Here is a 112,132-nt window from a genome sequence, read left to right as displayed (position 1 = left end):
GAAATCGGGGAAATCTGCACTGGAGAGGCGCTGCTTCTGGCGATGCCGATGCAGGCCCTGGGTGCTGCGCTGGACGCCTGGCCCGAGATAGACGAACGGCAGCCGCTGGTCGCCTGCTGCAAGGGCGTGGATCTGACCACCCTGCGCGGGCCGGTCGCGGTGATCGAGACGCGTCGCCCGGGGGCGCCGGCGGCGATCCTGACCGGACCCAGCTTCGCGGCGGATATCGCGCACGGTCTGCCGACGGCGCTGACGCTGGCCACCACGGGCGAGGGCGAGGCCTTGCAGGAGCTGCTCTCCACCCCCACGCTGCGGCTTTACCGGACCGATGACGTGATCGGCGCAGAGCTTGGCGGCGCGCTGAAGAACGTCATCGCCATCGCCGCCGGCACGGTGATCGGCGCGGGACTTGGCGACAGCGCCCGGGCGGCACTGATGACGCGCGGCTATGCCGAGATGGTGCGGCTGGCGGAAGCTCTGGGCGCAAGGGCCGAAACCTTGTCGGGCCTCTCCGGCTTTGGCGATCTCGTGCTCACCTGCACCTCCACCCAGTCGCGCAACTTCCGCTTTGGCTGCGCCCTGGGCAAGGGCGAGGCTTTCGACCCCAGGGTCACGGTCGAGGGCGTGGCCACCGCCCGAGCCGTCGTCAGGCTGGCCGAGGGAAAGGGAATCGACATGCCGGTGACGGCGATGGTCAATGCGCTTGCCCTTGGCCGGATCGCGTTGAATGATGCCATCGGGCTGCTGATGAGCCGGCCCCTGAAACAGGAATGACCATGCGTTACGCCTTGATCTGCCTCGACAAACCCAACGCCCTGCAAACACGGGTAGAAAACCGGGCCGCGCATCTCGCGTATATACAGGAGACCGGCGTGGTGGAGCAGGCGGGTCCCTTCATCGATGCGGCGGGCCAGATGTGCGGCAGCCTTCTGGTGTTGGGCGTCGGCTCGAAGACGGAGGCTGAGGCCTGGGCGGCGGATGACCCCTACGCGAAGGCCGGGCTGTTCCAGTCGGTGATGATCCAGGAATGGAAGCGGGTGATCGGATGAACCATTGGCTTTTCAAGTCGGAGCCCGATGTCTGGGGCTGGGACCACCAGGTCGCCAAGGGCGATGAGGGCGAGGAATGGCACGGCGTGCGCAACTATCAGGCGCGCAACAACATGCGGGCGATGAAGATCGGGGACCGGGGGTTCTTCTACCATTCGAACATCGGCAAGGAAGTGGTCGGGATCGTCGAGGTCTGCCGGGAAAGCAGCCCCGACAGCACCACCGACGACCCGCGCTGGGACTGCGTCTGGATCAAGGCGGTGAAGCCCCTGAAGCGGGTGATCGGCCTGGAGGAGTGCAAGGTCACGCCGGGGCTCGAGAAGATGGTGCTGGTCAACAACTCTCGCCTGTCGGTGCAGCCGGTCAGCGCCGAGGAATGGGAGATCATCTGTCGGCTGGGTGGCGTTGACCCCTAGGCGGGCGAAGCCCGTATATACAGGGGGAAGCATGTCCGATATAGAGGAAGCAGGTGAACGCAAGCGCGGCACTGGCGCGCGCTTCGTCTATGACACCTTGCGGGACGAGATCCTGAACCTGGTGCTGCAACCCGGTGAACCGATTGACGAAATCGGCCTGGCGGACCGGCTGAGCATGTCGCGCACCCCGATCCGCGAGGCACTGGTGCGGCTGGCGGGCGATGGGCTGGTGACGCTCTTGCCGAACCGCTCCACCGTGGTCTCGCAGATCGACTTTCCCAATCTGCATCATTTCTTCGACGCCCTGACGCTGATGTATCGCGTGACCACAAGGCTGGCGGCGCAGTTCCACGATGCGGCGGACCTTGCCGAAATTCGCGCCCGGCAGGAGGCTTTCGCCAAGGTGGTCCTCGCTGGGGATACGGCGGGGATGATCCAGTTGAACCGCGACTTCCATGTCGCCATCGCCGAAGCCGGGCGGAACCCCTATTACCTGCAACTCTTCTCGCGCCTCCTGGACGAAGGGCGGCGCATCATGCGGCTGTATTACTACCCCACCTTCGAGGCGCGCCTGCCGCATCCGTATATACAGGAGCACGAGGCGATCATCGCGGCCGTGGCGGCGCGGGATGTAGATACATGCGACCGGCTGGCGAAGGATCACGCCGACAAGATCGTCCGGCAGATCCAGGACATGATGGCCCGCGACCTGCGGCAGGATATCGAGCTCTGAACCAACTTCTGGTCTTGCGCATTGAAACCATGGGCAAAAATCTTGTCGACAAATAAAATGCAATCTATATCCTGTGCCGAGGATGCGGATTCGGCCGCCATAGGAGGATTGCAATCATGACGTCGGACATCTTCTCGGGAACGATCCCGGCCCTGATGACCCCTTGCAAGGCAGACCGCAGCCCGGACTTCGACACGCTGGTCGCCAAGGCGAAGCAGCTCGTCGGCCTCGGCATGTCCGCCGTGGTTTACTGCGGGTCGATGGGCGACTGGCCGCTTTTGACCACCGAACAGCGCATGGAAGGCGTGGAGCGGCTGGTGAAAGCCGGGATCAAGGTGGTCGTCGGCACCGGCGCGGTGAACACCGCCACTGCCGCCGCCATCGCCGCGCATGCCCAGAAGGTGGGCGCGCATGGGCTGATGGTGATCCCCCGCCTTCTGTCGCGCGGCACGGTGGTCGCGGCGCAGCGGGCGCATTTCAAGGCGGTGCTGTCCGCCGCGCCGAAGCTGCCTGCGGTGATCTACAACAGTCCCTATTACGGCTATTCCACCAAGGCCGACCTGTTCTTCCAGATCAGGGCCGAGCACCCGAATCTGGTCGGCTTCAAGGAATTCGGCGGCTATGCCGACCTGTCCTATGCCGCCGAGGCGATCACCGGGGCCGGCGCGGACCTGAAGCTGATGATCGGCGTCGATACGGCGGTCTACCACGGCTATGTCAACTGCAACGCCGATGGCGCGATCACCGGGATCGGCAACATCCTCCCGCGTGAGGTGCTGCATCTGGTCTCGCTCTGCCGCGCCGCGCAGAAGGGTGACGCCGAGGCGCGGCGGCTGGCTTATGAGCTGGACCAGGCGATGCAGGTTCTGTCGGAAGTCGACGCCGGGCCGGATCTGGTCTTGTTCTTCAAGCATATGATGGTCGTGCGGGGCGAGACAGCCTACACCCATCACTTCAACGAAGGCGATGCGCTGTCGGCCAGCCAGAAGGGCTTCATCGAGGCGCAGCTTCGCATGTTCGACGCCTGGTATGCGGATTGGGCGAAGCAGCCGGAGGCACGGAAATACGCCGCCTGATATGACGCGGGTCACCGTCATCGGCGCCGGGGTCATCGGGCTGTCTGCCGCCCTGATGGCGCAGGCGCGGGGGCTTTCCGTCACGGTGGTGGACCGCGAAGGTCCCGCGGCAGGGGCCTCGGCGGGGAATGCCGGGGCTTTCGCCTTCACCGACATCCTGCCACTGGCCTCGCCCGGTATCCTGCGCAAGGCGCCGAAATGGCTGCTGGACCCGCTGGGCCCGCTGACCATTCCGCCCGCCTATGCGCTGCAGATCGCGCCCTGGCTCTACCGCTTCTGGCGCGCTTGTTCGCCCCGCGCCGTCGCGGCCTCTACCACGGCCCAGACGGCGCTGATGGACCTGTCCCGGGCCGAGTTAGAGCCGTTTCTCGCCGTGACCGGCACGCTTCCGATGCTGCGCAAGGACGGCAACCTTCAGGTCTATGAGGGCGAGGCCGAGTTACAGGCGTCGCTTCCGGGCTGGCAGGCCCGGGAGGCACATGGGATCGAATTCCGCCATATGACGGCGGCCGAGATGGCAGGGGTGCAACCGGGTCTCTCGCCCCGCTTCACCCATGGCACCTTCACCCCCGGCTGGTATTCCATCGCCGATCCAAAGAACTATGTGCTGGCACTGGCGGAGCGATTCCAGGCCCAGGGCGGGACGATCCGGCGCGCCGAGGTGACGGGGCTGGAGCCGCGGGAGAGTGGCGTGTATATACGCACCAAAGGTGAGCCCTTGGCCGCCGACAAGGTCGTACTGGCCGCCGGGGCGTTCTCGCACCGGATCGCGGCGACGTTGGGCGAACGCATCCCGCTGGAAACCGAGCGCGGCTACAATACCACCCTGCCGCCCGACGCGCTGGACCTGCGCTGTCAGGTGACGTTCGGCGGCCACGGCTTCGTGGTCTCGCGCCTGTCGACCGGTATCCGGGTGGGCGGTGCGGTGGAGCTTGGGGGCCTGTCGCTGCCGCCGAACTACAAGAGGTCCGAAGCCATGCTCCGGAAAGCGAAGGCTTTTCTGCCAGGCCTGAAGACCGAAGGCGGCACGCAATGGATGGGCTTCCGTCCCTCGCTGCCCGACAGCCTGCCCGCGATTGGCCGGTCGAAAGCCACGCCGAATGTGATCCATGCCTTCGGCCACGGCCACCTCGGCCTGACCCAAAGCGCGGGGACGGCGCGGCTGGTGGCCGACCTTCTGACCGGGGCGCCGCCCGCGCTGGACCTGACCCCTTTCTCGCCGCAAAGGTTTTGACATGGCCGTATATACATTCTCCTGCCTCGACGGACACACCTGCGGCAACCCGGTGCGGCTGGTCTCGGGCGGCGGACCGCGCCTGCAGGGGGCGACCATGCTGGAGCGGCGGGCGCATTTCCTGAAGGATTACGACTGGATACGGACCGGCCTCATGTTCGAGCCGAGGGGGCATGACATGATGTCCGGCTCCATCCTCTACCCGCCGACCCGCGAGGATTGCGACGTTGGCGTGCTGTTCATCGAGACCTCCGGCTGCCTGCCGATGTGTGGCCACGGCCTGATCGGGACGGTGACCATGGGGATCGAAAATGGCCTCATCACCCCGCGCGAGCCGGGGCGGCTGGCGGTGGATGCTCCTGCCGGGCGGGTCGAGGTTTCGTATATACAGGAGGACCGGTTCGTCGAGGAGGTTCGGCTGACCAACGTGCCGGGATTCCTTTATGCAGAAGGGCTTACGGCAGAAGTCGAGGGTCTGGGCGAGGTGGTGGTGGACGTGGCCTATGGCGGCAACTTCTATGCCATCGTCGAGCCGCAGAAGGCCTTCCGCGATATGGCGGACCATACGGCGGGTGAGCTGGTGGGCTGGTCGCCGAAGCTGCGGGCGGCGCTGAATGCGAAGTATGAATTCGTGCATCCCGAGCATCCGGCGATCAAAGGGTTGAGCCATATCCTTTGGACCGGCAAGCCGACGGTTCCGGGCGCCCATGCCCGCAACGCCGTGTTTTATGGGGAAAAAGCCATCGACCGGAGCCCCTGCGGGACCGGAACCTCGGCCCGGATGGCGCAGCTGGCGGCGAAGGGGAAGCTGGCGGTGGGGGACGAGTTCCACCACGAAAGCATCATCGGCTCGATCTTCAAGGGGCGGGTCGAGGCGTCCGCGACGGTGGCGGGGCGAGAGGCGATCGTGCCCTCCATCGCCGGCTGGGCGCGGCAGACGGGGATCAACACGATCTTCATCGACGACCGGGACCCGTTCGCGCATGGGTTCGTGGTGAAATAGCCGCTGGCCGGGCGTTCTGTGTGTTAGGTCAACGGGTTGGCGGGGCGCGATGCGTCTGGAAACCGTATGGATCGCGTCTGGATTCCGTCCATACGCGCGTCTGGCGGTTTTGGTGTTAACCACTCCGGGCGAATCGGGGGCTGTCCCCCCTTCTCCGCTCTCCCCGCGCGGATGGTCGGTTGGCCCCCACCCTGCGAAAACCTACCCTTTCGCCGAGAAGTAATCCGCGATGGTCTTGGCCATGGCCTCGGAAATCCCGTCCACCGCCTGCAAATCTGCCACCCCGGCCCGGGCGACCGCCTTGGCGCTGCCGAAATGTTGCAGGAGCGCGCGTTTGCGGGTGGCGCCGATGCCGGGAATGTCGTCCAGCGGCGTCAGGCTGACCGCCTTCGCGCGTTTGGCGCGGTGGGCGCCGATGGCCCAGCGGTGCGCCTCATCCCGCAGGCGCTGGATGAAGTAGAGTACGGGGTCGTTCCGTTGCAAGGCGAAGGGGCGTTCGCCGGGGCGGTGGAATTCCTCTTTCCCGGCGTCGCGGTCAATGCCTTTCGCCACGCCGACCATGGCGATGTCGTCCACCCCAAGCTCGGCCATGATCCCGGCCACGGCGGAGACCTGCCCGGCGCCGCCGTCGATCAGCAGGAGGTCGGGCCACATCTCGGTCTTCCGCTCGGGGTCTTCCTTGAGGAGACGCTCGAAGCGGCGGGTCAGGACTTCCCTCATCATGCCAAAGTCGTCGGAGTTCGCCCCGGCCTCGGATTTGATGTTGAACTTGCGGTATTGCGACTTCAGGAAGCCATCCGGCCCGGCGACGATCATTCCCCCGACGGCATGGGCGCCCTGGATATGGGAGTTGTCGTAGACCTCGATCCGCTGCGGCGGGGCGTCGAGGTCGAAGGCTTCGGCCAGGCCCGCCAGCAGCTTGTTCTGGGTGGTCGACTCGGCCATCCGGCGGGCGAGGCTTTCGCGGGCGTTCCGCACCGCGTTTTCCACAAGCTCGGCCTTCTCGCCGCGCTGGGGCACGGCAAGCTCCACCTTGCGGCCCGCCCGCACCGCAAGCGCTTCGGCCACCAGGTCGGGGTTGTCGACGGGGTGGGACAGCAGGATCAGGCGGGGCGGCTCCTTGTCGTCGTAGAACTGGGTGAGGAAGGCCTCCATGATCTCGGGCGCTTCGGCCCCGGCCCCGGTCTTGGGGTAGAAGTCGCGGTTGCCCCAGCTTTGGTTGGCGCGGATGAAGAAGACCTGCACGCAGGCCTGCCCCTGTTCGAGGTGAAGCGCGACCACATCGGCCTCGGTCACACCTTGCGGGTTGATGCCCTGGCTCTGCTGGATCTGGGTCAGCGCCTTGATCCGGTCGCGCAGTGCGGCGGCGCGTTCGAACTCCATCGCTTCCGAGGCCTGCGCCATGTCGCGGGCGAGGTTGGCCTGGACCGAGGTGGTCTTGCCTTCGAGGAACCGCTCGGCGTCGGCGACGAGGTCGGCATAGCCTTCTTCGCTGATCTTGCCGACGCAGGGGGCGGAGCAGCGCTTGATCTGGTATTGCAGGCAGGGGCGGGTGCGGGACTCAAACATGCTGTCCGAGCAGTTCCGCAAGAGGAAGACCTTCTGCAACTGGTTCAGCGTGCGGTTCACCGCGCCCGCGCTGGCGAAGGGGCCGAAATAGGCGCCCTTCTCGGACTTCTTGCCGCGGTGCTTCTTGATCTGCGGATAGGGATGCTCGGCCGAGATCAGGATGTTCGGGAAGCTCTTGTCGTCGCGCAGGAGCACATTGTAGCGCGGCTTCAGCTGCTTGATGAGGTTCTGTTCCAGCAGCAGCGCCTCAAGTTCCGTCCGCGTGGTCAGGAACATCATCGAGGCGGTTTCGTGGATCATCCGGGCGATCCGACCGGAGTGGCCGGACGGGCGGGCATAATTGGTGACGCGCGCCTTCAGGTTGCGCGCCTTGCCGACATACAGCACCTCGGAGGCCGCGTTCAGCATCCGGTAAACCCCCGGCGAACCGTCGAGAGTGCGGAGGTAATCCTGGATCACCTCATGTCCGGTGCGGGGTTTTGGATCCGTGAGTTCGGGCATGGTCTGCGGTCTGTCGATTCTTGGGTGGGCTGCCACCGAAGGGGGGCGGTGGCAAGAGCAAAGCTGTCCACGGAATCTGGGGATAACTCTGCGGAGAAGATTTCAGGAGTGCGGATTTTCCCTTGTTTTCGGCCCGGTTCGTGAAGTTGCCTATTTTTTAGGCAATTTAGGAAGTCATTGATTTTACTGGAAAGATTTTCTTGGCCGACGCAAATCCCTGAAATCTCAAGTGAATCATGACGATCTTGTGACGGCGGCGTGAGAAGTGGACAAGTTGACGCGGGGTTGCTTTGGAAAGCCTATTCCACGCCCAGAACGTCGGGGGTTTTCCAGCCCAGATGCTGGCCGCCATCCACCGCGACGAACTGGCCTGTGACGCCCGGGCTGTCGAGGAAGAACCCCAGCGCGGCGGTGATGTCCTGCGGGTTCGCGCCCCGGCCCAGAACGGTTGCGGCGCGCTGGCGGGCGAAGTGGGTTTCGCTCTGGCGGGAACCCCTCAGGGTTGGGCCCGGGCCGATGGCGTTGACGCGGATGTTCGGTGCAAGGCCCTGGGCGGCGGTCTGCGTCAGGGCCCAGAGGCCCATCTTGGCGATGGTATAGGTGGAGAATTCGGGCGTCAGCTTCAGGATGCGCTGGTCGATCATGTTGACGATCAGGCCCTGGGCGAGGGGTTCGCCGTTTTCGTCCGTGGTGGCCGCGGGGCACTGGCGCGCGAAGGCTTGGGTCAGGACGTAAGGAGCGCGCAGGTTCGATTCGATGTGCCGGTCCCAGCCCTGGCGGGTAGAGGTGTCGATCCGGTCATACTCAAAGATCGAGGCGCTGTTGACCAGCACGGCAAGCGGGCCGAGCGCGGCGGTCGCGGCGGGGATCAGCGCCTGGACTTGCGCTTCCTGCAACAGGTCGGCGTGGAAGGCCTGCGCCTTGCGGCCCAGGGCGCGGATCTCGGCGACCGTGGCCTCGGCCTCTTCTGCCGAGGAGGCATAGTGGATCGCCACGTCATGGCCCCGACCCGCCAGATACAGCGCCATCGCCCGGCCCAGCCGCCTGGCCCCGCCCGTCACCAGCGCCGTCATTTCGCGCGTCCCCCGCAGCTGCAGGTCTTTTCCCCGATCAGGTAGCGCCCGCATCTGCCGCAGCGCGGCGCCCCCGGACGTTTCCGCAGCACGCGGGGGAGGGCGGAGGGAAAGAGCGCGCGGCCGATGAAGGCGATCAGCGCCATGAATCCGAGGAAGACGATGATGACCTTGACCAGCATCTAGAGACCGTATCGCGCCCAGAGCGCCCGATCCTCGACCGCGCCGAGGGTTTCGTCGAGGAAAGAGAGGCCAAGGCGCTGGAACAGGCTGCGCTTGCGGCCGAGGGGGAGGAGCTTCACCTTTTCACCGTAGAGGTCCTTCAGCTTCGGCACCATATGGGCGACACCGTCGGTCAGGCCAAGGTCGACCGATTGCTGCCCGACCCAGATGTCGGCGTTGAAGAGGTCGGCGGTATCGTTCAGCCGGATGCCCCGACTGCGCCGGACATGGTCGATGAAGGCTTGGTGGATCGGGGTCTGCAAGGCCTTGAGGCGTTCGATGTCTTCGGCTTTCTGCGGCAGGAACGGGTCGGCAAAGCTTTTCGACCGGCCCGCCGTGACCACGCGACGCTCGACCCCTTGCCGGGCCATCAGTTCGGGGAAGCCGAAGCTGGCGAAGATCACGCCGATGGAGCCGACGATGCTGCTGGGGTCGACCCAGATCTCATCCGCCGCGCAGGCCAGCCAGTAGCCGCCCGAGGCCGCGACATCCTCGACGAAGGCATGGACGGGGATGTTCTTTTCGTCTGCCAGACGCCGGATGCGGGCGGCGATCAGGGACGATTGCACCGCCGAGCCTCCGGGCGAGTTGATGGCGAGCGCCACAGCCACCGGCTTCGACTTGAACGCCTTGTCGATAAGCGGGGCCAGCGCCTCGTCGTTCAGCGACCGGGTGCCGGTGCCGATGGTGCCCGAAAGGCGGATCACCGGGACGAGGGCGGGTTTCGGCAGGAAGGGGATGAAGCGGCGCATGGGCCAGAGGTAAGGCCTATGGGGCTTGCGGGCAAGGGCGCGGCGCGGCAGGGTTCGGGGATGATCGACAAGCTGGAAATGTTCATCGCGCTGGCGAAGGAGCGGCATTTCGGCCGCGCGGCCGAGGCCTGCGGGGTGACGCAGCCCTCGCTGTCGTCGGCGATCCGGCAGCTGGAGGACCAGCTGGGCGTGCAGCTGGTGTTCCGTGGCAGCCGCTTCCAGGGCCTGACGCCCGAAGGCCAGCGGGTGCTGGACCGGGCGCTGGGCATCGTCGGCGACGTCCGTGCGCTGAAGGACGAAATGCGGGTGGTGCGCACGGGCCTCTCGGGCAATCTGCGGATCGGGGTGATCCCCACCGCCCTGCCGATGGTGGCAGACCTGACCGGCCCCTTCACCCAGAAGCATCCGAACGTGCGGGTGTCGATCCTGTCGCGGACCAGCGTGGAGATCCTGACCGGGATCGAGGCCTTGGATCTGGAGGCGGGGATCACCTATCTGGACAACGAGCCGCTGGGCCGGGTGTCGCAGGTGCCGCTTTATACCGAGTTCTATCGCCTGCTGATCGCGCCGGGGTCGGAGTTGGCGGGACGGCGCCAGGTCAGCTGGAACGACCTTTCGGTGATACCGCTGTGTCTTCTGACCTCGGACATGCAGAACCGGCGGATCGTCAACCAGCATCTGGGCGAGGCGGGGGTGGATGCGGTGCCGATGATCGAGTCGAACTCGACCATGGCGCTGATGGCGCATGTGCTGACCGGGCGCTGGGCTTCCGTGGTGCCGAAGAAGCTGGCCGACATGTTCGTGGCCGACGGGCGGTTGCATTCGATTCCCATCGTCGAGCCCGAGGCAGAGCATTCGGTGGGCCTGATCGCCGCGCGGCGCGATCCGCAGACCCCGGTCCTGCAGGCGTTGGTCGATGAAGCGGTCCGGTTGTTTCGATAGTTTATGCCTATCGTTTGACGACACATCTGTATTGAAAATGCTATCAATCTGCCTATGACTGTATAGACGCCAGCCACAGGTCCGCCCGCAATGCTTGATTCTGCCGATCAATCCGACCGGATTGCTGAAATCCTCGAAGCCCATCTCGGGCTTGAAGGTCCCCTGCTGCCCATCCTGCACGCGATTCAGGAGGCGTTCGGCTATGTCCCTGACAGTGCCGTGCCGCAGATCGCGGCGGCCTTGACGCTGTCGAAGGCGGAAGTGCATGGGGTGATCAGCTTCTACCACGATTTCCGGGCGAAACCGGCAGGGCGCCATGTGCTGAAACTGTGCCGGGCCGAGTCCTGCCAGACCATGGGCGCGGATGCGGTGGCGGACCGGATCAAGCGGGCGCTGGGGATCGACTGGCACGAGACGACGGCCGATGGCCGCGTGACGCTGGAGCCGGTGTTCTGCCTGGGCCTGTGCGCCTGCGGACCGGCGGCGATGGTGGACGGGCGGCTGGTCGGTCGCTGTGACGAGGGGATCGTCGCGGAGGTGGCGCAATGAAGATCTACGTTCCTCTCGATTCCGCCGCGGTGGCGCTTGGCGCCGACAAGCTGGTTTCCGCGATCCAGGCCGAGGGCGCACGGCGCGGCGTGACGGTGGACGTTGTCCGCAACGGCAGCCGCGGGATGATCTGGCTGGAGCCGCTGGTCGAGGTGGTGGGATCCGAGGGCCGTCTGGGCTTCGGGCCGATGACGGTGGCGGACGTGCCGGGCCTCTTCGGCGATCTCTTCGCGCATCCCAAGGCGCTGGGGCTGGTCGAGGAACTGCCCTGGATGAAGGGCCAGACCCGTCTGACCTTCGCCCGCGTCGGCGTGATCGACCCGCTGTCGCTGGAAGAGTACCGCGCGCATGGCGGCCTTGCCGGGCTGGAGCGCGCGAAGGGCATGACCAAGGCCGAGATCGTCGCCGAGGTGACGGAGTCGGGCCTGCGCGGCCGCGGCGGCGCGGGCTTCCCGACGGGGATCAAGTGGAAGACAGTTTCCGAAGCGCCGGGCGAGCAGAAATACATCGTCTGCAACGCGGATGAGGGCGACAGTGCCACCTTCGCCGACCGGATGCTGATGGAGGGCGACCCCTTCACCCTGATCGAGGGCATGGCGATCGCCGGGCTGGCCTGCGGGGCGACCAAGGGCTATGTCTATATCCGCAGCGAATACCCAGTGGCGATCCGGGTGATGGAAGCCGCCGTCCGCATCGGGCGCGAGGCTGGCGTCCTTGGCCCGGTCTTCGACATGGAAATCCGCACCGGCGCCGGGGCCTATGTCTGCGGCGAGGAGACGTCGCTTCTGAACTCGCTGGAAGGCAAGCGCGGCGTGGTCCGTGCCAAGCCGCCGCTGCCTGCCCTGCAGGGCTTCCTGGGCCGTCCGACCGTGGTGAACAACGTCATCTCGCTGGCCTCGGTGCCGGTGATCATGGCCAGGGGCGCGGCCTACTACAAGGACTTCGGCCTTGGCCGGTCGCGCGGCACGATCCCGCTGCAGATTGCCGGGAACGTGAAGCATGGCGGGCTCTACGAGGTCGCCTTCGGCCTGACCCTGGGCCAGATCGTCAACGAGATCGGCGGCGGCACGGCGACGGGCCGCCCGGTCAAGGCGGTGCAGGTCGGCGGGCCGCTGGGCGCCTGGTTCCCGGTGTCGCTGTTCGACACGCCCTTCGGCTACGAGGAATTCGCGGGCAAGGACGGCCTCATCGGCCACGCCGGCCTGACCATCGCCGACGATACGGTGGACATGCTGGCCATGGCCCGTTTCGCGATGGAGTTCTGCGCCATCGAAAGCTGCGGCAAATGCACCCCCTGCCGGATCGGATCGACCCGCGGGGTCGAGACGCTGGACCGGCTGGCGCGCGGCGATACCAGCGCGATTCCGCTGATCACCGATCTTTGCAACACGATGAAGGCCGGGTCGCTTTGCGCGCTCGGTGGCTTCACCCCATATCCGGTGCTGAGCGCACTCACCCATTTCCCCGATGACTTCGTCCATGCGAAGGAGGCCGCCGAATGAAAGACTTCATCATCCCCGACCGCGATTTCGGCACCCCTGCCGCGAAGTCCAAGGCGATGGTCACGCTGGAGATCGACGGCTTCGAAGTGACGGTGCCCGAAGGCACCAGTATCATGCGGGCCGCGAACGAGATCGGGATTTCGGTGCCGAAGCTCTGCGCGACCGATTCGGTCGATGCCTTCGGCTCGTGCCGGCTGTGCCTGGTCGAGATCGAGGGGCGGAACGGCACCCCTGCCTCCTGCACCACGCCGGTCGCGCCGGGGATCAAGGTCCATACCCAGACCGGCAAGCTGAAGCAGCTGCGCCGCGGGGTGATGGAGCTTTATATCTCCGACCACCCGCTGGACTGCCTGACCTGCGCCGCGAACGGCGATTGCGAGCTGCAGGACATGGCGGGGGCCGTGGGCCTGCGCGATGTACGCTATGATGCGGTGGACACCCATTTCCGCGCCCGGGACACCAGCGGCGAGGCCAACCTGCAATGGCTGCCGAAGGACGATTCGAACCCCTATTTCACGTATGACCCGGCGAAATGCATCGTCTGCTCGCGCTGCGTCCGGGCTTGCGAGGAAGTGCAGGGCACCTTCGCGCTGACCATCGAGGGCCGGGGCTTCGACAGCCGCGTGTCCTTTGGGGCGAAGACCGACAATGCGCTGGCCTCGGACTGCGTCAGCTGCGGCGCCTGCGTGCAGGCCTGCCCGACGGCGACGCTGAGCGAGAAGTCGGTGATCGAGATCGGGACGCCCGACCGTTCCATCATCACCACCTGCGCCTATTGCGGCGTGGGCTGCAGCTTCAAGGCCGAGATGCGCGGCGACGAGCTGGTGCGGATGACGCCCTACAAGCACGGCAAGGCCAACCGCGGCCACAGCTGCGTGAAGGGCCGCTTCGCCTATGGCTATGCCACGCACAAGGAGCGCATCCTGAAGCCGATGATCCGCGACAGCATCGACGATCCCTGGCAGGAGGTCAGCTGGGCCGAGGCGATGGAATTCGCCGCCAACCGGATGAAGGGCATCCAGGCGAAATACGGGCGGAATTCGGTGGGGGTGATCACCTCCAGCCGCTGCACGAACGAGGAGACCTACCTCGTCCAGAAGCTGACCCGCGCCGTGTTCATGAACAACAACACCGATACTTGCGCCCGGGTCTGCCATTCGCCCACCGGCTATGGTCTGGGCCAGACCTTCGGCACCTCGGCGGGGACGCAGGACTTCGATTCGGTCGAGGATGCGGACGTGATCATGGTGATCGGCGCCAACCCGTCCGCCGCCCACCCGGTCTTCGCCAGCCGGATGAAGAAGCGGCTGCGCAAGGGTGCGAAGCTGATCGTCGTCGACCCGCGCCGGACGGAAACGGTGGAGGGGCCGCATTACAAGGCGGCGCATCACCTGGCGCTGACGCCCGGCACCAACGTGGCGGTGGTTTCGGCGCTGGCGCATGTCATCGTGACCGAGAAGCTCTACGACGAAGACTTCATCCGCACCCGCTGCGACTGGGATGAATTCCAGGATTACGCCGAGTTCATCAGCCAACCCAACCACTCGCCCGAAGCGGTGCAGATGGTGACGGGTGTCCCGCCCGAAGAGCTGCGCAAGGCGGCGCGGCTTTACGCGACCGGCGGCAATGCGGCGATCTACTACGGGCTGGGCGTGACGGAACACAGCCAGGGGTCGACCACCGTGATCGGCATTGCCAACCTCGCCATGCTGACCGGCAACATCGGCCGGCGCGGCGTGGGGGTGAACCCGCTGCGCGGCCAGAACAACGTGCAGGGCTCCTGCGACATGGGGTCCTTCCCGCATGAGCTGCCGGGCTACCGTCATGTGAAGAACCCGGAAGTCCGCGCGATCTATGAGGCGGCCTGGGGTGTGACCATCGACCCGGAACCCGGCCTGCGCATCCCGAACATGCTGGACGCGGCGGTCGAGGGCAGCTTCAAGGGCCTCTACTGCCAGGGCGAGGACATCCTGCAATCCGACCCCGACACCCACCACGTCGCGGCCGGGCTGGCGGCGATGGAATGTGTCATCGTCCACGACCTGTTCCTGAACGAGACGGCAAACTACGCACATGTGTTCTTCCCCGGCTCGTCCTTCCTGGAAAAGGACGGCACCTTCACCAACGCCGAGCGGCGGATCAACATGGTCCGCAAGGTGATGGCGCCGAAACAGGGCTATGCCGACTGGGAAGTGACCCAGATGTTCGCCAATGCGATGGGCGCCAATTGGGGCTACACGCATCCCAGCCAGATCATGGAAGAGATCGCCATGACCACGCCCAGCTTTGCGGGCGTGACCTATGAAAAGATCGAGACCATGGGTTCGGTGCAGTGGCCCTGCAACGACAAGGCGCCGGAAGGCACGCCCCTGATGCACATCGACGGCTTCGTGCGCGGCAAGGGCAAGTTCATCCGCACCGAATATGTGGCGACGGACGAGAAGACCGGGCCGCGCTTCCCGCTGCTGCTGACCACCGGGCGGATCCTGTCGCAGTACAACGTCGGTGCGCAGACGCGGCGGACCGAGAACGTTGTCTGGCATGATCAGGATCTTCTGGAGATCAACCCGCACGACGCCGAGAACCGGGGCGTGCGCGAGGGCGACTGGGTTCGTCTGGCCAGCCGGTCGGGCGAGACGACGCTGCGGGCGACGATCACCGACAAGGTTTCGCCCGGCGTGGTCTACACAACCTTCCACCACCCGGACACGCAGGCCAACGTCATCACCACCGATTTCTCGGACTGGGCGACCAACTGCCCGGAATACAAGGTGACGGCGGTGCAGGTCGCTCCTTCCAACGGTCCGTCCGAGTGGCAGGAGGAATACAACGCCCAGGCCGCCCTTTCGCGCCGGATTCTGGCGGCGGAATGAACGGCGCCCCGACCGGAGCACGCGCCACGCCCCGGCTGGTGTTCGGTCCCTCGGTCGCGCCGGGGGCCCATCCCGGCCAGCGGGTGCTGCCCGAGGAGGTGGCGGTCGCGCTGTCGTTCAACGGGACGACGCAGGCGGTGATGATGGCCACCCCGGCGGATCTGGAGGATTTCGGGCTGGGCTTCGCGCTGACCGAGGGGATCGCCGGGCCGGAGGATATCCTCTCGGTCGACGTCGAGGAGATCCCCCGCGGCCGTGACGTGCAGGTCTGGCTGAAACCCGAGGCCGAGGCGCGTCTGGCGGCGCGGCGGCGGGTGATGGCCGGGCCGGTGGGCTGCGGGTTGTGCGGGATCGACAGCATCGACCAGGCTTTGCGCGAGGTGCCGGTGGTGGCGCCTTCGGCCTTCCGGGTGACCCCGGCGCAGGTGCTGGCGGCGGTGGCGGCCCTGCCGGGCGAGCAGCGGCTGCACGATGCGACCCGGGCGGTGCATGGCGCGGCGTTCTGGAACGGGCGGGTGCTTCTGGCGCGGGAAGACGTGGGGCGGCACAATGCGCTGGACAAGCTGGTCGGCGGGATGGTCCGGCAGGGTATCGGGCCGGAGGGAGCTGTTGTCCTCACCTCTCGCGTGTCCACCGACATGGTCCAGAAGGTCGCCATGCTGGGCGCGCCGGTGATCATCGCGGTCTCGGCGCCCACGGTGGCGGCGGTGGAACTGGCCGAGCGGGCGGGGATCATGCTGGTCGCGCTGGCGAAGGGCGAGAGGTTCGAAGTCTTCTCGCATACGGATCGTTTGATGACGGAGGGGGCCCATGTCGGCTGAAAAGATCACGCGGATGGCGAACCAGATCGCGCAGTTCATGGAATCGAAGCCCCATGCCGAGGGGGTGGCGATGCTCGCCTCGCATATCAACGACTTCTGGGACCCGCGGATGCGGCGGGAGCTGTTCGCGCTTCTGGACGCGGGCGGGGCGGGGTTCCGGCCCCTGGTGCTGGAGGCCGCGGCGGCGATCCGGCGGCCTGCGGCAGAGGCGGCGGCCTGAGCTGCCCGCGCGCGGGCAGGGATTCGGATACAGCGATTTCAACGGGTTGCGCTCGGGCGTTCAGGAAAGCTTAACGCTTTCCCGATGGTGACACGCGGGCGTCGGGCGGCCTTATCGGACCCGGAGCGCCTTTCGGGATTGAAGCCCCGCATCCTTTCCACGACGCTGTGCCGCGAGGACAGACGAAAGGGGGCCACATGCGGCTGGGATTCATCGGGACGGGCACGATGGCGGCGGCGATGGTCGAGGGGCTGGGCGGCGGCGTGGTCCTGTCCCCGCGCGGGGCGGCGGTCGCGGCGGACCTGGCCCGGCGTTTCCCCGGCGTGACGGTGGCGGCAAGCAACCAGGCCGTGGTCGACCAGTGCGACATGGTGGTGCTGACGATCCGCCCGCAGGTTGCCGAGGAGGTCGTCCGCGCCCTGCGCGTCCGGCCCGGGCAGAAGGTGCTGAGCCTGGTGGCTGCGACGCAAGTCGAGACGATCCGCGACTGGGTCGGGCTGGATGTGCCCGTCACCCGCGCGGTTCCCTTGCCCTTCGTGGCGCAACGGCGTTGCGTGACGCCGATCTTTCCGCCAGACCCCGAGGTCGCGGCGCTGTTCGACCGGCTGGGCCAGGCGGTCGAATGCCGGACGATTGCGGAGTTCGACCTGCTGGCGGTGGGCTCTGCCCTGATGGGCAGCTATTTCGGCCTGCTGGAGGTGGCGCAGGGCTGGCTGGAGGAACAGGGCCTGCCCGAAGCGGCGGCCCGCAGCTATCTGGCCGGGCTCTTCGCCAATCTCGGCACCGTGGCCGAAGCCAGCCCGAAGAGCTTTGCCGCCTTGCGGGAGGAGCATTCGACACGCGGCGGGCTGAACGAGCAGATGTTCCGCGTCTTCGATACGGCGGGTGGGGCCGAGGCCTTGCGGATGGCGCTGAGCCAGGTCCTGGCACGGGTGCGGGGGTGACGCAGGGATCGCCACGGGTCTGACCCAGAGCCTCTCCTTTACCCGCGAGGCCCCGGATCACGTCCGGGGCGGGAACAGGGTCAGGTTAGCCAGACCCTTGCATAGGGCGGCAGGACGATCTGGCCTTGGTGCGGATCGACCCGGGCGTCGGACAGCGCGTCGTGCAGGGCCGTCGCCCCCAGTGCACGGACCCAGGCCTCCCCCACCTCCTGCCAGTGTTCGGTGAAGTTGAAGAGCCCCAGCAGCCCCCCGGTCGGCGCGAGCCGCTGGAAGGCGAAGACCGCGTCGTTGCCCGCCGAAACCACCCGCAGCGGCACCGCCCCATGCAAGGCCGGGGTCGCCGCCCTCTGGGCGAGAATCTCTTTCACCCCGCGGAACACCCGGGCCGAGGGGGTATCCGCCGCATGTCGCGCCTCGGCCAGCGCCCAGTCCATCCGGGGCCGGTGAACCCAGCGGCTGTCGTGGGCGTGGTGCGGGTCGTCAAGGTAGCCGTGGTCGTTCGGCAGCGCCAGTTCGTCGCCCATATAGATCAGCGGGATGCCCCCGAAGGCGGCGATCAGCGCGTGGCCCATCAGGATGCGCTGCACCGCCATCTCGGCCCCCGCGGCGTCGCCTTCGGCCAGTGCCCGCTCCAGCCCGGCGAGGCTGGCGCAGGATCCGGAAATCCGCTTGTCGCCGGTCAGCGGGTTGACCTGGAACAGCGCCCCCTTGGCGAAAGTGCCGGGGAAGCTGCCCTCGTAAAACTCCGACAGGAAGCCGCGGTGCCCATGCCCCGATACGCCCACCGCCGCCGCGTCCTGATCCGTCACCGCCCAGCCGATATCGTCGTGGCAGCGGATGTAGGTCGCATAGGTGGCGTTGGTCAGCCGGTCGGGGAAATGGGTGGCCAGCACATGCGTCATCAGCCGCGTGTCGCGGGTGGCCAGCGCCGACCAGAACTGCACCATCAGCGAGTTGTGATAGGCGAGGTTGCCCTCTTTCCCGTCATGCCGCCCGCGGCCGAGGTAGGGCAGCATCTCGGCGGGGGCGACGATGGCCTCTTCCAGATGGATCACCGCCGCGCTGGCGATCCGCGAACAGGCCCGCAGCGCCTGGAGGAGCATGTGAACCTCCGGCTCGGACTGGCAGCGGGTGCCCAGCCGCTTCCACATGAAGGCCACCGCATCCAGCCGCAGCACATCGACGCCCTTGTTGGCGAGGAACAGCATGACTTCGACGATCTCCAGGAAGACCGCCGGATTGGCCCAGTTCAGGTCCCATTGGTGTTCGTTGAAGGTGGTCCAGACCCATTTGCCGATCTCGGGGTAATGGGTGAAGTTGCCGGGGGCGTTGTCGGGGAAGACCTCGACCAGCGTCTGTTCGTAAAGACGCGGCGTGTCCGGCGTGTCGAACATCAGGTAGTAGTCCTGATATTTCGGGTCGCCCTGCGCCGCCTTCCGCGCCCAGGCGTGTTCCTTGGCGGTATGGTTCAGCACCAGATCGACGCAGAGCGACATGCCCCTTTCCCGGAGCGCCTGGGCGACCGTCTCGAAATCTTCCATCGTCCCGAAGGCGGGGTTGATGCGGCGGTAGTCCATCACCGAATAGCCGCCGTCACTGTCTCCGGGGCGGGGCTTCAGGCAGGGCATCAGGTGGACATAGGTGATGCCGAGATCCTGCAGGTAGTCCAGCTTGTCGAGGATGCCGCGAAGCGAGCCGTTGAAGCGGTCGATGTAGAAGACATAGCCCGTCATGCCGGGGCGCTGGAACCAGTCGGGTTCGAGGTCGCGGAGGAGGTCCAGCCGCTTCAGGCCCTGCGGCCGGTCGGCCCAGCCCTTGCGCAGCGCCTTGACCAGCCGGTCACGGAAGGCGGGATAGTCGGGCCGCGCGCCGTAGAGCGCCTCCAGCATCGGGAACAGGTCGGGGGCGGACCGGGCGAGCCGCAGGTCGAAAATCTCGTCATCCGCGGACGGTGGTTTCGCCATGGCAGTTCCCCCCTGTCGCGGCAGATTATGCAATCCAAAGCGATTTGAAAAGAGAGGCCACGCTGGACTTGATCGGGCGCAGGGGAGGTCCCGGGTCAAGTCCGGGAGGGCACGATCAGCCGCGTCCGGGGGGTGATGCGCGGGGCGATCCAGTGCAGGTCGCGGCGGGAAAGCGCCACGCAGCCCTCTGTGGGGGCACCCGGCCTGCGCCACTGGTGGATGAAGATCGCCGAGCCGCGCCCCGGTTCGGCGTCGGGCCAGTTCCAGTCGGTGATCAGGATCAGGTCATACATCGGATCGGCCCGGCGCAGGCATTCGTGGCCGAACCCGTGCGGGGCGCGGACCAGATGGTTGTAGTTCTCGTCGCGGGGGTCGTCCGACCACAGGTCCGGCGGCCCGATGGGCCGCGCCCCTTCGGCGGGCTGCAGCAGCCGGTCGGGCCGATAGAGCATCCCGACGATCCGGTGCGCGCCGGCAGGCGTCGCCCCGTCGCCCTCGCGCTTGGCGGCGCCCGGAACGATGCCCCCGCGCCCGACCGTGCAGGGAAAGCGGCGGCCCCGGAAGCGCAGGCCCATGGGGGTGACGACCAGATCGTGCCGCATCAAAGCAGATGCCCCGACTTCGCCGCCTTGGTCGCCAGATAGGCCCGGTTCTCGGCCGTCTCGCCCACCTTCAGCGGCACGCGTTCGGTCACATGCAGGCCGCAGCCCTCCATCATCGCCAGCTTCTTCGGATTGTTGGTCAGCAGTCGCACCGAGGAAAACCCCAGCTTGCGCAGGATTTCCGCGCCGATGCGGAAGTCGCGCTCGTCATCCTCGAAGCCGAGGCGATGGTTGGCCTCGACCGTGTCGAAGCCCTGATCCTGCAAGGAATAGGCCCGCATCTTGTTGGCCAGCCCGATCCCCCGGCCTTCCTGGTTGAGGTAAAGGAGCACCCCCGCCCCCTCCTCGCCCATCTGCGTCAGCGCGGCGCGCAGTTGCGGGCCGCAGTCGCATTTCAGCGATCCCAGCACATCGCCGGTGAAACAGGCCGAATGCAGCCGGGCCAGCACGGGCTGCGCGCGGTCGGGGCGGCCGATCTCGATGGCATAATGCTCCTCGCCGCCGTCGTCGGGGCGGAAGACATGCACCCGGCCCGCAGAGGAGGCGACCAGCGGCACGCGGGCCGAGACCACCTCATCCAGCGGCGACAGGGCCAGCAGGGCCGGGGCAATCTCGTCCAGTGTCAGCAGGGTCAGCCCGTTCGCCCCTGCCAAGGCCAGCGCGTCCTGCACCGGCACCAGCAGCGCGGCGGGCAGAAGATGCGCCGACTTCGCCAGCGCCAAAGCGGCGCGGGCCAGGCCTGCCGGGCCTTCCCGCAGCGATTGCAGCGGGCCCTTCATCGGCGAGCGCAGGTCATCCGCCGGGTCGGCGACCGAGCGCAGCCAGTCCAGCCCGGTGTCGGACGGCGGCACGATCCGCGCCAGGTCACCGTCATAGGCGCGGGCCTTCAGCGTCTCGGCCCGCCGTGCGGTGATCGCCAGCACTGGCGCGCCGAAGCCGCGCAGGTCGGCCAGCCGGGCGGCGTCCAGCGTCTCGACCGCCGCCACCAGCGCCGCGCCTTCCGCGCCGCACAGCACGACCGGCACCCCCATGCGCAGGTCGGCGCGGGCGCGGGTCAGGCGTTCGGGGATGGAAAGGCGCAATACCATGCCCCCTGCATATCCAACGGATGACGGAATTGAAACATTGCCCACGGAACCGACACGTCCACGTGAGCATTTCGTAGCAATGCTTGCGGGTTTCGTGATCACGGCGCATCTCAGCCGCATCAGCAAGGGAGGCACCCATGGCCGGACTGCGGAAAATCCTGCTCGTCGACGACGACGACGACCTGCGCGAAGCACTCAGCGAGCAACTGGTGATGACCGAGGATTTCGACGTGTTCGAGGCGCGCAACGGCGCCGAGGGCATGGAGAAGGTCAAGGCCGCGCTTTACGATCTGGTGATCCTTGACGTGGGCTTGCCCGATACTGACGGACGCGAGCTGTGCCGCCGGATGCGCAAGCAGGGTGTGAAATGCCCGATCCTGATGCTGACCGGGCACGACACCGACAGCGACACGATCCTGGGGCTGGATGCGGGCGCGAACGACTATGTGACCAAGCCGTTCAAGTTCCCGGTCCTTCTGGCCCGCATCCGCGCGCAGCTTCGGACGCATGAACAGTCGGAAGACGCGGTGTTCCAGCTTGGCCCCTATACCTTCAAGCCCGCCCAGAAGATGCTGGTCGACGAGAAGGACAAGAAAATCCGCCTGACCGAGAAGGAAACCAACATCCTCAAGTATCTCTACCGCTCGACCTCGGGGGTCGTGGCGCGGGACGTGCTTTTGCATGAGGTCTGGGGCTACAACGCGGGCGTGACCACGCACACGCTGGAGACCCATATCTACCGCCTGCGCCAGAAGATCGAGCCCGATCCCTCGAACGCGCGGCTGCTGGTGACGGAAAGCGGCGGATACCGGCTGGTGGCGTAAAGGCACGGGAACCAGAAGCGGTTTCGTGCTGTTTGAGCCACGGTCGATTGCGACCGCCATGCAACAACCACGAAATCTTGCCGCTTAGGGCTTATTGTCGCCGGATTTGCTTGCTACCTTTTTCACATGCATCGGTTGTGCAGAAGGTTCCCCTGGTCGCGTCGGGGTTATGGCGCGGCATCCTCCCTGTTGGACCTGGCCGGGCTTCGTGCCCGGCCTTTTTTTGCCCGGTTGAGGTTGGCCCCGTCCCGCCCTAGGCTCCGCCTCCGAACAGGAGACAGCCATGACCTTCACCCTCGCCACCTGGAACATCAATTCGGTCCGCCTGCGCGAGGCGCTGGTCTCGCGGCTTTTGACCGAGGAGACGCCGGACATCCTGTGCCTGCAGGAATGCAAGTGCCCGGTGGACCTGATCCCGCGTGAGGGGTTCGGCGCGCTGGGCTACACGCATGTCGTGGCGCGGGGGCAGAAGGGCTACAACGGCGTGGCGATCCTGTCGAAACTGCCGATCGAGGATGTGGGCGGGCACGATTTCGCCACCCTCGGTCACGCCCGCCACGTGGCGGCGCGGCTGGAGAATGGCGTCACCATCCACAACTTCTATGTCCCGGCGGGCGGCGACATCCCGGACCGCGCGCAGAACGTGAAGTTCGGCCAGAAGCTCGACTTCCTGACCCACATGCGCGACCATTTCCGCGCCGACCGTCCGCACAAGGCGATCCTGGTGGGCGACCTGAACATCGCCCCGCGCGAGGATGACGTGTGGAACCACAAGGCCCTGCTGAAGATCGTCAGCCACACGCCCATCGAGGTCGAGCATCTGGGCGAGGTGGTGGAGTCGGGCCGCTGGCAGGACATCACCCGGCAGGACATTCCGCAAGGCCGGCTCTACAGTTGGTGGAGCTACCGCAGCCCTGACTGGGACGCCGCCGACAAGGGCCGCAGGCTGGACCATATCTGGGCGACACCGGACATTTCCAGCGCCGCCTCGGGCAGCCGCATCCTGCGCCCGGTGCGGGGGTGGCAGCAGCCCTCGGATCACGTCCCGGTTTTCGCGACATTTGATCTATAGAGTGACTTTCGCCATTTGCCGTGCTATGGTTCGGCAAATGGCGGAGACGACCTATGGCCAACACACAGCGCAAACCGACGACCCCGGCCCCCGGCTGCGCCGAGCAGGCCGCCGTCTTCACATCCTTCAAGGCGCTGGAAAAGGGCATCCCCGCCGCCTGGGCCCGGTCGCTCGAATCGCAGGGCCTGACGCGGGACGATATCCGCCGGATCATCCCCGACCGCACGCTCGACCGCCGCATCGCCAATGGCGAGAACCTGAAGATCGAGGAAGCCGACGGCCTCGCGCGGTTGTTGCGGGTGGTCAAGGCTGCGCGCGACCTGTTCCAGAACGACAAGAACGCAGACACCTTCATGCGCAGCCCGAACCCTGCGCTGGGCGAACGCATCCCGATCGAGATGGCCCAGACCGACATCGGTGCGCGCGAGGTGGAGACGATCATCGGCAGGCTGGCGCATGGGGTCTATAGCTGAGTGCGCATCTGGCGGCTGACCGAGGAACGGCATTCGCCCGGACTGGACGGAGAAGGCGCGCGGCTCTGGGGCGGGCGCTGGAACAGTGTCGGACAGCCGACGGTCTACACGTCCGACTCACTTGCCCTCGCGGCGCTGGAAGTTCTGGTCCATCTGCCCCGGAACGAGCGGCAGAAAGAGACGTTGCCGCGCTATCTTGCCATTGGGTTGGATGTCCCGGATGAACTGATCAGCGATCCCGGCCATCCCCCAGGCATCTCGAGCGAAGAAAGCGTTGCCTTGGGCGATGCCTGGCTCCGCTCGGCCTCCTCCCTCGGCCTCCTCGTCCCCAGCCGTGTGATCCCGCTGGAGCGCAACGTCATGCTGAACCCCCGCCACCCCGCGATGGTGGACGTTCAGGTCGCCCTGACCGAGCCCTTCGTCTTCGACGACCGCCTCAACTACTGACCGGCCACCAGCGCCCCCAGCACCGCCTTGGCGCTGTCGCTGTTCCAGTCCGCGTCGCCGATCAGCCGGGCGACCTCTTGCCCTTCGGGGTTCAGGATCACCGTCACCGGCAGGCCCATCACGCCCATCGAATGGGCCAGTTTCGACTGTGGGTCGCGCAGGATCGGCAGGGTCGTCACGCCCGCATCCTTGAAGAAGCGCCTGATCCCTTCCACCGCGTTGCGTCCCGTCGCCACCGGCACCACCGCGATCCCTGGCATTGCCGCCTGCAGGCCTTGCAGCGAGGGCATCTCGCGGCGGCAGGGTGCGCACCAGGTCGCCCAGAAGTTCAGTACCACCCATTTGCCCTTGTAATCAGCCAGCGCGTGCTCGCCATCCTCGGCATCCAGCAGCACCGCCTCGGGCACCGCGACGGGCTCGCCCAGCAGCACCAGCTTTTTCATGTCGCCCTCGCGCAGGGCCGACACGTCCGCCACCGCCGGATTTGCACCGATCAGGAAGGCCGTGTAGAGCAGCACCACCAGTTTCCGCACCTGTCTCACCCCGAAAGTCCCGCCCCAGAAAGTTCTGCCCATGTCCAACGCCCGCGATCCCAAATCCGCCAACACGATGTGGGGCGGGCGCTTTGCCGAAGGCCCCAGCGCGATCATGACGGCGATCAACGCCTCGATCGGCTTCGACCAGCGGCTCTACGCCCAGGACATCGCGGGCAGCCGGGCCCATGCGGCAATGCTGGCCGCGCAGGGCATCATCTCTTCTAAGGACGCCGAGGCCATTGGGGAAGGCCTGCTCGCGATCTTGTCAGAGATCGAGGCCGGGACGTTTCCCTTCACCACCGATCTAGAAGACATCCACCTGAACATCGAGGCCCGGCTGACCGACCGCATCGGCGAGGCGGGCAAGCGCCTGCACACCGGGCGCAGCCGCAATGACCAGGTGGCGGTGGACTTCCGTCTGTGGGTCCGCGACCAGTGCGATCAGGCCATCGCGGGGCTGACCGGCCTGATGCAGGCCTTCGTGGCGCAGGCCGAGGCCGGGGCCGACTGGGTGATGCCCGGCTTCACCCATCTGCAGACCGCGCAGCCTGTCACCTGGGGCCATCACATGCTGGCCTATGTCGAGATGTTCGCCCGTGACCGTTCCCGGTTTGAGGATGCCCGCAAGCGGATGAACGAATGCCCCCTTGGCGCCGCCGCGTTGGCGGGGACCAGCTTCCCCATCGACCGGCACATGACGGCGCAGGCCCTGGGCTTTGACCGGCCCACCGCGAACAGCCTCGATTCCGTCAGTGATCGCGACTTTGCGCTGGAGTTCCTGGCAGCCGCCTCGATCTCTGCCATGCATCTGTCGCGCTTTGCCGAAGAACTGGTGATCTGGTCCAGCGCACAGTTCCGCTTTGTCCGGCTGTCGGATCGCTGGACCACCGGATCCTCGATCATGCCGCAGAAGAAGAATCCCGACGCGGCCGAGCTTCTGCGCGCCAAGCTGGGGCGCATCCTGGGGGCTACGGTGGCGCTTTTCACGGTGATGAAGGGGCTGGCGTTGACCTATTCCAAGGACATGCAGGAGGACAAGGAACAGGTCTTCGACGCCGCGGATTCGCTTATGCTGGGACTGGCCGCGATGACCGGCATGGTCTCGGACATGACTGCCAACCGCGAGACCCTGAAGGCCGCCGCTGCCTCCGGCTTTTCCACCGCGACCGACCTCGCCGACTGGCTGGTGAAGACGCTGAACCTGCCGTTCCGCGAGGCGCACCATGTGACGGGCGCGCTGGTGGCGATGGCGGAGGGGAAGGGCTGCGACCTGCCGGACCTGTCGCTGACAGAGATGAACAGCGTCCACGAAGGCATCACGCAGGAGATCTACTCCGTGCTGGGCGTCGACAACTCCGTCCGCAGCCGCACCTCCTACGGTGGCACCGCCCCGGATCGGGTGCGCGAACAGGTCGCCCGCTGGACGGCGGCGCTGCAATGATGGTCGCCGCCACAACACAAGGAAATCCCGGATGAAAGCCCTACTTCTTGCCGCGCTTCTGGCCCTTTCCGCCTGCTCGCACAGTTTTGGCACCAAGCTGGGCTTCGGCGGATACGGGGACGACTCGGACTCCCGCTTGTCCGGCCGGATCGGCGGTGCCACGGTCGGTATCGACCCCTGACGAAAGGATGCCCATGCCCCGCCTCTTCCTTCTCGCCTGTCTCGCCCTCGCCGGCTGCGGTGCCGATGGCGAACCGGAAAAACCCGCGGCGACCGGGATCACCCTTTCGGGCGAGGCGCAGGTCGGCGTCGTGGTGAAGTGACGTTCCCGGACTGAGCGTCCGTTCTCCGGCTTTCCATACGGAAATCGGCACTTTGCACCCGGTCCGCGCCCGGATATGACAGCGCGGAAGCACCGGGGGCCGACGCATGGACCATTTCCTCTACCGCAACGGCACGCTCCACTCGGAAGACGTCGCCATCGCCGACATCGCGGCCGAGGTCGGCACCCCGTTCTACGTCTATTCCACCGCCACCCTGACCCGGCACTACCGCCTGTTCACCGAGGCCCTCACCCCCCTCCCGCATCTCGTCTGCTTCGCGATCAAGTCGCTGTCCAACGTCGCGGTCCTGAAGACCCTCGGCAACCTCGGCGCCGGGATGGATGTGGTCTCGGGCGGCGAGTATCTGCGGGCGAAGGCCGCGGGGGTGCCCGGCAACCGCATCGTCTTTTCCGGTGTCGGCAAGACGCGCGAGGAGATGCGGCTGGCGCTGACCGGCGGCATCCGGCAGTTCAACGTGGAAAGCGAGCCCGAGCTGCGGGCGCTGTCCGAAGTGGCCACCTCCCTCGGGCTGACCGCCCCCATCGCCCTGCGGGTCAATCCCGATGTGGACGCGAAGACCCATGAGAAGATCGCGACGGGCCGCAAGGAGGACAAGTTCGGCATTCCCATCGCCCGCGCCCCGGAGGTCTATGCCGAGGCCGCCCGCCTGCCCGGCGTGAAGGTCGTCGGCATCGATGTCCATATCGGCAGCCAGCTGACCGATCTCGCCCCCTTCGAACAGGCCTATCTTAAGGTCGCCGACCTGACCCACCGCCTGCGGGCCGAGGGCCATACGATCACCAGGCTCGACCTCGGCGGTGGGCTTGGCATCCCCTACACCCGGTCGAACGAGGCGCCGCCCCTGCCCACCGACTATGGCGCGCTGATCAAACGCACGGTCGGCGACCTTGGCTGCGAGATCGAGATCGAGCCCGGCCGCCTGATCAGCGGCAACGCCGGCCTGCTCATCGCGCGCATCATCTATGTCAAGAACGGCGAGGGGCGCGACTTCCTGATCCTTGACGCCGCGATGAACGACCTTGTCCGCCCTTCGATGTATGGCGCGCATCACGACATCCTGCCCGTCGCCGAACCCCCCGTCGCGGCGCCGACGCAGGAGTTCGACGTGGTCGGTCCGGTTTGCGAGACCGGCGACACCTTTGCAAAGGGCCGCGATCTGCCGCTCATGGCCGAAGGCGACCTGGTCGCCTTCCGCAGTGCGGGGGCCTATGGCGCGGTGATGGCCTCGGAATACAACAGCCGGCCGCTGATCCCCGAGGTTCTGGTCAACGGGGATCACTTCGCTGTCATCCGGGCGCGACCGAGCTTTGACGAAATCCTCAACCGCGATACCATTCCCCCATGGCTGTGACTTCTGGTCCGGTCCCAGGCAGGTGAGATGACCGGACGAACCCCTGAACCGCCGCTGAAATCGCTCGTCTGGCCGATGCGCCTGACGCTGGCTGGGCTGTGGGCGGAACGTCTGGCCCGCGCCTTCTGGCCGCTCTGGTCGCTTGCGCTCGTGATCCTGGCCGCGCTGGCCTTCGGTTTGCAGGACCTTGGCCCTCTGCATTACGCGCAGGCCGTGGGGGGTGTTGTCGGGCTTCTGGCCCTCGGCCTCCTCGCCCTCGGGCTGAAAAGCTTCCGCAAACCCACCGCGATGGACGCGCTGGACCGGCTGGATGCCGCGATGCCGGGACGCCCGATCGCCGCCCTGCGCGATACCCAGGCCATCGGCACCAATGACCCTGCCTCGCTTGCTGTCTGGCGCGCGCATCAGGACCGCATGGCCGCCCGCGCCGCCGGGGCAAGGCCCGTTCAGCCCGACCTGCGGCTGTCGTCCCGCGACCGCTTTTCGTTGCGCTATGTCGCGCTGACCGCCTTCGTCATGGCCGCGCTCTTCGGCTCGTTCTGGCGGGCCGGAACCGTCGCGGGCCTCACCCCCGGCGCCGCCGTCGCCATGCCCGGCGGACCGAGCTGGGAAGCCTGGGCCGAGCCCCCGGCCTATACCGGCAAGCCCTCGCTCTACCTGAACGACATCACCGACCCCAAGCTGGACCTGCCCACGGGCACCCGCCTGCAGATCCGTCTCTACGGGCCGGAGGGTGATCTTTCCGTCACCCAGACCATCGCAGATGCGCCGCCCGCCCCGGAAACCGAAACCGCTGCCGCCGCCGTTCCGAATGCGATGAAGGGCGTCTTCGACCTGACCGTCACCCGTTCGGGCGACCTGTCCATCACCGGTCCCGGGGGCCGCGACTGGCAGATCACCGCGCTGCCCGACGCCGCCCCGACCGTCGAAGTCTCGGGCGACATGGTCCGCGAAGCCGACGGTCGTTTCAAGCAATCCATCAAGGCCACCGACGATTACGGCGTCACCGGCGGCCGCGTCACCATCACGCTCGACACCGCCAGGATCGACCGCCGCCATGGGCTGAAGGTCGACCCCGAAGCCCTGGAGCCCGTCGTTCTCGACATCCCGCTTCCCCGCAAGGGCAAGCGCACCGAGCTGACAACCACTCTGGTCGACGACCTGTCGAAACATGTCTTCGCCAACCTGCCCGTGACCATGGTCTTCACTGTCGCCGATGCCGCCGGCAACGAAGGCAGTTCCGCCCCCTATGAAGTCACCCTGCACGGCAAGCGCTTCTTCGACCCGCTGGCGGCGGCGCTGATCGAGATGCGGCGCGACCTTCTGTGGAACCGTGTCAACGCCCCCCGCGCGGTGGAGCTTCTGAAAGCGGTCACCAATCGCCCCGAAGGCTTCATCCGCCACGACCGCGCCTTCCTGCATCTGCGCGTGCTGATGCGGTCGCTGGAAGCGCAAGAGGCCGCCTTGACCACCGAGGCGCGCGACAAGGCGGCGGAAGAGCTGTGGAAGATCGCGCTGATGGTCGAGGAGGGCAACCTTCAGGACGCTTTCGAGCGGCTGCAACGCGCGCAGGACCGGCTGGACGAGGCGATCAAGAACGGCGCTTCGCCGGAAGAGATCGACCAGCTGATGAAGGAAATGCAGCAGGCGCTGAACGACTACATGCGCGAACTGGCCGAAGAGGCGCAGCGCAACCCCGACCAGCAGCAGCAAAGCATGATGCAGGGCCAAATGATGTCGGGCGACCAGCTGCAGCAGATGCTGGACAAGCTGCAGGAGCTGATGGAGCAGGGCAAGACCGCCGAGGCTGCCGAGCTGATGGAGCAGCTGCGCCAGCTGATGCAGAACATGCAGGTGGTGCAGGGCCAGCAGGGTCAGGGCGGTCCCGGCCAGAAGGGGATGCAGGGCCTGGGCGAGACGCTGCGCGACCAGCAGGATCTTTCGGACGACGCCTTCCGCGACCTGCAGGGCGTGCCGCGTCCGGGGCAGAAATCCGGCGAGGGCGAAGGCCAGGAAGACGGCCAGAATGGCGACCAGCTTGGCCAGGACCAGCAGGGCCAGGGTCAGGGCGGCAACGACGAAGGCTCGCTCTCCGACCGCCAGCGCGCGCTGCGCGACCGGCTGAGCCAGTTGCAGAACGGTGATCTTCCGGGTGACGGCAGCGAACAGGGCGAGGAAGGCCGCCGCGACCTCGACCGCGCCGGGCGCGCGATGGAGGACGCCGAGGAGGCGTTGCGTGACGGCGACCTCGGCGGCGCGCTCGACCGCCAGGCCGAGGCGATGGAGGCGCTGCGCGACGGAATGCAGAACTTCGGCGAGGCGCTGGCCGAGGAACAGCGGAAGAACCGCGGTGGCCAGGGCGGCGAACGCGACTTCGGCAGCGCCGATCCGAACGGCACCGACCCGCTTGGCCGCCGTCCGGGCGAAACCGCCCGAATCGGCTCGGACCAGAACATGGTGCAGAACGACCCCGACAAGCGGGCGCAGGAACTGCTCGACGAAATCCGCCGCCGCTCGGGCGAACTGACCCGGCCGCTGGAGGAACTGGATTACCTCAAGCGCCTGCTGCAGATGTTCTGAGAGGCGGCACATGTCCACCGGAGTTTTTGAAAACTCCGGTTCGGAGCCTTCGAAGGCTCCGAACCGATTTCTTCAAAGAAATCGCTTAGGGCCGGGCTCTTGCCATCCCTGCCAAGCCGCGAAACTGTGCCGCCCATGACCGAAGCCCCATTGCCCGCCGGACGCCTCACCAGCCTCGACATCGCCCGGACCCTGGCCCTGGTCTGCATGGTCGTCTTCCACTTCACCTTCGACCTCGCGCTCTTCCGGCACATCGACCCCGGCACCATGTCCCAGCCCTTCTGGTACTACTTCGCGCGGAGCATCGCCGGCAGCTTCCTCTTCCTCTCGGGCATCGGCCTCTGGCTGGCGCATGGCCGCGGGATCCGCTGGCCTGCGTTCTGGAAACGCTGGGCGATGATCGCCGCCGCCGCCGCCCTCATCACCACCGCCAGCATCTGGCTGGTCCCCGGCGGGCCGATCTGGTTCGGCATCCTCCATGCCATCGCTGTTACGGCGCTTCTTTGCCTCGTCTTCCTTCGCCTGCCTTGGCCTCTTACCCTCGCCGTCGCCGCCCTGATCTTCGCCGCAGGCTGGGGGCCGCGCTTTGCCGCCTTCGATCCGCTGTGGCTGGTCTGGACCGGCCTGGCCGAAACCCGACCGATGATGGGCGACTATGTCCCCCTCATCCCCTGGGCCGCCCCCGCGCTGGCCGGGCTTGCCATCGCGAAGGCCCTTCGCATGGACCAATGGCGCGGCAGTCCTCCCTCGCCCCTGATCCGCGCCCTTACCTTCCCCGGCCGCCATACGCTGATCATCTACCTTGTCCACCAGCCGCTTTTCTTCGGCCTCTTCAGCGCCTGGGCCTGGGCCACCTCCTGACGCTTCCCCTTCCCGCCGCTTTCCGCTAAGTCCCAAGCCGCAGTTTGGAGGCCCGCCGATGAAGTTCACCCTGTCCTGGCTGAAAGATCACCTCGACACCGAGGCGACCGTCGATGTCCTCGCCGAGGCGCTGACCGACCTCGGGTTGGAAGTCGAAGGCATCGAGGACCCCGCCGCGCAGCTGGGGCCCTTCCGCATCTGCCGGGTGATCGAGGCCGTCCAGCACCCCAACGCCGACCGCCTGCGCGTCTGCCGGGTCGAGACCTGGCCGGACGGGCCGGGCGGGCGGACCGAGGAAGTCCAGGTCGTCTGCGGCGCACCCAATGCGAAGACCGGCCTTGTCGGCGTCTTTGCGCCCCCCGGCACCCATGTCCCCGGCACGGGCGTCGACCTCAAGCCGGGCAACATCCGGGGCGTGGATTCCAACGGGATGCTCTGTTCCGAGCGCGAGCTGATGCTGTCGGACAATCACGACGGCATCATCGAATTGCCCGCCGACGCGCCGATGGGGGTCCGCTACATCGACTGGAAGGGCCTGAACGACCCGGTGATCGAGATCAAGGTCACGCCCAACCGCCCCGATGCGCTGGGTATCCACGGCATCGCCCGCGACCTTGCCGCGCGGGGGCTGGGCAAGCTGAAGCCGGTTGCCGTCACCCCCGTACCCGGCGCCTTCCCCACGCCCATCGGCGTGATCATCGACCCGGCGCTGAAGGCCCAGGGCTGCCCCCATTTCGCCGGTCGCCTGATCCGCGGCGTGAAGAACGGCCCCTCGCCCGACTGGATGCAGGCGCGGCTCAAGGCCATCGGCCTGCGACCGATCTCGGCGCTGGTGGACATCACCAATTACTTCTGCTTCGGCCTGAACCGGCCTTTGCATGTCTTCGACGCGGCGAAAGTGAAGGGCGACCTGCACATCCGCCCCGCCCGCGACGGCGAGACGCTGCTCACGCTCGATGGCAAGACCCATACGCTGAACCCGAGCCAGATGGTCATCGCCGACGACCACGGCCCGGAATCCCTGGCGGGGATCATGGGCGGCGAGGCGTCGAGCTGCACGCCGGAGACGACCGACGTGTTCCTGGAAAGTGCCTGGTGGGACCCGATCACCGTCGCCGCAACGGGCCGTGCGCTGAAGGCCAACTCCGACGCGCGCTACCGCTTCGAGCGGGGCGTGGATCCGGCCTTCACACTGCCGGGGCTGGAGCTTGCGACCCGGATGATCCTCGACCTCTGCGGCGGCGAGGCGGGGACCGTGGTGCAGGACGGGGCCCCTATCGACGCGACCCGCAGCTACCGGCTGGACCCCGCCCGGGTGGTCAGCCTGGTGGGGATGGAGATTCCGGAAGCCACCCAGCGCGCCACGCTGGAGGCGCTGGGCTTCCGGCTGAACGGGAACGACGTGACCCCGCCGACCTGGCGCCCTGATATCCTGGGCGACGCCGATCTGGTCGAGGAGGTCGCCCGCATCGCCAGCCTGACCAAGCTGCAAGGCGCGCCGATGGCCCGGACGCAACCGGGTGTGCCGCGCCCGATCCTGACGCCCCTGCAGGTGCGCGAACGCAGCGCGCGGCGGACCATCGCCACGCTCGGCTACAACGAATGCGTGACCTACAGCTTCATCGACGCCAAATCCGCTGCCCTCTTCGGTGGCGGAACCGAGGCGGTGCGGGTGGAGAACCCGATCTCGTCAGAGATGACGCATCTCCGCCCCGACCTGCTGCCCGGCCTTCTTGCCGCGGCGGCCCGGAATCAGGCGCGCGGCTTCATGGACCTGGCGCTGTTCGAGATCGGCCCGGCCTTCCAGGGCGGCGAGCCGGGCGAGCAGCATCTGCAAGCCGCGGGCCTGCTGGTTGGCGCGGCGGCCCCGCGTGATCCGCATGGATCGCGCCGGATGGTCGATGTCTTCGACGCCAAGGCCGATGCCGAGGCGGTGCTTGCCGCCCTCGGCGCGCCTGCCCGGGTCCAGATCAGCCGCAAGGTGGCAGGCTGGTGGCACCCCGGCCGGTCGGGCGTGATCGGCCTTGGACCGAACGCGATGGCGACCTTCGGCGAGGTTCACCCCCGCGTGTTGCAGGCGATGGACGTGAAGGGCCCTGCCGTGGCCTTCACCGTGCTCGTCGCCAATGTCCCGGCGCCGAAGGTCAAGACGCCGACCCGTCCGGCGCTGGCGATCAGCGATCTGCAGGCGGTGGAACGCGACTTCGCCTTCGTCGTGGACAAGCAGGTCGAGGCCCTGACCGCCGTCAACGCCGCTCAGGGCGCCGACAAGGCGCTGATCGACAGCGTCCGCGTCTTCGACCAGTTCACCGGCGACAAGGCCGAGGCGCAGATGGGTGTGGGCAAGAAGTCCATCGCTCTGACGGTGCGCCTGCAACCCGTGACCGCGACCCTGACCGAAGCCGAGATCGAGGCCGTCAGCGCCAAGATCATCGAGAAGGTCACGAAAGCGACGGGCGGCACGTTGCGAAGCTGATCCGGCGGCTGTCCATCTCTCTGGACAGCCGTCATTCTCCCTGTCTTTGCTGGTGCCGTAAGCAGGGAGGATCACATGACATTCGAACACTGGGCCGCATTCGCCGCCGCTACGATGGTGTTGCTCATCATTCCGGGCCCGACCATCCTTTTGGTCATCTCTTACGGTCTGGGCCAGGGCTGGCGCGCCGCCTTTCCGACAGCGGTGGGCGTCGCCCTGGGAGATTTCACCGCGATGACCCTGTCGATGCTGGGGATCGGAGCGCTGCTCGCCACCTCGGCCAGCCTTTTCACCCTGCTCAAATTGGCCGGGGCGGCCTATCTGATCTGGCTTGGCATCAACCTCTGGCGGGCGGGAGGCACCCTGAACGCCAAGCCCGTGACCGAAAGCAAGGGCGCCGGACGGATGATCGCCCATGCCTGGCTGGTCACCGCCCTGAACCCGAAAAGCATCACCTTCTTCGTGGCATTCCTGCCCCAGTTCCTCGACCGCTCCGGCGACGTGCTGACGCAGATCGCCGTGTTCGAGGCCACGTTCCTGACCCTCGCCTTCGCCAATGCGCTTGGCTATGGCCTGCTCGCCAGCCGCGCCCGGCGACTGGTGCGGTCGGAACGCTTGGTGCGCGGCTTCAACCGGACGGGCGGGGCGTTGCTGATCGGGGCAGGCGTCGTGACCGCAACAACGCGCGCGGCCTGAGGCAAAGCTGCAGTCCCCATCGGGCCGCTGATCGCGTCTTCGGCGCTCTTCGCCATCTCCGCGAGGAGCGCAGGATGGATGACCCTACTTCTTCGCCTTCCAGGTGTTCAGCCAGGCCCCGATCCGCCCGAAGAACCCGCGCGCCTCTTTCCGGGCGGCTTCCACCCGTTCTCCGGCCGCATCGAAGGTCTCGCCCACATCGGCCAGCGCCGGGTCGACCATCCGCTCGCGGAACTGCATCCACATCCTGCGGATCATCAGGACCACGAAGGCCAGGAAGGCCAGGATCACGATGTTGACCCAGGGGATCAGCGTCACATCCGGCCCCGAGACCGGGGTGATCTTCACCGCGTTGGGGAAGATCGAGAAGATCGGCATACGCCAGCCGTAATGCGTCACCGCCACCCATTGCGGGTTGGCCTTGTCGGACTTCAGGTTCGTCGCCTCGGCCTGCAGCGTGCTGGAATCCCACTTGAAATAGGGCGGCCAGAACCAGCCCGTATCCTCGTTGCGGTAGACCATCACGCTTTTCCCGTCGGGGAAGACCGCGTCGATGTAGCGGATGTCGCGGATCGTCGAGGTGGTCTCCACCCCGGTTCCGGTGTCCTCGATGGAGTAGAACATCCAGTTCGCGCCGATGGGGGTGTTCTTGTTGTAGGTGTTGATGATCTGCACCACATCGCGCTGCGGCATGGTGTAATGCAGGAACAGGCCGACGATCAGCAGCAGCAGGATGCGGATGCCCCACTTGATCTTGGTCCACATGGACGCGTCCTTTCAGTGCCAGTTGACGAGATAGATGGTGACCAGAAAGCCGATGGTCGGAATGATATAGATAAGCCACAAGAGGCGCTTTTTCAGCCCCTTGTCGTAATGCACCATCCCGGCCTCGATGAAGGCCGATCTTTCCTGCTGGGACAGGCCCTGGCGCGCGGGGTCGGCGTCCCATTCCTTCTCCAGCTTCTCGCGCCGGACCGAGCGGGAGTAGATGCCGGTGAGGAAGTAGATTACCGTCAGCGCCACATACATCAGGAATGCTAGCCGCAACCAACCCATCTAGCGTCTCCCTCCCCAGGGGCCGACTACAGGCCCGCGCGCCGGCTTCGGCCCCTCGGCCATCTGCGGGCGGTGCAATTCGTCCATCGCCGGCTCCGGCCCGAAAAGCGCCGTCCGCGCGCCTTCCCGGTCCACCTGATACTCCCGCGCGAGGAAATCCGCGACATAAGTCTTCTTGCGGTCGGACCAGGTTTTGTACTGAGCGTAGAACAGCTCTTTGTGGACGATGAACATCTGCCGGATGTCCATCGGCGAAAGCTCGGACAAGAGCATGTTCACCAGATCGCGGTCCGGCCCCGCCTTGCCGCGCAACGTGTAGAAATAGGCCGGATGCTCCGAGGTGATCTTCGGCCAGGCCCCCCCGGCCTCCACCCAGCGCAGCAGGGCCGCCAGCCCCAGGAACTCCTCCGGCAGAGCAGAGCCCAGCTTGTAGGCGACCTTGCGCAACTCGGTCCGCCGCGCGTCGCCGACCTCGATCCCCAGCCGGTCCGCCGCGTCGACCAGGATGAAGTCCATCTTCTGCCGCAGGACCGCCGCCGCATCCATGCCGCGCGCCTGGACGATGGGTTCGGTCAGCCCGTTCCGCTCCAGCCAGTCGGCGATCTGGTTGCGAAGGGTCAGGTCCATCACCTGCGGCACCGGCACCTCGCCCAGCGAGTGCCAGTCGAGGCTGGAGATCGCCGCCGGGTATTTCACCTCGCGGAAGATGTAGACCCCGCCGAAATGGCTGGTCCAGAAGTTGGCCTGGCTGAAGGTCATCGCCGGCAGGCTGATCGGCACCCGCGTCACGTCGCCGGTCTTCTTGGCCAGCGTGATCATCTCGGCCACCAGCAGGTCATCGCGCCAGCCGTCCGGCTCGGCCCGGAAGCGTTCGATCAGCTTGGCAAGCCTGCCCGCATCCGCCACATGCCCGCCGATCGTGTCGGCCTCGACCGTCACCTGCCGGATGTCGAAGAGCCGCGCGGGCGTGTCCACCGCATAGACCGAATTCTGCAGCTCCCCCGCCACCGCATCCCGCGCGGTCAAGGCAAAGAGCTGCGCCTCGTTCTTCTCGATGAACTGGGTCAGGATCCCGCGCGAGGTGGAGAACTTGATGTTCAGAAGCGGCGCATCCTTCTGCGCCGTGGTAAGCAGGATGAACTGCCGGTTGGCCCCGTTGGGGTTGAGGTAGAGGTCGTCCTGAAGCTCGTCCCCGATCTCGGGCGAATAGCCGGAGAGGTCGATGTGGAAATCGTCGAGCTTGGTGGTCTTGCCGGTGAGGTGCTTGAGCGCGCGGTTGTAGCGTTCCACAAGGGCGGGGGAGGAGACCTCGATCAGGTTCCCGAACATCAGGCCGCGTTGGATGAGGCGTTTCATGTTGCTAACCTCGCCTTCGCCTTTGCTTCCATCCTGTCTATAATGCGCTTGCATACAGGGAAGAAGCGCTTCGATTTTTCGCCCGAATCGGCGTTACATTCGTCCGAAAAATCACGCACCTGGATCCGAAGGGCGGCGTCTAGAACACCGGCTTCAGAATCTGCGGGGTCGACGAGAAGAGAAATCTCGATCATCAATGCGACAAGATCGTCGATCATCTTGTTGGCACGATCACGGGGTATCGTTTTGACTTCTTGGCCCAAACGCCCGGAGTTCAAATCAAAACCGAGCAAGAATTCGGTTGTCTCATATCTTTGGGCCGCAGTCCGCAATTGCGCGATCTTTGACATCTCATAATCGAATATCTTTGCCTCTCGCTGGAAGGCACGATCTCGATTCTGGGATTTGAGACTAGCTTTGCTTGTCAAGAAGGCGACAATAGCTGACGCTAAAGCGGTCAAGAGAGGCAGTCCAACCGCAACAACAAGAGCTTGGTGGTCTGTAATCCACTGATTCCAATTTGAGAGGAATTCTTTCACCCCTTCCCCCCCTCATCCATCATCCGCATCCCGATCCGCCGGTTCATCTCCTGCGCCTTCACCAGCCACACGAAGCCCAGCACCGGCCCCCACAGGAGCGCGAACAAAGCCGAGCGGCCCAGGAAGAACCCCATCCGCTCCAGCGGAGCCGCCGCGATCCCCGCCAGCACCCCGTTATTGATCGCCGCATACAGGGTCACCGCCAATCCGGCCCCGACCATCAGTGCCGCGAAAGCCGTCTTCACCACCGCCCAGGCCAGCACCCGCTGCGACAGGCACCCCCGCCCCGCAAACCACCCCGGCAGAAAGGCCACCAGTCCGCACAGCACCGCCAGCGGCAGGATCGCGTTCCAGAGATCGAGGGAGAGGGAGTTGCTCACCCCTTCCCCTCCAGATAGCGCCGCTTCGCCTCTTCCGTCCGGCCGAAGTCGCGCACCATCGCCTCGATGGCGACCTCGTCCGACTTGTCGGCATAGCGGAATTCGCTGTCGGCGTAGCGGTTCACCTCCTGGATCACCATCTCAACCGTGATCGGCGTCATCAGCCCTTTGATCATGCCCAGCTTCTCGTCATAGGGCTTGAACAGGAACAGGTCCGGCTCCTCCATCCATTCATCGGGCAGTTCGAAGTCCATCGCGCGGACCTTCACCGCGTCGGTGATGTTCTTGATCGCCCGTCCGGTGAAGCGTTCGTCCGCCTGCTGGATCGCCTTCAGATAGGTGCCGATCTTGGCCAGTGTATCCAGTGGCCCGGTCTCCGCCGCCACGCGGTCCCAGACCTTCAGCAAGCCTTCCTCATGCGGTCGGGAATAGCCCTCGAACGACGCCGCCACCGCGCGCCTGATCTCCTGCGCCGCGAACAGATCATGCTGGCCCACGGGAATGGAATGGTTCTTCCCCAGAAGCAGCGAGAGGATGTCGATGTAATCCTCGCGGCTCTGCGGCCCGTCGACCAGGAACCGCGCTCCGGCCCGCTGGCGGAGCGCGTCGTCCACGTTCTCCGGATAGTTGCTGAACATGCCGAAGGTGCAGTTCCCCCGCACCACCGTGCCCGCGCCCGCGAAGGCCTGCATGAAGACCGCCGTCACCTCCTGCTGGCCCGCACTGGATTGCCGGTCGCCGCGCTTGCCCGCCACCTGGTCGATGTCGTCGATGGTGCCGAAGCCGATCACCGAAGGGTCCAGCACCGCGTCGATGAAGGCCTTGGCGTTCTGCCCCGACTTGCCCTGATAGCTGTCGATCTGGTCGATGCTGAAGTTCTGGTAGCGGAACGGATAGCCCGCTTGCCTGCAATAGCCGTCCAGAAGGCCCGCCATCATCTGGATCAGCGTGGTCTTGCCCGTGCCGGGCTTCCCGTCGCCCATGAAGGTGAAGATGAACCCGCCCAGTTCCGCGAACGGGTTCAGGCGGCGGTCGAAGTCATAGGCCATCAGCATCTTGGCCAGCCGCATCGACTGGTATTTGGCGATATGGTTCCCCACCACCTCGTGCGGCGCTTTGAAGGCCATCACGATGGACCCGCCCTTCGCCGCCTTGGCCGGCTTGAACCCGGCGATGGTCAGCCCGTCGGCCTCCACCTTCCAGCTTCCGCCGGTGAAGACCGACACCCGCGCCCCGTTCTCCGCCCTGATCTGCACCTTCTTCATCAGCGCCTCGGCAAAGGCCGAGACCACCGCCACCAGCTTCGCATCATCCGTCGCCAGCGCGCCGATGTCCTGGTCCAGCTCCCAGAGCGCGCCCTGCAAGGCCAGCGGAGCGTTGTCGGTCAGCACCTCCTCGACTTCGCCCAGTTCCACCGTCCCCGGCCCGACATGCGGAGCGATCAGATAGGCCAGCGCATTGCCGAAGGTGAAAAGCACCACCAGCGCCTCGCCCTGCAACAACTCGCCGAACTCCGCGCGGCGGGCGTCCGGCACCCGGCCCTCCAGGTTGGCCTTCTTCAGCTCGGCCAGACCCGACTGCGCCGAGAAGGTCTCGCCCATCGCCAGCGCAATCGCGAGGCTGCGCCGCAGCGCGTTCAGCACCGCCGCCTGCACCGGGGACACCAGCCCGTCCGACAGCCCCTCCACCCGCTCGCTGAGCCGCACGCCCCCCGGCCGCGCCGTCGACCGCGTCGCCATTCCCGGCACGGTGGACCGGAAGGTGGGTCGCACGCCGATGCCCGGAGACCGCTCCGCCGCGGGCGCCGAGACCAGGGGCTTCGCCAGCCGCGGCGCATGATCGAAGCCGAAGACCATTCCCAGCGCCGCCTCATACTGCGCCCGGACCGCCTCTTCCTTCAGCTCCATCGTGTCGCGCGTGCTCATCGGCCAAGCCCTTTCATCTTTGCTCAAATATCCCGGGGTCCGGGGCGGCGCCCCGGGTGTTCAGCAATCACAACGTCGGAATCAACCGCCCCCCGGCCCCCACCACGAACTTCCGAAGGCCCTGCAAGCCCCTCGGGTTCTGTTCCACCAGCACCTGATAGGGTTTCTCGGGCAGGATGATCATCCGCTCCTGCCGCGTGGCCCCCAGATCCGCCCCCGCCACGGGGTCGAGCTTGTAGATTTGCCGGACGGAAGAGGAGAACCAGCCTTCCTTCACCGCTTCCTCGCGCTCGGACACCAGATCTTCCACCGTCCAGACCAGCGCCCAATCCTCGCCATCCGGCGCCTTCGTCCCTTCCAGCACCTGGGAAATCGGCCCCGATTGCAGGGTGAAGCTTGCCGAATACATCGGGCCGAGGACGATCCGCCGCAGCCGCTTCGGGTGCAGGTCGGCGAAATCCTTGTCGAAGCCGGTGGCGATGGTCAGAAGCTTCAACCCGCCGATGGCCTGCGCCATCAGCGCGTGCTGCACCTGCGGCCAGCGGTAGGCGTCGTTCGGCAGGGGCTTCCGCCCGGAATCCTCCAGGTCCATCAGATAGACCACCGGCAGGTTGACCTGGGTGTCCCAGACCGCCCAATGCACCAGATACTGCCGCCGCTCGCCCACATTGGCGATCCACTGCGCATCCGGGTCGTTCCGCGCCCAGAAGATGCCCCCCGCCGCCAGCGCCTCGTAGTAATAGCGCTGCGACAGGGCGAATTGCAGTGCGGTGGGGATCGTCAGCTCTCCCACGATCTGCCGCACCATCCGGTCCTTCAGCTCGGTCTCGGATGGCATCCCGGCCAGATGCCGCTCGGCCTGCTGGGCATCGACCGCCATGGTCATCAGTTCCTGCGCGACCGGGAAGCCGCTCTCGTGCCGGTCGATGGTCAGCTTCGGCGCGCCCTCGCCCCGCCCGGTCATCAGGTATTTGTTCGACAGCGCCCGGAAGGTCCCGGCCACCGCCTTGAGATAGACCCCCAGCACCCGCGCCTCGGTCCGGCTCAGCTTGCCCTCTGCTTCCACCTCCGCCGCCACCCGCGCGAGATGCCCGCCGATCCGCTCGAACTTGGCGAAGTAGCGGCGAGCGGTCAGCGTATCGTACAGCTCGGCATGGTCCGAGGTGAGCTGGTCCTTGACCTCGTTGGCCACTTAGCCACCATACGCATTCTTGTCGTGCTTCTCGACAATCGCCGCGAACCGGCGCGCGAAGCGTTCGTCCGCTTTCGCCTTCTGCTCCAGGATCTGCCGGGCAAAGACCATGTGGCCCTCATGCGCTTCCAGCATGTCGGCCATCTTGTCGTTGGTCGCGGCCCCGATCGCGGCCATCGCGGTCTGCGCCTCCTGGTCGGTCTTCACCCCGATCTCGTTGATCCGGTGCGCCACGTCCTGCTGCTGCGCCGTCTTCAAGGACGAGGTCAGCGCGTCATACAGCACCACCCGCTGCTTGGTGTCCGTCTGCAGCTTGTTGATCAGCACCAGCTGCGTCGCCGCCTGGTTCTGAAGCGAGTCGACCCAGGTCTTGCCCTTCTCGATATAGCGCTCCAGCGTCTGCGACTTCGCCAGCTTCACCTGCTCGTCCTGCACCAGCGCGTTGTACTTCGCGTTCAGCGTCGCCAGTTCCGTCTCCAGCTTGGTCCGCGCCGCCGCGTCCTGCTCGACGCTGATCTTGTTCTCCAGCTCGATGATCCTCGGGTCCATCGCCGCCACCTCGGCCCTGACGGCCTCCAGCGCGCCGACGGTCTCTTCCCGCTCGGTCAGGGTGCCGGCGAGGTTGCCCTCGACCTTGGTCTTCTGCGCGTTCAGGATGTCGAGCTGCCCCTGCAACAGCTTCACGATCACGTCCGATTTCGAGATCAGGTCCTGCAGCTTGTCGTCGATCGAGGCGGCCCGCATCCGCTCCTGCCGCATCGATTCCGCCTTGGCCGAGGAGAAGATGCCGATGAAGCTCTCCATCCCGGTCTTGGTCCGCATCTCGTCGAAATCCTTCGAGAAGCCCGCCGTCACATCGTCCAGCCCCATGATCAGTTCGGCGATGTTGGCGTTCATCAGGTCGGTGTGCTTGTGCACCTCCTCCAGCGTGGCGTTCTCCACGTCCAGTTCGGCGCCCTGGTCCAGCTTCGACCGCGCCGCTTCGATCCGGCTGGTGATGGCGGAAATCTTCGCCTGTGCCTCGGCGACCTGCGCCTGGCTTTCCTTGATCTGCGTCTCGAAATCGGCCATCCGACCCTCCGTTGAACCCGTTTCAATAACTTAAGCGATGTAACAGTGAATTACATCATCCCGGCGCCGGATTTTCGGACGCCGCTGAACGGCGCAAGTCTTGCAGCAACTGGCGCCATCCGCCAAGCGCGGAATCCCGCATTTGCTCCTTGAGAAATACTCTCGGGGGGTTTGGGGAGCGAAGCGCCCCCAGCGACCGAGGAGGAGGCGCAGCCCGACGACGAGACAAAGGGTACGCGCGTCAGCGCTCCGCTTGAAAGCCGCCCCTCACACCGGGATGTTGTCGATCAGCCGCACGCCATCGACCCAGGCCGCCGCCAGCATCCGGCGCGGGCGGCGCGGGTCGTCCGAGGGCATCAGCGTCTCGGCATCGCGCAGCTCGATATATTCCACTCGCTCGAACCCCGCTTCGCGCATCGCCTCGGCCGCCTCGCGGATCGCCATCCGGTCGGCATGGCCCGAGCGAATGTCCCCGGCGGCCCGGGTGATCGCGGCGTAAAGGACCGGCGCCTTCGCCCGCCCGCCCGGCGTCAGCCGCACGTTGCGGGAACTCATCGCCAGCCCGTCCGCCTCGCGGATCGTCTCGCAGCCCACCACCTCTACGGGCACGTTCAGGTCGCGCACCAGCCGCAGCACCACCTGCAGCTGCTGCCAGTCCTTCTGGCCGAAATAGCCCCTGTCTGCGAGGCTCATGCCGAAAAGCTTCGTCACCACCGTCGCCACCCCGTCGAAATGGCCGGGCCGCATGTGCCCCTCCAGCGGCTGCGCCACCCCCTGCATCGACACGGTGGTGATGAACCCCTCGGGATAGACCTCTTCCACCGGGGGCACGAAGATCGCATCCACCGGGACCGTCCCCAAGAGCTTCGCGTCCGCCTCTTCGCTGCGGGGATATTTCTTCAGGTCGTCCGGATTGTTGAACTGCTTGGGATTCACGAAGATCGTGGTGACCACCCGGTCGCATTCCTCGCGCGCCCGCCGCGCCAGCGACAGATGTCCGTCATGCAGCGCCCCCATGGTCGGGACCACGCCGATGGTTTCGCCTTTCGCGCGCCAGCCCCGCGCCAGGGCGCGCAGGTCGGCCACCGTCCGCAGGATCGGGATCATTGCTTCACCGGAACCACATCTGGGAAGGAATGCTCCGCTGCCGGGAAGGCGCGGGCGCGCACCTCGGCGGCATAGGCCGCAATCGCCTCGTCCGCCGCTTTCCCAAGTTCGGCATAGCGCTTGACGAACTTGGGCCGGAACTCGGTGAAAAGCCCCAGCATGTCGTCCACCACCAGCACCTGTCCGTCGCAGCGCACCCCGGCCCCGATCCCGATGGTCGGGATCGCCAGCCCTTGCGTGATCCGCGCCGCCAGCCCCTCGGGCACCTTTTCCAGCACCACCGCGAAGGCCCCCGCCTCCTCGACCGCGCGGGCGTCGGCCATCACCTTTTCGGCTTCTTCCGCCCGGCCCACCACCTTGTAGCCGCCCAGAGTGTTCACCGCTTGCGGCGTGAGGCCGACATGCGCCATTACCGGGACCCCCCGCGCGGTCAGGAAGGCGATGGTCTCGGCCATATGCTGCCCGCCTTCCAGCTTGACCGCCGGGGCCCCGGTCTCGGCCATCAGGCGCGTGGCATTGCGGAAGGCCTGCTTCGGCCCCTCCTCGTAGGATCCGAAGGGCATGTCGATCACCGGCATCGCCTTCTCAGCGCCGCGGACCACGGCCTTTCCGTGCAGGATCATCATCTCCATCGTCACGCCCAGCGTCGAGGGCAGGCCGTGGATCACCATCCCGACCGAATCCCCCACCAGCACCACGTCGCAATGCGCATCCACCAGCCGGGCGACCGGGGTGGAATAGGCGGTCAGCACCACCAGCGGCGCACCACCCTTGCGGGCGCGGATGTCGGGGGGAAGAACGGGCCGGACGGGGGAAGTGGCGCTCATCTCTGGGGCTCCGCTTTCGCTTTCTGCCCGTCATATGGGCACAAGCGGACCGCCGCCGCAACAGATTTGCGCCGCAGCGCAGCACCGCCGACCTCCGCGCCAGAGGGTTGACCCCGGCCGCCCCCGCGTCCTGAATGCCGGAAAAAGGAGTCACCCATGCCCCTGATCCAGCGCGTCAGCCGCGACGGAACGGCCCCCGAGATCGGCGGGCCAGCGCCCGACCGGCTTATCTCGGGCAATCCCGTCCACTCGACCTGGAACCTGGAAGAGAGCGACGGGCTTTATGCGGGCCTGTGGCAATCCACCCCCGGCAAGTGGCGGGTCAGCTATTCCGAATGGGAATATTTCCGCATCCTTAGCGGCTATTCGCTGCTGACCGCCGCCGATGGCAGCGTCACCCAGCTGCACCCGGGCGACAGCATGATCATCCGCCCGGGGTTCGAGGGTACATGGGAGGTCGTGCAGACCACCCTGAAGGATTACGTCATCCGGCTTTAGCCAGCGTCCGAGGTGCCCACGGTGACGGTCGCCACGCTTTCCGGCGGGGCGCATTCGGCATCCGGGATGCCGCGGCGCGCGCAGGCGGCCAGACGTTTCTTCTCGGCCTTCTCGAAAGCGGCCCGGTCCTTGGCCTCCTGCCTGGCCAGCGCGGCTTCGTCCTTTTCCTTCTTCGCCAGGTTTTCCGGCGATTCCGGGACCATGTGGCCATAGGCGTTCAGCATCTGCGGGCCTTCCAGCGCCATGCTCTCGGCCTCGGTCCGCACCTTCACCCGGGTTCCGTTCGGCACCTTGTTGTAAAGGTCGATGGCGTCCTGGTTGAACAGGCGAATGCAGCCTGCACTGGTTGCATGGCCGACCGAAGCCGCGTCCGAGGTGCCGTGGATGCGGAACATCGTGTCCCGCGACCCGCGATAAAGATACAGCGCCCGCGCCCCCAGGGGGTTCATCAGCCCGCCCGGCAACCCGCCGGCGTAGGCTGCATAAAGGTCGGGCCGGGTACGGATCATGTTTGCCGTCGGCTGCCACGACGGCCATTCCGCCTTGCGCCCCACCGTGCCCGTTCCCCGGAACGACAGGCCTTCCCGGCCCACCGCGATGGGATAGCGTGTCGCCGTCCCGCCCTCGTTCACCAGATAGAGCTTCCGCGCGAAGGTATCGACCACCACCGTGCCGGGTGCTTCCGGCCCGGTGTAGGTAACCTCGGTCCGGATGTTGCCGTCCTGCAGGTATTTCGCCGGGACGGCTTCGATGAAGAACTCCCCGTCCTGGACGCCCTCGTAGCCGGGGACGACCTCGGGCGCGGTCTGTTTCGCGGTGCCTGCACAGGCGGCAAGCAAGGGAAGGGCAAGGATCGCGAGGATCCGGGCAAGGGAGTGGGTCACGTTGGCAGACTCATCTGAAGGGCAGCTAAGGCCACCTTGCGCCATGCCCGACGGCTTCCGTCAACCCCTGTCGGATCGAATTTTCCTGAATCTTTACAATACTTGCCGTCCCGAGAGCCGATTCCGGCGGGAAAGCGCAAAGCACGGGATTCCACGGCCGGTTGGCGGGATGCAACTTCCAGTCACACCTCGCGCCGTTTTGCGTTACCCTTGGCCTCGGCCCGTTACGGGCGGAAAGGGACCAGAATGGACATCACAGCACTTATCCTTACCCTCGTCATCGGCGGCGTGGCCGGATGGCTCGCCGGTCTGATCGTCGAGGGCTACGGCTACGGCCTTGTCGGCAATATCGTCATCGGCATCGTCGGCGCCCTGATCGCGACCTTCCTGCTGCCCCGGATCGGTATCGTCATCGGCAGCGGCATCCTGGGCGCGATCATCCACGCCACCATCGGCGCGGTGATCCTCTTGCTGCTGATCCGCGTGGTCAAGCGGGCCTGAACGGCCGGGCCGGGGGAAGCCCCGGCCCGACGCCTTACCCCACCACGTTGAACGCGGGCCCGTAGGGATAATGCGTGATGCCCTCGGGCTCGTCCTCGGTGACGACGAAGATGTCGTGCTCGCGGTATCCGCCCGCCCCCGGCATCCCCTCGGGGATCGTCAGCATCGGTTCCATCGAGATCACCATCCCTGGTTCCAGCACCGTGTCGATGTCCTCGCGCAGCTCCAGCGCCGCCTCGCGACCGTAGTAGTGCGACAGGACCCCGAAACTGTGCCCATAGCCGAAGGTCCGGTATTGCAGCATCTGCCGGTCGGCCAGGAACTCGTTGATCTTCATGGTGATCTCGGCACAGCTCGCCCCCGGCTTCAGAAGCGTCATCCCGAACTCATGGCTGTCGAGGTTGGTCTGCCAGACCTTCATGCTGGCATCGTCCACCTCGCCCAGGAACAGCGTCCGCTCCAGCGCGGTGTAGTAGCCGCTGATCATCGGAAAGCAGTTCAGGCTCAGGATATCGCCATGCTGCAGCTTCCGGTTCGTCACCGGGTTGTGCGCCCCGTCTGTGTTGATGCCCGACTGGAACCAGACCCAGGTGTCGCGATATTCCGCATCCGGGAAGCGTCTGGCGATCTCGCGCTCCATCGCGTCCCGCCCGGCGATGGCGATCTCAAGCTCCGTCGCCCCCAGCGCAATCGCCTCGCGGATCGCATAGCCGCCCACGTCCGCCACGTTCGCCCCATGCTTGATCAATGCGATCTCGGCTGGCGACTTCATCAGCCGCTGGTGCATCGTCGCGGGCGCGATATCCATCCCCCGCTTCGGCTTCAGGAAGGTGTTGAACTTCTCGGCCCGTTCCATCGTCAGATGGTCCGCCTCGCATCCCACCGCCTTGCCCGTTCCGGTGACCGAAGCCACCGCCCGCCACATGTTGTCGCGCGCCCAGTCGGTATAGGTGATGTTGTCCCCGACCGACCGCCGCCAGGGCTGGCCTGCGTCGATCCCGGCGCTGATGGTGACGCAGTCGGTCTTCGTCACCACGCAGGCATAGGGCCGCCCGAATGAGCAGTAGAGGAAGCCCGAGTAATAGGCGACATTGTGGATGGAGGTCAGCACCACCGCATCCAGCCCGTGCAGATCCATGATTTCGCGCAGGCCTTCCAGCCGGTCATGGTATTCCTGGTCGGCGAAGGGCAGGGCGTGCTTCTGGCCGCCATTGTGGAAGCGATACATCTCGGGACGGTTCAAGGACATGTCCAGACCTCATGTGCAGGGGTCTGGCACAACGCCCTGAGACCCCGAAAGGTCCCGGCGTACAGGACGGAAGCGCCCCGAAACGCATCGGGTCCGCAAGCGTCGGGGCGACCGTTCTTTCGAAACCAGCCCCTGTGGCGACGCCATCGCCACGGCTCACCCCTTCCTGCACGTTCGCGGCAATCCGCGCAAGCTTTGAAACGACCCTTGCGAGGCCGGTTCGCGACCCCATGTAACGACCTGTCACATGGAAGGAAGAATCACATGCGCTGTCCGGTCGACAATGAAACCCTGGTGATGGCCGACCGTGGCGGGGTCGAGATCGACTACTGCCCGAAATGCCGCGGCGTCTGGCTGGACCGGGGCGAGCTGGACAAGATCATCGACCGCTCCCTCGGCGGTCCCGCCGCAGCACCCTCGCCGTCGCCGCAGCAAGCGGCCCAGCCGGTCTACCAGCCCGAGCCGCGCGCCGCCTACCGCGAGGATGACCGCCGCCGCCGGGACGATGACGACGATTACCGTCACGGTTACAAGAAGAAGCGCAAGGAAAGCTTCCTGAGCGATCTCTTCGACTTCTGACCGACGCTCCTTGAGACGAGAGGACGAAGTCGCACGCGGAGCTTGCTCCGGGCGGCAGAGAGGTGGCCAAGGTCTCGGGCCGGTATGGGTGGACTGCGACGAAAGGGTGGAGGAAGGGCTTGAACCCAAGCAGCGGTCAAAGGCATCGCTTGATCGTGCGGCGGTCCTGCTCGACGATGTCGTCGAGGTATTTGATCCGGGTCATTTCGATCGGGGGGCCAGATCCATTCGATGGAACACTCACGTCGCGGTTCATATCATGAATGACAAGGCTCTGCCGCAGGATGCGCAGTGGCCGGAAAGCGCAATCTTCACCGTCGGGCATTCGACCTTGCCGATCGAGCGCTTCATCGAGCTCTTGAAAGCCTACAGTATCGCGCAACTCGTCGATATCCGCACCGTGCCGGGCTCGCGGCGCAATCCGCAGTTCGGGAGCGAGGCTCTTGCCAGCAGCCTGGAGGCGGCTCACATCGAATATTCGCATATGGCAGCATTGGGCGGTCTGCGGCGCACCCGCAAGGACTCTCCCAATGCTGGTTGGCGCAACGAGAGCTTCCGCGGCTACGCCGACTACATGCAAACCGCGGAGTTTGGTCATGCGGTGGAGGCGCTCATCCGGGGAAGCCGGCAGAAGCGCACAGCCATAATGTGTGCGGAGGCCGTGCCGTGGCGCTGCCATCGCTCGCTCGTTGCCGATGCGCTGGAGGTGCGCGGCGTACCGGTCATCGAGATTCTGTCGGAAACCAGTTGTCGGCCGCACAAGCTGACGCCCTTCGCACATGTTGACGGGGTGTCGATCACCTACCCACCCGAGCAGCCGGACCTGTTTTAGCCGGCCGCCGGAACCAGCGCTGGGGACATAAAGGCAGCGCCCGCCCAAACACCGCGTCCGGAAGCATCAGTCCGCGATCCTTCTCAGGGCCGATCCCTTGTGCATCGCGACATGATCGGTCTTGTCGCTCTTGATCTCGTACTGCGGATCATCCGGGCTCGCGTGATGCGTATAGCCCTTGTAGTCGGTGTCCTGCGTGTGGACCTTGATGATGCGGCCGCTGACATGGCCGGCCTCGGAATTCCAGGCGACGTGATCGCCGACTTCAAAGTGCTCGCTCATCATTGTTCTCCTGCAGTCGCGGAAAAGACAATCTATCAGCCCGTCCCCCGAAGCGCGATTCGTACCGGCACGTCGAGGAAAGGGAGCCGCCACGGCCCGCAGGATGGGCAGAGGCGATGTCGCGGGTCAACCTTGTCGCCAGCCGACCCGGGCATCGAGGCTTCGGGCAAACCTAACGGTTTGAGACGCCATCGGAAGGATGGTATTCCGTCTGCATGACGACATTCCTCACGCTCCTGCATCTGGCCCTCTTCTGCCTCGTCAGCCTGCGCGTCCTTTCGCGAAACCAGTTGGACGCACATACGCGCAGTGCCTGGATTCTCGTGCTTCTGGCGCTGCCCTTCCTCGGCCTGATCCTGTACCTGCTGATTGGCGAGATCCATTTTTCCGGTCCTGACCGGCGACGCATCGATGCCGCCGTCGCCGCGACCCGCCCCGCCGTCCTGGCTAGCGGCAGCGCCCCGGACCTTCCGCGCTGGGGACCGGCCAGCGGCTTCGCCACCTCGATCAATGGCTTCGGCATGACGCAGGGCAACCGCGCCGAACTGTTGGACAGCCCCGACGGCGCACGGGCGCGCATGATCGAGGACATGGATGCCGCAACCGAGTCGATCAGTGTCCTGTATTACATCTGGCTGGAAGACCAGACCGGGCGCAACGTGGCCGAAGCGATGATCCGCGCCGCCGGGCGCGGGGTGCGCTGCCGGGCGATGATCGACGCCATCGGCTCGCATTCGTTCATCGCCTCGGACACCTGGCGGCGGATGAAGGAGGCAGGCGTGGGCACCTCGGTCACCCTGCCGCTGGGCAATCCGCTGCGCACGATCTTCCAGCGCCGCCCCGACCTGCGAAACCACCGGAAGATCACGGTGATCGACGGCCGCATCTGCCATTGCGGCAGCCAGAACTGTGCCGATCCCGCCTTCCTGCCCAAGGCGAAATTCGCCCCCTGGGTGGATGTGATGGCGCGGTACGAGGGGCCCGTGGCGCATCAGATGAACCTGCTTTTCGCGCAGAACTGGCTGGCCGACGATCCCGGCGAACTGGCGGATTTCACCCGTCCGGTTGCTGGTTTCGAGGACGGCTTTCCGGCGCAGGCGGTTGGCACCGGGCCGAACATCGGGCGCAATGTGGCCGCACAACTGTTCGCGCGCGTCATCGGCACGGCCCGGCGCGAGGTGATCATCACCACCCCCTATTTCGTTCCGGGCGAGGAGGTCTGCTCGGCGATCCTCGCAGCTGCCTTCGCGGGGGCGCGGGTTACGCTGATCGTGCCACGCCGCAACGATTCCGGCTTCGTCGCGCCTGCCAGCCGGTCCTTCTATCCGCAACTGACCGAGGCAGGCGTGACCATCGCGGAATATCAGGGCGGGCTGCTGCATTCCAAGATCATCACCGTGGACGGCGAGACCACCTTCATGGGGTCTTCCAACATGGACATCCGCAGCTTCGGCCTGAATTTCGAAAACGATATCCTGTTGCACGACAGGAATTTCACCGCTGCCATTCGTCGGCGCCAGATGGAGTATCTGGCAAGCGCGGTCCTGGTGACCCCCGAGGAAGTGCGTGGCTGGTCCATCGCACGGCGAATCTGGAACAACGCCTTCGCAACGATCGGGCCGCTACTGTAGCGGGATATGCCCCCTGCGGATCAGGCTTTCCACACCGCGTGGCACACCGGCGCGATGTCAGGTGCCCGACATGCCGGAGCGGATCGTCGCGGCGGTCCGCAGATAGTGGTCGCGGAGGAGTTGCTCGGCAAGAGCTGCGTCCCGGGCAAGAACGGCATCGGCGATGGCACCGTGTTCGGCGTCTATGTCGCGCTTCTGTGGACCTGCGGCGGTGAGTGCGGGAATGCGGTAGCGCTCGGTCGCGGCATACAGCCTTTCGAAGAAATCGAGCAGCCAGTCCGATCCGCAGGCCGCCAGCAGCGCGCGGTGGAACGCATGGTGGCGGGCCTTCAACTCGCCGACATCGCCGTCAGGCCGCCGGGTCTGCAGCCCAAGCGCGTAGAGAGCAGCGACGACCGCAGCGGCCCATCCGTCGTCGCCCTTGGCGATCGACAGGCGCAGGGCCTCGGTCTCGATCAGGAGACGGACCTGAAGAGCGTCCTCGAATTCGGCGAGCGACCGCGCCGAGACCCGGAAGCCGCGAAGGGATTCGGCGGTGACAAGACGTTCGGCCTGCAGGCGGTTCAGCGCCTCGCGCAGGGGCGAGAAGCCCATGCCGTAGCGTTCGCTGAGGTCGGCCAGGCGCAGCGGACTTTGAGGCGCGAAACAGCCCTCGACGATGTCTTTCCGCAGGGAAACGTAGGCTTTTTCCGCCAGGGTCATGATCGCGTCCTTAATGTCCGGGAAGTCTATCCAGCCTGATATGTTCGCGCAATTCGATAATTTTCGAAAATAAATATTGTCATCGAAAATTCTTCCAAGCATAGTTGGGCCTCGTTGCACGGGAAGGAGAGAGCATGGCCACCGGACGCGAGAACCATCGGGAAGACGTCATCGGACGCGCCAATGTCGAGGATACGCCGGAACTTCTGGCGTATTACGACGAGCTGGAGGGGTTTCATGCCGGCGCGCTATGGACCGTGGCGAACAAGATTGAGCCCTGGCAGCCGGCAAGCCAGTCGGTGCCAGTGGTCTGGCGCTACCGGGACCTGCGCGACCATGTGATCCGCAGCGTCGATCTGGTGACACCGGAAAAGGCGGGCCGGCGGGTCATCTACCTGAACAACCCCGGGCGGCAGGATGTGGCGGCGGCGGTTGGCTGGATCTATGCGGGCCTGCAGGTGATGAACCCGGGCGAAGTGGCAAGCGCGCACCGCCATTCGGCCAGCGCGATCCGCTTCATCATGGAGGGGCGCGGGGCCTACACCGTCGTCGACGGCCACAAGATGACGCTGGGTGCGAACGACTTCGTGCTAACGCCGAACGGCACCTGGCATGAACATGGGGTGAGCGCAGATGGCTCGCTTTGCCTCTGGCAGGACGGGCTGGACATTCCCTTCGTCAATGCGATGGAGGCGAATTTCTACGAGGTGCATCCCGAGCTGAACCAGGCAGTTGGCCATGCCGTAGATGACATGACGAAAACCTGGGGCAATCCGGGGCTGACGCCCTATGGCGAAAGCTGGCGCAAGGGCTACAGCCCGATGTTCAAGTACGAATGGGCGCCGACCTACGATGCCCTGACGAAATATGCAGGCTGCACCGCGGGAAGCCCGTTCGATGGCGTCATGATGGAATACGTGAACCCGGTGACGAACGGGCCGGTGATGCAGACGCTGGGTGCCAGCATGCAGATGCTGCGGCCGGGCGAGCATACGAAGGCGCACCGCCATACCGGCAGCTACCTGTACCATGTCGCCAAGGGCCGAGGGCATTCGATCATCAATGGCAAGAGGTTCGACTGGGCCGAGCGCGACATCTTCTGTGTGCCCTCCTGGGCCTGGCACGAACATGTCAATGCTTCCGACCGGGAGGATGCCTGTCTCTTCTGCCTGAACGACCTGCCGGTGATGCGGGCGCTCGGGCTGTATCGGGAAGAGGCTTTCGGGGAAAACGGCGGCCAGCAACCGCTTCTGTAGGGACGGATCATGAAACTTGTGACCTATCGCGCCTCGGTCGAGGCAGCGGCGCGGCTTGGTGTGCTGGACGGCGACCTTGTCGTCGATGTCGAACGGCTGGCGGCGTCGCAGGGCGAAAGCCTGCCGGCCACCATGCTGGGTCTGATAGACCTCGGCCGCCCGGGGCTGGAGACATTGCGCGCCTGTCTTGACGCGGCGCAGGGCCGCCACAAGCCGGGCACGGCGACGGCTTTGGCCAATGTGCGCCTCCTGGCCCCGATCCCCCGGCCCCGGAAGAACATTTTCGGGATCGGCCTGAACTATGTCGAGCATGTCGCGGAAAGCGCGGCCTCGCTGGATACGTCGAAGGACCTGCCGAAGCAGCCGGTCGTTTTCTCGAAGCCGCCGACCACCGTGATCGGCCCCGGCGACGCGATCGAGCACGACGTGCGGATCACCAAACAGCTGGACTGGGAGGTCGAGCTTGCCGTGATCATCGGTACCACCGCCCGGCGCATCCGACGCGAGCAGGCGCTGGAGCATGTCTTCGGCTATTCGGTGATGATCGACGTTTCCGCCCGCGACAACAGGCGGGCGGGACAGTGGATCTTCTCGAAGGGCATGGACAGCTATGCGCCCTTCGGTCCGGTGATCGTCACGGCGGACGAGATTCCCGATCCGCAGGTGCTGGACCTGTGGCTGACGGTCAACGGGGTGGAAAAGCAGCGGTCGAACACCCGGCACATGCTGTTCAAGGTGGATGACCTGATCGCCGACATTTCCACGGGCATCACGCTGGAGCCGGGCGACATCATCGCCAGCGGCACGCCCGAAGGCGTCGGCGCCGGCCGCACCCCGCAGGAATGGCTGAAACCCGGCGACGTGGTGGTCGCCACCGTCGAGGGCATCGGTACGATCCGCCACCCGGTCGTCGACGCCACGCCGGAGGATTGACGGGAAGCCCCTCCCGGCATTTTCTGTCCATCAGTATCCCACGGGGGCCCGGGGGTGTGAAACCCCCGGGGCTTCCCCCAAGCGCCGAGGTCTCCCATGTCCGCCTCCTTCACCGCCGCCGTCGTCCAGATCGCCTCGATTCCCGCCGACCCGATGGCCACCGCAGAAAAGGCCGCCGCCCGCCTGCGCGAGGCCGCCGCCAATGGCGCAAAGCTGGTGGTCTTCCCCGAGGCGCTGATCGGGGGCTATCCGAAGGGCGCAAGCTTTGGCGCGCCCATCGGGATGCGCAAACCCGAGGGCCGCGAAGCCTTCGCCCGCTACCACGCCGCCGCCATCGACCTCGACGGCCCCGAGCTCGCCTGCCTGAGCGAGGCCTGCGCCGAGACCGGGGTCTTCGCTGTCATCGGCGTGATCGAACGCGAGGGCGCGACCCTCTATTGCACGGTTCTTTACTTTGACGGCGACAAGGGGCTGGTCGGCAAGCACCGCAAGCTGATGCCGACCGCAGGCGAACGGCTGATCTGGGGCTTTGGCGATGGATCGACCATGCCGGTCTTCCAGACCGATCTCGGCACCATCGGCGCGGTGATCTGCTGGGAGAACTACATGCCCGCCCTGCGGATGCACATGTACCATCAGGGCGTCAGCCTCTATTGCGCGCCAACTGCCGATGACCGCGACACCTGGCTTCCGACAATGCAGCACATCGCGCTGGAGGGACGGACCTTCGTGCTGACCGCCTGCCAGCACATCACCCGGGCGGCCTATGGACCCGACCATGAAAGCGCGTTGGGGGATGAGCCCGACCGCGTGATGATGCGGGGCGGATCGGCCATCGTTTCCCCGCTTGGGCGCGTGCTGGCCGGCCCGGACTTCAGCGGCGAGACGATCCTTTACGCGGAGATCAATCCGGACGAGGTGATGGGCGCCAAGTTCGATTTCGATGTGACCGGTCATTACGCCAGGCCCGATGTGTTCCAGCTGACCGTGGACACCCGCGCGAAACCGGCAGTGCGAAGGGCCTGATGCGCTACGATCTAGACCAGGTTCCCGAACCCATCGCCTACAAGCTTCTGGCTGCGACGGTGATCCCCCGGCCCATCGCCTGGGTCGTGACAAAGGGCAGCGAAGGCATCAACGCCGCGCCCTATTCCTTCTTCAACGTCATGGGTTCGGCTCCGCCGACCATAGCGCTTGGGCTGATGGCCGCACCGGGCCGGGGCTTCAAGGATACCGCGCTGAATATCCTCGAGACTAGCGAGTTCGTGGTGAACCTGGTGCCGGAGCGGCTGGTTCAGGCGATGAACCTGACCGCGGCCGACGCCCCCCGCGGAGTGGATGAATTGCGGTTGGCCGGCCTTGCGACGCTGCCCAGCAACCACGTCGCCCCGCCCCGGATTGCGGATAGTCCGGTCGCCTTCGAATGCCGTGCGCTCTCGTCTGTTGTCACGGGGCCATGCCAGACGGTGGTGATCGGGCGCGTGCTGGCGGTGCATATCGAGGATCGCTACCTGCGTGACCCCGCGCGCGCCCATATCGAAAGCGATGCGCTGGATCTTGTCGCCCGGAGCTTCGGGTCGGAATATATCCGCAGCCACGACCGGTTCGAGCTTGCGCGGCCGACCTGGGCAGGGCTCAAGGCCGAAGGAAAGGCCTGAGAGACTGGCGCGATGCGTCAAGGGCACAACAACAGAAGTGGCTCGCCGCCATTTGCGAGATTTTCTCGCTGAACGGGATCGTGAACAGGCGGCTTCCTGCTAAGGCTGCCACCGTGAGGCAAAAGCGCTGGGCGTTTCCTCACGGCGCAGCCGGTAACAGCCAGAGGTCCGGCCAAAAACGCGGCGTTCGATGCTGGGGCCTAGAAGGCCAGCGATACCCGGAAATCCACGCCCAGCGAACCGATGTCCGAGGCCCCGATCCCGTCATAGCTTGCATCGAAGTTCACTGTCAGGCCGTCGTCGTATTGTCTTAGCCAGCCCAGGCTGACCCGGCCACGGGTGCGGTTGTCGCTTGCGCCGTCCTGGTCGGTCAGCGAATAGATCGCCGACAGACCGCCCGTCAAGCGCGAGGTTCCATCCGACACGACGAGTGAGGTTTCGAAATCCAGCCCGGCACTGGCCTCGGTCAGGGTCAGGCTGCCCGCCGGAACGGGGGCGCCAAGGCCATCGATATAGGCGGGGCGATCCTCGACCACCCGGGCGATATCGAGGCGGGGGAGCAGCAGCGTGTTGCCCATCTGAATCTCGTTCGCCACCGACAAGGTCATCAACTGACGATCGCTGGTCACGTTATCCACATAGGTGCCAAGCGGGCTGATCGACAGGTCGGTACGTCCGGCAAGATACGAAGCCGAGAAGATCAGCTTTCCGCCCTGCGGCCTTGCCACAATATAGGGGCCGACAAGCCAGCCCGTCGCGGAGACCGAGCCGATGCCGTCCGTCATCTTGCTGTGGTCACCCTGCAGCATGGCGCCGAAGATGAACGTGTCGGTCCGGTACAGGTGGGCACCAAGAACGCCGTGCAGATACTGATCCGCCGCAAGATCGCCTGTTCCCCAGCGCCCGGAAAACTGCAGCCACAGCAGTTTGTCCGGGTCGGTTTCAAGATCGAAGCTGGCAGTCGCGCCCTTGGCCGAGAAGGTGAGGCCACCGCGCCCCGCCCCGGTGAGGAAGCGGGTCAGATCGGGCTGCGACTGGATGAGGGCCCGGTTGCGGGCAACCGCCTCTTTTGCCGCAAGTTCAGCCGCCTCGGCGCTGGCGGTGAACGGGGCCGTCGCACCCGCCGCCTCGTTCGGGTTCCCGGCAAGGTCCGCCGCGACACCTGCCGGGACCGTCACGCTGACGTCGCCATTGCCATCCGGGGTGATCGTGGCGGTGTAGGTCGTGCCGGAGCCTGCAAAGCCGCCGAGGCTGGCATTGCTGACGGTAACGTCGACGGCATCGAAACCGGTAACGGTCTCGCTGAAGGTGAACGTGACGGTAAAGGGCTGGCCGATGCGCGCAGCATCAGGAAGCCCGCTGATCACCAGCGTTGGGTTCGTCAGATCGACAATACCGATCGAGACCTGGTCCGTGTCCGTGCCGCCGACGCCATCGCTGACGGTAAGCTCGAAGACGATGGTTTCGGAGGCATTGCCATTCACCAGCGCCGGGGCGGTAAAACTGGGCTGGGCGTCGGTCATCGAGGAGAGCGTTACCGGCGGTCCCGAGACCTGAGCCCAGCTGAACGTCAGCGTTTGCCCCGCGTCTGGATCGCTGGATCCGCTTCCGTCCAGCGTGACGGTGGCGCCTTCGCTGATGCCGGTCTGGTCAGGCCCGGCATCGGCCGTCGGGCCGGTATTGTTTGCGACCGGAATGTCGAGACTTGCCTGGTCGGCAGCCGCATAGACCGCGGTTCCGGCCTGGTTGGCGTTGATGCGGCATGTCCCGGCGGCGAGGAAGGTCACGGTATTGCCGGACAGCGAGCAGTTTGCGCCCGAACCGGCATCGACCGACAGCACGACGGGTTCACCCGAGGCGCCACCAGTGGCCGAGACCGCGTAGGTCGGACCGCCGGGATAGCCCTGCGCGATCGTCAATGGTGCGAAGGTGATCGTCTGCGGCTGCGGATCGACAGCGAAGGACTGGTCTGCCGAGCCGTCGTTATGGTTCGCATCTCCAGCCTGGAAGGCCGTGAGGCTGCAGAGGCCGACGCCGACAAAATCTACCGTGCTGCCAGAAACTGTGCAGACGCCAAGGCTGGTTGAACTGAACGTCACCGGATTGCTGGAACCGCCGCCACTGGCCGAAACGGCGTACTGGCCGCCATAGACAGCGGGGCTCGGCGGGGCCGAGGTGAAGGTGATGGTCTGATCCGCCGGGGTGATGGCGAAGGTGCGAACGACCTGCGGCGCGGCGCTGTAATTCGCATCCCCTGCCTGATCGGCAGCGATGGAGCAGGTTCCTGCGGCAAGGATCGTCGCCGTATTGCCCGAGACCGAGCAGATTGCGGGGCTATCCGAGGCGAAGGTCACGGTCAGGCCCGAGGTTGCCGTTGCGCTGAGCGATACGGTCCCGTTCGGAACGTAGCTGGTATCGGCGGGGCCGGTGAAGGTGATCGTCTGCGACGCCTGGCTGATCACGAAGCTCTGGCTGACCTGGGGTGCGGGGTTGTAGCTGATGTCCCCGGCCTGATCGGCGGCGATTGTGCAGGTGCCGGTGGCCAGCATGATCGCGTCGCTGCCCGAGACCGAGCAGACCGCAGGCGTCGAAGAGCTGAAGCTGACGGCCAGACCCGAAGTGGCCGTCGCGCTGAGCGGGACGGCCCCGTTGGCGACAAAGCTGGTATCCGCGGGATCGGTGAAGCTGATCGTCTGGTCGGCCGGAGAGATATCAAAGCTCTGGCTGACCTGGGGCGCGGCGCTGTAGCTGATGCTTCCCGCCTGATCCGCGTTGATGGAGCAGGTGCCTGCGGTCAGCACCGTGGCGGTGGTGCCCGAGACCGAGCAGACCGCAGGGGTGGCCGAAGAGAAGCTGACCGCAAGACCCGAGGTCGCCGTGGCTGTCAGAGCGACGGCCTGGTTCGGCACGAACGGAGAGATGTCAGCAGGATCGGTGAAGCTGATCGTCTGGCTTGCGGGCGAGATGGTGAAGCTCTGGCTGACCTGGGGCGCGGGGTTGTAGGCCACGTCTCCGGCCTGGTTGGCGTTGATGGTGCAGATGCCCCCGGTCAGGACCGTGGCTGTCGCACCCGTGACCGAGCAGACTGTCGGCGTGGCCGAGGTGAAGCTGACCGTCAGGCCCGAGGTGGCGGTGGCCACCAGCGGCACGGAGTCGTTTGCGATGAAGGTCCGGTCTGCAGGATCGGTAAAGCTGATCGTCTGGGCATCTCGATAGGCAAAGAGCGTGTTGGCGGTGTTCGAGCCGTATGGCGTGGTCACGATCACGCTGACCGGCCCCGAAGCGCCCGCAGGTGTCGTGGCAGTGATGGTGCTGTCGTTTACCACCGTGACGCCGGTGGCGGAGGCGCCGCCGAAGGTCACGCCGGTGGCCCCGCTGAAGTATTGTCCGGTAAGGGTCACGCTGTCTCCGCCCGCGGATGCACCGGTGCTGGGCGACACCGAAGTCAGGTTGGGCGGCGGGGTGAAGGTGGCAGAGACGGGGCTGCCGGACGACAGGTTCTGACTGCCGGCAGCGGTCCCGGCCACATTTGCAGCGACGGAAACGCCGATGGTGGTGGGAGCGGTCATGCCGTTGGCGGTCAGCGTATAGCTCGCGCCGGAGCCTGCAAGCGAATAGCCCGGCGTGCCGGTCGAGGCGGTGCGGATGATGTCACTCAGCGTGAAGCCGGTGACGGGCGCACTGAAGGTGATGGAAAAGTGCAGCGCGCTGCCCGTCTGGCCAAGGGAGGCCACGGTGACGGTGGGACGGGGCTCGACCACCAGGGTTCCCGAGGCAGATCCCGCGGCACATCCGGCGCCGCCTGCATAGGCTGCGCTCAGGGCATAGGTCCCGGCAGCCAGCGTGTTGCTGGTAAAGCTGACGGTGTCGCCAGTGCTGTAGGGAAAATCCGCGACCAGGGGCAACGACCGGCTGTCCGACCCGATCGCCACGATCAGCGATCCGGGGGGCATGAGGCCTGCGTTGCAACCCATCGAGGAAATCGTGGCAGAAACGGTGACCGTCGAGCCGGGGGTTGCCGGGCTGGGCGAGGCGCTGACATCCATCACAACGGGGCCGCCGCCGGATTTCGGAACGGCCAGGGTCGGGCTGGTGATGTTGAAGTTGCCACCCGTTCGCGTGCCGGTGAAGACCGCAAAATCCGCAAACGTGCCGGACATGTCGTCAAGGCTATCGACCGTATAGGTGCTGCTGCAAGTGAACGAAGACATCGTACCGCCGGCGGGCAAGGTGGGGCAGGTGATCGGCACACCCTTGATCTGCGAGGTCCCGCTGATCGACAGCATGTTGTAGGACCCGGGATTGATCGTGTAGGTGAACGTGATCGGCTGGCCGACCGACGAGAAGCTGGAAGGGCTGGCCGAGACGGTCGCGCTTTGGGACAGGGCTTGCGTCGGGATCGAAAACCCGATGGCAACCAGCAGTGCCGCAGTCAGATATACCCTCAGGGCAATGACGCAGGTGCGGATTGCGTTGGAGATTGTGCGAGGCATTTCGGTCCCATCAGCAGGAATGTGTGTCTTGTTGCGGGCACCTGATCCGTTGCCTTGCACACACCCAACCGAATACCGTCTGACCTCGACTGTAGAGACCCGCTGAAAGCGCGATTATCTCTGCTTCATGACCATTCTGTGGCGCTAGAAGGTCATTATCTTGCTCCCACCAACGCGCCGGGCGTGGGCGCGTGTCGGGACGGAAGAGGGGCCGTCACCACCGCGCCCGCGCCTCCGTTGCCATCGGGCCGCCGATGGCAGCGGTCCAGAGACGCAAGCCCTCGGGCGTTTCTTCGGCGTTCAGGGTGAAGTCCGTGGACGCGAAAAGTGGCGCGAGGCTGCGGAAGTCGAACTGGCGCGGCGCCGTGCCATTCAAATCCTGGGCCATCTGGCAGAGCAGCGTCGCCTGCATCGGACCCTGCACGACAAGGCCGGGATAGGCCTCGTCCTCTTGGGCGTAGGGCATGTCGTAATGGATGCGATGGGCGTTGAAGGTCAGTGCCGAGTAGCGAAACAGCAGCACCGCCGAGGGCGAAACCTTGCGCACCACCTGCCCCGCAGGGGCAGGAGGCAAGTCCAGCGCAGGCATTGGGTCGCGATAGACGATGTCCTGACGCTCGGCGACCAGAGGGGCCGAGCCAGAGAGAAGCTGATGCTCGACGGTCACGAAACACAGCGGCCCGCTGCGTCCGGTCTTGGCCGTGACATCGCTGATACGGGACCGGCGCTGGACCGGGCGGTTCACCGGGATCGGGGCCAAAAAGGTCACGCTGCCCGCCGCCCACATGCGCCGCTGCAGGGGCACGGGGGGCAGGAAGCCGCCGCGCGTCGGATGGCCATCGGGGCCCAGCGCGGAAGTCGGGGCGGCCGGCAGGCCAAGGCAGAAGTGGATCAGGACCGGGTCTGGGTCTTGTCGGTCGAAAGTCGCGTTGAACCGGGAGACTAGGGTGGGGGTCAGGATATCCTCGACGACCTCTTCCCGGCCAATCCATTGGCGAAGATGATCAAGGTTCATTCAGCCCTTCCCGAACTCGCGGCGAATCCGCGCCGTCTCGGCCCCGAGAGCGGGGACGGGCCCGGGCCGGAAGCGGGCATCCCTGCCCGCCGGACGTGGCAGCAGGACCGTCGCCGTGCCGGTCTGCACCTCGACCCGGCGCAGGGCGGGGTGGCGGCCCAGATCCCGCACCTCGGTCTGGCGGCCCCAGGCGATGGCGGCGGCTTCCATCCGGGCGATGACCTCTGCCACGGTCAGGGTGGCAAAGAGCGGTTCAAGCTCGGCATCCAGCGCCTCGCGGTTCGCGACCCGCAGCGCATTGGTTGCAAACTCGGCACGCGCGGCGATATCCGGACGGCCCAGCGCAACGCAGAACCTTTGCCATTCCGCGTTGTTCTGCGTGGCGACGATCAGCGTGCCATCCGCGCAGGGGAAGGGGCGATAGGGATAGATCGAGGCGTGCGACAGGCCATGCCGCCCCGTGTCGCGCCCGGAATGCTCATGGTGCAGAAGCGGGACGGCCATCCAGTCGGCCATGGCATCGAACATGGCGATTTCGATCTGCTGGCCGCGTCCGGTTCGCGCGCGGGCGATCAGCGCCTCCAGGATCGCGGCATGGGCGCTTGTCCCCGTGGCGATGTCGGCAGCCGAGACCCCGATCTTGCAGGGCGTCTCTGGTGTGCCTGTCACCGAACAGATGCCGCTCTCGGCCTGCACCAGCATATCATAGGCCCGCATCGGCGCATAATCCGTGTCCTGGCCATAGCCGCTGATCGACACCGCGATCAGCCGGGGGAACCGGGTGGCTATCACCTCTGCCGTCAGGCCCAGACGCGCCAAGGCGCCGGGGGCGAGGTTCTGGACCAGCACATCGGCCTTCTCCAGCATGGAGTACAGCAGGGCGATATCGGCACCCTTCAGGTCAAGGACCGCGCTTTCCTTGCCCCGGTTCAGCCAGACGAAATAGGCGCTGGACCCGTGGACCGTGCTGTCATAACCCCGCGCCGTCTCGCCTCCCTCGCGCTCGATCTTGATGACGCGGGCACCGGCATCGGCCAGTCGCACGGTGCAGAGGGGTGCCGCCACCGCCTGCTCCAGCGCGACGACGAGGAGGCCGGAGAGCGGACCCTCAGACATTGCGCTGCTGTCCCGACCGGGCGAGGACGCCGGGCTTCAGACGCTCGTTCGGGCCGTAATCCCCGGCCGGGTGGAAGAAAAGGCGCGGCGTCTGGTCGATGGTCTGGAGGCGAGTTCTGTAGGCCTGCAACTGGCGGGCGCGGGTGGCATCGTCCTCGCGACCCGGCATGTAGGCCACATGGGGTGGCAGGACATCGAAGCCGGTATAGCGCAAGAGGCCGTTGTGGACGGGCCAGAGCACGGTCAGGATATCGCCGTCGATCCCATCGGGCGCATAGGTGTCGGCCGAGGTGCCGGTCGTCGTCGCCACCATCGCAAGCTTTCCCTTGAACATGCCGGTGTCGTATTTCCGTCCCGGCAGATAGGCGAAGCCCCGGGCGAGGACGCGGTCGGCCCAGCCCTTGAGGATCGCGGGCATGCCGAACCACCATATCGGGAACTGCAGGATCAGCATGTCGGCGCGGATCAGCTTTTCCTGCTCGGCCGCGATATCGGCGGCGATGCGGCCCTGTTCCATCGCAAGGGTCTGCTCGCGCGCAAGGCTGAAGCGCGGGGCATCAGTCCCGGGCGTATCGGCAGGCCCCGCGACCGCGTTCCAGCCCATGGCGTAAAGGTCCGAGACCTCGACCTGGTGGCCGCCTTCGGTCAGCGTGGCGACGGCCAGGTCCTTCATCGCCCCGTTGAACGAGGTGGGCTCTGGATGGGCATAGACGATCAGCACGTTCATCGTGTCGCCTCAGTAGGAACGGGGCAGACCCAGCACATGCTCGGCCAGGTAAGAGAGGATCAGGTTGGTCGAGATCGGCGCGACCTGATACAGGCGGGTCTCGCGGAACTTGCGTTCGATGCCGAACTCCTCGGCAAAGCCAAAGCCGCCATGGGTCTGGATGCAGGCATTCGCCGCCTCGAAACTGGCGTCGGCCGCCAGCATCTTCGCCATGTTCGCCTCGGCTCCCGGATTCTGCCCGGCCTCGTAGAGGCTGAGCGCCTCGCGCACCATCAGCTCGGCGGCGCGCATGTTGGCGTAAGCCCTGGCCAGCGGAAACTGGATGCCCTGGTTCTGGCCGATGGCGCGGCCGAATACATGGCGGTCCCTGGCATAGGCCGTGGCCTTGTCGAGGAACCACTTGGCATCGCCGACGCATTCCGCCGCGATCAGGATGCGCTCGGCGTTCATGCCCGAAAGGATATAGCGGAAGCCCTTGCCCTCTTCGCCGATCAGGTTCTCCACCGGCACGCGGAGGTTGTCGAAGAAGACCTCGGTCGTGGCATGGTTCATCATGGTGCGGATCGGGCGGATGGTCAGGCCGTTGTCCTTGGCGTCCGCCATGTCGACCAGGATCACCGACAGCCCGTCGGTCTTCTTCATCCCCTCGGCCAAGGGCGTGGTGCGGGCCAGAAGCAGCATCAGGTCGGAATGTTCGGCGCGGCTGGTCCAGATTTTCTGGCCATTGACGACGAAGTGGTCGCCTTCGCGCCGGGCCGTGGTCTTGAGGGCGCCGGTGTCGGTGCCCGAGGTCGGCTCGGTCACGCCAAAGGCCTGCAGGCGCAACTCGCCGCTGGCGATCCGGGGCAGATAGGCCGCCTTCTGTGCCGCCGAGCCATGCCGCAGAAGCGTGCCCATCGTGTACATCTGCGCATGGCAGGCTCCGACATTGCAGCCCGCACGCTGCATCTCTTCCAGCACCGCCGCCGCCGCCGACAGGGGCAGGCCCGCGCCGCCGTACTCCTCGGGGATCAGCACCGAGAGCCAGCCCGCCTCGGTCAGCGCATCGACAAAGGCCTGGGGATAGCCCATCTCCCGGTCGAGCTTGCGCCAGTATTCGCCCGGAAAGCGGGCGCATAGCCTGGCCACGGCCTCGCGGATTTCGGGATAGGTTTCCTGCATCGTTGTCCTCTTTGTCTGACCCCTGCATGACAGAGATCAGCCATGCCGACAAAGAGAGATGGGATAGATCAGCTATAGCGCGATTCTATGGGGCTTCTGGCAGACGACCGGGCCAGATGCCGTCTTGCACCATCTTCTGCACGTTCTGCGCGATGACTCCCCCGGCAAAGCGAGCGAGACGCGGGATCGGACGGTCGGTCGGAAAAGAAAGGATCAGCCGCCGCATCGGTACGGGATTGTGCAGTGGTGCGGCGCAGAGATCTCCGAGCGCAAGGTCGCGGTGGATCGGCGCCCGGGGCAGGATGGTCATGCCGTGGCCGCCCCGCACCAGCCCCTTCAGCGTCGAATAGCTGTCGGCCTCGACGGGCACCGAAAGCGCAAAGCCCCTTTCGCCCGCGCATTTGTCGAGGATCGCCCGCAGCCCATGCCCCGCACTTGGCAGGAGAAGCCGCTGCCCCTCCAGCGCCAGGAAGTCGACGGGAACCTCCTGGGACAGGCCCGCGCCCGGCGGGCCGATAAGGAACAGGACCTCCGCCAGCAGCGGCTGGATGCGCAGGGTCCGGGCGGATTTCGGGTCGTAAAGCACCGAGGCATCGATCTCGCCCCGGTGCATCCAGTCCAGAAGATAACCGGAATAGGCGCTGACGATGCGCAGGGTCGCGTCGGGATGGGTCTCGCGAAAGGCCGAGACAAGGGGCTCGGACAGGATGTCTGCCACCGTCGGCGGCATGCCGATCGAGACATGACCGCGCAGCGGCGCATCCTCGTCGGCGACGGTGGCCCGGATCTCTTCCAACTCGGCCATGATGCGCAGCGCATGGCGCAATACGTCCTGGCCCTGGTCCGTCACCACCATCCCGCGCCCGTGCCGGTCAAAGAGCCGGACACCCAGTTCCTCCTCCAGAAGGCGGACCTGCCGCGACAGGGCGGGTTGGGCAATGTGCAGCCGGTCGGCAGCCTTCGACAGGCTGCCCAACTCGGCAACATGGATCAGGGTGCGGAGTTGAGAAAATTCCATGCCATAGAATACCGCTATATCTGTTCACGAAAAAGGGTCGATGTCAGCGCATTTCGGCAAGGCTATGGTCCAGGCAACGAGATGGAGACGCTGATGACGGTCGCTGACCCGATTGCCCGTGACCTGGCCTTGCACTGGCCCGAGGCCGTCTACGACGTGCTGAAAGCCTCGGGAATCCGCCAGATGTGCTATGTCCCCGATGCCGGGCATTCCACCCTGATCCGCCTCTTCGGCGCCGATCCCGAGGTGAAGTGCAACGTCCTGACCACCGAGGAAGAGGGCATCGCCATCGCCACCGGGGCCTGGCTCGGGGGGCAAAGGTCGGTCGTCCTGATGCAATCTTCGGGCGTCGGGAACTGCATCAACATGCTATCGCTGCCGGTGCAAAGCCGCACACCGCTTCTGATGCTGGTCACGATGCGCGGCGAATGGGCCGAGTTCAACCCCTGGCAGGTGCCGATGGGCCGGGCGGTCGAGGCCTCGTTGCGGGCCATCGGGGTCACGGTGCTTCGGGCCGAGACCGGGGCCGATCTGGTCGAGACGGTGGAACAGGCGGCCGGCATGGCCTTTGACGGCGACCAGCAGATTGCGGTGCTGATCGGGCAGCGGCTTTTGGGGAAGAAGAAATGGTGATGGATCGACGGGCCGCCGTGGCGCAGCTCTTGGCGGCGCGAAACGGGGCACTGGTTATCACCGGGCTGGGATCGCCCAGCTATGACGTCCACGCCGCGGGTGACAGCGCCGACAACTACTACCTTTGGGGGGCGATGGGCGGGGCGGCGCTGACCGGCCTCGGCCTGGCGCAGGCGCAGCCCGACAGGCGGGTCATGGTCATCACCGGCGATGGCGAGATGCTGATGGCCTATGGTGCGCTGGCCACGATCTCGGTGGCAAAGCCCAAGAACCTCGACATCATCGTTCTCGACAACCAGCATTTCGGCGAGACGGGGATGCAGGCGAGCCATACCGGACAGGGGATCGCGCTGGACCGCGTGGCCGCCGCCTCGGGCTTTGCCGAGACGGGCGAGTTGCGCGAGCTTGCCGAAGTCGAGGCTCTGGCCACGCGCCTGCACCAGCCCGCCCAGGGCCCGCGCCTGTTCGTCCTGAAGATCGAGGCGGAGAACCTGCCTCGCTCCCTGCCGCCCCGCGACGCGGTGGCGATCAAGAACCGCTTCCGCGCCCATCTTGGGCTTGGCACCTGCTGAGGAGGGATGATGGAGCGCTTCTTCAACACGGTCGGCGGACAGCAGGCCCCTGCCAAGGCGACATTCGAAAGCTTCGACCCCTATACCGGCCAGCCCTGGGCGCTGATCCCGGCCGACGGGAAGGACCAGGTCGATGCGGCGGTGGCCTCGGCCAAGGCAGCCTTCCGCGGTTGGGCCGGGATGACCGCCACGGCGCGGGGCAAGCTTCTGGTCCGGCTGGCCGATCTTGTCGCCGCCGACGCCGAAAGGCTGGCTGCACTGGAAACCCGCGACAATGGCAAACTGATCGCCGAGATGGGGGCGCAGTGCCGCTATATCCCGGAATGGTATCGCTATTTCGGCGGCCTTGCCGACAAGATCGAGGGCGCCGTCCTGCCCATCGACAAGCCGGGCATGTTCGCGTTCACCCGTCACGAACCCCTGGGCGTGGTCGCGGCCATCGTGCCCTGGAACTCTCCCCTGATGCTCCTGACCTGGAAGCTCGCGCCGCTTCTGGCGGCGGGGAACACCGTGGTCATCAAGCCGTCCGAGCACACCTCGGCCTCGACGCTGGAATTCGTGAAGCTCTTTGCCGAGGCCGGCTTCCCACCGGGTGTCGTCAACACCGTGACGGGAATGCCGCACGAGGTGGGCGCCCCCCTCGTCAGCCATCCGGACGTTGCCAAGATCGCCTTCACCGGCGGCGAACCCGGCGGCATCGCCGTCTATCGCGCTGCGGCCGAGGGCCTGAAGACCGTCACGCTGGAGCTGGGCGGCAAGTCCGCCAATATCGTCTTCGACGACGCCAGTATCGAGAATGCGGTAAAGGGTGCGATCTCCGGCATCTTCGCCGCCTCGGGCCAGACCTGCATCGCGGGCTCGCGCCTTCTGGTGCAGCGGTCGGTGCATGATCGGGTGGTCGAGGGCGTGGTCCAACTGGCCGCGACGGCGCGGATGGGAAACCCTGCCGACCTTTCGACCCAGGTCGGACCCATCACCACGCAGGCGCAACGGGCCAAGGTGCTGTCCTATCTCGACATCGCACGGGGCGAGGGGGCCAATGTGGCACTTGGCGGCAAGGTGCCCGAGGGCGATGGCTGGTTCGTCGAGCCGACGATCTTCACCGGCGTCACCAACCAGATGCGCATCGCGCGGGAAGAAGTCTTTGGCCCCGTCCTCTCGATCATCCCCTTCGACACCGAGGACGAGGCCTTCGCCATCGCCAACGACAGCCCCTATGGGTTGGCGGCGGGTCTCTGGACCGGCGACATGGGCCGGGCACTGCGGGGCAGCGCGGCACTGGAAGCCGGCACCGTCTGGGTCAATTCCTACCGCGCCGTCAGCTACATGGCGCCCTTCGGCGGCTACAAGCGCAGCGGGATCGGGCGGGAAAGCGGGCAAGAGGCGATCGGGGAATATCTGCAGACCAAGACCGTCTGGATCGACACCGCGGGCACCGTCGCCAACCCCTTCGTGATCCGATGACGGCAGGGGTCGCCATCATCGGCGGCGCAATCATGGGCAGCTTCTGCGCCTGGTCCCTGCGCCAGGCGGGGTTTGCGGGCCAGATCACCGTGGTCGAGAAGGACCCGACTTATCGCTTCTCCTCCACCGCGCTTTCGGCCGCCGCGATCCGCACCCAGTTCGGCACGCCGGTCAACATCGCGATGAGCCTGCACGCCATCGATCTCTTCCGCCGGATCAAGGCGGTCTTCGGGGCCGGTGCAGACATCGGCTACAGGGAAAAGGGCTACCTGATCCTCGGGGGTCCCGAAACGGTCGACGCCCGTCGCGCCGCCGCCCGGATGCAGCGGTCGCACGGCGCCGACATCCTGGCCCTGACCCCGGACGAAATCGCCGACCGCTTCCCCTTCCTTGATCTGGACGGCGTCGGCATCGGCACCTTCGGCGCCTCTGGTGAAGGCTGGTTCGACGCCTGGTCGCTGTTGTCGCTGGTGCGCGCGGCGGCCAAGGCACAGGGCGTCACCTATGTGACGGGCGAAGCCTCGGGCTTCGACCTTTCCAGCGGACGGATCACCGGGCTGCGCATTGGTGATCAGACTCTGTCATGTAGCATCTGCATCCTTGCCGCCGGGGCCGCCTCGGGCGCACTGATGGCGCGGCTTGACCAGCCGCTGCCCGTCTCGCCGCGCAAGCGCACGGTTTTCAACTTCCGCGCGCCGGTCAGGCACGCCGATTTCCCGATGCTCTTCGACACATCCGGCATCTGGATCCGCCCTGAGGGCGAAGGCTACATCGGCGGCATCCAGCCAAGCCACGATCCCGAAGCCACAGGCGATTTCGAGCCCGATCACCATCTCCTCGAGGGCCCTTACTGGCCCGCCCTCGCCACCCGCATCCCGGCGATGGAGGAGTTGCGGCTGGAGCGGTCCTGGGCCGGGCATTACGAGGTCAATGCGCTGGACCCAACGGCGTGCTGGGCTTCCATGACGAGGTCGAGAACCTTGTCCTCTGCACCGGCTTTTCCGGTCACGGCGTCATGCATGCCCCCGCCGCGGGGCGCGGCGTGGCGGAACTTGTGACCCTCGGGCGATTTGACACCCTCGACCTCTCGCCCCTCGGCTATCATCGCATCCGTTCCGGCACGCCCCTGCCGGAATCCATCGTCTATTGAAGGAGTCCCTTCCATGCGCTTTGCAGGTAAAGTCGTTGTCATTACCGGGGGCGCGCAGGGTATCGGACGCTCGACCGCCGAGCGGTTCCTGAACGAGGGTGCGCGCGTGGTGATCGCGGATGTGAATGCGGAAAGGCTTGCAGCCACCGCCGCCGAGATCGGTTCGACCGAAACGCTTCTCGCCGTCGTGACGGATGTGGCCGAGAAGGACCAGGTCGACGCACTGGTGGCAGCTGCCGTCGCCGCCTTCGGCCGCATCGACGTAATGGTGAACAACGCGGGCATCGCCCCGGTCATGGATTTCCTGTCCGTCTCGCCCGATACCTTCGACCGCGTGATCGGGGTGAACCTGAAGGGCGCCTTCCTCGGAACCCAGGCGGCGGCGCGGGCGATGATCGCGCAAGGCGGGGGCGGGGTCATCATCAACATGTCCTCGATCAACTCTGGGTTGGCCAATCCGAACGTGGCGACCTACGCGATTTCCAAGGGCGGCATGAACCAGGTGACATCGACCGCCGCCGTGGCCTTTGCGCCCCATGGCATCCGGGTCTGTGGCGTCGGCCCCGGCACGATTGCGACCGAGATCATCAAGGGCGCCTTCACCGAGCGCGCGGGCATGCATGCGATCCTTGCCCGCACCCCGATGGGCCGTCTGGGCGAGCCCGAGGAAATCGCAGGTGTCGTAGCCTTCCTCGCGTCGGAGGACGCCTCCTATATTACCGGCGAGACGATCTATCCCGACGGGGGCCGCCGCATCCTGAACTATACCGTGCCCGTGAAGGAGTGACCCGATGAGCCCGATCTTCCAGAAGCTGCACCATGTCTGCATCGTGGTCCATGACATCGACAAGACGCAGGCCTACTACGAATCCATCGGCATCGGCCCCTGGATCGCCTATCCCCCGCTGGCGGAATACGAGGACCTGCAGGTGCCCAGTTCCGAGGGCTTCATGGCGATGCAATATCGCATCTGCAATCTGCCCGATGTCCAGCTCCAGCTTTGCCAGCCCGATCACCACCCCACGCCCCAGCGCCTGCATCTGGATTCCAAAGGGGAAGGTGTCTTTCATCTGGGTTTCGAAGTGCCTGATGCCGATGCGGCCGAAGCCGCGTCGGGGCTGCCGGTCAAGATGAAGGGCCGCCGCGCCAACCGCACCGGGTTCACCTACTACGACACCGCCGAGGGGGCGGGCGTCATCCTGCTGACCCGCGCGACCTACAGGCCGGGGACGTGATGCGGATCGACCTCAACTCGGATCTGGGCGAGGGCTTTGGTCCTTGGGAAATGGGCGATGACGCGGCGATGCTGGACCTCGTCACCTCGGCCAATATCGCCTGCGGCGGCCATGCCGGCGATCCCGAGACGATGTTCAAGACCCTGCGGCTGGCGGTCGACCGGGGCGTCACCATCGGGGCCCATCCCGGCTATGCCGACCCGATGGGCTTTGGTCGCCGGGTGATCCCGATGTCCGGGGCAGAGATCACGCGGATGGTCGCAGCCCAGGTCGGCGCGCTGGAGGGCGTGGGGCGGCTGGCAGGGGCGAGGGTGGGCTACGTCAAGCCGCATGGCGCCCTCGGCAACCTCGCCGCCGATGACCGGGCCGTGGCCGAGTCGATCCTCGCGGCCCTGCCCGACGGGATGGCGGTCCTGGCGATTTCCGGCACCGAGCTGGAGCTTGCGGCACGGGCCGCTGGAATCCGGGTCTTCTCGGAAATCTTCGCCGACCGCGCCTATCTGCCCAACGGCAAGCTGGTGCCGCGCTCGCGCCCCGGCGCCGTGCTGCACGATGCAGAGGCGGCAGCCGTGCGGCTGCTCGCCTTCCTCAAGACCGGGCTCATGCCGGTGATCGAGGGGGCGCCGATTCCGCTCGCCGCCCAATCCATCTGCGTCCACGGCGACAGCCCGGGCGCGCTGCAGATGGCCACAGTGATCCGCGCGCGCCTTCAGGCGGCGGGGGTGACGCTGGAATCCTTCCTCTGATGCAGGGCTTCCCCCGCTTCACTCCCGTCGCCGAACACGGCCTTCTCGTCGAATTCGGCGAGAGGATCGAGGCCGCCATCCACGACCGCGTCCTTGCGCTAGATGCGGGTCTGGCCGCCGATCCCTGCCCCGGCCTGGCCGAGACCGTGCCAGCCTTTGCCAGCCTGATGATCCGCTTCGACCCGCTCGCGACCGATCATGCCGCCGTCGAAACCCATGCCCGGGGGCTTCTGACCCGGCCTCTCGCTGCCCGTCAGACAACCCCGCGGGACGTCCGGGTCTGCTATGACGCCGACCTTGCCCCCGACCTTGCCGAGGTCGCCCGCGCCTCGGGCCTTTCACCCGAAGAGGTCATCGCCGCCCATCTCGCGGGCCGCTACGAGGTTTTCATGTATGGCTTCGCACCCGGCTATGCCTACCTTGCCGGTGTGCCCGACGTCTTGCAGATGCCGCGCAAACCTACCGCCGTGCGCGGCGTCCCGGCGGGAAGCGTCCTGATCGCCGGTCCGCAATGCCTCGTTTCGACCCTGACCATGCCGACGGGCTGGTGGATCATCGGCCGCTCGCCCACCCGCATCCTGACCGAAGATCCGGCCCGGCCCTTCCTCTTCGACGTTGGAGACCCGGTGCGCTTCCGCCGCATCTCGCGCGCCGAGTTCGGCGCGGCATGACCGACGCGATCCTCTCCGTGGCGTTCGCCGGCCCGCATGTGACCGTGCAGGACACCGGGCGCCCGGGATTGATGCGCTTTGGCGTGCCCGCCTCGGGACCCATGGACCGCCTGGCCTTCGCGGCCGCCAATCTCGCCCTGGGCAACCCGGCTGATGCCCCGGCAATCGAGGTCTCTCGTGGTGGCCTTGTCCTCGCCTGCCTCGCCGGAGAGGTCGGCTTCGCCGTGGCGGGGGGCGGGTTCATCCTGGAACACGACGGGGTCAAGCGCGGATCATGGACGGTCGCCAGGCTGCGGCAAGGCGAGACACTGGCGATCCGACCGGGGCCTTGGGGCAGCTGGTGCTATCTGGCCATCGAAGGCCGCTTGGCCTGCCCAACCTGGCTCGGCCATGCCGCAACCCATTCCCTTTCGGGGCTTGGCGGCGGTCGGCTTGCAACCGGCCAGCGTTGGACCGTCACGGGGACACGCTGCGAGGCGGACGAGGGCGCGATCCCCTGCCCGGTCTTCGCGCGTCCAAGGCACGAGATCCGCGTCACCCTCGGCCCGCAGGACCGCTTCTTCGCGCCGGAGACCGTGGAGCGCTTCCTCTCAGCAACCTGGGAGATGACGGATGCATGGGACCGGATGGGCGTCCGGCTGAAAGGTCCGGGGATCGCGCCCGCGGTGGCGCTCGACATGCCCTCCGAACCGGTCCTGCGCGGCTCGGTCCAGGTGGCGGGCGACGGGGTGGCCTCGATCCTGCTGGCCGATCACCAGACGACGGGCGGCTATCCGAAGATCGCGACGGTCCTCGACTGTGACCTTGATGCCATGGCGCAACTTCGACCCCGCGACCCGCTGAGGTTCACCGTCGTTTCGCCTGTCGATGCCATCCAGTTGGCGAGGACCTCGGCACAGCGCTGTCAGCGATATCTCGCAGGCCTGTCACGCGGTTGCAGCTTCGCTTCAGGACATCAGGACAAGCTCCCGCCTCGATCTGCGGAATCGTTGCCACCAGCCTCCTGACACAGCGGCAGGCTCCGGGGTTGTGGCGACCCTAGATCCGCGAGCCGAGCGCCGCGCGGTATTTCGCCACCGTCCGGCGGGCCACGGGCAGCCCTTCGGCCTGCAGCTGCGCCGCAAGGTGGGCATCGCTGGGCCTCGCCTCTCCGGCACGGCGCAGCAACTCGGCCAGACGCTGTTTCACGGTTTCGGCAGCGGGGCCATCGGAGCGGATGGGCCGTGTCGCAAGGGCGCGCAGGGTCAGTGTGCCGCGCGGGGTGCGGATACTGACCCCGCGCAAAAGGCGGTTCACGGTGGCCACATGCAGGCCCGCCATGTCTGCCAGCGCCTGCGTTGTCAGCGGCGCCGGGTCGCCATCTTCCAGCCATCCCGCCTGATGCCGCACAAGAAGCGTGCCGACCATTGCGGCGATCCGCTGGCGCTGGTCGACCGCCCGCCCGATCCCCGCCGCCGCGGTCGCGTCGCCCCGGCCAGCCACGACCTCGACCGAGAACATCGCCGGATTGGCCACCGCTTCCCACCCGCCAGGGGCGCGCTGCGCCAGCAGGTCGGCCGGCAGCGGCGGCGGCATCGGTCCCTCGAAAACCAGCCCCGGCTTGGGGTTCAGCCCGCGGATCAGGCGGGCGGCCTGCGTAAGCTCGGCCTCGGGCCGTCCGGTCTGGCGGGCGATGGCGGCCAGATCGCCATGGGCCAGCAGCGCCAGATGGTCCAGCACCGCACCGACCGCCGGGGTCAGGTCGCCCGCCGCCTCGACTTGCAGGCGCAGACATTCCGCAAGGCTGCGGGCGAACAGCCCGGCGGGCTCGATCCGCTGCAACCGCGCCAGAACCGCCAGCACCTCGGCCTCGGCCACCCCGCAGGCGCGCGTCACTGCTGCGGGCGTGGGGCCGAGCCAGCCGGTCGGTTCCAGCCCCTCGGCCAGCGCCAGCGCGATGGCAAGTGGTCGCGGACCAAGGCGCATCGCCGCGATCTGCGCCAGCACATGCGCGATCAGGCTGCCCGAGGGCGCCGCCACGCCCTCGGGGTCGAACAGCGGCCGCCAGGATCCCTCCGCCGGCGGAACCAGCCGCAGTGCCGGATTCCCCGTCGCCTCGACCGCCAGTCGCGCCGCCAGCTCGCCCGCCGTCAGCGACAGAAGCGAGATCGCCTGCGCAAGGCCTGCCGTCAGCTTCGGCCCCAGTCTGGGTGTGGTCGTCAGCATCCCTTGCCCCCCGACAGAATGCTTGCCCGGAGGCGCGCGGGATGCAAGGCTCCGGTCGCAAGGGGCAGGCCGGTCCGGCCCCCGGGGGAGGAACCATGACCACGCAAGCCAGGGCGGTCGAGCGCGGCCCGGCCGCCGATTTCGGCGAGGTGCTGGCCCAGGCTTCGGTCCTGGTCGTGGACGACGAGCCGGGAATGCGCCATTTCCTGCAACGCACGCTCGCCAGCCGCTGCCGCTCGGTTGAGACCGCGCCGGATACCGCGCAGGCCGCCGAGATGCTGGCCGCCGGCCATCATGACGTGGTGATCCTCGACAATGTGATGGACGGGCGGCGCGGGGTGGAATGGCTGGCGGCGCAGCGGGCCTCGGGCTATTTCCCGCCCTCGATCCTGATCACTGCCTATGCCGATCTGGAGACCGCGATCCAGGCCCTGCAGGCGGGGGCCTCGGACTTTCTCCTGAAGCCGTTCCGGTCGAACCAGATCCTGAATGCCGTCACCCGTTGCCTGGAGCGCGCCCGGCTGGAACGGGAAAACCACGTCCTGCGGCACGAGCTGCGGACCAATTCCGACCACATCCTCCTGCGCAACCAGTTGATCGGGGAATCCCCCGCGATCCGCACGATCCGCGACATGATCGGGCGGGTGGCGCCGCTTCTCTCCTCGGTGCTGCTGACCGGGCAGTCGGGCACCGGCAAGGAAGTGGCGGCCCGGATGATCCATGAGCTGTCGCCCCGCGCCGCGCGGCCCTTCGTACCGGTGAACTGCGCCGCGATCCCGCCCGACATGGTGGAGACCGAGCTTTTCGGCCACATGAAAGGGGCTTTCACCGGCGCGCATCAAAGCCGCGAGGGGCTGTTCCTGCACGCCCGCGGCGGCACTTTGTTCCTCGACGAAATCGGCGAGCTGCCGCTGCCTGCCCAGGCCAAGCTGCTGCGGGTGCTGGAGGACCGGCGGATCCGCCCGCTCGGGTCCGAGCGCGAGGTGCCCGTCGACGTGCGTCTGGTCTTTGCCACCAACAGCGACCTGAATCGGGCGGTGGCCGACGGCCGGTTCCGCGCCGACCTCCTCTACCGCATCAACGTGATGTCGATCCACATGCCCCCGCTCTGCGATAGGGGCGATGATGTGCAGGACCTTGCGACGCTGTTCATGGAAAAGCTGTCGCGGCAGCTGGGGATGCCGGCAGTGCCGATCCCGCCCGCGGTCCGCGCCGGGTTTGCCGCCTATCGCTGGCCGGGCAATGTGCGCGAGCTGCGCAACACCATCGAGCGGGCGCTGATCCTCGGCGGGTTTGCGGCTGAATCCCCGGCCGCACCCTCTGCAACCCAGCCCGAAACGCTGGCGGAGATGGAGCGCCGCGCCATCCTTGCGGCGCTGGCCACCTGCGATGGCGACCGTGAGGCTGCCGCCGCGCGGCTGGGCATCTCGCGCAAGACCATCGACCGGCGGCTTCAGGCCGGGAATGGCTGAGCCCACCCCCCTGCCCCGCGTACGCTCGGTCCGCCACCGGCTTCTGGCCATCGCGCTTTTGCCGACGCTGGTGATCCTGCCCCTGCTGCTGGGGGGCACGATGCTGCGCTGGCAGGGCAAGTTCGATGATCTGCTGGCGACCAAGGTCAACAGCGACCTGACCGTCGCCCGGCAGTATCTGGCGCGCATCCTGGAAACCACCGGCGAGCGCGTCGAGGCCCTGGGCCGGTCGGTCGACTTCGCCGAGACCACCGATCCTGCGCCGCTGCTGGAAGCACAGCGGGAAGGGATGGGTCTCGATTTCCTCTATGTCGCCGACACCTCCGTCCGGCCGGTCGCTGTCAGCCCGCCCGAAGCGCGGCCCGCGCCGAAGGGTCCGTTGATCGCGGCCGCGCTGCAGGGTCAGGCGGGAACGGGGATCGAGATCTTCGGCAACACCGACCTGGCGCGTCTGTCCCCCGATCTCGCGGCACGGGCGCGGGTGCCGCTGGTCCCGACGCCGAACGCCGTTCCCACCGACCGGAGCGAGGAAGACCGGGGCATGGTCGTGCTCTCCGCTGCGCCGGTGAAGCTGCCCGACGGGCGACCTGGCATCCTGGTGGGCGGGCTTCTGCTGAACCAGAACCTCATCTTCATCGACACGATCAACGACCTCGTCTACCGCGCGGGCAGCCTGCCCGAGGGCAGCGAGGGCACGGCGACGCTGTTTCTGGAAGACGTGCGCATCTCGACCAATGTCCGGTTGTTCGAGGGCAAGCGGGCGCTCGGCACAAGGGTCTCGGCCGAGGTGCGCGAGAAGGTGCTGGGTCGGGGCGAGACCTGGCTCGACAGCGCCTTTGTGGTGAACGACCGCTATATCTCGGCCTACGAGCCCATCGTCGACACCGCGGGGCAGCGGGTTGGGATGCTTTACGTCGGCTTTCTGGAGGCCCCCTTCGCCGCGGCCAAGCGCACGACCTTGTGGCTGGTGGGCCTGGGCTTCCTGGCCGTCACGGCCGTCTCCATCCCGGTCTTCCTGCGGTGGGCAAGGGGTGTCTTCCAGCCGCTGGAGAAGATGAGCGCCACCATCGCTCAGGTCGAGGCGGGCGATCTGGGCGCGCGGACCGGCGTGCAGAGCCGGGGCGACGAGGTGGGGCGGGTGGCGGATCACCTCGACCACCTGCTGGACCTGATCCAGGACCGCGACGCCGAGCTGCGCCAGTGGAACGAGGAGTTGAATGCACGGGTCGAGGAGACCACGCGCAAGCTGATCGTCTCGGAAAAGCTCGCCACCATCGGCGAGATCACCGCGGCAGCGGCGCATGAGATCAACAATCCGGTGGCGGTGATCCAGGGCAACTTGGACCTCTTGCGCGAGATCATGGGCGACGGCGCTGCCGGGGCCGCGACCGAGTTCCGCCTGATGGACGAACAGATCCAGCGCATCAGCCAGATCGTGAACCGCCTGCTGCAATTCGCCCGGCCCGAGGAATATGCCGGATGGGCCACCCGCACCGACCCGCGCGACGCGGTGGCCGATTGCCTGCCGCTGGTCCGCCATCTGCTGACGCGCAGCGACGTGACCCTGCGGCAGGACGGGCTGTCCAACCGGCAGGTGCTGATGAACCGCACCGAGTTGCAGCAGGTCATGGTCAACCTGATCGTCAACGCCGTCCATGCCATGCCCGGTGGCGGCGAGATCGTGGTGATGCTGCGCGATGCTGACAATAACGGCGTTCCGGGGGTCGAGATCGCGGTGGCGGACAGCGGCAAGGGGATGGATGCGGAAACCCTGTCGCGCATCTTCGAGCCGTTCTTCACCACCCGCGCGGACGGCGGCGGCACCGGCCTCGGCCTGTCGATCTGCCGGACGCTGGTGGACCGGCAGGGCGGCAGCATCGCCGCCGCCAGCACGAAGGGCGTGGGCACCACCTTCACGCTCTGGCTGCCCGCGGCGGACTGACGGACATTCTGTCCGGCCCCCTGCGACAATCTGTCCGTCCGCCGACCGAATAATCCCGCCAACCCGTTGAAAGCACATGCCCCCGCAGGTTGGCACGAATTGCGCATGTATATCCCTTGAGGGAGCATCTCCGGCGGAAGGAGAAGGGTCGCGCAGGCGCGGCCGATGGAGCCACCGGAAACGCCCTTCGCAATCGCCCCGTCGAGGGAAAGGGAGGGAAGGAATGACAGCAATCACCGAAGGATATTCCGGCGGCCAGACCGGCATCCTGGACAAGGCAAGGATCATCGCGAAGCCGGGGTTCAACCGATGGCTGGTGCCGCCCGCCGCGCTGGCGATCCATCTCTGCATCGGCATGGCCTATGGCTTCTCGGTCTTCTGGCTGCCGCTGACCACCGCCATACCGGGAGAGACGCCCGCGGCCTGCGCCGACATGGGCCTGATGACCGCGCTCTTCACCACCGAATGCAACTGGCGCATGGCCGACCTCGGCTGGATGTTCACGCTGTTCTTCCTGCTCCTCGGCTCTTCCGCCGCGATCTGGGGCGGCTGGCTGGAGCATGTCGGCCCGCGCAAGGCCGGTGTCGTCTCGGCACTCTGCTGGTGCGGCGGCATCGCCATCGCCGCCCTTGGCGTCCTCACCCACCAGCTCTGGCTGATGTGGCTCGGCGCGGGCTTCATCGGCGGCATCGGCCTGGGTCTCGGCTACATCTCCCCCGTCTCGACCCTGATCAAATGGTTCCCCGACCGGCGCGGCATGGCGACCGGCATGGCGATCATGGGTTTCGGCGGCGGCGCGATGGTTGGCTCGCCCTTGGCGCAAAAGTTGATGGAGGCCTTCAAGACCGACACCTCCCCCGGCGTGTGGGAGACCTTCCTGGTCATGGCGGCGGTCTATCTGGTGTTCATGCTGTCGGGCGCCTTCGGCTATCGCATCCCGCCCGCCGGCTGGCGGCCCGAGGGCTGGACGCCCCCGGCGAAGAAGGCCGGCGCGATGATCACGGAACACCATGTCCACCTGCGCGATGCGCACAAGACCCCGCAGTTCTGGCTGATTTGGATCGTGCTCTGCATGAACGTCTCGGCCGGGATCGGCATCCTGGGCGCCGCCTCACCGCTTCTGCAGGAAATCTTCGCCGGTCGCCTGATCGGCCTGCCGGAGCTGAGCTTTGCCGACCTGAACGCCGATCAGAAGCTGCAGATCGCCGGGATCGCGGCGGGCTTCACCTCGCTTCTGTCGCTGTTCAACATTGCGGGGCGGTTCTTCTGGGCCTCGATGTCGGACAAGCTGGGGCGGAAGAACACCTACTATGTGTTCTTCCTGCTGGGCATCCTGCTTTACGCCGCGGCACCGACCTTCGCGCACATGGGCAACCAGCTGATGTTCGTTGCGGCCTTCTGCATCATCCTGTCGATGTATGGCGGTGGCTTCGCGACCGTGCCGGCCTACCTGGCCGATATCTTCGGCACCCAGTTCGTCGGCGCGATCCACGGCAGGCTGCTGACCGCCTGGGCCACCGCGGGCATCCTGGGACCGGTCGTCGTCAACTACATCCGGCAGTATCAGGTGGATCGCGGCCTGACCGGCGCGGACGCCTATGCCGCGACGATCTATGTGTTGTGCGGGATGCTGGTGATCGGCCTGATCGCCAATGCGCTGGTGAAGCCGCTGGACGACAAGTGGTTCATGAAGCCGGAAGAGGTTGCCGCCCTGCAGGCCAAGACCGCCTCGGCCGACGCGATCCTTGAACACGGCTCCTTCGGCATCGACCGCGGCCGCTTCGATCTGACCACGCTGCTGGCCTGGGCCGCAGTGGGCATCCCGGCGCTCTGGGGCGCCTGGTACACGCTGGTCAAGACCGCCGCGCTGTTCTGACCTCGTTCCCCGCCGGCTTGGTGCCGGCGGGAGCCCTCGCCGTCGGCGACCGGCCCAGATGCATGCCTGCTTCATCGAGACGCTGGTCCTGATATGACCGGCCGTCCGCCCGTCCGGGGACAGGCCAATGCGTTATATCTGAATGAATATATCGACGGAATGGCGAATTGGCGGTAGCCTGAGACCAGACCATCGCTCGATCCGAGCAACCTAGATTTATCGAGGCAGTGAAGGGAGGGTCACCCGTGAACATCGACCTTTCGCGCCGCAGCTTCCTGAAGCTGGCAGGCGGGGGGGTGGCGGCGACGTCGCTTGGGGCCATGGGCTTTGGGCAGGCAGAGGCAGCGATCGCGGCGCATGTGCGCGACTTCAAGCTGGCCACCACCACCGAGACACGCAACATCTGCACCTACTGCTCCGTCGCCTGCGGAATCATCATGTATTCCAGGGGTGATCTCGCGGCGGGCGAGAAGGCGGATCTCCTGCACATCGAGGGGGACGCCGACCATCCGACGAACCGCGGGACGCTGTGCCCGAAGGGTGCGGCGCTGAAGGATTACGTCAAGGCCGAAACCCGCCTGACCCATCCGCGCCATCGCGCACCCGGGGCGGACAGGTTCACCGAGATCACCTGGGACGAGGCGCTGGACAAGATCGCCCGCGCGGTCAAGGACGACCGCGACGCCAACCTGATCGAGAAGAATGCCGAGGGTGTGACGGTCAACCGGCTGACCACCACCGGCTTTCTGGCCGCTTCGGCCACCACCAATGAAACCTCATGGGCCACCTGGAAAGTGGTGCGCTCGCTGGGGATTGTAGGATTCGACAACCAGGCGCGCGTCTGACACGGCCCCACGGTGTCCAGTTTGGGCCCGACATTTGGCCGTGGAGCGATGACCAACTCCTGGACCGATATCAAGAATACCGATCTTGTCGTCATCATGGGCGGCAATGCCGCCGAGGCGCATCCCTGCGGCTTCAAATGGGTGACCGAGGCCAAGCATCATCGCGGCGCCAAGCTGATCGTCGTCGATCCGCGGTTCAACCGTTCGGCATCGGTGTCGGACTATTACGCCCCGATCCGCCCCGGCTCGGACATCGCCTTCCTGATGGGGGTGATCCGCTGGTGCATCGAGAACGACAAGGTGCAGTGGGATTATGTCCGCAACTACACCAACGTCTCCTATCTGGTGCGCGAGGATTTCGGCTGGTCCGACGGCATGTTCACCGGCTATGACGCCGAGAAACGCAGCTACGACCAGACCAGCTGGGAATACCAGATCGGCGAGGACGGCTTCGTCCTGACGGACGAGACGTTGCAGCATCCGCGCACCGTCTGGCAGCTTCTGAAGCAGCATGTCGCGGTCTACACGCCGGAATTCGTGGAGAACCTCTGCGGCACGCCGAAGGACCGCTTCCTGAAGATCTGCGAGATGATCGGCGAGACATCGGCCCCCGACAAGGCGATGACCTCGATGTATGCGCTCGGCTGGACCCAGCATTCCAAGGGCGCGCAGAACATCCGCGGCATGGCGATGCTTCAGCTTCTTTTGGGCAATATCGGGATCGCGGGCGGCGGCATGAATGCGCTGCGCGGGCATTCCAACATTCAGGGCCTGACCGACGTGGGCCTGATGTCGAACCTGCTGCCCGGCTATCTGGCGATGCCGCGCGAGACCGAGCCGGACTTCGCCACCTACATGTCGACGCGGGGCAACAAGCCACTGCGCCCGAACCAGATGAGTTACTGGCAGAACTACAACAGGTTCATGGTCAGCTTCCTCAAGGCGTTGTGGGGCGACAAGGCCACCGCCGAAAACGGCTGGGGCTACGACTGGCTGCCCAAGCTGGACATCGTGCAATACGACGCCATGCGCATGTTCGACATGATGAAGAACGGCAAGGTCAACACCTACTTCTTCCAGGGCTTCAACGCGCTGCTCAGCTTCCCGAACCGGGCCAAGATGACCGAGGCCTTCTCGAAGCTGAAGCTGATGGTGGTGATGGACCCGCTGGAGACCGAGACGGCCTCGTTCTGGGAAAACCACGGCATCCACAACGAGGTGGACACAGCCTCCATCCAGACCGAGGTGCTGGAGCTGCCGACGACCTGCTTCGCCGAGGACGAGGGCGCCACGGTGAACTCGGGCCGCTGGCTGCAATGGCACTGGGCCGGGGCGACCCCGCCGGGCGAGGCCAGGACCGACGCCTGGATCATGGCGCAGATCTATCTGCGGGTGAGAAAGCTTTACGAGGAGGAGGGCGGCCCCGCGCCCGAACCGATCCTGAACCTGTCCTGGGAGTACGAAGACCCGGGCGAGCCCACTGCCGCCGAACTGGCGCGTGAGCTGAACGGTCGCGCGCTGAAGACGCTCTACGATCCGGCCGACCCGGCCAAGGTGGTGCTCGAGGCGGGCAAGCAACTGTCCGGCTTCGGCCAGATGCGCGACGACGGCAGCACCATGGGCGCCTGCTGGATCTATGCCGGCTGCTGGACCGAGGACGGCAACATGATGGCGCGGCGCGACAACAGCGACCCGTCCGGGATGGGGGTGTTCCAGAACTGGTCCTTCGCCTGGCCCGCCAACCGCAGGGTGCTTTACAACCGCGCCTCCTGCGACCTTGACGGCAAGCCATGGGATCCGTCCCGCATGCTGATCGAATGGAACGGCGAGAAATGGGCCGGTCCGGATATTCCAGACATCGCCGTCACCGCCAAGCCGCGCGAGGTCGGGCCGTTCATCATGAACCCGGAGGGCACGGGCCGCTTCTTCAGCCGCAAGCTGATGCGGGACGGGCCTTTCCCGACCCATATGGAGCCGTTCGAAAGCCCGGTCGCCAACCCGCTGAACCCGGCGATGCGGGGCAACCCGGTCGCGCGGGTCTTCGCCGACGATCTGGCCAACATGGCGACCAGCGCGGAGTTCCCCTTCGTCGCCACTTCCTACCGCCTGACCGAGCATTTCCACTACTGGACAAAGCACAACCGGGTGAATGCGGTGAACCAGCCCGAGTTCTTCGTCGAGATCAGCGAAGAACTTGCCGCCGAAAAAGGCATCGCCAAGGGGGCCTGGGTGCGGGTCTGGTCCAAGCGCGGCCAGGTCTGGGCCAAGGCGGTGGTGACCAAGCGGATTCGCCCGCTGATCTGCGACGGCAAGCCCGTCCATGTCATCGGCATCCCGATCCACTGGGGCTTCAAGGGCGCGGCGCGGAAGGGTTTCGGCCCGAATTCGCTGGGTCCCTTCGTGGGCGATGCCAATATCGAGACGCCGGAGTTCAAGGCCTATCTCGTCAATATCGAGCCAGCGGAGGGCATGGCATGACCACCGAACGCGCCCCGCAACCGACCACGGCAGCGGCGAACCCCCCGATCTCGCCCCTGGCCTCGAACCTCCTATCCTCGGATGTGGTCAGGGCTTCGGCCACGCCGGACCTGCCCGCGCCGGACCGGCAGCTGGACAAGGTGGCCAAGCTGATCGACGTGTCGAAATGCATCGGCTGCAAGGCCTGCCAGACCGCCTGCATCGAATGGAACGACACCCATCCGGATGTCGAGGAAAACGTCGGGGTCTACGAGAACCCCCATGACCTGACCCCCGACATGTTCACCCTGATGCGGTTCTCCGAATACGAGAACCCGGACAGCGGCGATCTGGAATGGCTGATCCGCAAGGACGGCTGCATGCATTGCGAGGATCCCGGTTGCCTGAAGGCTTGCCCGGCACCCGGCGCCATCGTGCAGTATTCCAACGGCATCGTCGATTTCATCTCCGACAACTGCATCGGCTGCGGCTACTGCGTGACGGGCTGTCCGTTCAACATCCCGCGGATTTCCAAGACCGCCCATGTGTCGAAGAAATGCACGCTCTGCTCCGACCGCGTGGCGGTGGGGCAAGGCCCGGCCTGCGCCAAGGCCTGCCCGACGCAGGCGATCACCTTCGGCACCAAGGAAAGCCGGATCGCACTCGCAAACGAGCGGATCGAGGACCTGAAGTCGCGCGGCTACGAAAACGCCGGGCTTTACGATCCGCAGGGCGTGGGCGGCACCCATGTGATGTATGTGCTGCATCATGCGGACCAGCCCTCGCTTTATGCGGGCCTGCCGGACGAACCCCGGATCTCTCCGGTGGTCGAGGGCTGGAAGGGGCCGGCCAAGACGGTCGGGCTGGCGGCAATCGGGCTGGCGGCGGTGGGGTCGGTCCTGCACGGGCTGTTCGCCCGGCCGAACACCGTGTCCGAGCATGAGGAGCACGAGGCCGAGGAACTGGTCGACGAAACCGATCCGCAGAAGGAGGCGTGAGATGAGGCGCATCTACTCTGCCCCCGGCGACGGGATCGAGACCCGCCACCCGGTGACGGTCAGCCGCTACCGGGGCTTCACCCGGGCGAACCACTGGCTGACCGCGCTTTGCATGATCCTGCTTCTCTTGTCGGGCTTCGCCTTCTTTTCGCCCTGGCTCTATTTCCTGACCGCGCTCTTCGGTGGCGGGCCGACCGCTCGCTGGCTGCATCCGGTGATCGGCATCGTGATGTTCTTCAGCTTTCTGGGCCTTTTCGTGCAGATGTGGCGGTTGAACCTGCCCCGGCGCGAGGATGTGGAATGGGCGATGAAGACCGGCGACCTGCTGGCCGGGCGCGAGGAAAACCTGCCCGAACTTGGCAAGTACAACGCCGGGCAGAAGCTGGTGTTCTGGTCGATGGCCGGGCTGATCCTGGTGCTGATCGTCACCGGCATCATGATCTGGGAACAGCAGATTCCGCTGTGGCGCGACTATGCGCCGGTGCTTGCCTCGATCCCCGCGCGGCGCATTGCCGTGGCGGTCCATGCCTCGGCGGCGTTCCTGACCATCATGGTGTTCATCCTGCACGTCTATGCGGCGATCTGGACCCGCGGCACCATCCGCGCCATGACCCGCGGCACGGTGACCGGGGGCTGGGCCTTTCGCCATCACCGCAAATGGCTGCGCGAACTGGCTGGACGGCAGGACTCCGGTCCGGCAGAGTAATCCGGGGCTGCCCTTCGCGGAGGGCTTTCCTTTGCAGGGAGGCGTGGCCGGTCGGCCCGTGGAGCGATGGCGGAGACCCTGGAACCCGACCCCTCGATGATCGGCGGCGTGGCCGAGGCGCCCTTCGCTTTGATCCCGTCACCGCTGGTGCTGTTCCAAGGGCGGGCCAAGCGCTTCGCCTTCCTTGCCGAAACCAGCGAGTTGAGGCCCTACCTGGACTTCCTCGCCGCCCTGACCCGGCTGCAGGCCCGGCTGGTGGTGCAGTTTCCCCCCGTGCAACCCCTGCCACCGGCCCGGCTGGCGCAGGCCCGCGCGGCGAAAATGCCCCCCATCGACCGCGCCGCGCTGGCCGACGACCCCGCGCTGCACGACATCCTGGCCGCGCTGGTGGAAGGGGCGGCGGAACTGGCGATGCCCCAGCCCGCGCGGTTGGCGCTGGACGCCCTGCGCGCAGCCGACAGGGCCGACCGGAGCTGGCTTCTTTGCAACATCCTGTCCGACACCATCCCCGAGGACAGCGTGGCCCCGCATCTCTTCGCCGCCGCCGCGGTGCAGGTGCATCTGGCGCGGCTGGCCGGAACGCTGGCGGGCGAGAATCTGGTGCCGGTGGGCACAGGCCTCTGCCCGGCCTGCGGCGGACGGCCTGTCACCTCTTCGGTCCGGGGCGAGCAGGGGGTCGAGAACGTCCGCTATGCCACCTGTGCCTGCTGCGCGACGCGCTGGAACGAAGTTCGGGTGAAATGCCTGTGCTGCGGATCGACCAAGGGGATCACCTATCGCTCGGCAGAGACGCATGACGCCTCGGTCAAGGCGGAATGTTGCGCGGAATGCGGCTCCTGGGTGAAGATCTTGTATCAGGTGAAGAACCCGACGCTGGACCCGGTGGCCGATGACGTGGGCAGCCTTGGCCTCGACATGCTGATGCGGGAAACCCGCTTCCGCCGTGCCGGGTTCAACCCCTATCTCGCGGGCTACTGATGGAGGGGTTCCGCGCCCTGCCCTCGGTGGACCAATGCCTGCTGCTGCCTCAGGTGCAGGCGCTGGTGGCGGAGCATGGCCGGACGGCGGTGGTCGCGGCGTTGCGGGCGCGGCTGGATGCAGCGCGGGCCGCGATCCGGGGCGGCGGCAGCGGAACGGCCGAGGCCGCCGGGCTGATCCCCACCCTGGCCGCCGATCTGGTCGAGGCCAGCCGGAGCACTCTCTTCCCGGTGCTGAACCTGACCGGAACCGTGTTGCACACCAACCTTGGCCGCGCGATCCTTGCGGATGAGGCGATCCGGGCGGCGACCCTTGCTATGGCGAACCCGCTGGCGCTGGAATTCGACCTTGGCGGCGGGGCGCGGGGCCAGCGCGACGACCATCTGCGCGGGCTGCTCTGCGACCTGACCGGGGCCGAGGATGCCACGGTCGTGAACAACAATGCCGCCGCCGTCCTGATCGCGCTGAACACTTTCGGGCAGGGGCGCGAGGCTTTGGTGTCGCGCGGCGAGCTGATCGAGATCGGCGGCGCCTTCCGGATGCCCGACATCATGGCCCGCGCCGGCGCGCGGCTGGTCGAGGTAGGCACCACCAACCGTACGCATCCGCGCGACTACGAAGGGGCGCTGACGGCAGAGACCGGGCTGATCCTGAAGGTCCATACCTCGAACTACCGGATCGAGGGCTTCACCGCCGAGGTGCCCGCCGCCGATCTGTCGCGGATCGCCCGCAAGGCCGGGGTGCCGCTGGTGAACGACCTCGGCTCCGGTTCGCTGGTCGATCTGGCGCGCTTCGGCCTCCGGCGCGAGCCGACGGTGGCCGAGGCGGTGGCTGAGGGCGCCGATCTGGTCACCTTCTCGGGCGACAAGCTTCTGGGCGGGCCGCAGGCGGGGTTCATCGTCGGGCGCAAGGACCTGATCGCGGCGATCAACCGGAACCCGCTGAAACGCGCCCTGCGGCTGGACAAGATCCGCATCGTCGCGCTGGAGGCGACGCTGCGGCTCTACCGCGATCCCGACCGTCTGGCCGAGCGCCTGCCGACCCTGCGCCACCTGTCCCGACCAAAGGCCGAGATCGCCGCGCAGGCCGCCCGGCTGGCACCACAGGTGGACGCGCTGCTCGCCCCGCACGGCTTTGCCGCCATGGCCTGCGACTGCGAAAGTCAGGTCGGCTCCGGCGCGTTGCCGACCGATACGATCCCCTCGGCGGGGCTCAGGCTGACTGGTGCCGGAGGAGACGCCCCCGACCGGCTGTCGGCACGGCTACGCGCCCTGCCGGTGCCGGTGATCGGCCATATCCACGACGGCGCGCTGATCCTCGACCTGCGCTGCCTCGACCGGGATCAGGCGCTGCTGGACGCCCTGTCCGCGCCATGATCGTCGGCACGGCGGGTCATATCGACCATGGCAAGACCGCGCTGGTCAAGGCGTTGACCGGCGTGGATGCCGACCGCTTGGCCGAGGAAAAGGCACGCGGCATCACCATCGATCTCGGCTTCGCCTATGCCGATCTGGGCGGAGGCCGGGTGACGGGCTTTGTCGATGTGCCGGGGCATGAGCGGCTGATCCATACCATGCTGGCCGGGGCGGGCGGGATCGACATGGCGCTGCTGGTGGTCGCTGCGGATGACGGGGTGATGCCGCAGACGCGCGAGCATCTGGCGATCCTCGACCTGCTGGGCCTGACGCGGGGCATGGTCGCGCTGACCAAGGCCGATCTGGCGGGGCCGGAGCGGCGGGCCGAGGTGACGGCGGAAATCCGCGCCGCGCTGGCGGGCACCAGCTTGGCGGATGCGCCGGTCCTGCCGGTTTCGTCGCTGACCGGAGAGGGCATCGCCGACCTGCGCGCCCGGCTTGCGGCGGCCGAGGCCGAGGTCGCCTCGCGCGATAGCGCCGGGCGGTTCCGCTTTGCCGTGGACCGCAGCTTCACCCTGGTGGGGACGGGCACCGTGGTTTCGGGCATGGTGCTGGGCGGCCGGGTGGCGCTGGACGATATCGTCACGGTCAGCCCCTCGGGCTTGACGGCGCGGGTGCGCGGCATCCACGCGCAGAACCGCAAGGCCAGCGAGGGGCTGGCAGGCCAGCGTTGCGCGCTGAACCTTGCGGGCGACGGCATCGGCAAGGAGGCGATCCATCGCGGCGACATGGCGCTGGACCCGGCGCTGCACGCGCCCTCCGACCGGATCGATGTCTTCCTGACGGTGCTGGCCTCGGCGCCGAAGCCGGTGGATACATGGTTTCCCGCCCGCCTGCACAGCCATGCCGCCGAGGCCGGCGCGCGGGTGGTTCCCTTGCAGAACCCGATCGGGCCGGGCCAGAGCGGGCTGGCGCAACTGGTGCTGGACCGGCCTCTGGCGGCGCTGGCGGGGGACCGCTTCATTCTGCGCGATACCTCGGCCAGCCGCACGCTTGGCGGCGGGCGGTTTCTCGACCTGCGCCCGCCCGCCCGCAAACGCGGCACGCCCGAGCGGTTGGCGCTTCTGGCAGCGATGCGCGAGACCGACCCCGCCCGCGCGCTGGCCGGGCAGGCCGCTGTTGCCCCGGTGGACCTGCCCGCTTTCCTGCGCGACCGCGGGCTGAAGCCCGATCCCGCGTTGGCCGAACGCGTCGGGCTGCTGCGGCTGGGCGATCTGGTGCTGTCACCTGCCACCCTGCAGGCGCTGCGCGACGGGCTGGCGGAGACGTTGGCCGCCTTCCACGCCGAAAACCCCGATCTTCCCGGCCTCGGGCGCGAGAAGCTGCGCCTGACCCTGCGCCCGCGCCTGCCCAAGCCGGAGTTCCTGCTGTTCCTGCGCGCCGAGGCCGAGGCGGGCCGCGTCGTGCTGGACGGTGCCTTCCTGCGCCTGCCCGGCCATGAGGTCAAACTCTCGCCCGAGGACGAGGTGCTTTACGCCCGCATCCTGGCGCAGCTTCTGGGCGAGGCCCGCTTCCGCCCGCCCCGCGTGCGCGATTTTGCCACGGAATTCAGCCTGGACGAACACGAGATCCGCCGCATCCTGCGCCTGACGCAGAAGCTGGGTCGCACCGACCAGATCGCGCAGGATCATTTCTTCGCACGCGAAGTCACGCGGGAGATGGCCGCGATCCTGCGCGAGGTCGCCGCCGATGCCCCCGACGACTGGTTCACCGCCCCCGCCTTCCGGGATCGGCTGGACAACGGCCGCAAGGTGGCGATCCAGATCCTCGATTTCTTCGACCGCCTGGGCTTCACCTTGCGCCGCGGCGATCTGCGTCGGATAAATCCCCATCGCCTCGACCTGTTCGGGGAGTAGGGAAGGGAAGCGTCCCCGGTGGGGCGGCCGGACTTCAAATCCGGTTGGGGCGGCGAGCCCGTCCTGGGTGGGTTCGACTCCCACTCCCCTCCGCCAGCATCTTGCCCGTCAGCTCCAGCTGCCGTCGGTTTTTTCGATCATGATATGGCCGTTCGGCTCGAGTGTGGCGCGCCTGATATCGTGCAGGCCGCTGCAACCGGCCAGCCGGGTGGCGGTCAGAAAGTCCTCCTCACTGACAAGCTGGCGGCGCAGCATCGCATGATCGACCTTGCCGTCGACGGCCAGAACAGCGGCCCGGCCCTCGGCCAGCCCGCGGAACCAGACCGAGCGCGCGGACAGCCAGGCCACGACCCAGTTGATGCCGATCAGCGTCGTGGCCATGATCAGCGCGCCGGTCAGCGAATTGTCGCCGCCGTTGATGCCGTTCTGGACGGTGTTGCCGACCAGGATCAGCAGGATCAGGTCGAAGGGCGTGAACTGCCCCATCGCCCGCTTGCCGGACGCGCGCATCAGGACGGTGACCAGCAGATAGATCGCCGCCCCGCGCAGGATGAAATGCCACCAGGGCGCGCTCAGCGCGAAGAGGTCGGCCATTGCGTTCTCACCAGCAATTCCAATCAGTTACCATCCGTGCCCGGCTTGGCCTTGTCGGCTTTCATCGCCCTTGCCGCGGCCAGCGCCGCAGCAGCGTCAGCGGCGGATTCCCCGGCGCCTTCCTCAGCTGCGGCCTCGGCATCAAGCACGGCCGGATCGCCGGCGACCGGTGCACCATCGGGCGCGGGGCGGGGCTTGCTTTCGTGGGCCTCCTTCGGTTTCGTCGGCTCCCCCTTCTTCAGCGCGAGTTTTCCGTCCTCGATGATGACGGTGACATGATCCCCCTCCGAGACTTCGCCACCAAGCATCTGCTTGGCCAAGGCCGTCTCGACCGAGGTGCGGATCAGCCGACGCAACTCTCTAGCGCCGAATTCGGGCTTGTAGCCCTCGTTCGCCAGCCGCTCCAGCGCGCGCTCGTCGAAGTCGAGCGTCACACCCTGCCCCAGCGCCATGCGCTTCACCCGGTTCAACTGTAGTTCCACGATCTGGCGGATCTGCTTCCGGTCGAGCGCGTGGAAGACGATGATCTCGTCGATCCGGTTGATGAACTCGGGCCGGAAATGGCCGCGCAGCACCTCCATCAGGTCGCGCTTCAGCCGCTCTTCATCGGCATCGACGGTGCCGCGCCGCTTCATCTCGGCCTGGATCAGGTCGGCGCCCAGATTCGAGGTGGCGATGATGATCGTGTTGGTGAAGTCGATCACCCGGCCCTTGCCATCGGTCAGCCGCCCGTCGTCGAAAACCTGGAGCAGCACGTTGGCCACGTCGCCATGCGCCTTCTCGATCTCGTCCAGCAGCACTACAGAATAGGGCTTGCGGCGGACACGCTCGGTCAACTGCCCGCCCTCGTCATAGCCGACATAGCCGGGCGGGGCGCCGATCAGCCGGGCGACGGTGTGTTTCTCCATGTATTCCGACATGTCGATGCGGATGATCGCGTCCTCGTCGCCGAAGACGGTCGCGGCAAGGGCTTTGGCCAGTTCCGTCTTGCCCACCCCGGTCGGCCCGAGGAACAGGAAAGAGGCGATGGGACGCGACCCCTCGCGCAGGCCCGCCCGGGCAAGGCGCACGGCGTCCGAGACGGCGCGCACCGCTTCGTCCTGGCCGATCACCCGCTTGTGCAGGGTTTCCTCCATCCGCATCAACTTGGTGCGCTCCTCAGAGGTCAGGTCGGCCACCGGGATGCCGGTCAGCTTGGCGACGACGCCCGCCACATCCTCGACCCGCACCTCGTCGGACCGCGACCGGCGGTCGCTGCGCCAGGCCTCCTCGGCGGCGTCGAGCCGTTTCTGCGCAGCCTCGCGCCGGGTCTCGATATCCTTCTGTCGCGCCTCATCCTTGCGGGTTTTCGCATAATCGGCCTCGCGGCCCAGCTGGCGCACCTCGGCCTCGGCCTCCTGCACCTCGGGTGGTCGCGAGGTTGTCGCCATGCGAACCCGCGCGGCGGCCTGGTCCAGAAGGTCGATGGCCTTGTCGGGCAGGAAACGCCCGGTGATGTAGCGGTCGGACAGCTCGGCCGCCGCCGTCACCGCCTGGTCGGTGATGACGACCTTGTGGTGCGCCTCGAACGTGTCGCGCAGGCCGCGCAGGATCATGATCGTCTGTTCCACGCTGGGCTCGGGCACCATCACCGGCTGGAAGCGGCGTTCGAGGGCCGCATCCTTCTCGATATACTTCTGATACTCGTTCAGCGTGGTGGCCCCGATAAGGTTCAGCTCGCCCCGCGCCATGGCCGGCTTGAAGGTGTTGGCCACGTCCAGCCCGCCTTCGTTCGACCCGGCGCCGACGATGGTATGCACCTCGTCGATGAACAGGATCATGCTGTCCGAGGCGCTCTTCACCTCTTCCAGCACCTTCTGCACCCGTTCCTCGAACTCGCCACGATACTTGGCCCCGGCGACAAGGGCGTTGATGTTCAGCTCCACCAGCCGCTTGTCGCGCAGCGTCTCGGGCACCTCGCCCGCGACGATGCGCTGCGCCAGCCCCTCGACGATGGCGGTCTTGCCCACCCCCGGCTCGCCGATCAGCACGGGATTGTTCTTCTTGCGCCGGGCCAGAACCTCGATCGTCGTCTCGATCTCCCGCGCGCGGCCGATGACCGGGTCGAGCTTGCCGTCACGGGCAAGCTTGGTCAGGTCGCGCGCCACCTTGTCGAGTTCGGGCGTGTCGGTCGGACGATCCACCTCGCCCGACTCAGCCCCCTTGCCGACCACCCTGGTGATCTGCTGGCGCAGCGCCTGCGGCGTCAGCCCGTATTTCTTCAGGATTTCGGCGGCGAGGCCTTCGCCTTCCTCCGCCAGACCCACCAGCAGATGTTCCGGCCCGACATAGGAATGCCCCATGTCCCGCGCTGCGGCCAGCGCCCGGCTGAGCGCATCCTTCACCCGCGGCGTCACGCCCATCTCCTGCGGCGCCTTGCCGGAGGTCTCGCCCTTGGGCGCGTTCTCGTCGATATAGCGCTTCAGGTCGGCGGGGTTGACCTTCACCTGTTCAAGGATCGCCTGCACCACATCGGCATCGGCCAGCGCATAAAGCAGGTTCTCGGTATCCACGTCGCTGCGGCCGCGTTCCTGGGCATGGCGGGCGGCCGACTGCAACATCTCCTTGGCGCGTTCGGACAGGGCGTCGGTGACATTCACCGTCTCGCGCGGGCGGCGGGGGCCAAGGCGGAAATCGTCGTCGCCTCCGCCGCCGGGCCAAAGGTCGCCCATCATCCCGCCCATTAGCGGACTTTTCGAGAACAGGGATTCGAAGGGAGAGCGCGGGGCAGCGGCGTGCTGTTGCGCACGCAGCCTTTCGTAGTCCTCCTCGCAAAGCTCCAGCGTGCGCCGCTTGCCATTGACGCTGGCCTGAACGCGGACCGTCGCTGGATTCTGGCCGCAGATGTCGCAAATACCGTCACTCATGGCATTCTCCTTCTGGCCTTCGGCATCGGGCGAGACTGCACCCGAACGTCATGTCGGTAGCCGGAGTTCCCAAGCCAGCGCGACAGAAGCGGGTTCAGGTCGGAAAAGTATCCCGCAACCGCGCCGAACAGAAAAGAAGTATCAAGCGGCATCCCGGAACATCGGCGGGGGACGACGCAGACAGCCTTACTGGATTTCCAGGGTCCCCGCCCCTTCAACCACGGTTCCGACCATCACCGCCTCGGCAAAGCCATGGCGGTGGAAGCAGTCGATCACGGCTCCCACGGCCTCGGGCGTGCAGGCGACCAGAAGGCCGCCGCTGGTCTGCGGATCGGTGAGCAGGGCCCGCTCTTCAGGTCCCGCGCCTCCCAGCGCAACCCGCTCGCCATAGCTCGCCCAGTTCCGGGCGGAGGCGCCGGTAACATGGCCCTCGCCGATCAGCCGCCGGGCATCGGTCAGCACCGGCAATGCCGCAAGATCGATGCGGATGGCGCAGCCGCTGCCGCGGGCCATCTCCAGCGCGTGCCCGGCAAGGCCGAAGCCCGTCACATCGGTCATCGCATGGACACCGGAAAGACGGGCCAGCTCCGGCCCCGGCGTATTCAGCCGGGTCGTCGTGGCGATCATCGCATCGTAGGCCTCGGCCGAAAGCGCGCCTTTCTTCAGCGCGGCGGAATAGGCCCCGACGCCAAGCGGCTTGCCCAGGACCAGCCGGTCGCCCGGACATGCGCCGGAATTGCGCTTGAGATCGGCCGGATCGACCAGCCCGATGGCGACCAGCCCGTAGATCGCCTCGACCGAATCGATGGTATGCCCGCCCGCGACCGGAATGCCCGCCGCCTTGCAGGCCTGCGCGCCGCCATCGAGAATCCGGCCGATGGTATCAGTCGAAATCCGGTTGACCGGCATTCCGACGATGGCCAGCGCGAACAGCGGCGTGCCCCCCATGGCATAGACATCGCTCAGGGCATTGGTCGCGGAGATACGGCCGAAATCGCCGGGATCATCGACGATGGGCATGAAGAAATCGGTGGTGGCCACCACAGCCTGCCGGGCGTTCAGCTGATAGACCGCCGCGTCGTCCGAAGTCTCCGTTCCGACCAGCAGCGCGGGGGGAACGGGCAAGGCCGCCATTCCGCGCAGGATGCTTTCAAGCACGCCCGGCGCGATCTTGCAGCCGCAACCACCGCCATGGGAAAGCGAGGTGAGCCGGGGTTCGGGATCGTCCATCGCGTCCTCCCGTTCACTCCGCCGTCGGATCCAGCGACACCGCGGCCTCGGCGGTCAGGGCGCGGAAGGTCATGCTTTCCTGAAGATAAAGCGTGACGGTCGTGTCGGTATGGCCCTGATAGCCGATCGACAGGTCCTGCCCGATCTCCAGTTCGAAATCGCCGCCGCGCATCGACAGGACCAGACCGCCCGCAATGCCGGGAGCCCAGAAGATGCCGCCGTCGACAAGCCGTTCCAGATGCTCATAGATCGGATAGCCATCCTCGCTGCCGCCGCTGGCCTTGGTATAGGCATCCTGCCCGAGGACCAGCGCATAGGGCCCCTCGACCCCGGCCAGCCGCAGGCGGCTCACCGCCCTGGCCACCGCCTCGGGGTAGTCCATCACGGCCTTGGGCAGAGCGACGGAGGCATTGCTGGCCTCCTCGCGGATGCCCTCGACGCCGCCCGCGGCATAGCCGTCGAAGATGGCCCGGTCCTCGGCAAAAGCGATGCGGCGGGCGGCTTCCTTCAGTGGCTCCCAGTCGGAATCCTTCGATCCGCGCTCCACATCGTCGATCGCGTCCCGCGTCAGGGTGAACGGAATACGGAACTCGACCAACGGCTTCACCTCGCGCCGCAGGGCCGAGACACCCTCGGCCGGGCCGTCGATCCGCTCGGTGTGCCCGGTGCCGACCGCTGCATAGTCCACGCCCTTCGGCCCCAGCACATCCACCACCTTGCGCCCGCCAAGGTGCCGCTTCAGCGTGCGCGCCGCCTCTTCCTCGATCTCGGCCCAGGCCGCATCTGAAATCGGGGCCAGATCCCTGTGCAGATTGTTCATGATGTCTTTCCTGTCCTGAGTGAACCGATCCCGAGCGATCCCTCCGTTCGGGGTGAATGCGCGGCAGGGGGCGCCGGTTCCGGTTCGGGAACCGTACCGCCAGAGCCAAGCTGATCCAGCAGCGAGGCGGAAGGGACGAAGAACAGCGTCCCCGTCACCGCCCGGCTGAAATCAAGGATGCGGTCGTGATTGCCCGGCGGATCGCCGATGAACATGTTCTGCAGCATCCGCTCGATATGGCGGGGGGTGCGGGCATAGCCGATGAAATAGGTGCCGAACTCGCCTGTCCGCACGTCGCCGAAGGGCATGTTGTCGCGCAGGATCTGCACCTCCTGCCCGTCCTCGGTGATCGAGGTCAGGGCATTGTGGGCATAGCTGGGCTTCTCCGCGTCGCTCAACTCGATGTCCGAAAGCTTCCGGCGCCCGATGATCTTTTCCTGCGTCTCGACCGGCAGGGCGTTCCAGCCCGCCAGGTCGTGCAGGTATTTCTGCACGATCACATAGCTGCCCCCGGCGAAGCCCGGGTCCTCCGCCCCGATGAGCGTGGCATCCGCCGCGTCCTGGCCGGTGGGATTCTCGGTCCCGTCGACGAAGCCCAGCAGATCGCGGCGGTCGAAATAGCTGAACCCGTGCACCTCATCCACCACGCTCGCCAGGCCGCCGAACTGGTCCATGATGTTCATCGCAAGCTCGAAGCACAGGTCCATGCCGGCCGCGCGGATGTGGAACAGCATGTCGCCCGGCGTCGCGACCGCGTGGTGAACACCGCGAATTTCCTGGAACGGGTGCAGTTCCCGGGGCCGGGGCGCGCCGAACAGCCGGTCCCATGCGTCGGACCCGATGCCCGCGACGCAGGACAGCTGGCCCGTCGCGCTGCGAAACCCGGTGGCCCGGACCAGTCCAGGCAGGTTCGCCAGCACGCCACGCGCCGCCTCGGCCGCCCGGTCCTCTGCAGACAGGACGACGACCAGAAAGATGGCCGAGGGAGTCAGCCCGCTTGCGACGGATTGTGGCTGCAAGATCTGGGTACTCCTACCTCGATGCAGGGCTTCTTGCCCATGCTATAAGAATGACGGTGCTTGACCATACCGAAATGATCCGCGGGCCTCAGTCACCCGGAACGTGTCCCGTCGGCGCTGGCGTGGCCGAGCTGCTTCTGCACGTGCTACTCGTCAACCTAAGCCGAGGGCGCGAGGCCAATTGCCACAATTCTATTGCGTGACGACCCCAGCCCTTTGAATCTCAAAGATGTGGTTCCAGATCACCTCTTCCGCCGGACTGCGGGCGCCTTTCAGACGAACGGCGCGGATCGACAGGGGGCAGCTCGGCAGGACCGGCGAGAGGTCGGTGATCCGGCCCTGCGAAAGGGCCAGCCGGGCCAGGGTCAGCGGGACCCATGCCGTCGCGACCCCGGCAGCCGCCAGTTCCAGCGCGGCGATGGTAAGCGCGGTTTCCGCCTTGGGTTGCGCAACCGCCCGCCCGGCCAGCGCCGGCAGGACCCGCTCGGCCATGATGGTGCCGAAAAAGACGTCGTCCGGATAGGCAACGAAGGGCAGTTCCGACACCGTCCCGGCCATTACCTCCCGCGCCAGGTCCGAACGAAGGACCGGGACAAGCTGGTCGGGCCAGAGGTCGATCGTTTCCAGAAAGTCGCCGGCGAAGGGATCGCTGTCCTCTAGGCCGTAGACGATGGCCAGATCGGCATTCCGCGACAGCAGAAGCGCGAAGCATTCGTCCAGGTTGGCCGATCGAAGGCGGACATAGACATCTTCGTCGCGGTCCCGGATGCCCTGGATGATCCGGGGGGACAGCGATGTCGTCAGCGAATGCTGGCTGGCGATCACGATCCTGTTCGAGGCCGCACGGTCGCCCCGCCGCAGATCGATGACCAGCTGGCGCAGCAATCCTGCGATCTCTTCGATCTGGCCGACCTGGGCCTGCGTCACCTGGCGCAGCTGCACCGGCTTGCGGCTGCGGTCGAAGAGCTGGACCCCCACATAATCCTCGATCTGCTGGATCCGGCGCGAGAAAGCCGATTGCGTCAGGTTCCGGCGCTCGGCCGCGCTGCTGAAAGAACCCGTCTGGTTGATCGTGAGGATGTCTTCCAGCCACTCCAGCCGCATCGGATCCTCCGATCTTGCAATATTTGCAAGATATCCAGTATATTTCGCATTTGCAATTGCATTTGGCTTGGACAAGTCTTGAGCTATGCAAGTTATCGCAAGGATCGACTTCTATGCATCTGGCCCGTTTCCCCCGCGTCTTCCTCGCGCATCTTCCCACTCCGCTGGAACGTCTGGACCGGCTGTCGAAAGAACTCGGGGGACCCGAGATCTGGATCAAGCGCGACGATTGCACCGGGTTGTCCACGGGCGGCAACAAGACGCGGAAGCTGGAGTTCCTGATGGCCGAGGCATTGGCCCAGGGCGCGGATACGGTGATCACGCAGGGCGCGACGCAGTCGAACCACGCCCGGCAGACGGCGGCCTTTTCCGCCAAGCTGGGGCTTGCCTGCCACATCCTGCTGGAGGACCGGACAGGCTCGAACGATGCCAACTACAACACCAACGGCAACGTGCTTCTGGACCATCTGCACGGCGCCACGACCTCGCGCCGCGCCGGGGGTGTGGACATGGCGGCCGAGATGGAGGTGCTGGCAGACCGCCTGCGGGGCGAGGGGCGGAAGCCCTACATCATCCCCGGCGGCGGGTCGAACCCGACTGGGGCGCTCGGCTATGTCAACTGCGCCTTCGAACTGGTCTCGCAGGCCAATGACCGCGGTCTGGTGATCGACCATATCGTCACGGCAACCGGCAGTGCGGGCACGCAGGCCGGGCTGATCACCGGGCTGAAGGCACTGAACGCGGGCATCCCGCTTCTGGGTATCGGGGTGCGTGCGCCGAAGGAAAAGCAGGAGGAGAACGTCTACGCCCTGGCGCAGCGGACAGCCGAAAAGCTGGGTTGCCCCGGCGTCGTCGCGCGCGGCGATGTCGTGGCCGATTCAAGCTACGTGGGCGCGGGTTATGGCATCCCGCGTGAGGATACGCTGGAGGCGATCCGCATGTTCGCGCAGCTGGAAGGCCTCCTGCTGGACCCGGTCTATTCCGGCAAGGGCGCGGCGGGGTTGATCGACCATATCCGCAAGGGCCGGTTCACCAAGGGTCAGAGAGTGGTCTTCCTGCACACGGGTGGGGCGGCGGGGCTGTTCGGCTATGATGCAGCCTTCGCCGAGTCGCGGAAAGCCCTGGAGATGTGATGGCATGAAGCACGGGTGGGGCCTGTAGATGCGGCGTGTCGGCATTCTGGGCGGCATGGGTCCGCAGGCGACCCTCCTGCTGATGCAGAAGATCATCGACGCTGTCCCCGCGACCGACGACGCCGACCACATTCCGCTTCTGGTCGACCAGAACCCCCAGGTCCCCTCGCGAATCCGTCGGCTGATCGAGGGCACGGGCGAAGACCCCGCCCCCGTCCTTGCCGACATGGCGCGACGCCTGGTTGCAGGCGGGGCCGAGGCGCTGGCGATGCCCTGCAACACGGCGCATCATTATGCCCCGGCGATCCGGTCGGCGGTGAAGGTGCCGTTCATCGACATGGTGGACCTGTCGGTCACGAAGGCCGCGAAGCTGGCGGGACTCGACGGCCAGGTCGGCATCCTTGCATCGCCCGCCGTGCGCAGGATCGGCCTCTTCGACGCGGCGCTGGCGCGGTTCGGGGTCAGGGCGCTTTATCCCGAGGACGAGGCCGCGATGCTGGGGGCGATCCGGCAGATCAAATCCGGCGGACCGGGTCCCGAAGCGCAGGCCGTCCTGCGCGACGCCTCCAACGGGCTCTTGCGGCGCGGGGCTTTCGTGCAGATGATCGCCTGTACCGAGTTCTCGCTTGTCACCGAGGCCACGGCAAAGGAAGTGGTAGCTTTCGACACGCTGGACGTGCTGGTCGAGGCCATCAGGGACTTCGCTACCGCAAGGGGGCGGTCGACAGGCGGCGCAAAGTGAACCAAGAAGAAGACAACCAACAGAGGAGACGACCATGAGCCTGAAACTGAAACATATTCTGCTCGGCGCCGCGGCGTCGGTCCTGCTTGTCGGGCAGGCCCTGGCCGAGAAGATCATCATCGGCCATTTCGGCAACCCGACGCCCATGCAACTGCTGTCGACCACCGACGAACTGGCCAAGGCGACGGGTTGGGAGATCGAGTGGCGCAAGTTCGGCGCTGGAACCGACGTGATCGCCGCCATGGCTTCGGGCGACGTGGTGCTGTCCGAGCTGGGCTCCTCGCCCATCGCCATCGCGGCAAGCTCGGGCCTGGAAATCGAGATGATCGCCTATGCCGGGGTGCTTGGCAAAGCGGAATCGCTGATCGCGCGCAACGGATCGAACATCACCTCCGTCGCCGACCTGAAGGGCAAGACGGTGGGTGTGCCGATGGGCTCGACCGCGCATTATTCGCTGATGGGCGCCCTGCAGCACGAGGGGCTGAGCGAGACGGACGTCAACATCGTCGGCATGAAGCCCGACGACATCGCCGCGGCCTGGGGGCAGGGCACCATCGACGCGGCCTGGGTCTGGCAGCCGGTACAGTCCGAGATCCTGAAGACCGGCACCCTGATCATCGGCGCCGACCAGACCGCCGAATGGGGCTATCCGACCTATGACGGCTGGGTCGTGAACAAGGCCTACGCCGAGGCGAACAGCGACAAGATCGTCGCCTTCCTGAAGGCGCTCGACAAGGTCAACGGCATGTATCTGGCCGATCCGGCCGCGTGGACCGCCGACAGCGCCGAGGTCAAGGCGCTTGCCGCCGCCACCGGGGCGGACCCGGCCCAGGTGCCCGAGATCATCGCAGGCTTCACCTATCTGCCGATGGCGACGCAGGTCGAGGATGCCTGGCTGGGCACTGCGGCCGAGAAGATCAAGGCCACGGCCGAATTCCTGAAGGGCGCGGGCCGGATCGACGCGACGCTGGACGACTACTCCGGCTTCGTGAACCCGACCTACGCTGCCGCCGCCGCGGCCAAGTGAGGAAACAGGCGACCGCCCGGACGCATCGGTCCGGGCGGCGCCACCCCCACTGCAGAAGGACGGAAGCTTGAGCCTGAAAATAGATCATGTCTCGGTCATCTATCCGGCGGCCGACGGTCGGCCTCCCGTTGCTGCGCTGAGCGACATCAACCTCGACATCGGAGAGGGCGAGTTCGTCGTGGCGCTCGGCGCCTCGGGCTGCGGCAAGTCCACGCTTCTTAACCTGATCGCGGGCTTCCTGTCGCCCACCTCGGGCAGCCTGACGCTGGACGGCCGCATGGTGATGGGCCCGGGGGCTGATCGCGCCGTGGTGTTCCAGAAACATGCGCTGCTGCCCTGGCTGAATGTGATCGACAATGTGGCCTTCGGCCTGCAGATCCAGGGCATCGGCAAGCAGGACCGCTACCGCACCGCCAACGAATACATCGGCCTCCTGGGCCTGGACGGGTTCCAAAGCTCGCCCGTCTACAAGCTTTCGGGCGGGATGCAGCAGCGGGTGGGCATCGCCCGGGCCCTGACCTGCGACCCGAAGATCCTGCTGATGGACGAACCCCTGGGCGCGCTGGATGCGCTGACGCGCGAGAAGGCGCAGGAACTGATCCTGCGGATTTGGGGCGAGACCGGGAAATCGGTGTTCTTCATCACCCATAGTGTCGAAGAAGCCTTGTTCATGGGCACCAAGCTGATCGTGATGTCGCCGCGGCCGGGACGCATCACGCATGTCTTCGATCTGCCCTTCTCGCGCCAGTTCCAGAGCGGCACGCTCGCCCGCCAGGTCAAAGCCTCGCCCGAGTTCATCGCACTGCGCGAGAAGGTGCTGAACATCATCTTCGCCGATGAGGAGGCCGTCGAATGACCGATCCACGCCCCGCCAAGAGCCCGGGCCTCTGGGCACGTCTTGCGCGCGCCCGTCCCACCAAGCCCGGCGAAATCTACGGCGTTCCGGGTCAGGGCAATACCTTCTGGCTTTCGGTCGCCTCGGTCCTGGCGCTTCTGGCCCTCTGGTGGCTGGTCACGGCGCTTGGCCTGGTGAAGCCGCTCTTCGTGCCCTCGCCGCAGTCGGTGCTGGCCAAGTTCGCCCAGGTCTGGCGCGAGGGCTTCACGAACACCTCCTTCCTGGACCATGTGCTGATCTCGACCGCGCGGGTGTTCGGGGCCTTTATCCTTGCCTGCGCCATCGGCTTGCCGCTCGGGCTTGCCATGGGGATGAGCCCGCTGATGCGCGGCATCTTCGACCCCCCGATCGAGTTCTACCGCCCGATCCCGCCCTTGGCCTATCTGCCGCTGATGATCATCTGGTTCGGCATCGGCGAGACGTCAAAGGTTCTGCTGATCTTCCTGTCGATTTTCGCGCCCATCGTGCTTGGCGCGCGGTCCGGCGTGAAGTCGGCCGCCATCGAGCAGATCCACGCCGCCTATTCCTTCGGTGCGACCCGCTGGCAGGTGATGCGCCATGTGATCCTGCCCTCGGCCATGCCCGAGATCCTGACTGCGATGCGGGTCGGCGTCGGCTTCGGCTGGACCACCCTGGTCGCCGCCGAGATGGTCGCGGCGACAAGCGGCCTCGGCTACATGGTGCTGTCCGCCAGCCAGTTCCTGCAAACCTCGGTCGTGATCATGGGGATCTTCGTGATCGCCAGCATCGCCTTTGCCTTCGACCTGATGATGCGCTTTCTGGAGCGCCGCCTCGTGCCCTGGAAGGGCCGGATGTAGCGGAAAGACCCGTTGATGATCTACCTCAAGCAAGCCGCGACGACGGCCGAGACCGACCACCAGGACGTGCGTGACCTGGTGCAGGTCATGCTGGCCCGCATCGCGATCTCGGGCGAAGAGGCGGTGCGCGACTATTCCCGCACCTTCGACAAATGGACGGGAGACATCATCGTCTCTCCCGAAAGCCTGAAGGCCGCCGCTGACCAGGTGCCCGAGCGGCTGAAAGAGGATATCCGCTTCGCCCATGCCAATATCCGCCTCTTCGCCGAGGCGCAGAAGGCAACGCTCTCGGACTGTGCGGTGGAAATCCTGCCGGGCCTGATGGCGGGGCAGAAGCAGATTCCGGTATCGGCGGCAGGGTGCTACGTGCCCGGCGGTCGTTACAGCCATGTGGCAAGCGCCATCATGACGATCACCACCGCCAAGGTCGCGGGCGTCCCGCATATCGCCGCCTGCTCCCCGCCCCGCCCCGGCGTCGGCATTCCGCCGGCGATCCTTTTCGCGATGGATCTCTGCGGCGCGGATGTGATCCTGAACCTTGGCGGCGTTCAGGGCGTGGCGGCAATGGCGCATGGCCATTTCGGACTGCCCAAGGCGGATATCCTGGTCGGCCCCGGTAACCAGTATGTCGCCGAGGCGAAGCGAATGCTCTTCGGCCAGGTCGGCATCGACATGTTCGCCGGTCCCACCGACAGCATGATCCTGGCCGACGCCAGTGCAGATGCCGAGATGGTGGCCTATGACCTCGTCGGACAGGCCGAGCACGGATACAACTCGCCGGTATGGCTGGTCACTTCGGACGAGGCGCTGGCGCAGCGCGTCATCCGCCGGGTGCCCGAACTGATCGCCTCCCTGCCCGAGGTGAACCGCGAAAGCGCCCGCGCCGCCTGGGACAACATGGCGGAGGTCATCCTCTGTTCCGACCGGGAAGAAATGGCGCAGGTCGCCGATCGCTACGCGCCGGAACACCTGCACGTCCAGGCCCTCGACCTGGACTGGTGGCTCGGGCGGCTCAGGGCCTATGGCTCGCTGTTCCTGGGCGAAGAGACGACCGTGGCCTTCGGCGACAAGACCTCGGGCCCGAACCATGTCCTTCCGACGTCAGGCGCGGCTCGCTACACTGGCGGGCTTTCCGTCCACAAGTTCATGAAGACCGTCACCTGGCAACGCGCGACCCGTGCCGCCGCCCGCCCGCTGGCCGAGGCCACCGCCCGGATCTCGCGGCTGGAGGGGATGGAAGGGCACGCCCGTTCGGCCGATATCCGGCTGGCGAAGTTCTTCCCCGGCGAAACCTTCGATCTGGGTGTCACGGACGCGACCGCTTGATCCCACGCCTTTCAGCCGATGCCCGCGACGGAGAGAATGACCATGTCGTGATCCGACAGCGGCCTGCCTTCAGCATCGAGAGACGGCTCGATCCTCGATAGGCCGGTCCTCAGGCCACGGGTCAGGAACCAGTCGAGTTTCATCGCGCGGTCGGGCCAGCGGGTGATCAGGCTGGGCCGGGTGGTCACGGCCTCCTCCGGGCCGCCGTGGACGCTGTAGCCGCGCGCCATGGCCTCGTCAAAAAGCGTTTCGTCCCGCCAGCTTCCGCCGGGGAAGTTGCCGGTGTTGAGATCGCCACCGATCACCACCGGCAGGCCCGGAAAGGCGCTGTCGATCGCATCGAGGATCGCGGCCATCTGGACGGCACGCCCGGCGGGGCGGGCGACGCTTTCGAGATGGGTCGAGACCGTGATGAGTGGCCCGGCGGTGGTTTCCACCACGGCCCCGATGGCCATGCGCGCGCCAAGGCGTGGCTGGTCGCCGCCGTTCAGGAACCAATGGCCGTCGCTCGGCAGGCGCAGCAGGAAGGGGCGCCGCAGCGCCGTCCCGGCCATCAGCGCATTGCCATGCAGACCAAGCGCGTTGAAGTTGTCCGTGCAGAACCCACGTTCCGTCTCCGAGCCGAGGCCGAGCTCCACGAACTCCACCCCATAGGCATAGGCCATGCCAAGGCTCGCGGCGATCTCGGCGGTCGGGTGGCGCTGCGCGGTGCGGGCCATGCCCTTGTCCATCTCTGACAGGAGGATGAGGCCGGCCCCGGTAGCGGCGAGTTTGGCGGCACTCGCCTCGGGGAAGAGGCACCGTTCGAGGTTCCAGGCGGCGATTGTCAGCGGCAGGGTCAGCGGGCCTCCGGCCTGACCACCAAGCTCCACCTCGGTCATGGTTGCAAGGCCGGCCATATGGGCGTCGTGCGTCTCCATATCGCGGGGCAGGGCGGCAATCTTTGCCCGGTCCTCTTGCGACAGGATGGCGAGCGCCCCGGTGGTTGCGGTGATCATGCCGGAACCCGCTTTGCCGCCGCCGTCAGCCCCGGTGCGAAGAGGCGCCGCCCGGTCGCGGTGTCGAAGAAATGCAGCGCCCCTGCGGGCAGGGCCACACGCATTTCCTCGGCGCAGACGTCGTTCGGTCCGGCGATCATCGTCATCGGCTGCCCGCCCACATGGCCATGGACCAGCTTTTGTGCGCCGAGCTCCTCCACGAAGTCCAGCCGGAAGGGCAGGCCATGGGCGGATGGCGCCAGATCCTCGGCCCGGATGCCGAGGGTGACGGCACCCTGAATCCCCGGCGCTGTGGCAAGGGTCACGACGCTATCGCCGACGCGCAGCTCCGCCCCCGACACCTCGGCGTCGATCAGGTTCATCGCCGGAGAGCCGATGAAAGAGGCGACGAAGGTGGACGCCGGGCGGTGGTAGATATCCATCGGCGCGCCGACCTGCTCGATGCGGCCTCCGTTCAGCACGACCAGACGGTCGGCCAGTGTCATCGCCTCAAGCTGGTCATGGGTGACGTAGATCGAGGTGGTGCCGAGCCGCTTTTGCAGTCGGCGGATCTCGCCCCGCATCGACACGCGCAGCTTGGCGTCAAGGTTCGACAACGGTTCGTCGAACAGAAAGGCCGCAGGCTGGCGCACCACGGCGCGTCCCATGGCGACCCGCTGGCGCTGCCCGCCCGACAGGGCGCGCGGTTTGCGGTCAAGATAGGGGCCAAGCTCCAACATCCGGGCGGCCTCGGCCACGCGGGCCGCGATCTCCGCCGCCGGGGTGCGGCGGTTTTTCAGCCCGTAGGCCATATTCTCCCGCACCGTCATATGCGGATACAGAGCGTAGTTCTGGAAGACCATGGCGATGTCGCGGTCCGCCGGATCGACCTTGTTGACCACGCGCTCGCCGATCCGCACCTCGCCGCCGGAGATCTCCTCCAGTCCCGCGACCATCCGCAGAAGCGTGGATTTCCCGCAGCCCGAGGGGCCGACCAGCACGATGAACTCGCCGTCCTTGATGCTGAGCGTCACATCCGAGACCGAAGGCACAGCAGCACCCGGATAGGTCTTGAAGACATCGGTGATCTCGATGGAGGCCATTACTTGTCGCTTTCCGTAAGGCCCTTGATGAACCACCGCTGGAACACCACCACCACGAGAACGGGCGGCGCGAGCGCGAGAATGGCAAGGGCGAAGGCTTCGTTGTAGTCGGGGATCTGGCTGCCGATCCAGACCTGCAGGATCTGCTTGATGCCGCGCATCAGGGTGAAGAAGCGCTCATCCGTGGTCATCAGCATCGGCCAGAGATACTGGTTCCAGCCATAGACGAACATGATGATGAAGATCGCGGCCATCATGGTTTTCGACAGCGGGATCAGCACGTCCCAGAGGAACTTGAACGGCCCGGCCCCATCGATCCGCGCGGCCTCCAGAAGCTCGTCCGGGACGGATTTGAAGAACTGCCGGAAGTAGAAGGTCCCGGTGGCCGAGGCCAGAAGCGGTACGATCAGTCCGGTGTAGCTGTTCAGGAGGCCCAGCGAGGACATGACCTGATAGGAGGGCATGATCCGCACCTCCAAAGGCAGGAGGAGGGTGGTGAAGATCATCCAGAACAGAAGCGTCGCAAAGCGGAAGCGGAAATAGACCAGCCCGTAGGCCGCCAGCATCGACAGCACGATCTTGCCCACGGCAAAGCCGATGCCAAGGATCAGCGAATTCAGCATCATCCGCGTGCCTGTCACCTGCCCGGTAAAGCCGCCCTGACGGGTCAGCACGGTCGTATAGGTCTCGTCCCCATGGCTGCCGGGGGTCAGGAACAGGCCGTTCTGGTGGATCTCCACCGCCGAATGGGTAGAGGTCATCACCGCCACCACGACGGGCAGCACCATGAACAGCGTGGCGAGGATCAGGATCAGATGGTCGAAGGGGGTGGAGCGGTTCATGGGCCTTATCCGTAATGCACGCGGCGTTCGAGCCAGCGGAACTGCACGAGCGTCAGCACCAGCACGACGATCATCAGGATCACCGACTGAGCCGCGGACCCGCCGATGTCATTGCCGCGGAACCCGTCGTTGTAGACCTTGTAGACAAGGGTGATCGGATTGTTGGCGGGCTTGTCCTTCACCATCACGTCGATCACCGCGAAGGTGTCGAACAGGGCATAGGTGATGTTGATGATCAGCAGGAAGAACGCGGTCGGCGCCAGCAGCGGCAGGATCGCGGTGCGGAACCGGGTAAAGCCGTTGCGGCAGTCGATCACCGCCGCCTCGCGCACGCTCGCCGGAATGCCCTGAAGCCCCGACAGGAAAAAGATGAAGTTGTAGGGCACCTGCTTCCAGACCGAGACGAGGATCATGGCAAAGGCCGTGTCCCAGTAGTTGATCCCGACCTGCATGTTCCAGCCGAACCAGCCGGCGAACTTCACGAAGGGGCCGATATGCTGGTCGAAGAGCATCATCCCCATCAGCCCCGCCACCGGCGGCGCGATCGCATAGACCGAGATCAGCGCGGTCCGGTAGCTCGACCGCCCCCGGATCACCTTGTCGGCCTTGACCGCGAAGAGAAGCCCGAGGCCCAGAGAAAAGCCGGTCACGACCACGGTGAAAAAGCCGGTGAAACCCGCGATCCGCCGATATTCGACAGAGCCGAGCGCATCGCGGTAATTGTCGAAGCCCACGAAGCTCGCGCCAAAGCCGAAGGGATCCTCAAGGTAGAAGGAGGAGGAAATCGCCTGCGCCGAGGGCCAGTAGAAAAAGACAAAGATCACCGCAAGCTGCGGCAACAGGAACAGCCAGGGCAGCAGCGGGCGGTCGAACTGCACGCGCTTTGCAGGTTCCACCGGGGTAGGGCTGCGCTTTCCCCATCGGCGGGCCGGGGCTATGGCCTGAAGGCTATCGGTCATGGCGGCTTTCGCGGAGATACGTATCGGGGGGATATGCCAAGACCGGGCCTGCAGTGGCAGGCCCGGCCAAGGTCACAGGAAAGGATCAGCCCGAGGTCTTGGCGAATTTCGCCAGCAGCTCGTTGCCCTCAGTCTGGATCGCCTTGAACGCATCCTCGACGGTGGTTTCGCCCGAGAAGATCTTGTTGAACTCGCGTTCCTCGATCACGCGGATCTGCGGGTAGAAGCCCAGACGGTATCCCTTGGACCATTCGCCCTGCGGCAGCATCAGTTGCTTGATGCCGATCTCGGCTTGCGGGTGCTGCTCATACCAGCCGTCGGCCTTGGATTTCTCATAGGCGGCGGTGGTGATGGCGACATAACCGGTGGCCTGGTGGTAGAAGGCCTGAACGTCGGTCGAGGTCAGGAAGTTGAAGAAATCCGCCGAGCATTTGTTTTCCGCTTCCGGCTTGCCCGAAAAGGCGAAGAGCGAGGCGCCGCCGATGAAGCTCGACTTGTTGCCGTCCTTGGCGGTTTCGTCATAGGGCAGGAAATCGGCCGAGAAGGGCATGGTCGCGGTTTTGGAGAGCCCGCCGAAAGACCCCGAAGACCCGATCCAGAAGGCGACCTTGCCTTCCTCGAAGGGCTTCTGGTTGTCGGCCCAACCCGCGCCGTAAAAGCCGAACCAGCCCTTGTCGTGCCAGTCCTTCACGCGGGTCCAGAAAGCCAGCAGCTCGGGCTGGGTGGCCAGCAGCTCGGTGCCGTCGAAGCCGGCATAGCCGTTGTCATTGGAGGCCATCTGGACGTTGTTGCGCGAGAAATAATTCTCGAAGAACATCCAGGTGAGCTGGCTCGCCACCAGCGGCACATAGCCTGCTTCTTTCAGCTTCGGTGCCGCGGCCTCGAACTCGGCCCAGGTTTTCGGGGCGGCGACACCGGCCTTGGCCAGAGCCTCGTCATTGACATACATGATCGGCGCGGAAGAGTTGAACGGCATCCCGATGAACTTGCCGTCGGCATCGGCATAGAAGAAGCGGATGCCGGGGATGAAGGCTTCGCGGTCGAAGGTATAGCCGTTCTGGGTCAGCAGGTCTTCGGCCGGAATCGTGGCGCCCTTGGCGTTGATGATCGTGGCGGCACCCGCATCGAAGATCTGGATGATGTTCGGCTGTTCGCCCGAACGGAAGGCGGCGATGCCGGAGGCCAGGGCCTCCTCATAGGTGCCTTTCGAGACAGGGGTGATGGCGCAGGCGGTCTGGGCCGCGTTGAACTTTTCGGCGATCTGGTTGATCACCTGCTCGTTCGCACCGCCCATCCCGTGCCACCAGGTGATCTGGGTGGTGTCCGCGAAAGCCGCCTGTGCGGTCACGCCAAGCGCCGCCGTCATTGCAAGCATCTTCTTCATCGGTGTCTCCTGTCCGACTGGTTTCACCGCGCCTTAAGGGCGCCAGATGACAGTGGCTTGACGGCCATGTTTAATTACTGTGTCAGTCAACCTGCCCCGGCGGGGACAGCGGTCCCGGGATTCCGGGGGGCGCCCAGGATCAAAGGGAAGGGCCATAGACGGCCTGTAGCCCGCTATCTTTGGCCCAGATCGGCAGCGTCGACAGACGCGCGACGTGGTCGAGGGTCTGCTGGATTGCTATCGCCCACCGGCACAGAGAGGGCGTCAGGCCGGGTGCGGGTGCGCTGGGCCTCGAAATCCTGCGGCTGGATCGTGGTGAGAGTTGCCAGACCAAGCTGCACGAGGGGCTGCCTCGACGGAAATCGTCCCGGCATCTCCATTTGCGCCCCCCTGCCTGTCAGCCTATCCTGCCGCCTGCAGGAGGCCCCATGACCCCGATAAACCTTTCCGAAAAGCTCTCCACCTTCACAGCCCACTGGTCGCCCCGCATCGTCGGCGCCTTCAACGGCCATGACCTGATGGTGGTGAAGGTGCTGGGCGAATTCGTCTGGCACGACCACCCCGACACCGACGATTTCTTCATGGTCCTGTCAGGGGAACTCACCATCGACCTGCCCGATGGCGCCGTCACCCTGAAACCCGGTGAGGTCTTCGTCGTGCCGAAGGGCATGCAACACCGCCCCCGCGCCGCGGTCGAGACCCATCTCCTGCTGATCGAACCCGCAGGCACGCCGAACACCGGCGACCCGGCCACCGCTGTGACGAAGCTTTACATCTGATGCGTCCCGGCCCCCTGAACCTGATCACCGACATCCCCGGCCTTCGCGTCGGCAATGCCGAGGATGCCGCCTTGCGCTCCGGCGTCACCGTGCTGACCGCCGACCGGCCCTTTGTGGCCGCCGTCCATGTCATGGGCGGCTCTCCCGGCACGCGCGAGACCGACCTGCTCGCCCCCGACCGCATGGTGCAGGAGGTGGACGCGATCTTCCTCGCGGGCGGTTCCGCCTTCGGCCTCGACGCGGGGCAGGGGGTGATGCAGGGATTGCGCGAGGCCGGTCGCGGCTTCGCCGTCGGCCCGGTCAGCGTTCCCATCGTTCCGGGGGCCATCGTCTTCGACCTGTTGAACGGCGGCGACAAGGGTTGGACGGAAAGCCCCTATCCCGCTCTCGGTCGCCAGGCCTTCGACGTCGCCGCCCGCGACTTCACGCTTGGTACTGCGGGCGCAGGCTTCGGCGCGATGACCAGCACCCTGAAGGGCGGGCTTGGTTCGGCCTCCTGCGTCCTGCCTTCTGGCCTCACCGTCGGCGCGCTGGTCGTCGTCAATGCCCTCGGTCAGGCCACCGTGGGCGAGACGCCGCATTTCTGGGCCGCGCCCTGGGAGGAAGGCACCGAGTTCGGCGGCCTCGGTCCCGCGCCGATGACCCCGCAAGACGCCCCTCTGCCGCGCAAGCGGCTGGGCGAGGCGACGACAATCGCCATCGTCGCCACGGATGCGACCCTCACCAAGGCGCAAGCCCACCGCATGGCCGTTGCCGCCCATGACGGCATGGCCCGCGCTCTTGTCCCTTCTCACACGCCGCTGGATGGAGACCTTGTGTTCAGCGTGGCGACGGGGGGCAAGCCCGTGGCTGACCCTTTGACCGACCCCTTCCAGCTTGGCCACGCCGCCGCCATCTGTCTGGCGCGCGCCATCGCCCGCGCGGTCTGGCTCGCGCGCTCCCAACCCGGCGACCTGCAACCGAGCTGGCAGTCGCGCTTCGGAATCGGCCCCATCGCCTGATCCCGAACAGTCAATTCAGATACCGCTTCCCCGGCGCGCGAATAGTCACTTGCCGGCCATCCTGCGCGTCCTTTTCCCTCCGCGGGAAGGAAGAGAGTTGGGCGTCGGCGGTTAATAAAAACTGAACGCCCGCAGACAAGCCGTTGATTTCCAACGGTTCAAAAACCTGCCCGCGCGCGGGCACTACCACCGCTTCAGCGCATCCTCGTCCGAAACCTTCGCGGCCACCCATTCCGCCCCATCGGCCCCGATCTCCTTCTTCCAGAACGGAGCCCGCGACTTCAGGTAGTCCATCAGGAACTCGGCGGCAGCAAAGGCATCCCCCCGGTGCGGTGCCGCCGTCGCGACCATCATGATCGCCTCCCCCGGTATCAGCCGCCCATGCCGGTGGATCACCAGCACATCCGCCAGCGACCAGCGGGCCACGGCCTCGGCCGCGATCCCGGAAATCGCCGTCTCGGTCATGCCGGGGTAATGCTCGATCTCCATCGCCGAAAGCCTGCCGCCCTCGTCCCGTACCAGCCCGGTAAAGCTGACCACCGCCCCCGCGCCGCGAACCCCGGCTGTGAAGGCGGAAACCTCGGCCCCCGGATCGAACGGGGCAGGCTGGACCGCGACCCGCATTCCTAGCCCCCCGTCATCGGCGGGAAGAAGGCGACCTCCCTCACCCCGGCGAGGGGCGCGTCGAAGGACGACAGCTCCTGATCCAGCGCCACCCGCAGCGCAGTCAGGTCGGCAAAGGCCGCCGCATAGCGCTCTTCCCGCGCGCGCAGCTCCTCGACCAGCTCGGCGACCGTCGCCGCCGAGGTCTCGATCCGCTCCCGCGGCAGCCCGATCCGCTCCCGGACCCAGGCGAAATACAGCACGTCGATCACTTGTCTTCCCGCAGGAACGGCAGCGACTTGACGAAATATTCCCACCCCGTGACCATTGTCAGCAGGGCCGCGATCCACAACAGCCAGAAGCCGACAAGGTTCGCATAGGAGGCGCAGTCCCGCCTGCCGCAGGCGCGGATCGGATCGGCGATGCCCGCAGTCACCGCCTCGGCATATTGTTCCGGGGTCATCCCCTGCATGGCGACGCCGTTCAGGTATTCCAGCCCGGTCCCCAGGAACAGAACCGCGATCGCCAGCATCTGCGCCGTGGTCTTCCACTTGGCAAGCTTCGTCACCTTCAACAAGCCGCTCTTGTGGCCCAGGTATTCCCGCAGGCCCCCCACGAAAACCTCGCGGAACAGGATCAGAGTCGCGGGCAGGATCAGCCAGGGGTTCATCCCGTTGTAGCCGGTGATCACCATGATCGCGATCACCACCATCGCCTTGTCGGCGATCGGGTCCAGCATCGCGCCGAACTTCGATTCCTGTTTCCACAACCGCGCGAGATAGCCGTCGAACCAGTCGGTGATCGCTGCGCCGACGAAGAGGGTCAGCGCCAGCCAGTCGGCCCAGGGGCGGTGGAAGTACAGGAACATGATCGCGACGCCGGGGGCGGCGAGCAGACGAAGTATGGTCAGCGTATTCGGGATCGTCCAGATCATGCCGAAGTGGTAGACCAAGGGTCCAGCAGGGGAAAGGGGGTTGTTCGCCCCCCGCTTCCCCTCGGCGCCTCACCGGTCGACTTCGTCCCCTCATCGACTGCGGCACCCGCGAGGGGGGACGCAGTCGAATAGTGAGCTTCTGCTCACATCCCTTCGGGCTTGCCCACCACCACGAATTGCAGCGCCTCGGGCTTGAAGAGCCGAGCCGCGACGCGCCGTATATCCTCCATCGTCACCGCCTCGACCTTGGCGTTCCGCGTGGTGATATAGTCGATGGGCATGCCGTCCATCTGCATTCCCACCAGGATGCTGGCGATGGGGCCGTTGCCGTCGAACCGCAGGGGATAGGACCCGGTCAGGTAGGTCTTGGTCGCCTCCAGCTCTTCCGGAGTCACGCCCTCGCTGACGATCCGGCCCCATTCCGCCTGCACCACCTTGATCGCCTCGGCCACCTTGTCGTTAGAGGCGGAGAAATGGCCGAGCAGCATGTCGGCATGGTCCATGTTCACGATATAGGTGCCGATCCCGTAAGTCAGACCGCGCTTTTCCCTGACCTCGGTCATCAGCCGGGCGGTGAAGCGGCCGCCGCCGATCACCTCGTTCAGGATGAAGGCCGGGAAGAAATCCGGGTCGTCGCGCGCGATGCCCGCTTCCCCGAAGAACACCGTCGACTGCGGCGTCGGGAAGTCGACCAGCGTCACCCCGGGCGGAAGCAGCCAAGGTGCCTCGCCGGGCTGCGGCGCCCCGGTCGCGGGCAGCTCGCCCATGAGCCGGTCGAGAATCTTGCCCAGTTCCTCGGCCGTGATGTCGCCGCTGGCGGCGACATAGATCCGGTCACGCGCCAGCGCCGACTTGTGGGCCGCGATCACGTCGTCGCGGGTCAGTCTTGTCACCGTCTCGATGGTTCCGTCCCCGCTTGTGGCATAGGGATGGTCGCCGAAGGCCAGCGCGTCGAACTTCTCCGAAGCGATGGTGCCGGGGTCCTTCTCGTTGGAGCGCAGGTTGGAGAGCACCTGTTCGCGCACCCGGTCCACCGCGTCCTGATCGAAGCGCGGGTTGACCAGCGCCTCGCGCAAAAGCTCGACCACCTGGTCGCGATTCTCGGTCAGGAACTTGGCCGAGACCGCCACCGAATCGGCACCGGAATTGAAGCTGATTCCCGCCGCCAGCGCATCGCGGGCCTCGGCGAAACCCTTGCTGTCCATCTCGCCTGCGCCTTCTTCCAGCGTGGCGGTCATCAGGTTGACCACGCCCCGCTTCTCGGGCGCCTCCAGCGAACTGCCGCCCCTGAACCGGATCTCCAGCGCGGTGAAGGGGATGCCGTGATCCTCGACCAGCCAAGCCTTGATCCCGCCGGGAGAGATGACTTCCTGAATCGCAATCTCGGCCCGGACCGGGGCGGCGAGCAGCAGGGCGGCAGCGAAAATGGCGCGGATCATTGCTGAATCTCCCCTTCGATGGCGGGCGCGGGGACGGGCTCGGGAACGGGTTCGCCAGCAGGTTCGGCGGCAGAATCGCCCGCAGGCCGGGTCAGCCAGCCGGTCACGGCGTGCTTCCGGTCCAGCACCTTGTGCGCGACGGCCATCACATCCTCGGCCGTGACGGCAGACAGCGCCTCGTCCCAGGTATCTATATCGGTCATCGTCAGGCCCACGCTCAACTCTTGTCCATAGCGGTTCGCCAGGCTTTCCACGTCGTCACGGGCATAGATCTCGCCCGCGCGCACCTGGGTGCGGATGCGCTCCAGCGCCGCAGGATCGGGGCCGTCCTTCAGAAAATCGGCCAGCACCTTGTCCAGCGCCGCCTCGGCGTCGGCCAGGCTCACCCCGTGCGCCGGCATCACCACCAGCCCGAAGGTCGCGTCGTCGATGCTGGTGCCGTCGTAATAGGCCGAGGAGAACACCGCCGTCTGCGTGTCGAACTGCAGGGCCCTTGCCAGGACCGAGGTCTGTCCGTTGCCGCCCAGAAGCTCGGCCAGCACGGTCAGCGCCGCCGCCTCGCGCTGGTTGCCGGGGTCACGCTCGGGCGCGAGGTAGGAGCGGTAGACGTAAGGCTCCGACACCCGCTCGTCTTCCAGCACCAGCCGCCGCTCGGCCAGTTGCGGGGGTTCCTGCGGGCGGTCGCGCGGGACGATTCCCTCGGACGGTTTCAACGGCCCGTAGTATTTTTCGGCCAGTTCCTTCACCTTGTCCGGCGTCACATCGCCCGCGATCACCAGAGTGGCGTTGTTCGGGGCATAGAAGCGCTTGTAGTAGGACAGCGCATCCTCGCGCGACAGCTCCGCCATCTCGTGCCGCCAGCCGATCACCGGAATGCCGTAGGGGGTGTTCAGGAACTGCGCCGCCCGCATCTGCTCCATGAGAAGCGCGCCGGGATCGCTGTCGGTCCGTTGCGCGCGTTCTTCCAGAATCACCTGACGCTCTGTCAGCACGTCCTCCTCGGTCAGGCGCAGGTTGCGCATCCGGTCGGCTTCCATCTCCATCACCAGATCCA

General features: G+C 66.4%; 105 protein-coding genes, 1 tRNA gene and 1 pseudogene (1 of these 107 cut by a window edge). 62 read left to right on the top strand and 45 right to left on the bottom strand.

The features are described 5' to 3' along the window. From V7Q39_RS00535 to V7Q39_RS00505, 7 genes are all read left to right on the top strand, one after another. Window positions 1-774: the 3' portion of an NAD(P)H-dependent glycerol-3-phosphate dehydrogenase gene (locus tag V7Q39_RS00535; RefSeq protein ID WP_333814246.1), read on the top strand. The gene continues 183 nt to the left of window position 1, outside the view; the window shows 774 of its 957 coding nt (coding positions 184-957); its start codon lies off the left edge, out of view; the stop codon is at window positions 772-774. A gap of 2 nt (window positions 775-776) precedes the next feature. Next, entirely contained in the window at window positions 777-1,049 is a 273-nt protein-coding gene (locus V7Q39_RS00530; protein WP_333814245.1) for a YciI family protein, read from the top strand. Then, window positions 1,046-1,465, top strand: coding sequence for an EVE domain-containing protein (locus V7Q39_RS00525; protein WP_333814244.1), 420 nt, complete (start codon window positions 1,046-1,048; stop codon window positions 1,463-1,465). The genes V7Q39_RS00530 and V7Q39_RS00525 overlap by 4 nt, the downstream gene beginning before the upstream one ends. A 31-nt stretch (window positions 1,466-1,496) precedes the next feature. Next, window positions 1,497-2,198 carry a GntR family transcriptional regulator gene (locus tag V7Q39_RS00520; protein ID WP_333814243.1) on the top strand — a complete coding sequence of 234 codons (702 nt, stop codon included), beginning with the start codon at window positions 1,497-1,499 and terminating at the stop codon, window positions 2,196-2,198. Window positions 2,199-2,314: 116 nt separating this feature from the next. Next, window positions 2,315-3,274, top strand: coding sequence for a dihydrodipicolinate synthase family protein (locus V7Q39_RS00515; RefSeq protein ID WP_333814242.1), 960 nt, complete (start codon window positions 2,315-2,317; stop codon window positions 3,272-3,274). 1 nt (window position 3,275) lies between these two features. Then, window positions 3,276-4,508 carry an NAD(P)/FAD-dependent oxidoreductase gene (locus tag V7Q39_RS00510; RefSeq protein ID WP_333814241.1) on the top strand — a complete coding sequence of 411 codons (1,233 nt, stop codon included), beginning with the start codon at window positions 3,276-3,278 and terminating at the stop codon, window positions 4,506-4,508. Between the two features lies 1 nt (window position 4,509). Further along, a complete protein-coding gene (locus tag V7Q39_RS00505) occupies window positions 4,510-5,511 on the top strand; it encodes a 4-hydroxyproline epimerase (RefSeq protein WP_333814240.1) in 1,002 nt (333 codons plus the stop codon). A 201-nt stretch (window positions 5,512-5,712) separates the two neighbouring features. On the opposite strand, the gene uvrC is transcribed toward V7Q39_RS00505, so the two are convergent. The 4 genes from uvrC to V7Q39_RS00485 form a co-directional block, all read right to left on the bottom strand. After that, window positions 5,713-7,581, bottom strand: coding sequence for an excinuclease ABC subunit UvrC (uvrC, locus tag V7Q39_RS00500; protein WP_333814239.1), 1,869 nt, complete (start codon window positions 7,579-7,581; stop codon window positions 5,713-5,715). A 299-nt stretch (window positions 7,582-7,880) separates the two neighbouring features. After that, window positions 7,881-8,654 (bottom strand): SDR family oxidoreductase, encoded by a 774-nt coding sequence (locus V7Q39_RS00495; protein ID WP_333814238.1) that lies wholly within the window; start codon window positions 8,652-8,654, stop codon window positions 7,881-7,883. Then, on the bottom strand, window positions 8,651-8,836 hold the full coding sequence (locus tag V7Q39_RS00490; protein ID WP_333814237.1) for a hypothetical protein: 186 nt from the start codon (window positions 8,834-8,836) through the stop codon (window positions 8,651-8,653). Before V7Q39_RS00490 ends, V7Q39_RS00495 begins: the two co-directional genes overlap by 4 nt. Beyond that, window positions 8,837-9,628 carry a S49 family peptidase gene (locus tag V7Q39_RS00485; RefSeq protein WP_333814236.1) on the bottom strand — a complete coding sequence of 264 codons (792 nt, stop codon included), beginning with the start codon at window positions 9,626-9,628 and terminating at the stop codon, window positions 8,837-8,839. Window positions 9,629-9,688: 60 nt separating this feature from the next. Here V7Q39_RS00485 and V7Q39_RS00480 point away from each other — a divergent pair, with 60 nt between their 5' ends. The 7 genes from V7Q39_RS00480 to V7Q39_RS00450 all read left to right on the top strand — a co-directional run bounded on the left by V7Q39_RS00480 (window position 9,689) and on the right by V7Q39_RS00450 (window position 17,479). Beyond that, the gene (locus tag V7Q39_RS00480; protein ID WP_333814285.1) at window positions 9,689-10,570 is read left to right on the top strand and encodes a LysR family transcriptional regulator; all 882 of its coding nucleotides are present in this window, start codon (window positions 9,689-9,691) and stop codon (window positions 10,568-10,570) included. Window positions 10,571-10,660: 90 nt separating this feature from the next. Next, window positions 10,661-11,119, top strand: a complete 459-nt coding sequence (locus tag V7Q39_RS00475; RefSeq protein WP_333814235.1) for a formate dehydrogenase subunit gamma — start codon at window positions 10,661-10,663, stop codon at window positions 11,117-11,119. Further along, window positions 11,116-12,621 (top strand): formate dehydrogenase beta subunit, encoded by a 1,506-nt coding sequence (locus V7Q39_RS00470; protein ID WP_333814234.1) that lies wholly within the window; start codon window positions 11,116-11,118, stop codon window positions 12,619-12,621. The genes V7Q39_RS00475 and V7Q39_RS00470 overlap by 4 nt, the downstream gene beginning before the upstream one ends. Further along, the gene (fdhF, locus tag V7Q39_RS00465) at window positions 12,618-15,494 is read left to right on the top strand and encodes a formate dehydrogenase subunit alpha (RefSeq protein ID WP_333814233.1); all 2,877 of its coding nucleotides are present in this window, start codon (window positions 12,618-12,620) and stop codon (window positions 15,492-15,494) included. The genes V7Q39_RS00470 and fdhF overlap by 4 nt, the downstream gene beginning before the upstream one ends. Then, a complete protein-coding gene (gene fdhD / locus V7Q39_RS00460; protein WP_333814232.1) occupies window positions 15,491-16,315 on the top strand; it encodes a formate dehydrogenase accessory sulfurtransferase FdhD in 825 nt (274 codons plus the stop codon). Before fdhF ends, fdhD begins: the two co-directional genes overlap by 4 nt. After that, complete coding sequence (locus V7Q39_RS00455) at window positions 16,305-16,535, top strand: formate dehydrogenase subunit delta (RefSeq protein WP_333814231.1); 231 nt, start codon at window positions 16,305-16,307, stop codon at window positions 16,533-16,535. The genes fdhD and V7Q39_RS00455 overlap by 11 nt, the downstream gene beginning before the upstream one ends. 197 nt (window positions 16,536-16,732) lie before the next feature. Then, window positions 16,733-17,479, top strand: a complete 747-nt coding sequence (locus V7Q39_RS00450; protein WP_333814230.1) for a pyrroline-5-carboxylate reductase — start codon at window positions 16,733-16,735, stop codon at window positions 17,477-17,479. A gap of 80 nt (window positions 17,480-17,559) precedes the next feature. Here V7Q39_RS00450 and V7Q39_RS00445 read toward each other — a convergent pair whose 3' ends face one another. The 3 genes from V7Q39_RS00445 to ribA all read right to left on the bottom strand — a co-directional run bounded on the left by V7Q39_RS00445 (window position 17,560) and on the right by ribA (window position 21,133). After that, a complete protein-coding gene (locus V7Q39_RS00445; protein WP_333814229.1) occupies window positions 17,560-19,443 on the bottom strand; it encodes an amylosucrase in 1,884 nt (627 codons plus the stop codon). Window positions 19,444-19,538: 95 nt separating this feature from the next. Then, the gene (locus V7Q39_RS00440) at window positions 19,539-20,045 is read right to left on the bottom strand and encodes a L,D-transpeptidase family protein (protein ID WP_443082475.1); all 507 of its coding nucleotides are present in this window, start codon (window positions 20,043-20,045) and stop codon (window positions 19,539-19,541) included. After that, window positions 20,045-21,133: a GTP cyclohydrolase II gene (gene ribA / locus V7Q39_RS00435; protein WP_333814227.1), complete on the bottom strand. Its 1,089-nt coding sequence runs from the start codon at window positions 21,131-21,133 to the stop codon at window positions 20,045-20,047. The genes V7Q39_RS00440 and ribA overlap by 1 nt, the downstream gene beginning before the upstream one ends. Before the next feature lie 137 nt (window positions 21,134-21,270). Here ribA and V7Q39_RS00430 point away from each other — a divergent pair, with 137 nt between their 5' ends. The 4 genes from V7Q39_RS00430 (at window position 21,271) to V7Q39_RS00415 (ending at window position 23,949) form a co-directional block, all read left to right on the top strand. Next, entirely contained in the window at window positions 21,271-21,957 is a 687-nt protein-coding gene (locus tag V7Q39_RS00430) for a response regulator transcription factor (protein WP_294981159.1), read from the top strand. Between the two features lie 283 nt (window positions 21,958-22,240). After that, on the top strand, window positions 22,241-23,029 hold the full coding sequence (locus V7Q39_RS00425) for an exodeoxyribonuclease III (RefSeq protein ID WP_333814226.1): 789 nt from the start codon (window positions 22,241-22,243) through the stop codon (window positions 23,027-23,029). A gap of 53 nt (window positions 23,030-23,082) precedes the next feature. Then, window positions 23,083-23,502, top strand: coding sequence for an antitoxin Xre/MbcA/ParS toxin-binding domain-containing protein (locus V7Q39_RS00420; RefSeq protein WP_333814225.1), 420 nt, complete (start codon window positions 23,083-23,085; stop codon window positions 23,500-23,502). After that, entirely contained in the window at window positions 23,503-23,949 is a 447-nt protein-coding gene (locus V7Q39_RS00415) for an RES family NAD+ phosphorylase (RefSeq protein WP_333814224.1), read from the top strand. Here V7Q39_RS00415 and V7Q39_RS00410 read toward each other — a convergent pair. Then, complete coding sequence (locus V7Q39_RS00410; RefSeq protein ID WP_333814223.1) at window positions 23,943-24,524, bottom strand: TlpA family protein disulfide reductase; 582 nt, start codon at window positions 24,522-24,524, stop codon at window positions 23,943-23,945. The genes V7Q39_RS00415 and V7Q39_RS00410 overlap by 7 nt on opposite strands. Here V7Q39_RS00410 and argH point away from each other — a divergent pair. The 8 genes from argH (at window position 24,523) to V7Q39_RS00370 (ending at window position 34,234) form a co-directional block, all read left to right on the top strand. Then, entirely contained in the window at window positions 24,523-25,926 is a 1,404-nt protein-coding gene (gene argH / locus V7Q39_RS00405) for an argininosuccinate lyase (protein ID WP_333814222.1), read from the top strand. The two genes, V7Q39_RS00410 and argH, sit on opposite strands and share 2 nt — an antisense overlap. Before the next feature lie 31 nt (window positions 25,927-25,957). Continuing rightward, window positions 25,958-26,107, top strand: coding sequence for a hypothetical protein (locus tag V7Q39_RS00400; RefSeq protein ID WP_333814221.1), 150 nt, complete (start codon window positions 25,958-25,960; stop codon window positions 26,105-26,107). 13 nt (window positions 26,108-26,120) lie between these two features. Beyond that, window positions 26,121-26,249: a hypothetical protein gene (locus V7Q39_RS00395; RefSeq protein WP_333814220.1), complete on the top strand. Its 129-nt coding sequence runs from the start codon at window positions 26,121-26,123 to the stop codon at window positions 26,247-26,249. Window positions 26,250-26,355: 106 nt separating this feature from the next. After that, the gene (gene lysA, locus V7Q39_RS00390; protein ID WP_333814219.1) at window positions 26,356-27,621 is read left to right on the top strand and encodes a diaminopimelate decarboxylase; all 1,266 of its coding nucleotides are present in this window, start codon (window positions 26,356-26,358) and stop codon (window positions 27,619-27,621) included. Window positions 27,622-27,648: 27 nt separating this feature from the next. Further along, window positions 27,649-30,201 (top strand): TIGR02302 family protein, encoded by a 2,553-nt coding sequence (locus V7Q39_RS00385; protein WP_333814218.1) that lies wholly within the window; start codon window positions 27,649-27,651, stop codon window positions 30,199-30,201. 135 nt (window positions 30,202-30,336) lie between these two features. Continuing rightward, window positions 30,337-31,062 (top strand): heparan-alpha-glucosaminide N-acetyltransferase, encoded by a 726-nt coding sequence (locus V7Q39_RS00380; protein ID WP_333814217.1) that lies wholly within the window; start codon window positions 30,337-30,339, stop codon window positions 31,060-31,062. A 58-nt stretch (window positions 31,063-31,120) separates the two neighbouring features. Beyond that, on the top strand, window positions 31,121-33,538 hold the full coding sequence (pheT, locus tag V7Q39_RS00375) for a phenylalanine--tRNA ligase subunit beta (protein WP_333814216.1): 2,418 nt from the start codon (window positions 31,121-31,123) through the stop codon (window positions 33,536-33,538). A 75-nt stretch (window positions 33,539-33,613) separates the two neighbouring features. Beyond that, the gene (locus V7Q39_RS00370; protein WP_333814215.1) at window positions 33,614-34,234 is read left to right on the top strand and encodes a LysE family translocator; all 621 of its coding nucleotides are present in this window, start codon (window positions 33,614-33,616) and stop codon (window positions 34,232-34,234) included. An 84-nt stretch (window positions 34,235-34,318) separates the two neighbouring features. Here the strand turns inward: V7Q39_RS00370 and V7Q39_RS00365 are convergent, their stop codons facing one another. The 10 genes from V7Q39_RS00365 to panB form a co-directional block, all read right to left on the bottom strand. Further along, window positions 34,319-34,999, bottom strand: coding sequence for a DUF1523 family protein (locus V7Q39_RS00365; protein ID WP_333814214.1), 681 nt, complete (start codon window positions 34,997-34,999; stop codon window positions 34,319-34,321). A 12-nt stretch (window positions 35,000-35,011) separates the two neighbouring features. Beyond that, complete coding sequence (locus V7Q39_RS00360; protein WP_333814213.1) at window positions 35,012-35,290, bottom strand: hypothetical protein; 279 nt, start codon at window positions 35,288-35,290, stop codon at window positions 35,012-35,014. Beyond that, the gene (locus tag V7Q39_RS00355; RefSeq protein WP_333814212.1) at window positions 35,291-36,646 is read right to left on the bottom strand and encodes a DUF6638 family protein; all 1,356 of its coding nucleotides are present in this window, start codon (window positions 36,644-36,646) and stop codon (window positions 35,291-35,293) included. Then, window positions 36,643-37,185, bottom strand: coding sequence for a hypothetical protein (locus V7Q39_RS00350; protein WP_333814211.1), 543 nt, complete (start codon window positions 37,183-37,185; stop codon window positions 36,643-36,645). Before V7Q39_RS00350 ends, V7Q39_RS00355 begins: the two co-directional genes overlap by 4 nt. Further along, window positions 37,182-37,565 (bottom strand): hypothetical protein, encoded by a 384-nt coding sequence (locus V7Q39_RS00345; protein ID WP_333814210.1) that lies wholly within the window; start codon window positions 37,563-37,565, stop codon window positions 37,182-37,184. The genes V7Q39_RS00350 and V7Q39_RS00345 overlap by 4 nt, the downstream gene beginning before the upstream one ends. After that, window positions 37,562-39,490, bottom strand: a complete 1,929-nt coding sequence (locus V7Q39_RS00340) for an AAA family ATPase (protein WP_333814209.1) — start codon at window positions 39,488-39,490, stop codon at window positions 37,562-37,564. Before V7Q39_RS00340 ends, V7Q39_RS00345 begins: the two co-directional genes overlap by 4 nt. 67 nt (window positions 39,491-39,557) lie before the next feature. Then, the gene (locus V7Q39_RS00335) at window positions 39,558-40,682 is read right to left on the bottom strand and encodes a hypothetical protein (RefSeq protein WP_333814208.1); all 1,125 of its coding nucleotides are present in this window, start codon (window positions 40,680-40,682) and stop codon (window positions 39,558-39,560) included. Next, window positions 40,683-41,753: a hypothetical protein gene (locus tag V7Q39_RS00330; protein ID WP_333814207.1), complete on the bottom strand. Its 1,071-nt coding sequence runs from the start codon at window positions 41,751-41,753 to the stop codon at window positions 40,683-40,685. A gap of 267 nt (window positions 41,754-42,020) precedes the next feature. After that, window positions 42,021-42,860, bottom strand: a complete 840-nt coding sequence (gene panC / locus V7Q39_RS00325) for a pantoate--beta-alanine ligase (RefSeq protein ID WP_333814206.1) — start codon at window positions 42,858-42,860, stop codon at window positions 42,021-42,023. Next, complete coding sequence (panB, locus tag V7Q39_RS00320; RefSeq protein WP_333814205.1) at window positions 42,857-43,687, bottom strand: 3-methyl-2-oxobutanoate hydroxymethyltransferase; 831 nt, start codon at window positions 43,685-43,687, stop codon at window positions 42,857-42,859. The genes panC and panB overlap by 4 nt, the downstream gene beginning before the upstream one ends. A gap of 156 nt (window positions 43,688-43,843) precedes the next feature. Here panB and V7Q39_RS00315 point away from each other — a divergent pair, with 156 nt between their 5' ends. Then, a complete protein-coding gene (locus V7Q39_RS00315) occupies window positions 43,844-44,185 on the top strand; it encodes a cupin domain-containing protein (RefSeq protein WP_333814204.1) in 342 nt (113 codons plus the stop codon). 161 nt (window positions 44,186-44,346) lie between these two features. On the opposite strand, the pseudogene V7Q39_RS00310 reads toward V7Q39_RS00315, so the two are convergent. Beyond that, a pseudogene (locus tag V7Q39_RS00310) lies at window positions 44,347-45,114 on the bottom strand (L,D-transpeptidase); the annotation flags it as partial. Window positions 45,115-45,315: 201 nt separating this feature from the next. Between V7Q39_RS00310 and V7Q39_RS00305 the strand changes: the two are divergent. Then, on the top strand, window positions 45,316-45,570 hold the full coding sequence (locus V7Q39_RS00305; RefSeq protein WP_333814202.1) for a GlsB/YeaQ/YmgE family stress response membrane protein: 255 nt from the start codon (window positions 45,316-45,318) through the stop codon (window positions 45,568-45,570). Between the two features lie 34 nt (window positions 45,571-45,604). Here V7Q39_RS00305 and V7Q39_RS00300 read toward each other — a convergent pair whose 3' ends face one another. Then, a complete protein-coding gene (locus V7Q39_RS00300; protein ID WP_333814284.1) occupies window positions 45,605-46,813 on the bottom strand; it encodes a M24 family metallopeptidase in 1,209 nt (402 codons plus the stop codon). A gap of 270 nt (window positions 46,814-47,083) precedes the next feature. On the opposite strand from V7Q39_RS00300, the gene V7Q39_RS00295 reads away from it, so the two are divergent. Both V7Q39_RS00295 and V7Q39_RS00290 read left to right on the top strand, forming a co-directional pair. Further along, window positions 47,084-47,398: a TFIIB-type zinc ribbon-containing protein gene (locus V7Q39_RS00295; RefSeq protein ID WP_333814201.1), complete on the top strand. Its 315-nt coding sequence runs from the start codon at window positions 47,084-47,086 to the stop codon at window positions 47,396-47,398. Window positions 47,399-47,486: 88 nt separating this feature from the next. After that, complete coding sequence (locus V7Q39_RS00290) at window positions 47,487-48,230, top strand: DUF488 domain-containing protein (RefSeq protein WP_333814200.1); 744 nt, start codon at window positions 47,487-47,489, stop codon at window positions 48,228-48,230. Between the two features lie 66 nt (window positions 48,231-48,296). On the opposite strand, the gene V7Q39_RS00285 is transcribed toward V7Q39_RS00290, so the two are convergent. Next, window positions 48,297-48,512, bottom strand: a complete 216-nt coding sequence (locus V7Q39_RS00285; RefSeq protein WP_333814199.1) for a DUF2945 domain-containing protein — start codon at window positions 48,510-48,512, stop codon at window positions 48,297-48,299. A 215-nt stretch (window positions 48,513-48,727) separates the two neighbouring features. Between V7Q39_RS00285 and V7Q39_RS00280 the strand changes: the two genes are divergently transcribed. Next, window positions 48,728-50,143: a phospholipase D-like domain-containing protein gene (locus tag V7Q39_RS00280; protein WP_333814198.1), complete on the top strand. Its 1,416-nt coding sequence runs from the start codon at window positions 48,728-48,730 to the stop codon at window positions 50,141-50,143. Between the two features lie 57 nt (window positions 50,144-50,200). On the opposite strand, the gene V7Q39_RS00275 is transcribed toward V7Q39_RS00280, so the two are convergent. Then, on the bottom strand, window positions 50,201-50,845 hold the full coding sequence (locus V7Q39_RS00275) for a GntR family transcriptional regulator (RefSeq protein ID WP_333814197.1): 645 nt from the start codon (window positions 50,843-50,845) through the stop codon (window positions 50,201-50,203). 134 nt (window positions 50,846-50,979) lie between these two features. Between V7Q39_RS00275 and V7Q39_RS00270 the strand changes: the two genes are divergently transcribed. The 4 genes from V7Q39_RS00270 (at window position 50,980) to V7Q39_RS00255 (ending at window position 54,692) form a co-directional block, all read left to right on the top strand. Further along, a complete protein-coding gene (locus V7Q39_RS00270; RefSeq protein WP_333814196.1) occupies window positions 50,980-52,101 on the top strand; it encodes a cupin domain-containing protein in 1,122 nt (373 codons plus the stop codon). A 9-nt stretch (window positions 52,102-52,110) separates the two neighbouring features. Continuing rightward, on the top strand, window positions 52,111-53,034 hold the full coding sequence (locus V7Q39_RS00265; RefSeq protein ID WP_333814195.1) for a fumarylacetoacetate hydrolase family protein: 924 nt from the start codon (window positions 52,111-52,113) through the stop codon (window positions 53,032-53,034). Between the two features lie 96 nt (window positions 53,035-53,130). After that, entirely contained in the window at window positions 53,131-54,060 is a 930-nt protein-coding gene (locus V7Q39_RS00260) for a carbon-nitrogen hydrolase family protein (RefSeq protein WP_333814194.1), read from the top strand. Continuing rightward, window positions 54,060-54,692 carry a flavin reductase family protein gene (locus V7Q39_RS00255; protein ID WP_333814193.1) on the top strand — a complete coding sequence of 211 codons (633 nt, stop codon included), beginning with the start codon at window positions 54,060-54,062 and terminating at the stop codon, window positions 54,690-54,692. The genes V7Q39_RS00260 and V7Q39_RS00255 overlap by 1 nt, the downstream gene beginning before the upstream one ends. A 200-nt stretch (window positions 54,693-54,892) precedes the next feature. On the opposite strand, the gene V7Q39_RS00250 is transcribed toward V7Q39_RS00255, so the two are convergent. The 6 genes from V7Q39_RS00250 to V7Q39_RS00225 form a co-directional block, all read right to left on the bottom strand. Further along, on the bottom strand, window positions 54,893-59,185 hold the full coding sequence (locus tag V7Q39_RS00250) for an Ig-like domain-containing protein (protein WP_333814192.1): 4,293 nt from the start codon (window positions 59,183-59,185) through the stop codon (window positions 54,893-54,895). A gap of 214 nt (window positions 59,186-59,399) precedes the next feature. Then, entirely contained in the window at window positions 59,400-60,200 is an 801-nt protein-coding gene (locus V7Q39_RS00245) for an FAS1-like dehydratase domain-containing protein (protein WP_333814191.1), read from the bottom strand. Beyond that, complete coding sequence (locus V7Q39_RS00240) at window positions 60,201-61,316, bottom strand: CaiB/BaiF CoA transferase family protein (protein ID WP_333814190.1); 1,116 nt, start codon at window positions 61,314-61,316, stop codon at window positions 60,201-60,203. It abuts the gene before it with no gap. After that, a complete protein-coding gene (locus V7Q39_RS00235; RefSeq protein WP_333814189.1) occupies window positions 61,309-62,043 on the bottom strand; it encodes an NAD(P)H-dependent oxidoreductase in 735 nt (244 codons plus the stop codon). Before V7Q39_RS00235 ends, V7Q39_RS00240 begins: the two co-directional genes overlap by 8 nt. Window positions 62,044-62,052: 9 nt before the next feature. After that, window positions 62,053-63,204 (bottom strand): acyl-CoA dehydrogenase family protein, encoded by a 1,152-nt coding sequence (locus V7Q39_RS00230; RefSeq protein ID WP_333814188.1) that lies wholly within the window; start codon window positions 63,202-63,204, stop codon window positions 62,053-62,055. Between the two features lie 85 nt (window positions 63,205-63,289). Beyond that, a complete protein-coding gene (locus V7Q39_RS00225) occupies window positions 63,290-64,222 on the bottom strand; it encodes a LysR family transcriptional regulator (RefSeq protein WP_333814187.1) in 933 nt (310 codons plus the stop codon). A 93-nt stretch (window positions 64,223-64,315) separates the two neighbouring features. Here V7Q39_RS00225 and V7Q39_RS00220 point away from each other — a divergent pair, with 93 nt between their 5' ends. The 9 genes from V7Q39_RS00220 to V7Q39_RS00180 all read left to right on the top strand — a co-directional run bounded on the left by V7Q39_RS00220 (window position 64,316) and on the right by V7Q39_RS00180 (window position 71,700). Further along, the gene (locus V7Q39_RS00220) at window positions 64,316-64,855 is read left to right on the top strand and encodes a thiamine pyrophosphate-binding protein (RefSeq protein ID WP_333814186.1); all 540 of its coding nucleotides are present in this window, start codon (window positions 64,316-64,318) and stop codon (window positions 64,853-64,855) included. Further along, on the top strand, window positions 64,855-65,427 hold the full coding sequence (locus tag V7Q39_RS00215; protein WP_333814185.1) for a thiamine pyrophosphate-dependent enzyme: 573 nt from the start codon (window positions 64,855-64,857) through the stop codon (window positions 65,425-65,427). Before V7Q39_RS00220 ends, V7Q39_RS00215 begins: the two co-directional genes overlap by 1 nt. Before the next feature lie 9 nt (window positions 65,428-65,436). Continuing rightward, window positions 65,437-66,891 carry an aldehyde dehydrogenase gene (locus tag V7Q39_RS00210; protein ID WP_333814184.1) on the top strand — a complete coding sequence of 485 codons (1,455 nt, stop codon included), beginning with the start codon at window positions 65,437-65,439 and terminating at the stop codon, window positions 66,889-66,891. Then, the gene (locus tag V7Q39_RS00205; RefSeq protein WP_333814183.1) at window positions 66,888-67,949 is read left to right on the top strand and encodes an NAD(P)/FAD-dependent oxidoreductase; all 1,062 of its coding nucleotides are present in this window, start codon (window positions 66,888-66,890) and stop codon (window positions 67,947-67,949) included. Before V7Q39_RS00210 ends, V7Q39_RS00205 begins: the two co-directional genes overlap by 4 nt. Before the next feature lie 105 nt (window positions 67,950-68,054). Continuing rightward, the gene (locus V7Q39_RS00200) at window positions 68,055-68,828 is read left to right on the top strand and encodes an SDR family NAD(P)-dependent oxidoreductase (RefSeq protein WP_333814182.1); all 774 of its coding nucleotides are present in this window, start codon (window positions 68,055-68,057) and stop codon (window positions 68,826-68,828) included. 4 nt (window positions 68,829-68,832) lie between these two features. Continuing rightward, a complete protein-coding gene (locus tag V7Q39_RS00195; RefSeq protein ID WP_333814181.1) occupies window positions 68,833-69,276 on the top strand; it encodes a VOC family protein in 444 nt (147 codons plus the stop codon). Then, the gene (locus V7Q39_RS00190) at window positions 69,276-70,022 is read left to right on the top strand and encodes a LamB/YcsF family protein (RefSeq protein WP_333814180.1); all 747 of its coding nucleotides are present in this window, start codon (window positions 69,276-69,278) and stop codon (window positions 70,020-70,022) included. Before V7Q39_RS00195 ends, V7Q39_RS00190 begins: the two co-directional genes overlap by 1 nt. Then, window positions 70,022-70,693: a 5-oxoprolinase subunit B family protein gene (locus tag V7Q39_RS00185; protein WP_333814179.1), complete on the top strand. Its 672-nt coding sequence runs from the start codon at window positions 70,022-70,024 to the stop codon at window positions 70,691-70,693. The genes V7Q39_RS00190 and V7Q39_RS00185 overlap by 1 nt, the downstream gene beginning before the upstream one ends. Beyond that, window positions 70,690-71,700: a biotin-dependent carboxyltransferase family protein gene (locus V7Q39_RS00180; RefSeq protein WP_333814178.1), complete on the top strand. Its 1,011-nt coding sequence runs from the start codon at window positions 70,690-70,692 to the stop codon at window positions 71,698-71,700. Before V7Q39_RS00185 ends, V7Q39_RS00180 begins: the two co-directional genes overlap by 4 nt. A gap of 31 nt (window positions 71,701-71,731) precedes the next feature. On the opposite strand, the gene V7Q39_RS00175 is transcribed toward V7Q39_RS00180, so the two are convergent. Further along, window positions 71,732-72,898 carry an RNA polymerase factor sigma-54 gene (locus tag V7Q39_RS00175; protein WP_333814177.1) on the bottom strand — a complete coding sequence of 389 codons (1,167 nt, stop codon included), beginning with the start codon at window positions 72,896-72,898 and terminating at the stop codon, window positions 71,732-71,734. A gap of 95 nt (window positions 72,899-72,993) precedes the next feature. Between V7Q39_RS00175 and V7Q39_RS00170 the strand changes: the two genes are divergently transcribed. From V7Q39_RS00170 to V7Q39_RS00125, 10 genes are all read left to right on the top strand, one after another. Then, the gene (locus V7Q39_RS00170) at window positions 72,994-74,370 is read left to right on the top strand and encodes a sigma-54-dependent transcriptional regulator (RefSeq protein ID WP_333814176.1); all 1,377 of its coding nucleotides are present in this window, start codon (window positions 72,994-72,996) and stop codon (window positions 74,368-74,370) included. Further along, window positions 74,363-76,312, top strand: coding sequence for a sensor histidine kinase (locus V7Q39_RS00165; protein WP_333814175.1), 1,950 nt, complete (start codon window positions 74,363-74,365; stop codon window positions 76,310-76,312). Before V7Q39_RS00170 ends, V7Q39_RS00165 begins: the two co-directional genes overlap by 8 nt. A 223-nt stretch (window positions 76,313-76,535) precedes the next feature. Continuing rightward, window positions 76,536-78,188, top strand: a complete 1,653-nt coding sequence (locus V7Q39_RS00160; RefSeq protein ID WP_333814174.1) for an OFA family MFS transporter — start codon at window positions 76,536-76,538, stop codon at window positions 78,186-78,188. Window positions 78,189-78,433: 245 nt separating this feature from the next. Then, window positions 78,434-81,511 (top strand): formate dehydrogenase-N subunit alpha, encoded by a 3,078-nt coding sequence (gene fdnG / locus V7Q39_RS00155; protein ID WP_333814173.1) that lies wholly within the window; start codon window positions 78,434-78,436, stop codon window positions 81,509-81,511. Continuing rightward, window positions 81,508-82,488 (top strand): formate dehydrogenase subunit beta, encoded by a 981-nt coding sequence (fdxH, locus tag V7Q39_RS00150; RefSeq protein WP_333814172.1) that lies wholly within the window; start codon window positions 81,508-81,510, stop codon window positions 82,486-82,488. The genes fdnG and fdxH overlap by 4 nt, the downstream gene beginning before the upstream one ends. A 1-nt stretch (window position 82,489) precedes the next feature. Continuing rightward, on the top strand, window positions 82,490-83,194 hold the full coding sequence (locus V7Q39_RS00145) for a formate dehydrogenase subunit gamma (RefSeq protein WP_333814171.1): 705 nt from the start codon (window positions 82,490-82,492) through the stop codon (window positions 83,192-83,194). Window positions 83,195-83,260: 66 nt separating this feature from the next. Beyond that, on the top strand, window positions 83,261-84,172 hold the full coding sequence (gene fdhE, locus V7Q39_RS00140) for a formate dehydrogenase accessory protein FdhE (protein ID WP_333814170.1): 912 nt from the start codon (window positions 83,261-83,263) through the stop codon (window positions 84,170-84,172). Next, a complete protein-coding gene (gene selA, locus V7Q39_RS00135; protein ID WP_333814169.1) occupies window positions 84,172-85,548 on the top strand; it encodes an L-seryl-tRNA(Sec) selenium transferase in 1,377 nt (458 codons plus the stop codon). The genes fdhE and selA overlap by 1 nt, the downstream gene beginning before the upstream one ends. After that, the gene (gene selB, locus V7Q39_RS00130) at window positions 85,545-87,443 is read left to right on the top strand and encodes a selenocysteine-specific translation elongation factor (RefSeq protein WP_333814168.1); all 1,899 of its coding nucleotides are present in this window, start codon (window positions 85,545-85,547) and stop codon (window positions 87,441-87,443) included. The genes selA and selB overlap by 4 nt, the downstream gene beginning before the upstream one ends. After that, window positions 87,444-87,539 (top strand) — tRNA-Sec (locus tag V7Q39_RS00125). A gap of 12 nt (window positions 87,540-87,551) precedes the next feature. Here the strand turns inward: V7Q39_RS00125 and V7Q39_RS00120 are convergent. The 6 genes from V7Q39_RS00120 to V7Q39_RS00095 form a co-directional block, all read right to left on the bottom strand. Then, a complete protein-coding gene (locus V7Q39_RS00120; protein ID WP_333814167.1) occupies window positions 87,552-88,037 on the bottom strand; it encodes a DUF421 domain-containing protein in 486 nt (161 codons plus the stop codon). Window positions 88,038-88,060: 23 nt separating this feature from the next. Next, window positions 88,061-90,943: an ATP-dependent Clp protease ATP-binding subunit gene (locus tag V7Q39_RS00115; protein ID WP_333814166.1), complete on the bottom strand. Its 2,883-nt coding sequence runs from the start codon at window positions 90,941-90,943 to the stop codon at window positions 88,061-88,063. 186 nt (window positions 90,944-91,129) lie between these two features. Continuing rightward, window positions 91,130-92,173, bottom strand: coding sequence for a selenide, water dikinase SelD (selD, locus tag V7Q39_RS00110; protein WP_333814165.1), 1,044 nt, complete (start codon window positions 92,171-92,173; stop codon window positions 91,130-91,132). A 13-nt stretch (window positions 92,174-92,186) separates the two neighbouring features. Beyond that, entirely contained in the window at window positions 92,187-92,993 is an 807-nt protein-coding gene (locus V7Q39_RS00105) for a family 1 encapsulin nanocompartment shell protein (protein ID WP_333814164.1), read from the bottom strand. Then, the gene (locus tag V7Q39_RS00100; protein WP_333814163.1) at window positions 92,990-94,012 is read right to left on the bottom strand and encodes a Dyp-type peroxidase; all 1,023 of its coding nucleotides are present in this window, start codon (window positions 94,010-94,012) and stop codon (window positions 92,990-92,992) included. The genes V7Q39_RS00105 and V7Q39_RS00100 overlap by 4 nt, the downstream gene beginning before the upstream one ends. A gap of 192 nt (window positions 94,013-94,204) precedes the next feature. Then, window positions 94,205-95,116 (bottom strand): LysR family transcriptional regulator, encoded by a 912-nt coding sequence (locus tag V7Q39_RS00095; RefSeq protein ID WP_333814162.1) that lies wholly within the window; start codon window positions 95,114-95,116, stop codon window positions 94,205-94,207. A gap of 113 nt (window positions 95,117-95,229) precedes the next feature. On the opposite strand from V7Q39_RS00095, the gene V7Q39_RS00090 reads away from it, so the two are divergent. From V7Q39_RS00090 to hisD, 6 genes are all read left to right on the top strand, one after another. Continuing rightward, a complete protein-coding gene (locus tag V7Q39_RS00090) occupies window positions 95,230-96,249 on the top strand; it encodes a D-cysteine desulfhydrase (RefSeq protein ID WP_333814161.1) in 1,020 nt (339 codons plus the stop codon). A gap of 28 nt (window positions 96,250-96,277) precedes the next feature. After that, the gene (locus V7Q39_RS00085) at window positions 96,278-96,991 is read left to right on the top strand and encodes an aspartate/glutamate racemase family protein (protein WP_333814160.1); all 714 of its coding nucleotides are present in this window, start codon (window positions 96,278-96,280) and stop codon (window positions 96,989-96,991) included. Between the two features lie 34 nt (window positions 96,992-97,025). Next, window positions 97,026-98,018: a taurine ABC transporter substrate-binding protein gene (locus V7Q39_RS00080; protein WP_333814159.1), complete on the top strand. Its 993-nt coding sequence runs from the start codon at window positions 97,026-97,028 to the stop codon at window positions 98,016-98,018. A 67-nt stretch (window positions 98,019-98,085) separates the two neighbouring features. Further along, complete coding sequence (locus V7Q39_RS00075; protein ID WP_333814158.1) at window positions 98,086-98,874, top strand: taurine ABC transporter ATP-binding protein; 789 nt, start codon at window positions 98,086-98,088, stop codon at window positions 98,872-98,874. Beyond that, on the top strand, window positions 98,871-99,731 hold the full coding sequence (locus V7Q39_RS00070) for an ABC transporter permease subunit (RefSeq protein WP_333814157.1): 861 nt from the start codon (window positions 98,871-98,873) through the stop codon (window positions 99,729-99,731). The genes V7Q39_RS00075 and V7Q39_RS00070 overlap by 4 nt, the downstream gene beginning before the upstream one ends. A 15-nt stretch (window positions 99,732-99,746) precedes the next feature. Next, window positions 99,747-101,057, top strand: a complete 1,311-nt coding sequence (hisD, locus tag V7Q39_RS00065) for a histidinol dehydrogenase (protein ID WP_333814156.1) — start codon at window positions 99,747-99,749, stop codon at window positions 101,055-101,057. Window positions 101,058-101,068: 11 nt separating this feature from the next. On the opposite strand, the gene V7Q39_RS00060 is transcribed toward hisD, so the two are convergent. The 5 genes from V7Q39_RS00060 to V7Q39_RS00040 all read right to left on the bottom strand — a co-directional run bounded on the left by V7Q39_RS00060 (window position 101,069) and on the right by V7Q39_RS00040 (window position 106,322). Then, complete coding sequence (locus V7Q39_RS00060) at window positions 101,069-102,055, bottom strand: endonuclease/exonuclease/phosphatase family protein (RefSeq protein ID WP_333814155.1); 987 nt, start codon at window positions 102,053-102,055, stop codon at window positions 101,069-101,071. Beyond that, entirely contained in the window at window positions 102,052-103,137 is a 1,086-nt protein-coding gene (locus V7Q39_RS00055) for a sn-glycerol-3-phosphate import ATP-binding protein UgpC (RefSeq protein WP_333814154.1), read from the bottom strand. The genes V7Q39_RS00060 and V7Q39_RS00055 overlap by 4 nt, the downstream gene beginning before the upstream one ends. Further along, the gene (gene ugpE / locus V7Q39_RS00050) at window positions 103,137-103,979 is read right to left on the bottom strand and encodes a sn-glycerol-3-phosphate ABC transporter permease UgpE (protein ID WP_333814153.1); all 843 of its coding nucleotides are present in this window, start codon (window positions 103,977-103,979) and stop codon (window positions 103,137-103,139) included. The genes V7Q39_RS00055 and ugpE overlap by 1 nt, the downstream gene beginning before the upstream one ends. 5 nt (window positions 103,980-103,984) lie before the next feature. Then, a complete protein-coding gene (locus V7Q39_RS00045) occupies window positions 103,985-104,938 on the bottom strand; it encodes an ABC transporter permease subunit (RefSeq protein ID WP_333814152.1) in 954 nt (317 codons plus the stop codon). A gap of 85 nt (window positions 104,939-105,023) precedes the next feature. After that, the gene (locus V7Q39_RS00040) at window positions 105,024-106,322 is read right to left on the bottom strand and encodes an extracellular solute-binding protein (RefSeq protein ID WP_333814151.1); all 1,299 of its coding nucleotides are present in this window, start codon (window positions 106,320-106,322) and stop codon (window positions 105,024-105,026) included. Between the two features lie 428 nt (window positions 106,323-106,750). Here V7Q39_RS00040 and V7Q39_RS00035 point away from each other — a divergent pair, with 428 nt between their 5' ends. Further along, window positions 106,751-107,101 (top strand): cupin domain-containing protein, encoded by a 351-nt coding sequence (locus V7Q39_RS00035; protein WP_333814150.1) that lies wholly within the window; start codon window positions 106,751-106,753, stop codon window positions 107,099-107,101. After that, the gene (locus tag V7Q39_RS00030) at window positions 107,101-108,102 is read left to right on the top strand and encodes a P1 family peptidase (protein WP_333814149.1); all 1,002 of its coding nucleotides are present in this window, start codon (window positions 107,101-107,103) and stop codon (window positions 108,100-108,102) included. Before V7Q39_RS00035 ends, V7Q39_RS00030 begins: the two co-directional genes overlap by 1 nt. 183 nt (window positions 108,103-108,285) lie before the next feature. Here V7Q39_RS00030 and V7Q39_RS00025 read toward each other — a convergent pair whose 3' ends face one another. From V7Q39_RS00025 to V7Q39_RS00005, 5 genes are all read right to left on the bottom strand, one after another. Then, window positions 108,286-108,726 (bottom strand): molybdenum cofactor biosynthesis protein MoaE, encoded by a 441-nt coding sequence (locus tag V7Q39_RS00025; RefSeq protein ID WP_333814148.1) that lies wholly within the window; start codon window positions 108,724-108,726, stop codon window positions 108,286-108,288. Window positions 108,727-108,728: 2 nt separating this feature from the next. Next, window positions 108,729-108,977, bottom strand: coding sequence for a molybdopterin converting factor subunit 1 (gene moaD / locus V7Q39_RS00020; protein ID WP_333814147.1), 249 nt, complete (start codon window positions 108,975-108,977; stop codon window positions 108,729-108,731). Then, window positions 108,974-109,639, bottom strand: a complete 666-nt coding sequence (gene pgsA, locus V7Q39_RS00015) for a CDP-diacylglycerol--glycerol-3-phosphate 3-phosphatidyltransferase (protein WP_333814146.1) — start codon at window positions 109,637-109,639, stop codon at window positions 108,974-108,976. The genes moaD and pgsA overlap by 4 nt, the downstream gene beginning before the upstream one ends. A 143-nt stretch (window positions 109,640-109,782) precedes the next feature. Then, the gene (locus tag V7Q39_RS00010; RefSeq protein ID WP_333814145.1) at window positions 109,783-111,078 is read right to left on the bottom strand and encodes a M16 family metallopeptidase; all 1,296 of its coding nucleotides are present in this window, start codon (window positions 111,076-111,078) and stop codon (window positions 109,783-109,785) included. Beyond that, window positions 111,075-112,132, bottom strand: a 1,058-nt coding sequence (locus V7Q39_RS00005; RefSeq protein WP_333814144.1) for a M16 family metallopeptidase, incomplete at its 5' end; no start/stop codon positions are given. The genes V7Q39_RS00005 and V7Q39_RS00010, both read right to left, overlap by 4 nt.

It is taken from the genome of Tabrizicola sp., assembly GCF_036781545.1.
Taxonomy (GTDB): domain Bacteria; phylum Pseudomonadota; class Alphaproteobacteria; order Rhodobacterales; family Rhodobacteraceae; genus Tabrizicola.
The sequence above is the reverse complement of the archived record's forward strand: the minus strand, read 5'-3'. Positions and strand labels throughout refer to the sequence as shown.

Excerpts from the sequence above, each read along its gene's own strand:
- V7Q39_RS00270 (WP_333814196.1), top strand. The coding sequence starts at position 50,980 with ATGGCCACCGGACGCGAGAACCATCGGGAAGACGTCATCGGACGCGCC.
- V7Q39_RS00455 (WP_333814231.1), top strand. The coding sequence starts at position 16,305 with ATGTCGGCTGAAAAGATCACGCGGATGGCGAACCAGATCGCGCAGTTC.
- V7Q39_RS00515 (WP_333814242.1), top strand. The coding sequence starts at position 2,315 with ATGACGTCGGACATCTTCTCGGGAACGATCCCGGCCCTGATGACCCCT.
- V7Q39_RS00410 (WP_333814223.1), bottom strand. The coding sequence starts at position 24,524 with ATGGGCAGAACTTTCTGGGGCGGGACTTTCGGGGTGAGACAGGTGCGG.
- V7Q39_RS00400 (WP_333814221.1), top strand. The coding sequence starts at position 25,958 with ATGAAAGCCCTACTTCTTGCCGCGCTTCTGGCCCTTTCCGCCTGCTCG.
- V7Q39_RS00425 (WP_333814226.1), top strand. The coding sequence starts at position 22,241 with ATGACCTTCACCCTCGCCACCTGGAACATCAATTCGGTCCGCCTGCGC.
- V7Q39_RS00370 (WP_333814215.1), top strand. The coding sequence starts at position 33,614 with ATGACATTCGAACACTGGGCCGCATTCGCCGCCGCTACGATGGTGTTG.
- V7Q39_RS00215 (WP_333814185.1), top strand. The coding sequence starts at position 64,855 with ATGGATCGACGGGCCGCCGTGGCGCAGCTCTTGGCGGCGCGAAACGGG.
- V7Q39_RS00315 (WP_333814204.1), top strand. The coding sequence starts at position 43,844 with ATGCCCCTGATCCAGCGCGTCAGCCGCGACGGAACGGCCCCCGAGATC.
- panB (WP_333814205.1), bottom strand. The coding sequence starts at position 43,687 with ATGAGCGCCACTTCCCCCGTCCGGCCCGTTCTTCCCCCCGACATCCGC.
- V7Q39_RS00190 (WP_333814180.1), top strand. The coding sequence starts at position 69,276 with ATGCGGATCGACCTCAACTCGGATCTGGGCGAGGGCTTTGGTCCTTGG.
- V7Q39_RS00010 (WP_333814145.1), bottom strand. The coding sequence starts at position 111,078 with ATGATCCGCGCCATTTTCGCTGCCGCCCTGCTGCTCGCCGCCCCGGTC.
- V7Q39_RS00235 (WP_333814189.1), bottom strand. The coding sequence starts at position 62,043 with ATGAACGTGCTGATCGTCTATGCCCATCCAGAGCCCACCTCGTTCAAC.
- V7Q39_RS00205 (WP_333814183.1), top strand. The coding sequence starts at position 66,888 with ATGACGGCAGGGGTCGCCATCATCGGCGGCGCAATCATGGGCAGCTTC.
- V7Q39_RS00165 (WP_333814175.1), top strand. The coding sequence starts at position 74,363 with ATGGCTGAGCCCACCCCCCTGCCCCGCGTACGCTCGGTCCGCCACCGG.
- panC (WP_333814206.1), bottom strand. The coding sequence starts at position 42,860 with ATGATCCCGATCCTGCGGACGGTGGCCGACCTGCGCGCCCTGGCGCGG.
- fdhD (WP_333814232.1), top strand. The coding sequence starts at position 15,491 with ATGAACGGCGCCCCGACCGGAGCACGCGCCACGCCCCGGCTGGTGTTC.
- V7Q39_RS00175 (WP_333814177.1), bottom strand. The coding sequence starts at position 72,898 with ATGCTGACGACCACACCCAGACTGGGGCCGAAGCTGACGGCAGGCCTT.
- V7Q39_RS00085 (WP_333814160.1), top strand. The coding sequence starts at position 96,278 with ATGCGGCGTGTCGGCATTCTGGGCGGCATGGGTCCGCAGGCGACCCTC.
- V7Q39_RS00045 (WP_333814152.1), bottom strand. The coding sequence starts at position 104,938 with ATGACCGATAGCCTTCAGGCCATAGCCCCGGCCCGCCGATGGGGAAAG.
- argH (WP_333814222.1), top strand. The coding sequence starts at position 24,523 with ATGTCCAACGCCCGCGATCCCAAATCCGCCAACACGATGTGGGGCGGG.
- V7Q39_RS00440 (WP_443082475.1), bottom strand. The coding sequence starts at position 20,045 with ATGCGGCACGATCTGGTCGTCACCCCCATGGGCCTGCGCTTCCGGGGC.
- V7Q39_RS00470 (WP_333814234.1), top strand. The coding sequence starts at position 11,116 with ATGAAGATCTACGTTCCTCTCGATTCCGCCGCGGTGGCGCTTGGCGCC.
- V7Q39_RS00025 (WP_333814148.1), bottom strand. The coding sequence starts at position 108,726 with ATGCGGGTCGCGGTCCAGCCTGCCCCGTTCGATCCGGGGGCCGAGGTT.
- uvrC (WP_333814239.1), bottom strand. The coding sequence starts at position 7,581 with ATGCCCGAACTCACGGATCCAAAACCCCGCACCGGACATGAGGTGATC.
- V7Q39_RS00060 (WP_333814155.1), bottom strand. The coding sequence starts at position 102,055 with ATGATCACCGCAACCACCGGGGCGCTCGCCATCCTGTCGCAAGAGGAC.
- V7Q39_RS00120 (WP_333814167.1), bottom strand. The coding sequence starts at position 88,037 with ATGGCCGACCTCTTCGCGCTGAGCGCGCCCTGGTGGCATTTCATCCTG.
- fdhF (WP_333814233.1), top strand. The coding sequence starts at position 12,618 with ATGAAAGACTTCATCATCCCCGACCGCGATTTCGGCACCCCTGCCGCG.
- selD (WP_333814165.1), bottom strand. The coding sequence starts at position 92,173 with ATGGACGATCCCGAACCCCGGCTCACCTCGCTTTCCCATGGCGGTGGT.
- V7Q39_RS00295 (WP_333814201.1), top strand. The coding sequence starts at position 47,084 with ATGCGCTGTCCGGTCGACAATGAAACCCTGGTGATGGCCGACCGTGGC.
- V7Q39_RS00450 (WP_333814230.1), top strand. The coding sequence starts at position 16,733 with ATGCGGCTGGGATTCATCGGGACGGGCACGATGGCGGCGGCGATGGTC.
- V7Q39_RS00490 (WP_333814237.1), bottom strand. The coding sequence starts at position 8,836 with ATGCTGGTCAAGGTCATCATCGTCTTCCTCGGATTCATGGCGCTGATC.
- V7Q39_RS00340 (WP_333814209.1), bottom strand. The coding sequence starts at position 39,490 with ATGAGCACGCGCGACACGATGGAGCTGAAGGAAGAGGCGGTCCGGGCG.
- V7Q39_RS00035 (WP_333814150.1), top strand. The coding sequence starts at position 106,751 with ATGACCCCGATAAACCTTTCCGAAAAGCTCTCCACCTTCACAGCCCAC.
- V7Q39_RS00265 (WP_333814195.1), top strand. The coding sequence starts at position 52,111 with ATGAAACTTGTGACCTATCGCGCCTCGGTCGAGGCAGCGGCGCGGCTT.
- V7Q39_RS00260 (WP_333814194.1), top strand. The coding sequence starts at position 53,131 with ATGTCCGCCTCCTTCACCGCCGCCGTCGTCCAGATCGCCTCGATTCCC.
- V7Q39_RS00080 (WP_333814159.1), top strand. The coding sequence starts at position 97,026 with ATGAGCCTGAAACTGAAACATATTCTGCTCGGCGCCGCGGCGTCGGTC.
- fdxH (WP_333814172.1), top strand. The coding sequence starts at position 81,508 with ATGACCACCGAACGCGCCCCGCAACCGACCACGGCAGCGGCGAACCCC.
- V7Q39_RS00095 (WP_333814162.1), bottom strand. The coding sequence starts at position 95,116 with ATGCGGCTGGAGTGGCTGGAAGACATCCTCACGATCAACCAGACGGGT.
- V7Q39_RS00275 (WP_333814197.1), bottom strand. The coding sequence starts at position 50,845 with ATGACCCTGGCGGAAAAAGCCTACGTTTCCCTGCGGAAAGACATCGTC.
- V7Q39_RS00475 (WP_333814235.1), top strand. The coding sequence starts at position 10,661 with ATGCTTGATTCTGCCGATCAATCCGACCGGATTGCTGAAATCCTCGAA.
- V7Q39_RS00430 (WP_294981159.1), top strand. The coding sequence starts at position 21,271 with ATGGCCGGACTGCGGAAAATCCTGCTCGTCGACGACGACGACGACCTG.
- V7Q39_RS00445 (WP_333814229.1), bottom strand. The coding sequence starts at position 19,443 with ATGGCGAAACCACCGTCCGCGGATGACGAGATTTTCGACCTGCGGCTC.
- V7Q39_RS00195 (WP_333814181.1), top strand. The coding sequence starts at position 68,833 with ATGAGCCCGATCTTCCAGAAGCTGCACCATGTCTGCATCGTGGTCCAT.
- V7Q39_RS00510 (WP_333814241.1), top strand. The coding sequence starts at position 3,276 with ATGACGCGGGTCACCGTCATCGGCGCCGGGGTCATCGGGCTGTCTGCC.
- V7Q39_RS00485 (WP_333814236.1), bottom strand. The coding sequence starts at position 9,628 with ATGCGCCGCTTCATCCCCTTCCTGCCGAAACCCGCCCTCGTCCCGGTG.
- selA (WP_333814169.1), top strand. The coding sequence starts at position 84,172 with ATGGAGGGGTTCCGCGCCCTGCCCTCGGTGGACCAATGCCTGCTGCTG.
- V7Q39_RS00255 (WP_333814193.1), top strand. The coding sequence starts at position 54,060 with ATGCGCTACGATCTAGACCAGGTTCCCGAACCCATCGCCTACAAGCTT.
- V7Q39_RS00225 (WP_333814187.1), bottom strand. The coding sequence starts at position 64,222 with ATGGAATTTTCTCAACTCCGCACCCTGATCCATGTTGCCGAGTTGGGC.
- pheT (WP_333814216.1), top strand. The coding sequence starts at position 31,121 with ATGAAGTTCACCCTGTCCTGGCTGAAAGATCACCTCGACACCGAGGCG.
- V7Q39_RS00385 (WP_333814218.1), top strand. The coding sequence starts at position 27,649 with ATGACCGGACGAACCCCTGAACCGCCGCTGAAATCGCTCGTCTGGCCG.
- V7Q39_RS00305 (WP_333814202.1), top strand. The coding sequence starts at position 45,316 with ATGGACATCACAGCACTTATCCTTACCCTCGTCATCGGCGGCGTGGCC.
- V7Q39_RS00280 (WP_333814198.1), top strand. The coding sequence starts at position 48,728 with ATGACGACATTCCTCACGCTCCTGCATCTGGCCCTCTTCTGCCTCGTC.
- V7Q39_RS00355 (WP_333814212.1), bottom strand. The coding sequence starts at position 36,646 with ATGAAACGCCTCATCCAACGCGGCCTGATGTTCGGGAACCTGATCGAG.
- V7Q39_RS00285 (WP_333814199.1), bottom strand. The coding sequence starts at position 48,512 with ATGAGCGAGCACTTTGAAGTCGGCGATCACGTCGCCTGGAATTCCGAG.
- V7Q39_RS00330 (WP_333814207.1), bottom strand. The coding sequence starts at position 41,753 with ATGGCCGATTTCGAGACGCAGATCAAGGAAAGCCAGGCGCAGGTCGCC.
- V7Q39_RS00210 (WP_333814184.1), top strand. The coding sequence starts at position 65,437 with ATGGAGCGCTTCTTCAACACGGTCGGCGGACAGCAGGCCCCTGCCAAG.
- V7Q39_RS00105 (WP_333814164.1), bottom strand. The coding sequence starts at position 92,993 with ATGAACAATCTGCACAGGGATCTGGCCCCGATTTCAGATGCGGCCTGG.
- V7Q39_RS00180 (WP_333814178.1), top strand. The coding sequence starts at position 70,690 with ATGACCGACGCGATCCTCTCCGTGGCGTTCGCCGGCCCGCATGTGACC.
- V7Q39_RS00220 (WP_333814186.1), top strand. The coding sequence starts at position 64,316 with ATGACGGTCGCTGACCCGATTGCCCGTGACCTGGCCTTGCACTGGCCC.
- V7Q39_RS00240 (WP_333814190.1), bottom strand. The coding sequence starts at position 61,316 with ATGTCTGAGGGTCCGCTCTCCGGCCTCCTCGTCGTCGCGCTGGAGCAG.
- V7Q39_RS00480 (WP_333814285.1), top strand. The coding sequence starts at position 9,689 with ATGATCGACAAGCTGGAAATGTTCATCGCGCTGGCGAAGGAGCGGCAT.
- fdhE (WP_333814170.1), top strand. The coding sequence starts at position 83,261 with ATGGCGGAGACCCTGGAACCCGACCCCTCGATGATCGGCGGCGTGGCC.
- V7Q39_RS00040 (WP_333814151.1), bottom strand. The coding sequence starts at position 106,322 with ATGAAGAAGATGCTTGCAATGACGGCGGCGCTTGGCGTGACCGCACAG.
- V7Q39_RS00170 (WP_333814176.1), top strand. The coding sequence starts at position 72,994 with ATGACCACGCAAGCCAGGGCGGTCGAGCGCGGCCCGGCCGCCGATTTC.
- V7Q39_RS00145 (WP_333814171.1), top strand. The coding sequence starts at position 82,490 with ATGAGGCGCATCTACTCTGCCCCCGGCGACGGGATCGAGACCCGCCAC.
- V7Q39_RS00070 (WP_333814157.1), top strand. The coding sequence starts at position 98,871 with ATGACCGATCCACGCCCCGCCAAGAGCCCGGGCCTCTGGGCACGTCTT.
- V7Q39_RS00505 (WP_333814240.1), top strand. The coding sequence starts at position 4,510 with ATGGCCGTATATACATTCTCCTGCCTCGACGGACACACCTGCGGCAAC.
- V7Q39_RS00495 (WP_333814238.1), bottom strand. The coding sequence starts at position 8,654 with ATGACGGCGCTGGTGACGGGCGGGGCCAGGCGGCTGGGCCGGGCGATG.
- pgsA (WP_333814146.1), bottom strand. The coding sequence starts at position 109,639 with ATGATCTGGACGATCCCGAATACGCTGACCATACTTCGTCTGCTCGCC.
- V7Q39_RS00520 (WP_333814243.1), top strand. The coding sequence starts at position 1,497 with ATGTCCGATATAGAGGAAGCAGGTGAACGCAAGCGCGGCACTGGCGCG.
- V7Q39_RS00360 (WP_333814213.1), bottom strand. The coding sequence starts at position 35,290 with ATGGGTTGGTTGCGGCTAGCATTCCTGATGTATGTGGCGCTGACGGTA.
- ugpE (WP_333814153.1), bottom strand. The coding sequence starts at position 103,979 with ATGAACCGCTCCACCCCCTTCGACCATCTGATCCTGATCCTCGCCACG.
- V7Q39_RS00530 (WP_333814245.1), top strand. The coding sequence starts at position 777 with ATGCGTTACGCCTTGATCTGCCTCGACAAACCCAACGCCCTGCAAACA.
- hisD (WP_333814156.1), top strand. The coding sequence starts at position 99,747 with ATGATCTACCTCAAGCAAGCCGCGACGACGGCCGAGACCGACCACCAG.
- V7Q39_RS00525 (WP_333814244.1), top strand. The coding sequence starts at position 1,046 with ATGAACCATTGGCTTTTCAAGTCGGAGCCCGATGTCTGGGGCTGGGAC.
- V7Q39_RS00185 (WP_333814179.1), top strand. The coding sequence starts at position 70,022 with ATGCAGGGCTTCCCCCGCTTCACTCCCGTCGCCGAACACGGCCTTCTC.
- V7Q39_RS00230 (WP_333814188.1), bottom strand. The coding sequence starts at position 63,204 with ATGCAGGAAACCTATCCCGAAATCCGCGAGGCCGTGGCCAGGCTATGC.
- V7Q39_RS00090 (WP_333814161.1), top strand. The coding sequence starts at position 95,230 with ATGCATCTGGCCCGTTTCCCCCGCGTCTTCCTCGCGCATCTTCCCACT.
- V7Q39_RS00380 (WP_333814217.1), top strand. The coding sequence starts at position 30,337 with ATGACCGAAGCCCCATTGCCCGCCGGACGCCTCACCAGCCTCGACATC.
- V7Q39_RS00365 (WP_333814214.1), bottom strand. The coding sequence starts at position 34,999 with ATGTGGACCAAGATCAAGTGGGGCATCCGCATCCTGCTGCTGCTGATC.
- V7Q39_RS00420 (WP_333814225.1), top strand. The coding sequence starts at position 23,083 with ATGGCCAACACACAGCGCAAACCGACGACCCCGGCCCCCGGCTGCGCC.
- V7Q39_RS00030 (WP_333814149.1), top strand. The coding sequence starts at position 107,101 with ATGCGTCCCGGCCCCCTGAACCTGATCACCGACATCCCCGGCCTTCGC.
- V7Q39_RS00250 (WP_333814192.1), bottom strand. The coding sequence starts at position 59,185 with ATGCCTCGCACAATCTCCAACGCAATCCGCACCTGCGTCATTGCCCTG.
- ribA (WP_333814227.1), bottom strand. The coding sequence starts at position 21,133 with ATGGTATTGCGCCTTTCCATCCCCGAACGCCTGACCCGCGCCCGCGCC.
- V7Q39_RS00160 (WP_333814174.1), top strand. The coding sequence starts at position 76,536 with ATGACAGCAATCACCGAAGGATATTCCGGCGGCCAGACCGGCATCCTG.
- V7Q39_RS00115 (WP_333814166.1), bottom strand. The coding sequence starts at position 90,943 with ATGAGTGACGGTATTTGCGACATCTGCGGCCAGAATCCAGCGACGGTC.
- V7Q39_RS00055 (WP_333814154.1), bottom strand. The coding sequence starts at position 103,137 with ATGGCCTCCATCGAGATCACCGATGTCTTCAAGACCTATCCGGGTGCT.
- V7Q39_RS00245 (WP_333814191.1), bottom strand. The coding sequence starts at position 60,200 with ATGAACCTTGATCATCTTCGCCAATGGATTGGCCGGGAAGAGGTCGTC.
- V7Q39_RS00395 (WP_333814220.1), top strand. The coding sequence starts at position 26,121 with ATGCCCCGCCTCTTCCTTCTCGCCTGTCTCGCCCTCGCCGGCTGCGGT.
- V7Q39_RS00200 (WP_333814182.1), top strand. The coding sequence starts at position 68,055 with ATGCGCTTTGCAGGTAAAGTCGTTGTCATTACCGGGGGCGCGCAGGGT.
- selB (WP_333814168.1), top strand. The coding sequence starts at position 85,545 with ATGATCGTCGGCACGGCGGGTCATATCGACCATGGCAAGACCGCGCTG.
- lysA (WP_333814219.1), top strand. The coding sequence starts at position 26,356 with ATGGACCATTTCCTCTACCGCAACGGCACGCTCCACTCGGAAGACGTC.